The sequence below is a fragment of the Bacillus sp. HMA207 genome, from assembly GCF_003402455.1.
GTDB lineage: Bacteria > Bacillota > Bacilli > Bacillales > Bacillaceae_G > Bacillus_A > Bacillus_A cereus.
In genome coordinates, this window is sequence record NZ_BEZT01000001.1 from 1,284,981 (window position 1) to 1,400,323 (window position 115,343).

Below are 115,343 nucleotides of genomic sequence, written 5' to 3' on the forward strand. Positions count from 1 at the left end.
AAGCGTCGACAAAAAAATGGTTCCTTCACGTATAGCACCTGATGGAAGTTGGCAAGAAGGAAAACCTTCTTATGAATTAATGGAAAAAGAATTAGTAGATAAATTGTTAAATGTTGGTATGTGGGATGCTACGTATCAGTTGCCGATTGTGGAGAAAAAACCAGTCGCAACATTAAGTGATGCGCAAGGAAATGGTACGGTAATTGGTAGATATGAAACGAACTTAGGTGGTTCAACAGGTGGCCGTATTGAGAATATTCGTTTGTCAGCAGCGAGCATAAATGGAGTTGTGTTAGCAAAAGGAGACCGTTTCTCTTTTAATTCATTAATCGGTGATACAACACCAGATAAAGGATATCAATTAGGGAAAGAAATAGTTGATGGTAAATTAGTAGATGGATATGGCGGTGGTGTTTGTCAAACATCTTCAACTTTATACAATGCAGCAGATCAAGCTGGCCTGAAAATGGTGGAGAGAACTACACATTCTAAAACGGTAGGTTATGTTCCACAAGGAAGAGATGCTACAATTGCATATCCATATTTAGATTTAGTATTTGAAAATACGAATGATGCACCTGTGAAGCTTTATATGGGCATTCAGGGTGGAAAGCTAGTTGCTGAAGTACATAAAATGAGATAAGAGTTAAAATGCCGCCTTTTCTAAAAGTTAGAAAAGGTGGCATTTTTATTATGAAAATAAAAATGCATGTGAATTCTGACTTTTCTTATTTACATAGGATGATTTTAGTTGTATCCTTCATAGTAACGGTTATATGTAATGGGAAAATATAGGGATAAGGAGATGAAGTTATTCATGGTAAAAATTCATCCGAAAACACGTATTGGTCATGTTGAATTTAAAGTGAAAGATTTAGAGCGTCAAATTGCTTTTTATGAGAATGTTGTAGGATTAGAGGTAATTAAGCAAGAGGGGAATAAAGCATATTTATCTGGAAAAGGTGGAAAGAACGCGTTACTTGTTCTTGAAAGGTTAGAGGACGGGGTACTGCAAGAACCGCGTACGACTGGTATATATCATGTAGCCTTTTTAGTTCCGACTCGTGAAGCTTTTGCTTCTGCGCTATTTGGGGTTCTTCGTAATAAAAATGTAATTGACAGCCCGGATGAGCAAGAAGGGCGTTATACATATTCAAATGAAATTTTACCAATTTCAAGGTTTAATAGTGCAAGTGATCATACATATAGCGAAGCTTTTTATTTGCAAGATTTAGAGGGGAATGGTATTGAAATTTATGCAGACCGTCCGCGTGATCAATGGGGAGAAGGGCCAGGAGGAAGTACACCACTTGATTTAAAAGAATTGGCAACACTTGTTGATTATGAGTTTGATGGTTTGCCTGCTAATACTGTCGTTGGGCACGTACATTTACGAATAGCTGATGTAGAGAAATCACATGAATTTTATGTGGAAACAGTAGGTTTTGAAGTACAACAGCGTGAAGAGGATTGCTTATTTATTTCAGCAGGGGGATATCATCACCATATTGGTGCAAATACGTGGAACGGAGTAAACAATCCACACCCACCAGTACATGCAACTGGGCTAAAGGTGTATACGATTGTACTACCGTATAAAGAGGCGTTAGATGAAGTGAAAGAAAGATTAATAGAAAAACAACATGAAATAAATGAAACTACAAATGGGTTTGTGGTGGTAGATCCAAGTGGTATTACAGTGCAATTTGAAATAGAAGCAGTGTAAAATAAGCGAGAAAGTGTATAATCACTTTCTCGCTTATTTGTGATCATTCATAGCTCAATCCAATATCTTCTTACTACATTCCCATCTTCCTCAGTGAAATCATGATCACGAAGCCCGCCGTTATGTAAAATCGTTTTTTCAGAAGCGGTATTCACTGCGTCGCAAACGACAAGTACTTTCGTGATGTCTAATTCCTTCGTTTTTTCTAATGATAATGCTAGTAATTTCGTAGCATAACCTTTTCTTCTTTCAGAAGGGCGAATGCCATAACCGATATGACCGCCAGCGTTAAATAGATGTTCAGTTAAACTATGACGTATATTAACAGCTCCGACAATTCTATTATTATTTGTAACGAGCCAATATGTAGAATCTGGTACCCAAGTTTCAGGGATATTTATTCCGTTATGCGCATCGAGAAGTTCTTGAACCATAGCTGGGAAGTTAGCAGGATTTTTTGAGATAACCCACGGGATCATTGTTTCACCGCTATCTTTCCATTCGTTATAGAAATCTAAGTATTCTTCTTGTAAATCAGTAGTAGGTGTAAGTAACGAGACGTTCATTGTTAGTAAGCTCCTTTGTTTATGTAGTATTTATAAAAAATTATGATACAAAATGAAAGCGTTTTCTGAAGTTTCTCAACCTAATTTCATGTAATTCACCTTTTATTTTTTAGAAAATTAGTGAAGGTTTAAAATTAGAAGTTATTTATTTTATGTTAATATTTTAAATATTAACATAAAACGACCGGAGTATTAAGTGTATTTTAGTGGTATTCCTTCATGTTGATAAATGGATGTTTGTGATATTTTTTGTTTTATCTATCTATAATGAATGAAAGGGGGAAGTGCCCGTGAGTGTAGATTTTGATTTTATTATACGAATCGGTGTTGCTGGCTTGTTAGGAGCAATGATTGGTATTGAAAGAGAAATTCGATCGAAAGAAGCTGGATTAAAGACTCATTTCCTCGTAGCGGTAGGAAGTGCGTTAATAATGGTTGTTTCGAAATATGCCTTTTCAGATATTGTGTTTGAAGAGCATATGTCTCTAGACCCAAGTCGTATTGCAGCACAAGTCGTTAGTGGAGTTGGTTTTTTAGGTGCAGGTACAATTATTATTCAAAAGCAGGCGGTGAAAGGATTAACGACCGCGGCTGGTTTATGGGCTACTGCCGGTATAGGATTAGCAATTGGAGCGGGAATGTATGTAGTAGGCATTGGAGCGACGATTCTCGTTTTAATTGGTTTAGAAATTGTAAGTCGTATTTTTAAGGTGCAATTTTTATTTCCACAAAATATAACAGTGCAAATGTTTGTAAATAAACATGAAGCGATACAACAAATATTAGAAACACTGCAAGTGAAAGGCATCCCAATACTCTCATATGAGGTGGAAGCTTCACAGCAAGGTACAGAAACTGTTTATAAGGTAGGAATGCAACTGAAAAATATATCGTCAGAAGAAAAGAATGAGTTTATTCAGCATATGCAAACATTACCGGAAGTTACGTTTATAAAGTTAAAATCATAGTGTTGAAAACGAGGATAGATGTAGCAGAAATTTTGCTATTATCTATCTTTTTTTGATATAAAATGCACGGAAAGTCAAGCGTTAATTTTACATGGAATGGATATATGTGTGAACGTTACCTTATTTTTTCTCAATACAGGACAAAAAGTAAAAATAGTAAAATAATGGAGCGGGACACTAAAAATGTAAGGTAGGGGAGAGCATGAAAGGCTATTCAAAGAAAATGTTAGTAGGGGTAAGTTTTGCTAGTTTAATGTTAGGGAGTTTTCAAGGGGGAAGTTTGGCAGAAGATACTAAGGGAGAGCAAGTTTCTTATCGAAATGTGCTCAAAATGGAGCCAGTCGGTGTACAACTACCAGTACAAGAATTAGCTCATTCATCGAAAGTGCTCGAAAGCAAGTCTTTTGAGAAAAGGCTACAATTTGCCGATTTATCACAAAGACCACCTGAGGTGAAAAAAGAAAGTAAGCAATTAGCTGTAGCGAAAACTTATACAATTGCTGAATTAAATCAATTAAGCAATCAGCAGTTAGTAGATTTACTTGTAACAATTGATTGGGAGCAAATTACGGGGCTATTTCAGTTTAATACAGACAGTCTAGCATTCTATCAAAATGATAGTAGGATGCAGGCGATTATTGATAAATTGAAGCAGCAAGGACAAGCCTATACGAAGGATGATTCAAAAGGGATTGAGACATTAGTGGAGGTATTACGTTCAGGATTTTATTTAGGATTTTATAATTCGGAACTTAGTAAATTAAATGAACGGAGTTATCATGATAAATGCTTACCTGCATTAAAAGCGATAGCTAACAATTCAAATTTCAAGCTGGGTACATTAGAGCAAAATAGAGTAGTATCATCATACGGAAAGTTAATAGGAAACGCTTCGAGTGATGTGGAAACGATAACATCAGCTGCAAAGATTTTTAAACAATATAATGATAATTTTTCTACATTAGTAGATAATCTTTCAGCTGGAAATGCTATTTACGATATTATGCAAGGTGTTGATTACGATATTCAATCGTATTTGTACGATACGAGGAAAGCACCGAAAGATACAGTATGGTATCAGAAAATAGATAGTTATATTAATGAATTAAGTCGTTTTGCATTAATGGGAACGATTACAGCAAAAACCGGTTGGCTTATTAATAATGGCATTTATTATACAGGTAGACTCGGTACGTTCCATAGTACAGGAACGAAAGGGTTACAAGTTGTAACAGATGCGATGAAAATATATCCATATTTAGGGGAGCAATATTTCGTAGCTGCTGAGCAAATTGCAACGAATTATGGCGGAAAAGATGCAAATGGTAAAGTGGTGAATTTAGATCAAATAAGAGAAGATGGAAAGAAAAAATATTTGCCAAAAACGTATACGTTTGATGATGGGGCAATTGTTTTAAAAGCTGGAGATAAAGTGACAGAAGAAAAAGTAAAACGTTTATATTGGGCGGCAAAAGAAGTGAAGGCACAATTCCATCGTACGGTTGAAAGTGATCAACCTTTAGAAAAAGGAAATCCTGATGATGTATTAACGATGGTTATTTATAATAGCCCAGCGGAATATCAATTTAATCGTCAATTGTACGGATATGAAACGAATAACGGTGGTCTTTATATAGAAGGAACAGGTACGTTCTTTACTTATGAGCGTACACCAGAAGAAAGTATTTATAGTTTAGAAGAATTATTCCGGCACGAGTTCACGCATTATTTACAAGGTAGATATGAAGTACCAGGGTTATGGGGACAAGGAAAAATATATGAAAATGAAAGATTATCTTGGTTTGAAGAAGGAAATGCTGAATTTTTTGCAGGGGCAACGAGAACGGATAATGTTGTACCGAGAAAGAGTATTATAGGAGGGTTATCTTCAAACCCAGCAGAGCGTTATACGGCAGAGCGAACGTTAAATGCAAAGTATGGAACGTGGGATTTCTATAATTATTCCTTTGCTTTACAATCGTATATGTACAATAAGAGATATGATATGTTTGATAAAATACATGATCTTATTAGGAAAAATGATGTAACAGCATATGATGCATATCGCTCTACATTAAGTAAAGATGCGAATTTAAATAAAGAATATCAAGACTATATGCAAATGCTAGTTGATAATCGTGAGAAATATAATGTGCCATTAGTATCAGACGATTATTTAGCGAATCATGCATCGAAGCCAGTTTCAGATATTGCAGCAGAAATAACAGCGGAAGCAAAATTGAAAAATGTATCAGTGAAGAAAAATAAATCACAGTTCTTTAATACATTCACACTACAAGGAACATATACAGGAACTGCAGCAAAAGGAGAATATGAAGATTGGAAAACAATTACACAAAACGTTAATGATACGTTAAAACGTTTAAGTGCAAAGGAATGGACAGGCTATAAAACAGTAACAGCATACTTCGTAAATTATCGCGTGAATGCATCAGGACAATTTGAATATGATGTTGTGTTCCATGGTATTAATACGGAAGAAGGGGCAGAGAATAAAGCACCAGTTGCGGTTATAAACGGTCCGTATAGTGGAAATGTAAATGAAGCAATTTTATTTACAAGCAACGGATCAAAAGATGAAGATGGGAAAATTATTTCATATAAATGGGAGTTTGGTGATGGAGCAGTAAGTAATGAGCAAAATCCAACTCACGTATATACAAAAGAAGGAGCATATACGGCTAAATTAACAGTAACAGACGATAAAGGAGCAACTAATACTGCTACAGCGACTGTAACTGTTCAAAAGAAAGAAGATAACAGTGTAGAAAAAGAACCGAATAACTCATTCCAAACAGCAAACAAATTGCAGTTAAATCAAGTTTTACGTGCTAGTTTAGGAAATGGCGATACAAGTGATTTCTTTGAAATTAATGTGGAGACTGCTAAAAACCTTCAAATTAACGTAACGAATGAAAATAATATTGGAATGAACTGGGTACTTTATTCTGAAGCAGATTTAAATAATTATGTTACGTATGCTCAGCAACAAGGGAATAAATTAGTAGGTAGCTACTACACGTATCCAGGGAAGTATTATTTACATGTGTATCAGTATGGCGGGGGGACAGGGAATTATACGGTAGAAGTGAAGTAGTAGAAGGGGAGTTGTCTTTTTCGATGAATGGAAAAAGGTCTGTACTTTAATGAAAAAACAACTGCAGGAAATGTCACTAGTGATAATAACAAATTAAGTGTCGCGAGATATTATATTTACATTAAACAAATCTAATCAGTAAATGAGATAAAATCGATGAACTAGTATTTCATCACGATGTAAGAAAAGTTATAAATATTAAGTGCGTTTAATGTAGTTAAACTAAAGGATCAGAGTGTATCTGTAACAATAGATAAGCTCTGATCCTTATTATATTTAATTAACGCATATGAATTTAAGATAATTAATAAGTAAGCTAGCTAGCGGGATTCTTAAAATTCATTTATGTAATTAACTAAACAGAAAATTGTTATCACATTAGCAAGGGATACTAATAGAAAAGCGTGTCCCTTTACCTAATTCACTCTCTATTTCTATATCTCCGTTTAATTCTCTAATAATACTATAAGCAATCATAGTACCAAGCCCAGTTCCTTTTTCTGTTGTTGAATAGAATGGCAAAGCAATTCGTTTTATTTGTTGAGATGACATCCCAATTCCTGAATCAATAATATCAATTATGATATTTCCTTTTACTTTTTGTATATTTATTTGTAATAATCCACCATTTTTCATAGCCTCAATTCCGTTTTGGATGATGTTGTTTAGACAGAGTTTGAATTTTTCGGGGTCCCCATTTATATAAAAGGAATCTGTACTATTTTGTTTGATTTCAACTTTGTATGATAGAGCGAGTGGTGAAATAGTATCTTTCACCTGATTTAAAATGTGATTAATATCTATTTTTTCTTTTAGGGTATTCTGTGGTTTGGTTAAAGATAAATAGTTATTAATAGTAGATTGTATTTGCTGCATTTCAATTAACATGATTTCTAAGTATTGATCCTGAGATAGCTTAGAGGCATGTTTTTCATTTAATAATTGAGTGAATCCATGTACCGTGGTTAGTGGATTGTGGATTTCGTGTGCAATTGACGCTGCTAGTTCGCTAGCTATATAAAATTTTTCAGCCCGTTGCAGTTTTTCTTTCATTTTATATTTCTCAATCATTTCCTCTATAAAATAAACTGATAATAATACTGTGAAAATATTAATGATTATATAATTTAATAAAAATTCTATGAGAGTAGAGTCTATTTTACCTCCTGTATTTATTTGAGTTACAATACCGCAAATAGAAAGGGAAGCTGTACATACTAAAATAAGAAGTAAGCTTAATAATATCTTTTTTTCTTTAAAATACATAGGTAATAAGTAACGAAAGAGCATTGTTATAACAGAAATGATAGTAAAGATAATAAATGATGGAAGAACGCCATTTCCGCCTAAGTAAAACCGGTAAGAAAGATATAAAATTCCTATAAAAACAATGTTTTTTGTATTTCCATATAGAAAAACTAATATTATAGGAATAAAACGTAAATCATAAATAAATCCCACATGTAAATGAAAAGGAAAAGTCATACAAAAAATAATAGCAATGGAGGAAAGGATAGAAAATAACATATTATTACATGTTATTTTTTCTTTAAACTCTAGCCAAAATACGTGATAGCTAAGGATACAAATTATTATAATAAAGGTATTTAATAAAAGAGTAGAAATTCCCATAGTTTTGCATCTCCGATAGTTTGTAAGTAGAATTATGTATGAGTTGGACATAGATGTTTAGTATTAGTAGACTTTTTATCTAAAAAAGGAAGGGTACTTGAAAAGTGCTGTTATATTACTCGTATTAAAATTGATAAGGAAAATAGAAAAAATAATAGATAAAAAATCTATTTAAATTTATGTATATATGAAATTATAAACTAACTTTTGTATAGGTGAAATTTGGATTGAGTTACTGATAAAATAAGTCTTTTTAAGTATGAATATTCTGTGAAAATGATATGCGTGGTGACTCCTGTTTTGTAGCCTTCGTTATATTAACATGGAATATATCAAATTACAAAGTGAAATTTTAGAAAAATTTTATTAGTACATTTTATCTGAAATAGAAATGCTATTTATTTGAGTATTTTGGTACTTACTCGTAGAAAACTTTGTTAGAAAAAGATTTTAAAATTTACATGTTTTTTATGAAGTGTAATATTGTAGCTTTATCTATGTGGCTTTCTCAATAACTATTAAGGCGTAAAGTTAAAATATATAGGTTTATAGATATGAATTATTACATAAAAGCGCACTTAAAAAAGGATGTATGATGGTAATAGAATACAAACATCAAGGGGGAACTTAAAATGAAGTTAAATAAACTAGTGCTTAGTTGTGGAGTAGTTTCAGCATTAACACTTGGTGTGTTAGGGAATAATACTTATGCTGAAGAAGTACACAAAACGAACGATCCAATTCATGTAGTTGAACATGTTTCTGCAGACTTATTATTAACCCAAACAATGGATTATAGTGGCGAAGCTGTAACTTCTTTCGTATATGATGGGAGTGCTGACTTAAGCTTCTCTATGAAAAATAATGGTCAAAATACAATGGGATATAGTGTAAAAGGTCCAAATACAGAGCTAATTGTTGGTGGTTATATAAAACCTGGAGAACAACAAATTAATGTTACAAATGTACGGAATGCTTTATCTTCATTACCGAATGGAACATATAAAATTTACGTTTCAAATGATGATGGTTCTAAGGGGCAATTCCAAGTTTCAGTAAGATCTATGAATTAAATTTAAAACGCTATGCTTTTAAGTTAATTTAATCTTTACTTATCGGAAAGAAGCTAAATTGAATTGAGAATTACCGATAAAAATAAAAACGAGCACCTTATCTAATTGAGAGGGTGTTCGTTTTTTGCTATTAAACAGAAAATAATTATAAATATATTTTGATATTCCCATTGCTAACCTACTAGATTGTGTCAACGAGAGAATGTCTACTATAAAAGATAGTAAAATAAAGATGATGGAACATTCCGCTAAATTATATGGGGAAATAGAAAAACCACCCTTATATGAGTGGTTTTTAGTAATTATTTTTAGGTTATACATTTAAAATTAGGCTAAGTTATAGAAATAATAAACATTTAATCCGTTGTTATTATTTTGGTTCTGGATAATGATTGTAGTATGAGATTCTAATAAATTCTTGGTAGACATTTGTTAATTTGGCATCTCTAAGAGCATCGTTGAATTTTTGCATACGTACACTCCCTTGAGCGTAGCCTCCACCTGGAGTATAAGGGTTTCTAGCTTCAAAGTCATCCAAAAATACTTTTAATTTTTTATAGTCTTGAGATTGATAGAAAGCCACGGCCTCTTCAGGAGTGACATCAAAGTAAGAGGATGACGTTGAGTTATAAGAAGCTGCTTGAGCAGTAGGTGCCTCTAGCATAGTTGCAGCTCCACCGAACATAGTAAGCGCCATAGAAGATACAATAATTTTTTTAAACATAATAAAACCTCCATGTAGAATATTAGATTAATAGTAATCCTGTAATCATTATAGTTACAATGAAAATGATTATCAAATGCAATATTGCATAATATATCCCGTTATTTTTGGGCAGTAAGACTCCCGCCCAAAAATTCAATGAAAGCAAAGAAGTTAGGTGGGAATCGGGCAGATTAAAGTTTCATTTTATTCTTTGAACGAGAAGTCACCTTTATATTTAAATGGAGGAGTGTAATAGATTAAAAGAGGTGTATAAATTACTCAGGTTAACAAAAAAATGAAAAGGCTATTTTAAATAGGGGAAAGCTTAATAACTGGAGTAAAGGAATTGCTATTTATATATTTAACATACAAATTTGTCTTTTAAATTGTAGGCGTGTTTTAGAATTTGTATATAGTAAATTCGTTAAAAAACTTGATAAATAATAAAATGTGTAAATTTTTTGACTATTTTATTAAAATTATTTAATATTTGTAATTTATTGTTTTATAATGATAATTGGGTCGATCGTGAATGTTTTAGATATTGCGATATATACTCGGATTAATTTATTCTAGGGAGGTTACAAAATTGGGTAAGAGAGTCATTATAAGAGTTTTTACATTATTATCAGTACTGGCATTATTCCTTAATGTATTTTTACCTAGGGCTAGTGCAGAGGTTATGACGCATGAGAAATATTCAATGGACTGGAGTTATAGTAATAGTCTAGGTAAGTACATTCGCACTGAAATGATTAAAAATTCAAGTGGTCAAATTGCTTATTGCTTAACCCTTGGATTAAAATCACCAAATGGTGAAGATCTTCCTGAAATGGGGAAAACAGATAATGTAGTATATAGAGTCTTATTAAATGGTTTCCCGCAAAAAAGTGCTGAACAGCTGGGAGTAGCTAATAAAAATGAAGCGCATTATGCAACGCAACTTGCGGTTTGGAATGCATTAGGTCAACTCGATGTAAATGAATTAAAACATGAGAATAAAAATGTTGAAAAAGCAGCTAAGGCTATTATTAGTAATGCTAACAATAGTGAAGAGACTCAAGATGTTTTTATGAATGTGATTCCTGCTGAAAAGCAAAAAGCAGAATTAAAGGGTGAATTCTTCGAAACAAATCTATATTCAGTACAAACAAATGCTAAGAGTGGTTCTTATAAGGTAGTAGCGAAAAATGCACCTAATGGAGTTAGAATTGTTAGTGAAAATGGAGAAGTGAAAGATCAGCTTTCAGTTGGAGAAAAATTTCGTATCCAAATTCCTAAGAATACAAAAACGGGTGAATTTAATTTAAGTGTTGCTGCTAATTTAACTAAAGTTCAAGCAATTGCTTATCGTGGTACGGATACTGTTCAGAATGCTACAGTACTATTAGAGAGAAATGAAGAAAAGCTTAGTAGTGATCTTGCAGTAAATTGGGAAGCAGCTGGTTCTTTAAAAATTAAAAAGGTTGGAGAAAATGGAGAAGTTTTAGCTGGTGCAGTATTTGAGGTCTTTAATGCAAATAATGAATCAGTCGGAAAAATCACGACTGGTGCTGATGGTATGGCAGAATTAAACAACTTACCAATTGGTACTTACACATTAAAAGAAATTAAAGCACCAACAGGCTATGTTTCAGATGATAAACCACAAACTATTGAAGTTAAGACAGGGGAAACAGGAGCTGTCCAAATAGTAAATAACAAAGTAAAAGGTAACATCGAAATTAAAAAGCTTAGTGATTCAGGAAAGATTTTACCAAATGTTGAATTCACAGTCTTCACTGAAGATGGAAAAGAAGTGAAAAAAGTAGTAACAAAAGAAAATGGAATTGCAAACGTTGAAGGTCTTACGTATGGTAAATATTATTTCTTAGAGACAAAAACACCTAATGGATATATTGGAAATAAAACAAAGTATCCTTTTGAAATTAAAGAGCACAATAAAACACTTACTTTTACAGTGGAAAATACCGAAGTGAAAGGTAGTGTAAAATTACTAAAAGTAGATAATGAAGATATTAGTAAAAAATTAGAAGGTGCAGCATTCGAGCTAAAAGATGCAAGTGGAAAAGTAGTTGGGGAATATAAGACAGATAAAAATGGTGAGATTAACGTCAAAGATTTAGCGTATGGTAAATATTCATTTGTAGAAAAGGCTTCTCCAAATGGTTACGTTCTTGTTAAAGAACCGATTGCGTTCGAAATAAAGGAACATGGAAAGATTATTGAGTTATTGGCAGTTAATCATCTTATCAAAGGTGATCTAGAAATTACAAAGGTAGATGTAGCTGATGGAAATAACAAGCTTCCAAATGCAGAATTTACAATTTATAACGAAGCAGGAAAAGAAGTAGTAAAAGGTAAAACAGATGATAAAGGTATCGCTAAATTTGAAAAGTTACCATTTGGAAAATACACATATAAAGAAACTGTTGCACCAAACGGTTATATCTTAAATGAAGAGACGTTTTCTTTTGAAATTAAAGAGAATGGTCAAATCATTAAACACATTGTCAAAGATGAGAAGATTCCTTCAATTAAAACAACAGCATCTGATAAAAAAGATGGTACAAAAGAAATGCACACTTCTAAGTCTGTAACAATCCAAGATAAAGTGGAATTCAAAGACCTACAAGTAGGTAAAGAGTACACTTTAAAAGGTAAATTAATGGATAAAAAGACTAATAAACCATTCGTTGTAAATGGTAAAGAAGTAACTGCTGAAACGAAGTTTACACCAAAAGAAGCAAATGGTTCTATTACATTAGACTTCACATTTGATGCAACTGGTTTAGAAGAAAAAGAAGTAGTAGTATTTGAAGAGTTACTGAAAGACGGAAAAGTTGTTACGACACATGCTGATATCAATGATAAAGGTCAAACAGTTAAGTTCGTTAAGCCATCAGTAAAAACGACAGCAACAAACAAAGCTGATGGTGGAAAAGAGATTCATTCAAAGGATTCTATCACTATTCAAGACAAAGTGGAGTATACTAACTTAGTTGTAGGTAAAGAGTACACTGTAAAAGGTAAACTAATGAACAAAGCTATTAACAAACCATTATTAATTGATGGAAAAGAAGTAACAGCTGAAACGAAGTTTACTGCAAAAGAAAAGAATGGGTTTGTAACATTAGACTTTACTTTTGTTGGTGCTGAACAGCAAGGAAGAGAAGTAGTCGTGTTTGAAGATTTATTACATGAGGGTCAAGTAATTGCAACTCATGCTGACATTAACGATGTAGGTCAAACAGTTCGATTTGTAGAACCTTTTATTAAAACGGCAGCAACAAACAAAGCTGATGGTTCTAAAGAGTTAGATGCTTCTAAATCTGTAACAATCCAAGATAAAGTGGAATACAAAGACTTAATCGTGGGTAAAGAGTACGTTGTAAAAGGCAAACTAATGGATAAAGCAACAAACAAGCCATTATTAGTTGATGGTAAAGAAGTAACAGTAGAATCTAAGTTTACTGCTAAAGAGAAAAATGGTTCTATCACACTAGATTTCACATTTAATGCTTCTGCATTACAAGGTAAAGAAGTAGTAGTATTTGAAGAACTGTATCAAGATAATATATTAGTAGCTATTCACGCTGAAATTGAAGATAAGGGACAAACAGTGAAATTTAAAGAAGTAAAACCAGAGCAACCAAAACCAGAACAGCCGAATCAAGATAAAAATACTCCAACTACAGAACAACCAAAAGAGCAACCACAATCTAAGAAAGAAGTTCAATCTAAAATTGGATGGTTACCGCAAACAGGTACTAATCTTACAAGTTGGATTTCTATGGCTGCAGGAGCATTACTGTTAATTGCTGGTGGAGTTATTTTCTTAAAACGTAAAAATGCATAAAAACTAAAAAATAAGCACATCTGTTTTTATAACAAGATGTGCTTATTTTTATCATTTTAGCCAAGAAGACTCCTATATTTAAGCGTGAATGGCATTTAAAATAGCAACTTTATTTGTAGTAAACAATACATAATTTTGTTTTACTGTTTTAATTAAAATACGGTCTGTTGTCCCATAAGCTGTTCCAATACGTATTACATCTACTTCTTCAACACCAGCATAGGTAGCATCTTCGGTAACCTCAATCACATCACGTAATGGAATTGTAATCTCCGCCAATTGCCATGAAATAATTAACTCTTCATTTGTTTTTTTGACATTAATGCCTAGCATTATACCAAGACCTTTCAATAATAATAATAATATGCTAAACTTCTAATCTTATTATATAAATTTTTAGATTATTTATCTATATATAGGAATAGAATTTATTTCTATTTATGAGCATCTTAATGATGTCAAACAAATAGAAGGATATACAGTCTTTCTATTAAGAAATATGTTAAGAACAAAATTTTACTTCAAATTAATATGAATTTGATATGGTTGAGATATTATGAACGAGAAACAGTAAGAGTTGCAGGAAGGAAATGAATAATGAGACTTAAATTAGTAGGGATTTTCATTTGTGTAATTATGATGTTAGGTATCTTTATAATTTACACCAATCAATCTATTGCTAAAGAACCAGATAAGATGAACTATGAATCTCGTGAAAACTTCATAAATAAAGAGAAAGATAGTAGAGGAAAAAGGCAATCAAAATACAATGAAAGTTCTTTTGCTAGTATACAGGCTGTAGTTAATAAGGAATATGGATTACCCGAAGACTTAGTGGACAGGATTGTTACTGCATTAACAGATAAACCTAATGTATAAATTATTCAGTGTTTATGAATTCTATTATTACTATTTAAAGCCTAATTTCTCAATGTATTGTAGAGAAATTAGGCTTTTTTTATCAATTCATTAAAGTTTTTATAATTCAAGGACTCAAGTTAATGATTATATTTTCAAGTATTCGTTTTGAGCTACATAGATATAGTTTTCGTTGCAACTGTTTGTTGAAATATTTTATCATGCTCAACAATAACCATTGTGGGATTAAATTGTTGAATAAGTTCTTCAATCTGCATACGGGAATAGATATCTATAAAATTTAGTGGTTCGTCCCATATATATATATGAGCTTTTTCACATAAACTTTTAGCGATAAGCAGTTTTTTCTTTTGTCCACCAGAATAATGAGATATATCTTTTTCAAATTGAATTCGGTCAAAGTCCATCTTACTTAGGATGGACTTAAATAAGGTTTCATCAATCTTGTGCTCTTCAATAAAGCCTGATAGCGATCCCTTCAAATGAGAAGTATCTTGTTGGACATAGGAAATGATGAGTCCTGTACCTAAAGTAACTAAGCCTGTATGCTGTATCGGATGTCCTAGAATTAGTTTTAGGATACTACTTTTTCCGCTCCCATTCGTTCCATCAAGTACAATTCGGTCACCTTGTTCAACTATGAAGCTAATCGGCTCATTCACAATTTGATCATTGTACTTAACGGACACGTCAACTAAAGTAATCAATTCATTTGATTTAAATTGTAGTTGTTCCAATTTTAATGATTCAGTTTTCTCCACATTTTTTAGTAATTTTGATTTTTCCTCAATAGCTTTTTGTTGCCTTGATTCAAGGTTTTTTGCTCTTTTCATCATCTTGGCTGCTTTATGTCCTACAAACCCCTTATCCAACTTAGAGCCTGAATTCCTCGTTCCATTTTTGGAAGCTTCCACGTCATGAGACCAACTTGCTGAACGTTTGGAAGACTGTTTTAATCGCCCTATGTCTTTTTGTAGACGCTCATTTGTAGCCTTCTCGTGTTCTTGCTGTCTATCAAAATTTAACTTCCAAGAAGAATAGTTACCACTTTGAACTTCAATATTTGCTCTATTAATAGATAGGATATGGTCAACGCACCCATCTAAAAAGATTCTGTCATGTGAAATTAAAATAAATCCTTTTTTCTTCCTTAGATAATCGGAGACTATCTTTCGTGCATCTGTATCTAAGTGATTTGTTGGTTCATCAATTAATAGAAATTGACCCGCATTTAAAAACAGTGCAGCAAGCAACACTTTTGTTTGTTCCCCATTTGATAATGTTTTAAATGGTCTGTACATGACCTCAGCATCAACATTTAAATAGGATATCTCACGTAGAAGTTCCCAATCTGCGGCTTGGGGACAAATTTCTTCAAGGATTTCATGAGTGAATTTGTTCTTATCTGAAACAGAGTAGGGGAAGTAATTGAATTCTACTGAAGCAAGGATTTTCCCGCTATACTCATAATTCCCTAACAATAAATTAAAGAATGTCGTTTTACCTCGTCCGTTTCTACCAATAAATCCTAGCTTCCAATCCGTATCTATTTGGAAGTTTACACTTTCAAAAATATTATCAAAGCTACCTGGGTATGAAAAAGTTAAGTCTTGGACCTTTATCATTGACATAATAATTCCTCCTTTATATATCGAAACGTTTCATATAAAGTCGGAACATCCATCCATTTTTTAATTCCTCTATATAAGTTTGATGGATATTAACGACTTATATAGAGCATTACATGTGTAACAATAGTATCTGAAGTACTCATTTTTCTCGCTCCTTTATTTGTGAAGTACATTTAACAATTAGTAAGTTTCAACTAAGACAAACGGGAATAAAAAAATCCCCCAATTTGTAATCGGAAGGATTAGTCTTTCGTCTATACTTAATAAGTACTTATTAATCATTTGAATCATGACAAATAAAGTATGAACTGAATTTTAAAAATGGATAGACTAACCCTATATTTTGTAGTTTGAAGTTATAAAATTCAACTTAAAATATAAATTAGTTAATCATTATTCATCCATCATTCCTTTCATAATTCTATTTTTAGAGTAACATTCTTTTTAGGGAGATGCAATATTAGCTTCAATTTCATCTAATTCTAAATCATTTATAATTCTTTGAGTAAGGAGATAAAACTTTACCGCCCTTTTTATAAACATCACATTTTTGTTCAATAGGTCATGTCTTTTGTCCGTTAAAAAGGGAGGATATGAAATTGACATCAACTTTTTGTGTAACTATAATAGTTACGGTTGGTTTCGTAAACTAATTTGAATTTCTATTTTAATGATAGTATATTTTCATTCCTTTTTAAGTGTGACAGATAGCAACTATAATCCAATAGAGGAGTAGATTCTATCTCATATGTAAAGAGTAGATAAGTTGTACCCGCCAAATTTACGATGCTCAAATACTTAAAAAATTACATTTTTCAGCTTATCCTTTTTAGAATCCTCAGTATTGATAATTGTAAACATCTACAAAAAGTTAATAAGATTGTTGTGTGTAGAAAGAAATCTTTTAAAAAGGTCATAATATGGATAATAGGTAGCACACATTTTAATTAGTAGGACTTGTGCCACCATCAAGCCATTTTTTAATAAAAGTATAGAAAAATCAAGAAGGTGAATCCATTGCGTAAACATGTATATGTGCAATTTTATGTATTGATATTGGCTTTAATAACTTATATAAGCTTTTGCTTTATATTTTTATTTGTTTTTCCGAATCATTATTTCGTATCAGATTTTAATATCCGACTATCATCTTTAGTCGTTGAAACTACTGTATTTATCTCATTACTGTATTCTATATTATCCCAAAAAATTAAGTTAGGAGTATTCTGGGTTTGCATTACTATTGCAATAGGGTGTTTTTTGATAGGGAATTTCATATCCGCTTTTCAAGTACTTAATGTAGAATTGCCAATACAAAATTTTAATATTTCTGATGTATTTCTACTGTTTTTCTTATTCTTCTTTCTTTTTGCGTTCTTTTATAAAATTATGATGGAATGTAACAAATGGGAGAAAGCGTATTTACTTTGTGATTTATGCATTGTTGTTACTGCTATTTTTACATTAGAGTGGTACCTATTTAATAAACCATCTGCAAATATTTTATTCTTATCAATTGGAGATGTTTTTCTCTCATTTATTTTTCCGATTATAGATTTATTGCTTCTATTACTTGGAGTTACACTGATCTTTCGACCTGCTATTTTCAATGCAAAAAGTAAATTGTTTATTTTTATCCTAGTATTAACTGGATTGGCTATTACGGACTATTTGTATTTTTACTTACAAGGTGATTTGTCAGAGCGTTCAGTTATATTTTTAAGGTGTTTGTATAGAGTTTTCCTATTATTTATCGCTATTGCTGCTACAATCCCAAAGAATACTTCTTCTAAAAGAAATTATTTTATTATTCATCCGACATTTGGAGAGAAACTTCTTGGTATATTCCCTTATCTTGCAGTTGCAGTCTTAATTGGCTTTACTTTGAAAGAGCAAACTTCTTCAGCTACATTAATTACGGGAAATTGTATTGCTTTTGTATTTGTACTGATTCGTCATACAATCGTACGAATGCAAAACAAAGAGTTAACTAAAACATTAAAAGTGTTTAATAATCAATTAGAACAAACAGTATCTCAAAGAACAAGGGATTTAATAAATAAATCTAATGATTTATTAAAAAATCAAGAGAGATTTAAGTCATTATATGAGTATCATCCGGATCCTATTTTAACGATTGATTCAAACGGTATCGTATTAAATATAAATCAGGCTGGAAGTATGTTATTAGGAAAAGAAAGTGCTGCATTGATAGGGAAAGAGTGCTTCTCTATTTTTTTAGATGAAGATAAATCTGAATTGGAAGTAGCTATAAAGAAAGGGAAACGATGTAGTTCATCTTCACTACAGTTACGTGTGAAAAATAACAATGAGAAGGATATACTCTTTTGGTATGTCACTATAGTTCCTATTATGATAGAAGGACAAACCTTTGGGAGCTATGTAATGGTAAAAGACATAACAAGGATGAAACAACAACAGGAAGAGATAAATTACCTTGCATTCCATGATACGGTGACGGAGATTGGAAATCGTATATTCTTCCAACAAGAATTAGATAGATCTATTAAGCGTGCACAAAAAACACAGGATAAGTTTGGGCTCCTGTATATTGATTTAAATCGCTTTAAGACTATTAATGATACATTGGGTCATTCGATTGGTGACAAGGTTTTAAAAGAAGTTGCCAAACGTTTTAGGACATGTCTGTCACCGACTATTCCTCTAGCAAGAATAGGTGGTGATGAGTTTGCGATCATTGTCCATAACCAAACAGAGCAACAGCTATTGGATTTGTGTAAAACTCTATTTCGTATAACTGAAGAACCATTTGTAGTAAATCAGCATAGTTTTTACTTATCTCTTAGTATAGGAATAGCAGTGTATCCATTTGGAGGAATAAATACTACTACACTTTTACAACACGCTGATATCGCTATGTATAGCGCAAAGGAAAAAGGTAACAATGCTGTTTGTATGTATGACGAGACATTATCTCAAAAAGTAACTCGTCGATTACGATTAGAACAGGATTTACCAAATGCAATTGAAAATAATGAGTTGTTTTTATTGTATCAACCACAAATTGATAGTAAGGCAGGTAAGGTTATTGGTGCAGAGGCTTTAATACGTTGGCAACATCCAGAGCTTGGGCTGATTTCTCCTTTTGAGTTTATACCTATCGCAGAAGAAACGGCGCAGATTATTTCAATTGGGAAGTGGACGTTACAGAAAGCGTGTCAACAACTGAAAGAATGGCATTCTGCGGGCTTTTCAAATCTAAAGATGGGGATAAATTTATCAGCTATAGAGTTTGAACAGAAAGATTTTGTTCAAACCATTATATCTACCATAGAAGAGATAGGAGTACCTGCTAATTCGATTGATTTGGAATTAACAGAGCGAATAGCAATGGTAGATGAAAAGGAAACCTTATCGAAGTTAAAAGCATTAAAATCATATGGTGTACATTTATCAATTGACGATTTTGGTACAGGTTATTCTTCATTAGCGTATCTGCCTCTTTATCCAATTGATACTTTGAAAATTCCAAGAGAATTTGTTAATAGGATTGGAACTTCTACTGATGGAGATGAAATTATACAAACCATTATTTCACTTGCTCATACTTTAAACATGAAAGTGATAGCAGAAGGGGTAGAAACGAAGGAACAATTAACAGTGTTACAACGTAATGCATGTTATCTAATTCAGGGCTATTACTACAGTAAACCTGTAAATGAAGATGAATTTATTGGTTTTTTAAGTACAATACAAAATGAATAAGTGAAAAATCAGTATATGTATGAAATAAAGTGAAAAGACGATCTATCCATATGGATTTGAACGTCTTTTCACTTTATTTTCAGTAGTTATGCAGCAAGGTTTCAGCCTTTGAAAGTAAAATAAGTATCTATATTCCTTGTATTTAGGGCTAATGGGATATGAGGTGAAAGTTGCTTCTTGTGAAACCGCATTAGGGACAGCTCGTATATTCTTAAAGCAATTTGAAAAAGCGGAAGAACATTTCAATCGTTCCATTGACCTTTTGCAAAAACATAATGAAGAAAAATTGATTTTAATAGTAAGGCATAATCTAGGACTATTATATGCAACTCAAAATTTATCTAAATTAGCAATTCGTCATTTATCAGAAGTGACAGAGAAGAATATTGCCCATTTTAAAGCATGTTCTTACAAGCGCGTGAACACTATAAGCTAAGAAAAACAAATATTGTAAAAGAACTTATTGAAAAAGGATTAGCAGTTTGTATGGAATTAGGAAATGAAGAGTATGTATATCATTTCAATATTTTACGTTCTCTTAATAAAGATGAAGCAATTAAACTCTTAGAAGAAGTGAAAAAAGTATTTCTTACTTCGAAAAGCAAGGTTTATGGGATTTCGTAGACGAATATGCAGATCTAAAAAAGGAAGAAATTATACAATAATCACATGCTATCATTTTTAATAGCTAATTAACAAAAGGACTCCAATTATGGAGTCCCTTTGTTAATGGGATAATGCTTTAGTTTATCTAATTATAACAATATTTGTAAACAGTGTAAAAGGGTCCTAGTTTGGAGGGGGAATTATTTAATCTTTTTTATTTAATAAAAGGGATGATATTTAGTTATCTGCGCTTTTTAATTATGTTTTTTATCACAATTTGAAGTAAATTTCAGTTAATCTTATTTATTTTATAGGAATTATAAGTTATACTAAAAGTAGGTGCAAAATGTACCATTTGAAAAAGAGTGCATTGCAAAAAGGAATCCGTAAAGGATTCCTTTTTTGTTTCTTTTAAAATGAAGCAACGTTCTAATTATCTCTTTCTTTTTTTATGAATGAACTACCAATGTATAAATTTAAAAGGTATTTTTGGAAAATTGCCATATTCCTGTAACAAAACAAAGGTATGTTATGTGTGTTAAATATAAAGAGAAAGAAGGAAAAGTTGTGAAAAAAGTTTTGCCAATTGTTGCGTTATTAGGCATGATGAGTTTTGGAGTACAGGAAATGAATGTAAGAGCTGATACATACCACAAGGGCGATTCAAAAATTAGTTTTTGGGATTCGAAAAGAAAGGGTACTAATTTCATGAATAGTACGTCATTACCTGAAAACTATAAAAGTGCAAAAGAAGCTAATATTGAATATGTACGTTTAGCACCTGATAAATGGGCAAAAGATAAAGATTTTCTATTTGAGGATAAACTAGATACTTCTGGAAAGGATTTTCTAATAGGTAATACAGATAACTATCGGGGATTAGTAAAGGAAGATCTAGAAAAATTAAAGGCGGATTTAGATGCCGCACAATCACAAGGAATGAAAGTCGTTCTTACAATGTTATCCTTACCTGGTGATCGATGGCGCCAATTTAATAAGAATAAGAATGACGACAGAATATGGGAAGAAGAGAAGTATCAAGAACAAGCAAGTCAATTTTGGAAGGACCTCGCTCTGGAATTAAAAGATCACCCCGCGGTGGTTGGTTATAATATTATAAATGAACCACATCCAGAAACAGCTAAAAATAATAGATATAATGATTTTTGGACGGAAGATTACGAGAAATGGTATGCAAAAGTAAAAGGAACGACAGCTGATTTAAACAGATTTTATGAAAAGGTGATTAACTCCATTCGTGAAGTGGACAAAGAAACACCGATTATTTTAGATTCAGGTTTATATGCTACTCCATGGGCCTTTAAATATTTAAAACCAGTAGAGGATAAAAAAACACTATACGCATTTCATATGTATGAACCATATGAATTAACGAGCCAAGGTGAAAAACAAAACAAGGAATATCAATATCCAGGATTAGTAAAAGTAGGGGATTTAGAGAAACCAGTAATGTGGAATAGACAGGGATTAGAGAAGTTTTTGAAGCCAGTTCAACAATGGTCTAAGAAAAATCATGTACCATCTAATCGAATTATTGCAGAGGAGTTTGGAATTAACCGTACTGTTCCAGGTGCTACCCAATACATGCAAGATCTTATTTCTATCTTTAACCAAAAAGGATGGCATAAATCATTCTATGCATTCCGTGAAGACACATGGACAGGGATGAATTATGAATTGGGAACAGAAAAAATAAAATGGGATGAAGAGGGTAAACCGATGTGTCAAGATAATTCACTCTGGGATGTAATAAAAAAAGATTTACAAGCACATAAATAGTTTAGAATATTTGTTCTAAGGACAAAAAGTAAGCATCTAATTCAAATAGAATTAGATGCTTTTTATTATAAAAAAGGTGGAGTTTTAAACAAATGTCTTTGCAATTGTATTAACCTTTAAAGTGAAAAAAGTTTTATGAATTTTTCGTGAGATCTCAACCTTTAAATGTTGTAATTTATTTACTTATTTCCCCAATTGGATATATTTCTCTAATTGGATGGAAGTTTAGAATACAGAATCAAAACATAATAGGCTGTTATCGATGAGTTTATCGTAAATTTGTTATTTAATGTGTCATCAAATAACATTTATATACAATAATACATAAAGAAAAGGAGATATTTATGAAAAAATATAGAGTAATAGACACAACTTAAATAGTATGAATAGCTTAGATTGTAAAAAAATGGAGAAGAAAACAAAAAACTTAAGAGTACTAAGGAAAAATGAGGGAGATAATATGGGGAATAATTCAAAACATAAAACTAGAAAAATACTTGCGGCCACTGCTACAGTAACTATGCTTGCGACTGGAATGATTTCTTCATCAGATGTCTTTGCGGAGCAAAAGGAGCAGCAAAAAAATTTATCGACATCACTGCAAAGTGAAAAGTCAGTTAAATCAGAAAATAGAGTATTTACGGTCCCAGGAAAAGGGGATGTTGAGGTACTGAAACAACAGGAAAGAAAAAATATGGCATTTAGTCCATATGAACCAACTGGTTTATATGCAAAGCCAAATGAACAAATAACGATTAATGTAGAAGGTAATCAAGATATTCAGGTATATATTGGAACGTATTCGTATGATGCTTCTTGGAGAGAAGATTCTAAGATAAAATCATTCACATTAAAAGCTGGTATAAACACAATCCAATCTCCAAATGGGGGGCTGATTTATTTTTATAATAAACAACAAGGTGGTACCATTCGAACAACAATCACAACAGGTGGAACGACTACGCCTTTCTTTGAACTAGGAAAGCATACGAAACAAGATTTAATAAACATGCTGGACCAGTATCCTAATGCACATGCAGTGGAGTTAAAAGGCGAACGTGTATTAATTACGGCCAGCCCTGCACGTGTTAAGAAATATTTGTTGGGTTCTAATACGGATCCTGTACAACTCTTAAAAAAGATGGATGAAGCTACTCGAATTCAAGACAAAGTAGCTGGATTATCTGAAGAACAAGTAGATAAACATTATGTTCATTACGTAGAAGAAAATCATTCTCCTGATTATTATATGTATGCAACTTCTTATCGAACAGCATATGTAGGAGATGCAATCCAATACGTGTTAGATATTAATAAATTTGTAACAGATGGATGGGGTCCTTGGCATGAGGCAGGACATTTGAGACAACAATCACCCTGGAAGTTTTATAATATGACAGAAGTACAAAATAATATATACAGCCTTTCTGTAGAAAAAGCATTTAATCAACCATCCAACTTAGAGAAAAGTGGAGTTTATCCAAAAGCGTTTCAATATCTAGAACAAACGAATAAAAATTATGACGAAATTAGTGATGTTTTTGTAAAACTTGTTATGCTCTGGCAACTACAGTTAGCGTATGGAGAGGATTTCTATCCTAAATTGCATCAATTGTATAGAGACATGCCTTCAAGTGAACTTCCACAAACTGATGAAAATAAAAAACAATTATTTATGATTTCAGCATCAAAAGTAGCCAAACAAAATTTGATTCCTTTCTTTGAGAAGTGGGGATTACGTCCAAATAACGATACCATTCAAAAAGTAGCTGCATTAGGATATCCAATTTTAACAGCAGAGATTTGGAAGGGTACGGATTCTAATCCAATTAAACCAGATATGCCTAATGTAAATAATATTTTAGAAGGAAACCAGTTTGCATGGTCACTAAAAGGAATTAGTGATTTCGAGTTTGCTAAAATTAATTTCAATAAATCGACAGAAGAAATGCAAGTAGACTTAAAAGCAGGCGTACCGCATCATTATTTTAATGAAACATATGCGAGTATTAGAGTACAAAATGCATCAGGGAAAGTAGTATACAATAAAGACATTTATGGAAATAAACAACAAAATGCTGAATCGCAAAAAGTTTCAGTCAAAGTAGGAGATTTTATTGAGTTAACACATCTAGAAGGTGTGCATAGAGCTACTCTCACAAATGTAGATAATAGTAAACAAGAGAGCTTTGGAAAAAAAGCCATGTACGAAGTTACAAAGGAAGGTCTGAAGAAAGTAAATCAAATTGTTAATCCGAAACCGGACACAGAAGCTCCAACACAGCCACAAGGATTATATGCAAGCAACCTTACTTCTAACAGTGTAGAGCTAAAATGGAATCCTTCTACAGATAATGTAGGTGTAAAAGAATATCAGGTATTACGCGATGGACAATTGATTCAAACGGTACAAGGAACGACGTTTACTGATCAAAACTTAACAGTTAATAAGGAATATAAATATGCAGTGAAGGCTGTAGATGCAGCTGGAAATACATCAATCCAAAGTGAAATTCTTCTTGTAAAAACCAAAGATCAAAATGTATCTTATGAAAAATGGGATCCAAAGAAGGCATATACAAAGGGCGATAAAGTAGAACATCAAGGGACAGTGTATGAAGCTGTTCAAAATCATCAAGGAAATGGTGACCCGAATTGGATATTTGCACTATCGTTATGGAAAGCAATTACAATCAATTAATATGTAAGAATCAGATGTAAAGATAGAACAACATCCAGTATTTTAAAGAATTACTGGATGTTGTTTGAATTTTGATAGATTTCTCTACTACGTTAGTATTCAATAATAAAAATTAGAAAAGGATGTAGATTAGTGATTAGTCAGAAAACAAAGCAAAGATTTAATAAAGTTATTATAATTACCGCAGCATGTAGCATGTTTTCTATGTTTGGAACGTCTATTTTGCACACTAAAGCTGCAACACATTCAGCTGCTCCAGCAGTTTATGTGAGTCCCCAAAATATATCTGCCTCAGATATTATTAGTATAGACTGGTCACCAGTTCAGACACCACCTTATACGTACTGGGCTGTACACAACTGGAATGCAGGTGGTGAAGCTGGAGGATATGCTGGTTTTCAACAACAAAGTGGGTTTGATGAAAATGGAAAACGTACTTTACATTTTGCCTTATGGGATCCAATTTCCTCTAAAGAAGCAATAAAGGCCGAATACTTATCTCCGAATTCGCAAGCTGGACCCTTTGGAGGAGAAGGAACAGGAATGAAGGTTCAAACAACTTATGGTTGGAAAGACTACAATTGGTACACAATGACAATGCGTTCATGGCAAGAAAATGGTCATACTAAATTTGGACAATGGATGAAAGATGTAACAAAGAATAAATGGCATCAAATTGCAATTATGGACTTTCCGGTTGCTAATGTTGTATTTAATCATGGTTTAGGAATGTTTCAAGAAGACTGGGCTGATAGTGGACAGAATGTTCGAGAAGCGCGCTTGAAAAATGGTTATAGCCGAAAATTAGTTGATAAACAATGGAGTTCTTGGAATAATCAAAGTATTTCTGGAACGCATGATAATACTTATCAATATGATGGAGGATCTACTTCAGAATATGTATGGGTCAAAGCAGGAGGTAATACGCAGTCTACTATTGGGGCAGGAAAAATATTCACGCTAAATCAACCTACTCAACCTGAAATAGGAAAACTAGATTTTGATATCCAATCTATATATTATGAAAATGAAAAATTAAATGTATCTTGGAAACTAAAAGAAAATAGTACACCGCAATTTAAGGGAAAAATTGAAATTTATAACAATGAAAATATGACGGGCCAGCCTATTAACGTAATTAATGATATTAAATCTTATCAAAATGGAATCAGTCAATCTATATCATTACCAACAAATGCTTATGCAAAAATTGTATTAACGGATATATTTGATCAAACTGTTGAGAAAAAGGTACAAATCAAAAATGAATCTCCAAACATTTTTGAAGGTAATGAATTTGCATGGTCGCTGAAAGGGATTGGAGATTTTGAATTTGCGAAAGTAAATTTAAATAAATCAACAGAAGAAATGCAAATTGATCTAAAAGCAGGTGTACCACATGACTACTTTGATAGTACATATGCAAGTATTAAAGTGCAAAACACATCAGGTAAAGTGGTCTATAACAAAGAGATTTATGGAAACAAACAGCAAAATGCTGAATCGCAGAAAGTTCCAGTCAAAGTAGGCGATTATATAGAGTTAACACATCTAGAAGGTGTACATAGAGCTACTCTTACAAATGTAGATAATAGTAAACAAGAGAGCTTTGGAAAAAAAGCCCTATACGAAGTTACAAAGGAAGGCCTGAAGAAAATAGAAAAAATGCCAGAAGCAACAATTTTAGAAGGAAACAAGTTTGCATGGTCATTAAAAGGATATAGTGATAGAGAAATTGCAAAAGTAGATTATGATGAAACGGTAGAAGAGATGAAGGTAAAACTAGAAGCAGGTGTACCACATTCCTATTTTGCTAGTACGTATGCTAGTATTAAGGTCCAGAATTCTTCTGGTAACGTTCTGTACAAAAAGGAAATCGTGGGAAATAAACAACAAAATACTGAAAGCCAAACTGTGCCCGTCAAGGTAGGGGATTACATTGAATTTACCCATATAGAAGGAGAAGCAACAAAGGAAAAAACGCGAGCAACTTTAATTAACCTTGAAAATAACAAAAATGAAACCATTGGAAAAACAGCAAGATATCAAGTTACAAAAGAAGGCTTGAAGAAAGTAGAAAAAATGCCAGAAACAACGGTTTTAGATGGAAATCATTTTGGGTGGTCATTAAAAGGATATGGTGATAGAGAAATCGCAAAAGTAGATTATAATAGGACAACAGAGAAAATGCAGGTGAACTTAGAAGCAGGCGTACCACATTCTTACTTTAATAATACGTATGCAAGTATTACAGTAAAGAGTTTAACCGGTAGTGTTGTGTACAAAAAGGAAATCGTGGGAAATAGACAACAAACTGCTGAAAGCCAAATCGTGTCCGTAAAAGTGGGAGATTACATTGAGTTTACCCATATAGAAGGGGATGCAGTAAAGGAAAAGACACGAGCTACACTTATTAATCTTGAGAATAATAAACAAGAATATATGGGCAAAAAAAGAATCTATCAAGTTACTTCAACAGGATTAAACAAAATAGATTAATATGAAAAACATTCTAAGTATTAATTAGATGCAAATAGTCGTTCATTGTGAACGGCTATTTGGCTTTTATTTAAAGAAAAGTGAAAGGAAAATACTCTCATTTTTATATATACTCTCGTTGTCATCAACTGCTATATTTTTTATCAGGGGAAAATAATTTAAAAAATGCGCTTGAGAATTGATACATGTTTAAGTGCTATAGATTTGAGAAAAAAGAAACAGAATAGTAAGGTATTTGTTGATAAACCCTTTCTTTTATTACAATATTTTACATATTTAGTATAATGTATATGAGTTCTGTATATTAAGGGAGGAATGATAATGAAAAGGCTCATAACACGTGCAAGTGGTAATACAATCTCAAAAAGGTTAGTTTTAATGGTTTTGTCGGTGGTTTTAATGATAGTGATGATTATACCATCGAATGATGTATCGGCAGCCAATCTATCAAAAGCAGGCTTACTAAAAGGCGTAAATTTATTTAATGGAAGTTGGACAGTTGCTATACAGGCAGCAAATTTACAATATGTTTCGGCTGAGCCTTCGGGAAATATAATAGCAAATCGTAATGCAGTTAATGAATGGGAGAAATTCGAATTAATTCCGACTGGGGAATTATATACGTACGCTTTAAAAGCTAAAAGTAATGGGAAGTATGTTTCGTTTGAGCCAAATGGTAGAGTAGTAGCAGATCGTACATCAATTGGTGCATGGGAAAAGTTTATTTTATATAATGGTGGAGACAATAGGATATATGTATTACAAGCACTAAGTAATGGTAGATATATATCAGCAAATGGTGGTAGAGAATTAACAGCTACTAGTTATGTAGCTGGAAGCTGGGAAAGATTTGTTATTGTATACTTCTAAACTTTGAAGTGTTATATATCTAAATGATAATGGCATGTTTAGTTGGTATAAATACCTAATACAATAAAGTTTTAAGCATGTAATACAAGTGTATATTAACGTGTAAAAGGGCTGCAAATAATTAGCAGTCCTTTTTGCATGTTAAATAAGGACTTACTGAGGTTATAATGAGAAGAAAAAGAACCCTATAGGGTTCTTTTTCAAGGCATATTAACAGTAAGGAGAATCATGAAATGCTACTTCAAATCTTTATTAGGGGAAAGATTTTGAAAAAGCTTAACATGTATTTATTTTTACATAAATGTAAGATGTAGTAAATTGGTAATATTTATACTTACTATTACTAATATTCAATTAAGATAGTTAATACTATTTATATAGTGTTAACTGGTGTATAGTACAGTATAGATTTAGAAATTTAATATTAGATTACATTTGTTAAAAAAGTTAATAGATATATTTTTTCAAATCCTAACTAACATTTAAACGGTTTTAATTGAAATTGGTTGTGTATTAACCCTTATAAGCCAATAAAAGTAAATAAAATAAACAAAAACCCTGTAATAAATACAGGGCCGGATACAGGGTTAAGGGAACGCATAGTTTCTTAATATCATAGTAGCATATATTCTTTGTATAGCTACATGAGGATTTTGACAGAATTAAGAACAAGACAGAAAATCTGTAGGAAAGCAAATATAGTGCTGGAAATGTGATTTTAAATTAAGCTATAGGTATATTGAAATGGATGAAAACTCTTGAGTACCATGATTAAATTGCCTTTAATTATGAGGTTTAGGTTAGAGGGATAATTGGATCTTACTGAAAAGAAAAAATGTTTTTTAGATTAAAAGAAGAAAAGACACCTTTTGGGTGTCTTTTCTTTAGGTAAACAGTTCACATATTGCTGAATTAGATACGAAACCATAATTCGACTACGAAGTAAATCCTAACATAATCTGAACAGAAAAAATATGTAATATTACATTTTTAGTTTTTAATTATTTTATTCAATATAGAGAAGCAACGTAAATAAAAGGGCATGCAGTCGTATCTGCAGCCCTTTTTAGGAGGAATTCAAGATACCATTAGGACACGTATTGGTAAACAGGTTCAAAAATAGTATGTGTGAAAAGAAAAAGTCCTATACCAAAAGTAGACAGGACCTTATCTTTTTTACATTTTAAAAAATGAAATTCTGTCCTTTTGAAATCAGTACAGCACACACTTGGTTTGAAATGAAATTAGAAAAAGTATACATGAAAATGGCAGACAACTATTTTGTTGCCTGCCGGTGCCAGTGGGTTGAATGAGTTAGTCAATTCAATAAATTGTGCTATCCCATTACCAGAAGAGTGAAGCCGTTAGTCCAAATGGCTTAGACATAGTTTGTCTAATAAAGAAAAAATTATGAGTAGAAATTTTGTTTGCTCTATATGAAAAGATAAATAGATATTCATCAGACAAGGATAATTTAGCATATCTTGAATAGGGTGTAGGAACGAATTAAAGAAAGGGATATTTGTTTAGGAAGGGACTGACTCAGGAGTGGGACTTTTGGACAGGGTTTGGGGAGCGGTGATTGCCTTTGGCATTGCGACTAATATCGTTGCTTGTATAATGGCAGTATACATTCAAAAATATGAGCTAATGATAAATCATCTTACAAATATTTTATTTTTAATAATTATCTCTTTAACGTTTATAAAGATGAAAATTAACAGATGGGTGGCTTTAGGATTTACATTAGTTGTAATAGAGAAAGGTATTAAAGCGGGCTATGACTTCTACACACATAATTATTATAGTGTCAGTTGGAGTTTAGCTATCATTGTCTATTGCATATACGAGATGGAAAAGTATCATATTGAAATAAACGAATAGGCGCAACAAAAAGGTGTTAGTAGGTGGAATTCTTTTTAAAATACTATAAAAAAGACACTACAAGAGTGTCTTTTTTTTGAAAATACTATAAAAAAGACACTACAAGAGTGTCTTTTTTTTGAAAATACTCTATAATTAACTTTGGGGAAGGTAATGTTAGAGTATTCGTTTAGCATTATCTTTATATTTGATAAACCATGAAATCGAAAGATTTTGTGGTTTATTTTATGAACAATAGATATTACAGTATTGGCAGTGAGTTATTAATCATTTTAAGCATTAGGGGAGAATGGATTAAAAGTCTAACATCGAATAACGGTTCCGGAATATAGTGTTGCGAAATGATCTCCCATATCCCAAACGGTACTTGCCTGTATATAGCCCTTAAAGCCTTCTGAAGAATAATAAATCTCTTTTGGTATACTTTCTTTAGTTTGGAAATGTGCTTTAGAGTACTTTACATAATGGTTTTTAACAACTTTTGCTTCTGGAACAATAGTGTTTTTTTGTTCCAATTTTGGCCTAGCACTAGAAGGTGGTATGAATTTTACATTGTCTTGGTAATTAGGATCTAAGGTGTCAGCTTGTACACTGTGTGACGAAACAAAGGTGCTTAGACTACTTCCCGCAATTAAAGTTGCAAATACTAACTTTGAGAACTTTGTTAATCTACTCATTCTATAATCTCCTTTTTATTATTTTGTAAGGTATCTCCTTACACCTCACAGTCTATATCCACTACAAAAGGGTGTACATACATATTGATAGACAAAATTCTACAAAATACCGCATGTTTTTGGGATTTATGTATAATAATCCAATGTCTAATAATCTATTAAAAGTAAAAAGGTAGGTCTTATATAAAAGAAAATGAATAATTTATACAGGTAATGTATATGGAATTATTGTTTAAATATTCTAAAATGAGTTGATAAAGATGTTGGTAGGTTTTTTGGAAAACAAATAATTCCCTAGGTGAAATTTGGAAGGAAGATTCTCTGTTAGAGTTTTTATAAGGGAATTCATTTTCGTAGATTCAAAATGTAAAAATAACTAAAAGAGCAAGTGTTTCAATGGGTAAAAAGCTATGTTGAGTCTTTTTTCTCTGTCGGTGGTCGTCTAATCAATGAAATGACGGATGCTTATGATAGTTTGTGTCTAGCAACATTCGTGTATAAACGAATGAATTAAGAAAAGGGTGAAATATTGGATAACTCGAAATGGATGCCTTTAAGTAATGTTGATGATGATGAGGAAATTTGGGTAGGAGCAAGAGTTAGGTTGTACAATGTTGGTATGAATAGAGAAGATAAAGAAAATAATTTCTATGAATATATTATTTCTTATATCTACGACAACACTAACTACTTACAACTAACTAATTTAACAACAGGAAAAGCAGGTTATATTATTTGTGTCATTGAAAAAGAATTACCAAATAATTATGCTTTGGGCAGAACATTAAAGCAAAGAATAGGTTTAGAAAATACCTATTTTAGATTTGAATAATCAACAAATAAGGGAAGCACCAACTCTAAGGTGTCTTCCCTTATTTAATACTTTTTATCAATAATCAATATTAACAGAGCCTAAATAAAAAAGTGAGAAAAATGATAAACACTCTTCTCACTTTCATCAATTAGGGTGGCATATATATAAATATGCGTTTGGGTGGATTTTGGATGAAAAATCCACATGCATAGTATAACAAAAAAATTATGGCTTTTCGCATGTAATATTGCATATGAAAAATAGTAAAGTTTTAAATTTTAATATTAACAACTTATATATATGTGTTACAATGTAATTCTCTAATTTATTTTATTCTCCTATTTAGAATTTATAGTTTAGTGATTCAATAATACAAAAGTGGTTTTAATAAATAGATAAAACGATGAAATAATACAGTTAGAATGGTTAAAAGGCAGCTAAATATAAGTATTAAAAAAAAATTACTTATTTATGTTTAGTGAATGTATTATGGTAAGAATTTCATCCGATTGGATTAGCGCTAAACTAGATTTTTATCCAAACAAATCCAATAATTATTTTTTAAATGAAGTATATGTTGCATCAAGTTTATTTGGAATAATTCGTAGTCTAATAATTGCTGAATCTAGAAAAATAACATATTCGAAAGGAGGACAGATAAAACTCTGTCTGTGAAAATTAAATCTCTAAATTATAAAGTATGGATAATAGGATGTAATTGTGGTTTCATTTCGAATGGTACCATAAATGAATGTGGAAAAGTAAAGGAGAAAAATTTAAATAAACTATATAAGTAGTAAAAATGAAAAGGAGAAGTAGCTAGTGTTTAATATAAAAGAAAGATTGGGGCAAATAAAGCTTAAAACGAAGTTGTCTATGGCATTTATAGCAATATTAATTATACCAAGCCTTATCGTAGGAGTATCATCTTATAATAAAGCAAAAACAGATCTTAATGAAACAATTCTACAATCAGCAAAAGATAATATAAGTATTTTAGATAAGATTGTTGATGATGAATTAGAAAATAAGCATACAGATATCACTCATTTTGCAAAGGTACTCACACAAGGGGATTATAATCCTGAACAATCGCAAAATGTACAGAATAAATTTGATCAATATATACAGTTACATCCAGAGATAGAAACAATTTATACGGCATCCAGTAACAATCAATTTATTCATGCACCTGTTGGAAAAATACCAGAAGGGTTTAATCCGCTAGAAAGCAGTTGGTATAAGGATGCAGTAAAAGCAGATGGAGAGATTATTGTTTCATCTCCATATAAATCAAAGTCTACAGGAAATATGGTAATTGCAATTGCAAAGCAGAATGCAGATAAAAGTGGTGTCATTGGCGTAGATTTGAATATTAAAGATATCGTAAAAACATCCAAAATGATAAAAATTGGGAAGCAAGGATTTGTATCTATAGTTAGTCAAGATAAAACTATAGTTGTTCATCCATCACTAAAACCTGGAGAGAAATTAGATAAAACTTTAGTGGATGAATTGTACAAGACAGAAGATGGAGTAATTACTTATAGCCTCAATGGTGAAGATCGAAACATAAGCTTTAAGACAAATAAAAAAACAGGTTGGAAAATAGCTGGCGTAATGCCTACGAAAGAAATTGAAGAAGCTACCAATCCTATTTTTTATAAAACGCTCACTATAATAGGTGCTTCATTATTGTTAGGTGGAATTGTAATTCTATTCATACTTAGATCTATTATTACTCCACTAAGACAATTAGTCATTTCAGCTCAAAGAATTAGTCAAGGAGATTTAACCGAGAAAATAGATATTCGTTCAAAGGATGAACTTGGTCAATTAGGTGGTAGTTTCAATACAATGGCAGAGTCGTTACGTAATATTATTTCTCAAATTAACACATCTGCAGGACATGTAGCTGCGTCTTCTGAGGAACTAACTGCTAGTGTAGAGCAAGCAAGTGTTGCGACAGAACAAATTACAAAAGAGATGGAAGAAATCTCGAACAGTGCAGAGGTTCAAAATAATGAAGTTGAGTCTGGAGCTGAATTAATTGGTGAGGTAACACGAAATATTCAATACGTAGCTGAGAATGCTTCTGAAGTATCGGCTTCATCCATATACACTAAACAAAAAGCAAATGAAGGTGAACAATTAGTAGAACAAACTGTAACACAAATGCAGTCTATCCATCACTCTGTTTCTCAATCCGATAATGTCATAAAATTATTAGATAAGAAATCACAGCAAATTGGCAGTATATTAGAAGCGATTCAAAATATTGCGGAACAAACAAATTTATTAGCATTAAATGCAGCGATTGAAGCAGCTAGAGCTGGGGAACAGGGGAGAGGGTTTGCAATTGTTGCTGATGAAGTTAGAAAGTTGGCGGAGCAATCATCCGAATCTTCAATGGAAATTGGAAGTTTAATTAAGGAAATACAAGCAGACGTACATGAGACTGTAAAAGCTATGAATGAAGTAGGCGTAGAAGTACAGTCGGGAATTAAGGTTGCTAACGATACAAAACAAAGTTTTTATGAGATTTCAAAATCTGCAAATGATATTGTATCAAAAGTGCAGGGTATGGTAGAACTATCAAATAAAATGACAACTGATGCAATGAAAGTTGATACATCGATTGATCAAATAGCTATGGCTGTAAAAGAAAATTCTTCAAGTATGCAAACGATAGCTGGTTCATCTGAGGAACAACATGCTTCTATGGAAGAGATAAATTCTTCAGCAATACAATTAGCACAGATGGCGGAAGAACTTCAAGAGTTAATTGGTGGATTTAAGATTTAAGTTGAGATTCTAGGAGAGAATGCTAGAATCTTGTTACAGAGTGGAAATGAAAAATCTTATAACATAGTAAATAAGTATAATATGTACTCTCTATGCGTATTGAACAAGCAGATAAGCCATTTAAAAACCCTCCATTTGGAGGGTTTTTAAATACATTTACATTAAATTTGTGGTGGTGCACCACCATAATCGTCAACACTATATGAAGGAGCAGGATAATGCCCATGAGTAGCAAGCTGATCTGTTTTAGAAAACTGAAAAATTCCCACCGTTAATACCCCAATAAAAGCAATGCCTGATAATAATAAGCTAATTTTTTTCATTATTTTAACACTCCTTTTGCGATTGATTTTTGTCTTGCTTGATAACAAATATGGAAATAGTCACTTACTTTTTGGTGGTTCTCTAATTGTCTACATTTTGTGGCAAATAATTCGGCGTATTCGACAACATATTCCCATAATTCTTCTTCCTCAAAGTATAAGATTCCTTCTTGAATGATTTTTTCTAATTCTTCCAATGGAATATTTTCGTTTAATTTTTTTAAAATAGAGAAGTGGTGTGTGTATTCTTCGTTATGAATTTCTCTACAAATCTGTAGTCCCTTATCAATGAGTTGGCTGGCCGTTGATTGTTCTCCTAACTTATAATGTTCCTTAGCTTGTAGGAAGATGGCCTTGAAGTGTGTAGGGATTTTCTCTGTTACTTCTGAAAGGTGACGAATAGCTAAAGTAGACATACTTTGATCAGAATACAGCCACCCCATAGTATTTTTTACGTATAACAAGGAATCTTCTTCCCTATTTTTTTGTAGTAAATCAATTGCGCAATGTAGATATTCTTCTGCTTGTTCGTACTGTTTTAAATAGATGCAGCAACCACCTAGCAAACTATTACAAAAGGCTGTTTTTACTTCATAACCTTCGTACTTTGAAAAGATTGCTCTCGATTTATTTGCGTACTCGATAGAAGCGAGATTGTTATAGGTATGGTGATAGAAAGTAGCAATTCTATAGTAAAATTCAGCATGTTCAATTTCATCTGGTATAGCTACCAATATTTTTTCTGCTAGTTTATAATGTTCCTCTGCCTCAGTATAATTAGATATAAAAGTGGAATGAATGGATTTGAAAAAATGATAATAGAATTGTAGAAATTGATCTGTAGGCATATCATAATCGCTAATAGTATCAAAACTATTTTGTTGAATACCAAGGCTATCTGTTAAGACCTTGTAACGAAATTCGAGTAGTGAATAGTATAGTAACAAATTTTGATCCTGATGTTCTTGATCCGGCTCAATGCTTAACTTATTAATTTTTTCATCAATTTTCTTTTTTAGATTAGTAGCTTTTATAACTTGTTGAGATAGCATAGCTCGATACCAGTCGTTCAATAGAGAGGTTAATTGCTCATTTCCCTTTACTGAAACACTCATAATATACGCCCCCATTTTCTAAAAAAATCCTAATCCAATTTAATTATAAACATCATAACAAAATAGAAGAAAAAATGGAGTGATATTACAATATTTTTCAAGAAAATTCATAAAAAACAATCAATTTGTGTCGAATATACTTAGAATAAAACATCCAAAAATTATCAAAAGATGATATGAGTCTTTATACGTTCTATCAGGTGAACTTAGAAACTGTGATTGAAGATTTATGAAATTTCCTTTTCTTAAAACGGATCAATTACATATTAATTTTTAAATTATTTTATCGGATACATATAGTATGTATCCGATAAAATATATAAATCTTGCGTATGTAAATAAGAAGACAATAAAGAAAACAAAAAAGAACTTGTAAGAATTCCTACAAGTTCTTTTTTAGATAATGTAAAAAGGTGAAACAGAACATCTCATTATTTGTAATAGTGAAATTATCTTACTTATGGTTTTGTTTTATAGAAGATGTACTATATTGAAGATTTGTTCTTATTGTTGATTAAAGGTAAATTAAAGACTGGTAGGGAAGAAGTGCATAAAAGAGAAAGCCTTCTTTACTTATTCTGAAAAGATAATTCAAAAAGCAATTTGTGTATAGAATAAGCAATGCATGAATTCATCAACATTGGTGATAATAAATCAGAGAATCAATATATAAGCATGAACTTTAGTGGAATAGCTACAAGAAGGGGATAATTCTATAATAGTAGATATAATTATCAAAATTTTCATCTTAGTTACTTTTCGGGTAGGATAAGTAGAAGAAAATAGGAAGTTTTTCTTTGAAGAAAGCTCTTTTGACAGGAATAGATTTTTTCATAACTAGAACAAATAAATTAATAATCGCATATACTGTATTGTCGTTAAAGCAAGACATTATTTTCTCAGAACAAGGGAATCACTAGAAAAATATGTGATTCCTTTATTCTTAAGTATAATGTCAATAGTTGATTTGAAATAACCGAAGAAATAAAATCTTTGTTAATGGACAATCACATAATTTTAGGTATAGTAGGTTTATAATTTAGACTATAAAAATTAATGTATCTTTTATTATTTTAACCAAGAAGACTCCCTCCATAAGGAACTCACAGCAAGTATGGGGAAGTGGGAGTAGTTCAAAGCATGCAATATTGTTTGATTTGGCTAATACATAGATTTATCATCTCAGAACTGGTGTAAGAATTATAATGTTTATACCATTCTATTGTATTTTCTAAAGTCTGTTGTAGGGACCATTTTGGCTGCCAATTAAGATTGAATTTTGCTTTGCTAATGTCAAGATTTAGTAAATTTGCTTCATGAAAATTTATTGGACCTATATTTTCTGCTGTCCAATCCCCGCAGCCCCAAATATCTAGTAAACTGGTCACTAATTTTTCTACTGGAACAATATTGCTTAGGGATGGCCCGAAGTTCCATGCTCCTGAATAAAGGATACCATTATTTATAATTTTTTCTGTAAGGAGTAAATACCCGCTTAAAGGTTCTAGTACATGTTGCCAGGGTCTAATAGCAGTAGGATTTCTAATAATAATCTTTTTGTTTGATTCTAATGCTCGTATACAATCAGGAATAATTCTATCTATTGACCAATCACCACCACCAATTACATTACCAGCTCGAACACTTGCAATTATTTTCTTGTGTTGAGAAAAGTTTTCTTCTGAAAAGTAAGAATTTCGATAGGAAGAAATTAAAAGTTCACAGCATCCTTTGCTTGAGCTATATATGTCATGGCCGCCCATAGGGTCAATTTCACGATAACCCCAAGGCCATTCTTTATTTTCATAGCACTTGTCACTTGTCACCATAATTCCTATTTTAGCTGATTCATGTAATCGAATTGCCTCTAGTACATTCATAGTCCCTACAACGTTTACCTCGTATGTTTCCCTAGGATATTCATATGAATACTTAACTAAAGGTTGGGCAGCTAAATGGAATACAATTTCAGGTTTATAATCTGTAAAAACCTTATTTAATTTATTAAAATCTCTAATGTCTCCACGAATATCAATTATATTATTTTGAAGGTTAGTAATGTTAAAGTTATCATTTTTATTTTTAGGATCTAATGAATATCCGATTACAGTAGCACCTAATTCATTCAACCATAGGGATAACCAAGAACCTTTAAAACCAGTATGTCCAGTAATTAAAATTCTTTTTCCGTAAAAAGCATTATTAAAGTTTTGGTTTAACAATTAGTCCACCTCCTTTAGTACCCTATTTTTAGGGGGTTAGGTATAAATGTTTATTATTTTTATACCAATTAACAGTTTTTATAATTCCTTCTTCAATATTAATTCTAGGTTCCCAGGAAAGAGAGTTTTTTATTTTTTGCACATCCGCTTCAGGAACCCATCTTTCATTTGTTCTAGAGGAAATTGCACCGTAATTTGGTCTGGAATTGGTTTTCAAATGTTTGAATAATAATTCTACATAATGTTTCAAGGGGTGAATAGTGCCGCTCCCAATATTAAAAATTTCATTTTGTACAGTAGTATTTTCTACTGCTAGGATACAGGCATCTATTACATTTTCTATATAACAATAATCTCTTAATTGATTACATAAAGTTAAATTTACATCTTTGTTTTGTAATACTCGCAAGATTATATAGCTAAAAATTTTATGCGGCTCTTCGCCTTCTCCGAATATGCCAAAAGGTCTTAATGTTATAAGATTAATATTGTTTTCGCTAGCAATTTGATGGGCGAGTATAGTAGCAGCAGCTTTGGTACTTCCATAGATATCCACAGGAGTTAGTAACATATTTTCATGAATAGGTTCCATCTTGTTACCGTATTCAGAACTACTCCCAAAATTGATGATTTTTTTACAATTCACCAATTTTGCTGCTTGAATAATGTTACAAGTCCCTATAACATTTGTTTCTATAGCATGGATGTAATCTGTATGGGCAGAATTTACACCATAGGCTGCCAGGTGAAAGATATAATCGGGATTAATTTTCTTTATTGCATCTTGTACTTGTTTTTTATCTCGTATATCTATTTCATAGGTTTCAATATATTTTAGAATATCCTTTAGTCTCCAAGAGTTTGATGGTGTTCTTATGAAAAGAACAATTTTTGCTTGTAAATTTAAAAGTCTTCGTGCCAAGTGAGAACCAATAAAACCGTATCCACCAGTAATAAGGAAAGTTTTATTTTTAAATGAAGCAATCATAGTGATAATCTATCCTTTATTAAGATGTATTTTTAGTTGCTGAAATAAATAGATTTATTTTTAAATAAGGAAAGTATCAGTCTTAATTGTGATGAGGGGAGGGGTATTTAAAATAATTTTTTATTGTTGTTGTATCAATTTGATCAGCAAATAAAGAGGAGGAAGGTTTTTGAAAAGTATTATGAAGGGTATGACATGTCTTATTCAATTGTTCAATATAAGGAATGTATATATAATCTAAAACTGCTGGAGGTAATTCTAAAGTTTCGTGTTTCCATAAATCGAACTCATTTGGATTAATAATTTGCATACTTCCAAAATGAAAAGCTATTAATTCATCTTGATCAATAAAAACTTTATTATCTGTTTTGGATATAGAACTGCTATTTAAAATGACATTCCAAGGTGCTGCATCAATACCTCTATGAGTCATGATTTTTATATTAGAAAAGATGTTAGGAATGTGATTTAAATATTTTTGATCACCCCATCTATCCATTTCAACATCATAATGATTATTACAATATTCTAGGCATTTATCTTTCCACCATGTTAAAATTTCTTTACTATTTTGATCGTTTTTGAAGCCTACTAAACCAGCTTGGTATATACCGTGTATGCTTTCAATTTCAGTAGAGCTTCTTTGAGGGCAAAGGAATACAGAGTATTTCCACCACTCATCAAGAATGATATTAGGTGCTGTAAAGAAATACATATCAGCATCACAATATATAATGTGATCAACTTCCGGATAAAGACTAAGGACATGTAGACATAGGGACGCTTTTAATGTCCAACAATACTCTTGTAAACTTCTATCATTTTTTATACTGAGGAGTTCATGATTTTCAATTTCTTTTACCGGAATTAGTATGGCGTGCTTTAATTTTAATTTCTCTAATATTTGATAAGTTAGATCATCCATACAACAGATCCATACAGTAAATTTAGCGTTGAAATTTTCTAAGGAATAATAAGAGGTCAATCCTTGAATTAATCGTTCTTTACTTATAATCATGGAAAAGTTCATAAAATGATTGGATTGATTCATTTTTCTTCTTAATTGTGAATCTTTATATAAAGTTTGAGCTTTATTTATATCTTTTTTACTTAAAAATTGTTTAGTATCTTTATTGAATTTATCCTTTAATTGCTTTAAAACAAATTGAATTCTCTCTAAATACGGAGTGTAAATATGGTTTAATATATTATTGGGTATTGAAATTTCTCCCAAAGACCAAAGATCAAAATCATTTTCAGTAAAGATAGTAATACATGCAAAATGGTAAACAACTAGTTTGTCGTTTTCAATAAATATATCATTTTTAGTCTTGTCAATTTTATAATCGTTATTATATATACAGTTCCAAGGCGCAGCATTTATACCTAAGTTATTTGAAATTTTTACTTTTGGAAAATATATAGGGATATAATCTAAATACTTTTGGTCTCCAAATTTCCCCTCTTCAGCCTCGGCACTGCACCAATCTATACATTTATTTTTCCACCATCTTACACTTTTTAGTCCATAGAGATCATTCTTAAATCCAATTAGACCAGCCTGATATTTTCCGTACATTTTTTCTACCCAATCACGATCTCTTTGGGGGGTTAGGAAGATAGAATGGTCACCCCATTCCTCAAAAATAATATTAGGGTCAGAGAAAAAGCATAAATCACCATCACAATATAGAATAGATGGTAAATCATAATTGACCAATAAATATTCTATCAAGACAGATTTTAAAGTCCAACAATATTCATTTACTTTTCTTTTTCTCTTAATTGCTTTTAGTTCACGATCTTCTAATTCTTCAACTTGTAAAAGGTTTACATTAATTAAACTCATTTCTTTTAATAGTGAATATGCAAAAGGATCTATACAACAAATCCACAATGTGAATTTTTCTGAGTACTGCATTAATGATTGCTGTAAAGCAATAATTTTCAAGACATACTCACTACCTACAATGACGCAGAAATGATTATTTAGATCATGTTGTTGATTATAGAATTGGGGATTAATTCTTTTTTGAGTATTTTTTTTGGAGAGATTTGAAGCTTTAATTCCTGTTGAAAGTGGGTTAACTATTTTCTCATTAGAGGGGATGTACAATCGAGGTAAACTTATTTTTTTATCATTAGAGTTCAATGCTTATTCAGTCCTCTCCACTAAAATTTATTTGGATTCCAACTTTCATTTACAGTTTTTAAATCTTTAGGTGTATCGACACTAGCCCAAAAGTCATTGTGTTCATAGACGGCGAGCTCATTGTCTTTTATTAAATTTCGAAGAGGATCTTCTTCTAGAACACAATCATCATTATTACTTAAATAATTGAATATTTCTTTGTTAAATACAAAAAAACCGCCATTAATTACTTCATCAAGTAATGGTTTTTCTTTAAAATCAATAGCAATTCCATCTTCGACCGCCAATAGGCCGTATTGACTATTTTTTTTAATTCCAGTTAATGTAGCAATTTTTCCTTTTTCTTTATGGAATGCTATTAGTTGATCAATATCTATATTGGCTAATCCGTCACCATAAGTTAATAAAAAGGTTTCACCCTGTACAAAGGATTCAAGTTTTTTTAGTCTTGCCCCGGTCATTGTATCAATTCCTGTATCTATAAAGTGTATATTCCAATTTTCTAATTTCTGAAGTAGCGTATATTGACTGGTTTTAAAATTCAAACTAAAGTCATTCTCTTTCCAGCTAAAGTCCATAAAATATTCCTTAATTTTCTCACCTTTATATCCTAAGGGTAAAATGAAATCAGAATGTCCATATTTTCTATACCAATTCATTATATGCAAGAGGAGAGGCTTTCCTTGAACTCGAACTAATGGTTTGGGAATGTCCTCTAAAATTCCTTGCATCCGAAGCCCTTTTCCGCCACACAAAATTATGACTTTCATAGATTTATTTCCTTCCTCTCTATATATTTTACTAATTTAAACTATGTAGTTTGTTTGGTAAATGTATACACGGTTGTACCATAATGACAATCAACTAAAAAAAATATGTTAGATTTATAATTCAGATGCTGATTAAACGTGGAGAATACACACTGTAGTTTATCATTAATTATATGTAAATTAGGTTCTTTTAAAATCTATGCTTTAGTTTATTTAATATTAATGAAAGAAATTGCTTGTTCTTAAGATAAAAGAAGGGGAAGGAAATCAAGGGAATTGAAGAAGCTTATAATGAAATATCCAAGAAGACAAAATATAAGATAAAGTATGGAAGTAAGTAGTCGTGAATGCACTACATAAGCAGAATATGCTGATCGCATAAATGATTATACAGAAATCAATAGAAGAATAACAAAGGGAATTAGCCATTTAAAGGAAAATGGAACAACTATTTTTACATTTTATAAATTCAAAAAAGAGCACCGCATAAAGGTGCTCTAGTGATGGAACTAATTTTGTAAAGAACTATTTATTCAATAAAGAAGGACTTACGAATTATTATATGAACGTTTTGTTAATTAAGTGTGTATCAATTAGACAGGAATTTTATTTTTCTACACCTATTTGATTTTACGGGCCAAATCATGTTAAAAGTAAGAAGAAAATTATTAAGTTAATGTTATTTTGTTTAAAATAACATCCCAATCGGAATCATCACCTTCCCATCTATCCTGATAACGTGGGAGTTCAATTGAACAAACCCTCGATATTCCCCAATTTTGTTCAACAATATTAGATATACCCTCCTTGAAATTAACAATAAGAATATTAAAATCCTTATTTGTAATTTTAGATAACACGTTTTGTAATTCAACCGCTTCATCTCGATTTCCCCAAATTCTAATGAATAAAATGGATTCACTACTATTTATTTTTTCAAGGAATCGATTAATTCTAGTGTCTAATTTAGCTTTAAAAGAAGGATAGGTTGATTTCAAATCCTTTTCGGAATTAATAGGAAAATCATGCATTGAAAAACAATTATAATAAGTGTCCTTTATACAGTAGGTAATTCGTTCTGCCCATTTAATTTGATTATCAAATTCTGATTCAATAAGACCGTAACTTTCTGAACCTTCTATAACCATATTTTCCAACTTCATGAATTTTTTAAATCGATTTTGAAGTAATCTGTTTACATCTGAAAGTGATGGATAATAAAACCAATCTAAAGGTCCAGAAAATGTTCTTAAATTGTGTCTTTTGATTTGGTTGGTGACTTGACACAATCCTCCTAAACTTACAATTACGCCATAGGATTTTTGTATATCTTCTAGGTTCATCCTCATCATCCTTTATAAAAGTAATTTAAATTATCTGTTCAGTATATGATGCAATAACATATTGATGTGGACCTATATATCACAGTACATAGAGCTAAGACATTTGTATAAATTTAAAAAGTCAAATATCTAAGTTGAGGGATTTCATCTTTGACGTTATATCATGGAGTTATTATTGGAATGAAAGCTGGTAGGGATATTGCGCCAGAGTTATATATTCTCCAGTAACTTAATTTAGAAACCTGTTCTTGATTACTGTAGTAAAATTGTTGTTCTTTTAAAAGAATCCTTAGATAAAAAAGAAAAATCTATTGGTTAGCATTTAACCAGTAGATTTTTCTTTGAGTTAGCATCTGTTATATGATAAATATTGAAGATGGAAAACCACTTAGAAAGACTTTTAAGCAGAAAAATAGACTAGTCTATTTTAATTTCTAATGGTCCCAGTATCTTTCATTTTAACGTGTGTCTTTACATTTATTTTAGCCTCTGCTAATGCTTGCAACCAATCACCTTTTACTTTTTTCCACTCTTTATATTGAAAGGCTCTAGCATATAGGGATAATCCGATTGGATCAATTTTATTCTGCTGCATTTCATTTAAAATATTTTGTAACTTTTTATTAACTTCTTTTTGAATAGCACTTTCTAAATTATTTACATTTTTTTTATTATCATAGTGCCCCTTTATTAAATTCGCATTGGTTTTTTCTATTAAAGCTACATTAGCATATATATCGAGATTAAATACAAACTTTCCGTTTTGGAAAGCAACAACTACCTTCCTTGTCGCGTTCTGTACGAAGATAGAAGTGTTTGTTTTCTTGCTGGACTTTTTAGGAGGAAGCGCAAGGTGTAGTATCATTCGCCCGCTACTTTTTTGCTTATTTATAAGATTGAAAAATTTAACATCTTTTTTAGGAATATGAGTTAAATATTTCCCTTTTCGATTTAAAAATGCAATTCCTACTGTGTCGATTTCATTCTTTGTTTTTTTGATAATTGGAACAGTTTGCGTCATTCCTTCTTCATTTTGTTCTCTCATTAATTGTTGAATTGTAGAAGAGACGGATTGGTTATTTTGAATTGATGATTCAATTACACCACTTATATAAGATGAAAGTGATGGTTTACTAGGCTTGTGAATTTTAAAAATTTCTTCTGCAGGTCCATCTACAAGTACTACTTTAGCATTAATGGTAGCGTAAGGATCACGGTAAGAAGAATCAAGCTCCTGCAACCAATTTGCTTCTTGCGCTAATTTTTTCCCAATTAAAATGATTTCAGCTTTGGAAGCTGTCATAAAGCCCGTTAACTTTGTATCTATCTTACTGAATCCAGTATATACAGTTGATGCTTGTGTCCAATGCTCTATAGTACTTTTTGACTGTTTATGATGAAAGAGTGGTATGCTTGTTCCAACTTTTATGTCTCCATTAGAGGTTCTATCCAAGCCAATTAAAAGGATTAATGAAACCTTCTCAAGAGGAACTCTCTGACTACAACCAATTATATACACACAACAAATTACAATCCATATCCATTTTCGAATCAAAGTTGTTTCCTCCTAGTAACCCAAGTAAAAAGAATACTGTAAGCGAAAAATAAGATTGGTAAAAGAATAAAGAAAATGACATTTAAGATATCCATAAGAGAATATATAAACAAATATTGATCCACATCGGGATTTAGGAAAATAAATAGCCCAACTATAAATAACATAAAAGCAAGCAGCGCCCAATTTCGGGCGTTTTTTTGAAGTGATATGGTCATAGATTCAAAACTGAAAAATAAATACGGATATATTGTAGTGGAAAATACAATCAAGTAGTAAGCGATATATATAATTTCTAATCTTTCCATGAAAGAAAAACGAACCCCTTTTAACAGATGAAATACTGGCCAGATTACGTCTTTTATCCCCTCTGGACTAAAGTATATATAAGAAAGAATAGTCACATATAAATAGAAAAACATAGTTCCAGTATTCGCTATTAGTAGTCCTTTTATGGCTTTTTGTTTTTTTTGTAAGAACGGGTATATATAATATGCAATTTCTAAGCCAGCATAAGGTGTAATGGTTTCTTTTGTTGCCTTTATAATAGGGTATAATCCATCTTTAAAAATAGGTAGTAGGTGTAAAGGGGTGTAGTTAGTCTTTAGTGAAAACAGAAGAAATAGTGGCATCCAAGTAGTGAAGAAGAAAACAAGCATAGAATAACTAGTAAGGGCCCTTAACCCACTCAGGGTTAAAATAATAAAAGGTAATAGTAATAATATGGTGATTTGATAAGTAGGAGTGGAAGGGAATATCCACACTTTTACAATATCAGTTGCCTTTAATAAAGTATTAAAGCCAGCAAAAAATAGATAACAGGCATATAAAAGAAAAAGAATCGTCCCTAGCCATTTACCAAAGTATGTTTTTAAGATTTGCGAGAAATTTTTGTTGGGATTTTTTTGTAACATTAATATAATAAATACACCGATTATAGAAGTAACCATCCATCCAAGAATGATTGAAATCCAGCCATCTGTACCAGCAGTAGTAGCAAGTGGGCTTGGCATAATTAACATACCAGATGCAAGTTGCAGCGAATGGATGAAAATAATAAATTCGAATAAAGTTATATTTTTGAATTTAAGATTCCCCATGCGGACCACCTTCTTTTTTCTTTTCTTGTTTCGGCTGTCCAGTACTCGAACGGGTGGTAATCATCGAAATAGGAAACCTTACAAAAGAATCTTTTAACTCTTGAAGCCGAAATGGCGCGATTGGCAATCCGTATGGTGAACCATAGGAAGTCAGTGAAACAAAATGAGCAAATAAGAGCATTAATCCACTAACAATACCTACAACCCCATAAAAGTATGCCAATAACATCATTGGAAAACGAATAAGGCGTATAGAACTTGATAAATCATAATTAGAAACAATAAATGATGCAATGGCTGTAATAGATACGATAATAACCATAACGTTACTCACAAGTCCAGCTTGAACAGCCGCCTGTCCAATTACAATCCCTCCAACAATACCAATAGTTTGTCCAATAGGTTGTGGTAAGCGAATACCAGCTTCACGTAGCATTTCCAGTGTAATTTCCATTATAAAAGCTTCCAATAAGGGAGAGAAGGGGACCTTAACTCTTGACGTTGCAATAGAAGTGTATAAATCTATAGGAATGATCTCAAAGTGAAAGGATACTATAGCAATATAAAATGCGGGTAAAAAAATAGCTATAATAAATCCTGCAAATCGTAATAAGCGAAAAAAAGATGCAATGAGCCAATGAATATTATAGTCATCTGGGGTTTGAAAAAATCCAATCAAATTCATAGGAACAACCATAGCACCAGGGGATCTATCCATTAACACCGCTACTTTCCCATCAAGTATATGGTTTGAAATGGCGTCTGGACGTTCGCTTAAATAAGCCTGTGGAAAAGGAGTCCAATTTTGATCTTTTGTATAATTAGATAGCTCTCCAATACTTAATACCGCATCTGTTTTGATTTTGCAGATTCTAGTTTCTATTTCTTGGACTACATCTGCGTTTGCTACATCACCTAAGTAAATTAAATAGACTAAAGAAGTGGCTCGTTCTCCAATCGTCAGCTTTTTGATTTTTAACTCTGTAGAAGGAATATATCGACGAATTAGGCCTATATTTTTTGTGACATTCTCAATAAAACCATCATGTGAGCCTTTAATAGTAACTTCTGAAATTGGTTCTTGAATGGCTCTCTCTGCCCAGCCTTTTGTATTTATTAGAAGTGACCGATTTTCTCCTTCCATAAACAGTACACATTGACCCTCAAGTAATCCTTCTTTAATTTCATTCCATGTATATACGATTTTTGTATGAGTAGCAATAATATTAGAATTAAAAATTTGACTGTCTTCATTTACTTCTTGTAATAATGGTGTAACAACATTGGCTTTTAATGCAACACCATCTGTAAGGCCTTCAAAATAATAAAGTAAAATATTCGTGTTTGTTTTTAATTGCAAAGGGTGTTCAATTAAATCTGCACTAATATCAAAGATGTTATCTAATGTATTTTTAAGTTCTTTTAAGTTACTTGTTTGGATCTTTTCAATGTTTTTATCTGTTTTAGTTTCTAAGATCTCTTCATTTAAAGACAAAATTGACACCTCTTTAATATATAACGATTAGTTATATTTATTATTTTTATAAGATGGAATTTTATTCACAAATTTAAACAAATTGGGAACGGAAATTAATAATTGAGAGCAAAAAAGTAGAGGTGATTTGTGGGGGAATCTAAGTACCAAGATAGAATTGAAATTTGAATGATTATCACAAAAAAGAACCCTTGATAGGCTCTTTTTCATAGTTGATAAATATATTGTCAACAATAGATGGCGTTTAAGGTAGTAATTTAGATGTCTTTAAGTTCATCAGCTGAATTTTGTAGGAAGAATTCTTTTTTAATATCTTAATGCTCAATTAAAAAGACATTATATTTATTTGGGTGTTCTAGTGTAATTAAAGTTTGCGCGCTAACAAATTTTGTTTAGGGACAAAATGTTTTTTTCTGAATTAACAGAAAAATATATGCGCAAAATTCCTATTAGTTATTTTGGTAGGTATCAAATATTGCTTTGGCCTTATTTTCTTGAGATTACCGTACGTTTATATGTTTCTAAGGGAAAGAAATACTTTCATTTTTATGACCATCTATTGTTTGATTAAGATGGTAACATGAAATAGAAGCGTTTACAACCAGAAAATAAAGAAAAAATATTAAAATTAGACTTTTTTCGACAATTATTTTATGTTTATATTTCATTTTATTATAGGAAAAGGCGGGGGAAAGCGGACCTTTTCCTATAAAATGTTTTGTTGGAATTAGAAATAACTAAAAAAGTAATATTAGCTTAAAATTAAAATGAAATTCAATGATAAGGTTATAATTGAATTTTTAAACCTCATGTGTATTGAAAATATGGTCAAATCTTAATCCACGTTGCGTTTCTTCCTTTTGTAACTAGCTTAATATGGCCAAACACTTGCAAGGAATTTAAAGCCTTACTGATTGTACTTTCTGCAATATCTGGATAAGTGTTACGAATACTCTCCTTAGTAAAAGGTTGTTTTTGTTTAAGTATAAAATCTTGAATTCTCTCAACTTTAGTATGTTTATATATAGAATCTAGAACTGTGTTATGAAGATCTTTGTAAGCCTCTAATATAATTGTTAAAAACGTTTTTAACCAAAAGCTATTATTATGTTCCTCGCAGTACCAATTGACCGAAGATTTATAAATCGAATTGTAATAATCAGATTCATTTTTCTTAATATATTTATCCAAACATACATATTTTACAAATGTATGTCCACTCTTAATTAACAGCAATTGCATTAACATAAATGCCAGCCTGTTATTACCTTGATTGAAAGGGACTATGCAATAAAAATTTAATATAAAACGAGCTATTAATAAAAGTGAATGTAGCCCCTTACTAGTATTTAATGAGTTGTATTGATCACATAATTGCTCCATAAACTGTGGAATGAGTTCATGCGGAAGAATGCGGTAACTATTCAAGTGCATTCCATGCTCAGGAATACCTGGAATAATAAAAGGTTTTTCACGCCATTTGGCACTGTCAGAGGTAAGGTAATGTATTAGTTGAAAATGTAATTCCTGTATAGTTGCTGGATTAATTGATAAAGTACAGGAGTTTTTATGTACAAAAGAAAGTGTTTGATAATAACAAAAAATAGCATCTTCAGAAATATTTTGAGGTACTATATCATCTAAAATAAGTTCTTTTAATCTTTTATTAGGAACTTTTATATCCTCATAAATAGTTGTGAAATTTTTTATGTAATGTAGTGGTATAGTTTTTTCTAAACTATTAAATATGTCAGGGTTTTGTTCCTGATAAGCAGTTAATTTTCCTTTGAATTCGCTAATTTCACTTATTAAATTGATTAACCTCCTTTTTAATTCAATATTTTTGTACTTATCATCAAAAAAGTCTCTCATTTTTGTTCCTCCTGTAACCCCTTAACACGTTGTTGCATATATCTTTCCATTCTAAAGGTATGCTACGACATCATTGTAAAATAAAGATATTTTCGGTCTGATTTTGAATATATATCAGAATCTATATTTTTATTTAACAATTAAAATATGGAAATTATAAAGAAGAATCGTTAGGATTCAATTTTAATAGGCATAATCCTAACATCAAATGCACAAATGTACAATAAAAAAATAAAAAAAATAAAACTATCGACTCTTTTGAAATATTATCTAAAAGAATTTTAAGAAATTGTAGGTATAGATGTGCTTTGGTTTAGGAGTAAATAATAAAGCGGTAATAGAGTTTTTATAGGTAATTAAAAAGTAGATAGACTATTAATTTGTGTCAATTACGTGCCTAATCTATCATATGCTTTTATAAGAATTTTAAAATTAAATCCTAACGAGCTGAATTTTCTATATTTAGCATAAATATTAGGGAGGCGTGCTGATGAAATGTATCATTTTATATAGAAATATGTAACGTTTAACACTCGTATTGTAAAATATTTTGACATACGTTAATTTAAATATTAGGTACAGGAACATTTAATAAAAACTCAGTACTAAAGTACCCTTTAAACGTTTCACCCTAAGACGTTTCTCAAGCACACTGAAGTTTACCCGTTGTTTCTGTGCCTTATTAGATAAAAATAATATAATAAATTTTTATAATATGATAATGAAAAATGGGTTTTCTCCTTAAATATTAACAATCTCTTGATAATCTGCTTAAAGTAAGAAAATGCAGGATAGACAATGGTTATTAATAAAGAAAATACAGTTAAGCTAGATACCTTAAGTCATTTTATAAGTAATTAAGCGTTAGATTGAATTAGTAAGAATATTATATGTGATTGCTAAATGGCTTGTTTTAATTGTTCTGTTACTATTAATTTATGAATTTTAACATTTAGAAGCTAGTCAACATATAGGTTATATTGATTATGTGGGTTTTAACCTCAAGTGTATATGTTTAAGGTTAAGGGATTTGTGAGTGTTATAAAAGAAGTGAAAGTCTGGAAGAAACGGATATAATCGGCTTCTTCCAGACTTTTTTTGCTTTTTTGTAATATAAAAAAATTATTTTTCCTACATGATTTAATTATCTGTTTTAATATTTGAATTTTTTGTGAAATTAAACGAAGTTTTTATTCTTTTTTTAAAACATAATGTTACAAAATAGACTTATTGTATTTATTTTATTTTTATATGAGATTAAAAATAATAATAAACGTACCAATGTATGAGAGGTATTAGTATATTTATTAGTAATTTGTTCGTTTATCTCTATATTGCTATTATATTAGCGATAACAATAATATATTGGGGGGACAAGAATGAATTTGAAATTTACATCTAAATTGGAAAGATTAAGAAAAAGTAAAAAAGGAATTGGTGCTTGTGTTTTAGCTGCAGGGGTAACGGCTATTACTATGATTCCTCAAAGTGCTTATGCACATGGATTTGTTGAAAAGCCAAGTAGCCGTGCTGCTTTATGTAGTCAGAATTATGGAGCATTGAATTTAAATTGTGGAAATATAATGTACGAACCTCAAAGCCTAGAAGCACCTAAAGGATTCCCAGACGGGGGACCGATTGATGGAAAAATCGCTTCGGCAGGAGGACTGTTTGGAGGAATTCTTGACCAACAAACATCAAATCGCTGGTTCAAAAACACGATTAAGGGTGGAGCAAATACCTTTACATGGAAATATACAGCTGCACATCCTACAAGTAAATGGCATTATTACATTACAAAAAAGGGATGGGATCCTAATAAACCATTAACACGTGCTGAATTAGAACCAATTGGAACTGTGAAACATGATGGTTCTGCCGCATCAAATAATTTAACACATACAATTAATGTACCAACTGATCGCAATGGTTATCATGTTATTTTAGCTGTATGGGATGTAGCAGATACGTCAAATGCGTTTTATAATGTAATTGATGTAAATCTAGTAAATAATGAAACTCCCGATACAGTAGCTCCAAGTCAACCAACTGAATTAAATGCCTCTAAAGTTTCTGCCAATAGTGTTGAAATAACATGGAAGGCTTCTACTGATAATATAGGTGTAAAAGAATATCAAGTGTTACGTAATGGCGAAGTAATTGATACGGTACCAGGTACAACTTTTATTGATAAAAAACTAAAAGCAGATACGGAATATACCTATACAATAAAGGCATTAGACTCTGCTGGAAACATATCAAAAGAAAGTGAAAAACTAAAGGTTAAGACAACACATGCAATCCCAGATATAGAGGCTCCAACTCAACCAAAAGGATTACATAGTATGGGTACAACAGCGAAAACTGTTGATTTGATGTGGAGTCCGTCTGAAGATAATGTAGGTGTTGACCATTATATTGTATATAGAGAAAGCGCTGGGGTTATGAATAAAATTGGGACAGCGGCTAATACATCCTTTATGGATAAAGATTTGAAGGCTAATACATCGTATAAATATGTAGTGACGGCGGTTGATTTAGCTGGAAATGAATCTAGTAGAAGTGATGTTTTGACTGTAACAACAAAGTCAGAGGATTCCACATATGAAAAATGGGATGCAAGAAAAGCATATACTAAAGGCGATAGAGTAGTACATGAGGGAAAAGTGTATGAAGCAGTTCAAGATCATCAAGGAAATGGCGACTCAAATTGGATTTTTGCCTTATCGCTTTGGAAGCCAGTTTTGAATAAGTGACAGGTGGGAAAAGGTAGTTAACATTTTTGGGTTTTCTTTTAAAAATTAAGGGCTGTTCCAAATATGAATTATCTTATGATTTAAATGATAAATCAATAAGATTTAAACCCCATCCTAATGTTTACGAAATGAAATTAAAAAAGAATCCCAATGGAATTTCATTGGGATTCTTTATTTTCTAATTTGTAATAGCGTATATTTTCACTGTGAATTTGTTAGTGGCACCCATTGGACTTGCAATATAATATTTAGTATTTGTGTAAGCTTCAGTCCTAGATCCATGTGAAATGTTTTTCCAACGAGTAGAATCTATTCCTAGGGAAACATCAATCATTACATTGAAAGAGATAGTAGAAGAATAATCTTTTTCTGAAGGCTCAATAACCCATTTTAATTCTTTGGTACCTACAGGTAAACTATCAATTTTAAAGTTTTGACTGGATCGATTTTGTTGCCCGGATAAAGGACAAGATTCAGATGATATTTGCGAAATTAATATTTCTTTTTCATTAGAATGTATACCATTTAATTTAATGATACTATCAATTAAACCTGGACCAGGAAAATCAGCTGCGATGATACCAGAATGTTTAATTATGCCTTGTTGTAAGAGTTCGGTCCCAAGTGTATTCATTCCTCCATAGTATACTTGTCCGTTTCTATCGCGAGGGAAATCACTCCATGCATTTGTGGAATTCGTTTGAATCAATTTAGGACTACTATCAGTATTTCTGCTCTCTTTTCCGCTTGCAACAAACCAAGGATATACATTATTTGAAAATGCTGCTGCGCCTCCCGTACCACTAAAATGGTTGAGATGAATTTTTCCATTATTAAAATTAGTATTTGTATTTTGTAGATGGGTTTTTATCGCAATCCATTTTGCATATATTTCGTCTGGTCCGCTTCCAATTTCAAATTTATCTTGTATATTCAAACTTTCGTAATCAATGCCGTACAATTGAGTAGATGTAAAGTTTTGTAAGATTACAATTTTCCCGCGGGTATCTCCTAAAGTAGGGTTATTTCTATCTGAGGTTGGTACGGAATTAGGATTCCAAAAATATGAAGCATTAACGTTTTTATATTTTAAAAATATCTCCTCAAATGATAGAGAGCCGCTTTCAGGAGTAGTTTCTTCTTTTAGGCGCATTAATATTGTTTCTGTTGGATGCTCTTTTAAAAATTGAATTGTCTCTTTTAATACATCTTCAAACACAGCTTTTTGATTTACAATGCCATGATACATTGCAAAAGAATCTTTTACACGTTTAACACGCATATCTACATATCGGATTCCAGAATTTAATTGTTGGGATAGACTCATAGTTTGATTTCTTGTCAAATTTTCATCAAGAAAGCTTGCTCCATGTAAAGCCATTGTACCGTGAGTCCCTGGAATAGATATTTCACTTAATTTTGTTGAATCTTCTATTTTGGACATCCACGATGGATTTTGATATCCTATATTGGATTCATAGGAGTAACCTGGATGACTATCAGCTAAAAGAGTAGATGGTGTACTTAAACTTGCTAGTGTAATACAAGTGAGGATGCTAATTTTAATGAAATTTCTCATTTTTATTTTCTTCATTTTATCTCTCCTGATCTTTAAACAATTGCTAGATGATGTTTTTACTATATTTATTGTTTTTCATTCTTGAGGTAATAAATTTTTGGATTTGAAAATAATTAAAAACAGGGGGAGTAAGTTATTTGAGACTTTAATAATTTGTTTTTATGAATTGTACCTAATAGCCAAACGTATTCTTGAAAAATCGAAATATAGCCTCCAAAAACCAACCGTTGCTCGTATTGTATACAAACAAAATAGAAGCCTTAAAAAAGAATTCTATTTTGTGACATATAATGAATGATAAGGTGGTAAACAAATCAAAATAATGTGAATGAGTAGTAAAAGTTTATTAATAGCTGTTTTAGAATCTCTTATAACAAGGCTGATTACAAAAAGTGAATCCCTACAATGCTAATAAAAATTGAAAAATTCTACTCATTAAAACTTAGACTAACTACAGTTGCGATAGATTGGGCTGCATGTTCCCAGCTTCCATCTATAACTTTACCAATCTGCTGACCAAGTGTATTTAAATCATTTGGATTAACTGGAATTCCATTATACGCAGCAAGAATTGATAAAAGTGGAGCAGCAAATGGTGTCCAACCACCTCTATCAATACTAAATACAGGCTTATCTACTACTTTTCCATCTTGCACAGTAAACTCATAATAAAATTGATCATCTGGACGGAAACTTAAATGATGAGAAATTTGTCCCTTAACATATTTTTTTCCTGCACCTAGATTTACTACTTCTATTTCCTTTACGTTAAATTCATGCTCAAATACTTTTATTTTTTTGACTTCTGGACCATTTAAGGCAGCATTAACAGCTGTTTCTAAATTATTTTGTGCTAATGGTTGAATACTCATTTGTTCCTTGTTTTGTTGGATAGGAGCCTCTTTTTCTGCAGCAAACACTGATGTGGTAGGTAGTGCACCTGTAGCTAATGTTGCTGCAAGTGCTGTTGTCATAATGATTTTTCGTTTCATCTTCATAGTTTTCCTTCCTCTCTTAAAGTTATGATATATAATTTTTTAAGATTGACACGGTACAATTTTTTTCATAATGCACGCAAAAAACTAGTTTAAGAACTATGTGAAAAAACGTGTCGGAAAATTAAAATTAATTATATATGTGTTTTAAATGATATCTATCTACACATATTTTTTCAATTTTTAGACAAATGAAACGATAATTACTGCATAAGAGTCAATTTAGCACTTTATTTATCTATAAATTTCCTATAAACACATTTAGTTCATGGTAAAAGTAATATATTTGATATTAAATGTCTTGCATAATGCGATGAAATTTCACAATTTTTTATCAATATATACATAAAAAAAGTAACGAAACTTAAGTGATATTTAATACTTTTCATATTTGTGAAGTATGTGAATTTGCTTATTATAACATCTAAGATGTTAGATGTTATTTTTTAAACATTACTTATCCGGATTCATGAAAAGTATTTTAATATATTTTTTATTTTATATAACAATATATAGTTTTGATATTAAAACTAAAATATGGAAGTAACATAGGGGATTTACGCATATAGTAATGTTGATGGTAAAATTAACAAAATTTTCATTTGAATCAGATAAAGCTATGGTGTTTTTAACTTATAATAATGTTACTACGATGAAAAAATGGCTACTAATTAGTTAATTTAAAAATCAATTTTAGATAGGAAGAGGATAATGAAGACCAGAGATAGTTATAAAATTATTGTAATTGGTGCTGGGACAGCAGGACTATCTTCTACTGCACATTTATTACGAAATGTACCCCTATTGAAAGAAAGTATAGCAATTATTGATCCATCAAAAAAACATTACTTTCAGCCACTATGGAGTTTAGTGGGGGGAGGAATTGTTTCAAAGGAAAGTACGATGCGTAATCAGGAATCGCTTATTCCAAAAGGGGCAACGTGGATCCCTAAAAGTGTTGTTAAGTTATTTCCATCTGAAAATAAGATACTTTTAGATGACGGACTGCTACTTGAGTATGAAATTCTTATTGTAGCAGCTGGTATACAAATAAATTGGGACAGTATTAAAGGCTTAAAAGAGTCTATTGGCACTAATGGGGTATGTAGCAATTATTCTTATACATATGTTGATTCTACTTGGAGAGAAATCGAAAAAGTTAAAGGAGGAAATGCGCTTTTTACCCACCCTAATACTCCTATTAAATGCGGTGGTGCTCCACAAAAAATTATGTACTTAGCAGAGGAGTATTTTTGTAATAGTGGTTTAAGAAACAGAAGTGAAGTAATGTTTTATTCTGCAAACAATAACATATTTCAGGTTCCAAGATATGCAAATACTTTAGAACAAGTACTAGAAAGAAAGCAAATTATAACGAATTATAATAAAAATCTAGTGGAAATTATCGCCGAAAAGAGAGAGGCAATTTTTGAAGATACGCAAACACTAAAAAGAGAAACCGTACCATATAGTATGATACATGTTGTTCCGCCAATGGGGCCACCTAATTTTATTAAAGAGAGTGAGATAAGTGATCATCAGGGGTGGGTAGATATAAGCCCTTATACTTTGCAGCATGTGCAATATAAAAATATTTTTGGACTTGGAGATTGTACCAATTTACCTACCTCTAAAACTGGAGCAGCAATTCGAAAACAAATACCCGTCTTAAAACAAAATATTATGGACGTACTTAGCGGAAGAGATTTACAGGCTAAATATGATGGATATACATCATGTCCGATTGTTACAGGATATAAAAGTCTTATACTTGCTGAATTTAACTATGAACATGAGCCTCAAGAAACGTTTCCATTTAATCAAGCGAAAGAACGGTATAGTATGTTTTTACTTAAAAGATATATGTTGCCATATATGTATTGGAATTTAATGTTGAAAGGGATTCTATAGGAGAAGATAAAAAGTGGTTACAAAAATTGAAAATTAATTTGAAATAACTAATTGGAGGGAATAGCTATGCTTTTAAAATATTTTTATGATGAAAAATTAGCACATGCTTCCTATTTAGTCGGTTGTCAGAAAGAAGGCGTAGCAATCGTTATTGATCCTAGTCGCTATATAGAACAATATATAGAATTTGCTAAGAAAGAGGGGATGGAAGTAATTGCTGCGGCTGAGACCCATATTCATGCTGATTTTCTTTCTGGGTCTAGAGAACTTTCTAATCTTTACCATGCAAATTTATATGTATCTGATGAAGGAGATTGTGATTGGAAATATCAATATCTTAACGAAGGTCGATACAAATTGGTTAGAGAGGGCACAGAGTTTAAAGTAGGTCATATAAAATTTAATGTAATTCACACCCCAGGGCATACGCCTGAAAGTATTTCTTTTTTAGTAACTGATACAAGTCAAAATAATTATACGAATGATAAACCGATAGGAATATTCACAGGTGATTTTATATTTGTAGGAGATATAGGAAGGCCGGATTTATTAGAAACTGCAGTCGGTATTAAAGATACTGCAAAAATAGGAGCGAAACAATTATTTGATTCTATACAAAAAATAAAAATACTTCCTGATTATTTGCAAATATGGCCATCACATGGTGCGGGAAGCGCATGTGGAAAAGCATTAGGAGCAATTCCAACTTCTACATTAGGTTATGAAAAGATGTTCAATTGGGCATTTCGGTGTAATGAAGAAAGTGATTTTATATCGACTTTATTGACGGCACAGCCAGAGCCTCCAAAGTATTTTTCATTAATGAAGAATTTAAATAAGTATGGTCCGCCAATTCGTAAGAAGAGAAAAAGTACTGCTATTAATACAGTAGAAGAACTTCAAGAAATTTTGAAGAGCGTTTATCAAATAGTTGATATAAGGGATGTAGAGAGTTTTGCTGCAGGTCATATCGAGAAGTCAATTAACATACCTTATAACAATTCTTTCACAACTTGGTGTGGATGGTTATTAGATTATAAAAAAGAAACTTTAATAATTCTAGATGAGGAAAAGGTTAAAGTAGAGGCAGTTATTAGAGAATTTGAATCTATTGGGTTAGATAATATTATTGCTTTTGCACCCTTAAAAGTAATACAAAGACTTGATAGATTTGAAAGTTACAAAGAAAAAACATCGATTGAATTATATCCGCATATAAAAGGTGGAAGCGTTAAGGTTATCGATGTGCGTAGTAAAAAAGAGTGGGAGGAAGGACACCTTCATGATGCAATACATGTCACTTTAGGTAATCTATTTGAACAACTAGATTATATACCGAAAGATTTTCCAATAGTTTTGCAATGTCGAACCGGATTACGTTCCGCTATAGCAGCTAGTATTTTACAAAGAGCTGGTATAAAGGAAGTAGTGAATTTAAAGGGAGGATTTCTTGCATGGAAAGAAGAAGGGCTTCCTTATACAACATGCAATCTCAATGTGTAGGAAAATATTATATGCTAGGTAAGAATAATTAAAAGAAGTTATAGATGACGTGTTAGAAAAGGGAATCATAATTGTCGCAGATTCAGGAAATACATTAGGATTATTAATTGATTATCCAGTTAAATATGAAAATGTAATATTTGTTTTAGCATTAAATAATTTAACATTGGATCCATCTTTTATGGAATGGCAGTGTTGGAAGTACTTAGGTATTATCAATAAGAACCCAATTTAAAATTCTCTTGGATGCAAGAGAATTTTTTTATTGGGAATAGTAAGGGGGAGGGGAGGTGCATTACATATGGGAAAAGGTAGAAGTAATAATGCTGGTAAAAAGCAACCGAATTTTGATGATTCATCTAATTTTGCTAAACAAAGCCAACCGACAGAAAAGAAGAAGAAATAAGAACAGGAGCTCTCTTGATAAAGGGAGCTCCTGTTAAAAGTGGACTGACGTTTCAGAATAACATATCGATGGATTAACCCAATAGCCATAAATACAAGGTTTTAATTTTTCGAAGGGCACCTAATTTAATATTATTGTCCCGCTTTTTTATACTTATTGACGCGTTAAATCCATTTAAAATGCTCCTTAATGGCGTTGGGCGTGACCTTCATTAAAATTTTTTAAACCTAATGGGACTTACCATTAAGAGGGCGAGGATTAAAGTAATCCATGCATTACTATATGAAAACAATGCCATGCCAGCCAATGATAATCCTGCAGCTGGAATAGGTAATCCCTTAAAATATCCAATAGTTGGTTTAATACTAAATTTAGCTAATCTTAAAGCACCCATTGTTGGGAATAGGATAAATGCCAAAGAAGTTAAAATAGAAGGTGTTGCTATCGTATGAAATAAAAGCGCAGGAGCGACGCCGAAACTAACAATATCAGCTAAGGAATCCAATTCTACGCCAAACTCACTGTTCACTTTTAATTTTCTTGCAATTCTTCCATCAAGAAAATCTAAAACAGCTGAAAAGAAAATGAGAATGGAGGCTGCTCCTAAATATTCACTCATATTCAAGGTGATTGAGAAAACACCGCACAATAAATTTCCAATCGTAAATAAATTCGGTATAACTTTTACAAGCTGATTAAACAAGTTTGTTCCTCCTAAATTAATTAAACTTCACATTTCTGTAGCAATTTCTATATATTCTTCCGTTATTCTTAAAAATATATGACCACTGTATTACTGTAAGCTAATTAAATTTCGATAAGAGAAAAATTGATTTCTTAAATGTTCCACGGGTTTATAAAAATGTTTAATCATTTTCAGTACGCGTTATTGAATATTAGCACCTGATAGTTGATATTTCGAGTAGTCAGGGATTTTCCGGTTCTGGTGCAAAAAATTAAAGGTAATTAAAAATAATCTCTAAAAAGGAGACATAATGATACTATTATTTTAAAAAGGTTCGTGGTTGGTATCGAATATGAAAAAATAGAATTTTTATACAAAAATCACCCGAAAGGGTGCCTTTTGTACCTCTTAAAATGACTGAAGATGTGTTTACTTGAGTTCATTAGGTAGTTAGAGGTTGATAGACTATCTTTAACGAAAATGTTGAGTAGTTCATCTTCATTATATATCAATTTAATAATGATTGGGATTTAGAAAGTTCCATGGAAAGTACATATCAACCTGATTGGAAGATTGGAAATTTAATAACTGGTGATACATTTTACTTAACGCAACATTTTGGTGCGCAAATGAAAATTTTTAAAGTCCACACAAATGGTACCCTAGAACGATTCCAAACAATAGAACCAGAATTAAAATAAAATTTTTGTAGCATCAATTAAATTCATTTCTTTTTATGCAAACACACTTTCAGCGGAACTAACTTCTTCACTATTTTGCGCTGGAAAGACTGTATAAAAAATGGTTACGTTTTCTGATCTTGAAATAACCCTCTCAAATTGCAATCCTGCTTTTTCTAAAAGCTTTACTGCATCAACAATAGAAGTAATTGCTACAAAAGTTTTTCAAATAAAATTTATAAAAGCTTGATAGGTAATACCAAGGGAAAAGACCGTAGCTACTATATGTGCAGTCCATTTAGGCATATTTAAATTTAATACGGTATTGTACAACATTCCATATACGATACAAATGATTAATATGAATGCAATGAATTGAAGAACTAATAAAAATAGCGGTTGTTCCATTTATTCTCACTTCCTTTATTTGATATATTAATATAATTTATTTAAATGTGAAAGTTTTATTTCTATGAATTTCCAAAAAATGTGATATGAAAGGCATAGTAGTAATCACAAGAATTACTGCAAAACTATAAATGGAACTAAAAGTATTATGACGAGATCAGTAAAATAGTAAAGAAGGTCACCATTCACGGCGACCTTCTTTACTATGCGTTATACCCAAATAATTTTAAATCTTCTCCTGAATCTGAAATGATTTTCTCAAATCGTAATCCTACTTTTTCTAAAAGCTTTCCTGAGGCGATGTTATCTACAGAAGTAATTGCTACAATTCGTTTCATGCCAAGCTTTTGTACACCGTATTCGATTATCGCAGAAGCTGACTCGTAGCCATATCCTTTTGAACGGAATGTCTCTAAAAAGGCAAACCCGATATCAACGTTTTCTAATGAATCTCTTTTAATAAGGCCACACATACCAAGTGGAGTGAGATCTTTTTTTCGTTCTACTAAGTAAAGGCCGAATCCAAGTTTGTTATACATATCGATGGGACCGTTTACAATATAATTTTTTGCATCTTCTAAGTTACTAACTCCTTTGTCACCGATAAACTGAATCCATGCAGGATCGTTTACTAACTCAAGAATAAAAGGAGCGTCTTTTATATCAAACCAGCGAAGATTAAGACGTTCAGTTTCAAGAACTATCAATAATTACACCACCTTTAAAAAGTTATAACAATTAGTATGGATTGTGTAAAACAAAAGTGCAACATATTTTAATGGGGGTGTTTGTTCACATAAAGTTCGTTTGTTTTGTATAGAGAGATATCTTATAATTAGGATTAATTGTAAAGAGTGAGATGCTTATACAATGACTCCTAGGTGACTAGGAGTTTTTACTATATAACTATCATTATTACTAAATATGACACACTATACATTCTACTCAAGGAGGTACATAATGAAGAAATTATATAATGCATCGTTTACGTATTTGATTATCGGTTTATTATCAGGGATTTTCGCTAGGGAGTATGGTAAGTATAAAGGGATTTTAGGGTCTACTTTGTTAAATCTTTTGCATACGCATACACTTGTACTTGGCTTTTTCTTCTTTTTAATTGCTTTAGGATTAGCAAAAGTATTCGCGTTTCATGAAGTGCAAGGGTTTAATAAGTGGTTTGTTTTACATAATATTGCATTAACATTAATGTTAGGTTCGCTAGCAGCGAGAGGGCTTCTTCAGTTAAATGGAGCTGACTTTAAAGGGTTAACTTATATTGTAGGATTTTCTCATTCGTTGATGGCAGTTACTTTAATTTGGTTTATGTTGTTAATAAAGAAATCGTTTAAAATGTAGTGAAAAAGAACTTGTAGCGTGTGCTGCAGGTTCTTTTTTGTATGTTCAGGTTTAATAATCTTATTTTTCTAATTATTTTGTATAAAGATGGTATACTTGTTTTAAAATTAAAAAGGAGAGTTGATTATGGAAATAACAATTGAACATGTAGTAAATGAATTAAAAGGCATACTTCCTGAAGATCGAGTAGTAATAAATATGACAGTACGAGAGTTACATAGTAAAGATGAATCTTACCATAGTAGTAGTTTGCCTGATGTAGTTGTTTTTCCAAAAACGACCGAAGAAGTTAGCGCGATAATGAAAATAGCGATTCAGCATGGAACAGCTGTCGTTCCATTTGGAGTAGGATCCAGTTTAGAGGGACATGTAATTCCTTACGAAAAAGGAATTACAATGGACTTTTCTCTTATGAACAAAATACTTGAAATAAGAGAAAATGATTTTCTTGTGAGAGTACAGCCAGGGGTGACGCGCTCTCAGCTTAATAAAGAATTGAAAAAGTATGGATTATTTTTTAGTGTAGACCCAGGAGCTGATGCAACGTTAGGAGGAATGGCTGCTACAAATGCGAGCGGAACGACAGCGGTAAAGTATGGGGTAATGCGTGATCAAGTTCGAGATTTAGAAGTCGTTCTTGCTGATGGAGTAGTAATACATACCGGGAATTTAGCGGCGAAGTCATCATCAGGTTATCATTTAAATGGTATTTTCGTAGGCTCAGAAGGAACACTTGGATGTTTCACGGAGTTAACTTTAAAAGTATACGGTATACCAGAACATGTTATGGCTGCGAGGGCATCGTTTCCAACTATAAATGATGCAGTAGAAGCTGTAATTAACATATTACAGGCAGGTATTCCAATCGCGAGAATTGAACTCGTTGATGAATTATCTATGAAACAAGTAAATCATTACAATGAAACAAGTTACAGAGAAGAACCGACACTGTTTTTAGAGTTTCACGGCAATGAAGCAGGGTTAAAGCAAGATATTGAATTTACGAAAGAAATCGTTCTTGATCATAAATGTATAGAAATTGCGTTTGAGGTGGAAACAGCAGCGAGAAATAAACTGTGGGATGCAAGACATAACTTAGCGTACTCTTACGTGCATAGTTATCCTGGTAAAAAGCTAATGAGTACAGACGTATGTGTACCAATTTCGGAATTAGCTGGAGCGATTCAACATGCGAAAGAGGTATTACATAAAGTAGGGCTTATTGGCGGTATTCTCGGTCATGTTGGGGATGGGAATTTCCATGTACTCTTAATGATTGACACAAATGATAAGGAGGAAGTGAAGAAGGCAGACGAAATAAATGAAAGTATCGTTCAGTATGCTCTTAAACGAGGAGGAACGTGTACAGGAGAACATGGCGTTGGAATCGGGAAACGAAAGTATCAAGAAGAAGAACATGGGGAGGCATTATTTGTAATGGAGAAAATAAAGAAAGTTCTTGATCCGCAAAATATTTTGAATCCGAAAAAGGTGTTTCAATTAAAAGATAGGGGCTGAGTGGATGAAAGTAATATAGCTGAAAGTATTTTGCATTTTGGACCGGCTGCTGCACTCCCAAGTGTATTAGCGGCAGTATGGCATAACATTGCAGGGCCAATATTAGCAACCATCTGGTCAAAAAATGCAAAGAACACTGTCAGCGATGAAAATGTATCAATAAATATAGAAAAATAGGAATGATAAATAATGCAAAAACGTATTGTACATTTTGAAGGAATGGTTGTATTTTTAGCCACGATTTATATGTATTCGATATATGAGTTTAGTTGGATTATATTTTTTGTATTCCTTTTAGCGCCGGATCTATCAATGTTAGCATATGGGATTAATAATCACGTTGGTGCGAAAATATATAATGTATGTCACACATATATCATATCCATATTAATTGTTCTAATAGGTGTCTATTTTAAGATAGATACCGTTATAATGATTGGCTTAATATGGACAGCACATATTGGAATGGATCGAATGTTTGGATATGGATTGAAATATGAGACGGGTTTTAAGGATACTCATATTCAGAGGTTATAAGAAAAAGTATTCATATTTACAGCGGATTTATTAAAATATTGAACGAAATTCAGTGAATGAATTTCGTTCAATTGTTGAGAAATATATATATAGATAGATATAAAAAATCGAATTATGTTATTTTTATGATAATTAAAAGAAGGAGAGTGGATTTGATGAATATACAAATCACTGGCAATGAATTAATTACTAAGATGCTGAATGATTGGTATCGAGATATTAGAGCTCAACGTATAAGTGAAGCAAAAAAATTAAAAGGGGAGATCGATAAAAAGCTTTATATTATCGAATCAGATGTAAAGGTTTCATTTCACTATTATCTGTTAGAATTTCGATATAAAGTGTTAATAGATGGTTTAGGTAATTTGAAAAAAGCTTTTGATAAAATAGATGCATTGCCTAAACCAAATGATGAATATTCTAATTATTATTATTATTTATTCAAAGCCATTCATTATACAATTCTTACTAATTATAGTGAAGCTAGCAACTATTTTGAAAAAGCTGAAGGGTTATTAGAGCATATTTCAGATGAAATTGAATATGCAGAGTTTAATTATAGAGTTGCTATATTAAAATACCACTTGCATTACGCATATTCAGCTATTGAATACGCTTCAAAAGCAAGAGATATCTTTGTTAAACAAGCAGGGTATGAAGTGAACATAGCGCTGTGCGAAAATATATTAGGATTATCTTTTTCGGAATTAAAGCAGCATGATAAAGGTGAGGAATATATTGCGTCAGCAATAAACATTTTACAAAAAAATGATGCTGAAATGTTAGTATTAAGAATCAGACATAATTTAGGTTTATTGTATGCGAGTCAAAATCTTTCAGTTTTAGCAATTAGACACTTATCTGAGGTTTCTAAAAAAATGCCTACTCATTATAAGGCAATCTTTTTAGAGGCAAGAGAATATTATAAATTAGGTGAAATAGAAAAAGCGAAGGAATTAATTGAAAGTGGATTGAAGGTTTGTGAGGAATTAAAAAATGATGAATATAGATATCACTTTTTAATTCTAAAGGGATTTTGTCAGCATTTAGAGGTAGAAAAAATAGAAAAAATTATTCTCGAAGGTTTTTCTTACTTTGAAAGAAAAAATTTATCGGAGTATATTCACGAATATACTGAAAGTCTGGCATTAGAGTTTCATAAAGTAGGTAATATAGAAAAAGCAGAAAAGTATTTTTTTATGAGTTATGAAATAAAAAAGAGAATACTTGAAAAAGAAGCATTGAAATAAAGAAAAAACTTGGATTATCTATAATGGGAATAGCAGCTGGAGTTATGGGGTTTTATGGTAGAAGGTCTTTGTAATAAATTAGCTCAAAGTGGATATGGTGGAACGTTTATAATTATAAAACCTAATGAAAATCCATATGCTGTCTCTGAAGATACAACGATGCCTGCAAAACAAATCTTCTATTGAACGTGGGTAATTAAACAAGTCACAAATTATAATTTGTGACTTGTTTAAGGTTGGATACTAAATGTGTTGCTTTCAATATTGAAAGCAACTTTTAAGTTTGTGATTAATAGTTAACTTAATAAATTTTTGGATTAAAATAAAAACAAATTTTTAATCAAGTGCCACAAAAAGTACGATAAGGGCGATTCGTCGGTGCAGGCGGAGCGCAGTATTCTTCTTGATCTGTAGAATACGCATAAGGGTTTGATAAAGCTTCAAGAAGTTTCTCCATTACGCTATAGTCGTCATTTGTAACAGCTGCTTCTAATGCTTCTTCTACACGGTGGTTCCTCGGGATGATTGATGGGTTATTATTTTTCATCATCTCGTAGGCGTTTTCTTTCGATTGTTCTTGTCTGTCTAATCGAGATTGCCACAGTTTGTACCATTCTTTAAATTCAGGACTTTCAAATAGAGCTGTATTTTCGATAGCATCAAGAGTTAATGAACGGAATGTATTTGTGTAATCCGCTTTATATTTCTCCATCATTTTTAAAAGTTGCTCAATAAATGAGTGATCTTGTTCTTCGTTGCTAAATAGTCCTAATTTCTTTTTCATTCCAAGGAACCACTGTTTTTCATACTGTACGCTAAATTTCGAAATTTCGTCTTGAGCGATTTTTAATGCTTCTTCTTCATCTTCGTGCAGAATTGGTATTAAAGATTCAGCTAGTCGTGCTAGATCCCATGCGGCCATATATGGTTGATTTCCATATGCATAACGACCTTGTGTGTCAATAGAGCTAAATACAGTTCCTTGGTCGTAATTGTCCATAAATGCACAAGGACCGTAATCAATTGTTTCGCCACTGATCGTTATATTGTCAGTGTTCATTACGCCGTGAATAAATCCAACAAGTTGCCATTTTGCGATAAGACTGGCTTGTCTTTTAATGACTTCTTGTAGTAATGCAGTATATCGGTTTTCATGAGATTCAATTTCTGGGTAATGCCTTTTTATCGTATAGTCAGCTAGTGATTTCAGGTCCTCTATTGAACCACGAGCTGCAGCATATTGAAATGTACCGACGCGAATATGGCTACTAGCTACTCTAGTTAAAATTGCTCCAGGTAACTTTGTTTCACGATAGGTTGGTTCACCGGTTGTGACAACTGCTAAACTGCGGGTAGTTGGAATATCGAGTGCATACATTGCTTCGCTAATAATATATTCACGTAGCATCGGACCGAGTGCAGCACGGCCATCTCCTCGACGTGAATAGGGAGTAGGGCCAGAACCTTTCAGTTGAATATCGAAACGCTCACCTGAAGGAGTAATTTGTTCGCCAATTAAAAGAGCACGACCGTCGCCTAACATATTAAAATGTCCGAATTGATGACCAGCATATGCTTGAGCTAATGGATGAGCTCCTTCTGGGAGTGCATTACCAGCGAAAATAGCAATTTCAGCTTCCTTTTTCAGTTCTTCAGGGGTCAAGCCAAGAGATATCGCTAATGAATGGTTTAGTTTAACTAACTCCGGTGAACTTACGGGAGTAGGGGGGATTTCTGTATAAAATGATTGTGGTAAAGTCGTATAACTATTATCTAAATTCCAACCTGTTTCATTATTTTTAGTCATTGTATCTCCTCCTTTTTGTATTTTAAGTTATGTATTTGTACGTATGTATTCTTTGTAAAGTTAACTAAAAGTATAATATAATATTTCCCCTTGCAATCTATTGTAAGGACTTCATTGCACTATGTCTATTTAACAGCAAATTTAAAACCTCCATTTTAAGAAAATGGAGGTTTTATTATTATTTAATTTTTACAATTATTTTTCCTTTTGCTCTTCCAGACTCTGAATATTCCATTGCTTTTTGCGCATCTTCAAAAGGGAAAACTCGATCGATTACCGGTTTAATTTTTCCGGCTTCAATATAGTTTGCAATAGTACGTAATTGATCCCCGCTTGGCTTCATAAATAAAAATGAATATTGAGCATTATGCTTTTTTTCAAGTGCAGTAAGTTTTTTGCTGGCTAATGAAAATAAGAGAGTTTTAAAGAATCCTGAACCAAATTCTTTACCGAAGCGAGCATTCGGCATACCTGAAACGGAAACAATGTTTCCTCCGCTTTTTATAATATTGAATGATTTTTCAAGTGTTGCACCGCCGATTGTATCAAATACCGCATCATAATTTTTTAGTATATCTTCAAATTTTTCTGTTTTGTAATTAATAATTTCATCTGCGCCAAGAGACGTTACTAAATTTGCACCAGCTTCACTAGCAGTCGTTGTAACAGTAGCACCCATTATTTTTGCTAACTGAATAGCGAAAGTACCAACACCACCGGATCCAGCGTGAATTAAAATCTTTTGTCCTTTTTGTAATTGCATGATGTCATGTAAAGCTTGATAGGAAGTTAAGCCAACGAGTGGAATCGAAGCCGCTTCCTCAAAACTTAGATTTTTTGGTTTTAAAGCAATATCATCTTCATGAATGGCTATATACTCCGCGAAAGTACCAATCTTATTTTTTCTTGGACGAGCATATATTTCATCACCGACTTTAAAACGAGTCACTTTTGATCCAACCTTCGTGATGACACCGGAAAAGTCATTCCCAAGGATTAGAGGCATTTCATATTTCAGTAACATTTTAACTTTTCCATCACGTATTTTAAAATCAATTGGGTTAATACTAGCTGCATGAATTTCTGCGAGCACTTCATACTCATTAATTTCAGGAGTAGGTACCTCTGCCATACGCATTGGGACTTTTCCATATCTATCAATTATCATTGCTTTCATATCTTATACCTCCAAGTTTTAATAAAAGTTTTGCAATAGCTTCTCAATATCTAATACAAGATTTTTTAATAAACCTAATTTTGTACGTATATCAATATAATAAAAATTCTTTGTACCTTCTTTTCTCATTAAAATAATGCCAGCTTCTCGTAAAATCTTAAGGTGATGTGATACTGCTGGACGGGAAAGGTGTGTTTGCTTCGTGATTTCTCCTACACGTAATCCTGTTTGACATTCTGTTTCCATTAGCACTAATAAAATAGCTTGACGTGTTTCATCACCAATTGCCAATAATACTTTTTGAGAATCAATAAAATCTTTTTTTATAATATTTAATTGTTCTTGTTTATTCATTTCAATCACTTTGCCTCCAGGTAATTAGTCGAAAGGTTTAAGATGATAAACCATTACTTCGATACGGTAATGCTACATGATTGTTGCATGAGGTGCAATATTGAGAAAGAAAATCGAGACGAATGAATTTTTTATTGTTGAAAATTATAGGGAGATAGAAAAGGGATTGGAAGGATTACATAACACAATAGGTGAAGTTTTAAAAACAAAAAATGATGTAACAATAAAATAAGCGGTCGTAACCTTGTATAATCCATAAGGTTACGACCGCTTATAATGTTTATATTATTTTTGATTTTTACGATAGAACATGGTTCAACGTAAAGTAAGTTCTTTTGTTTTACACTTTCATACAGACACAATTCAGGTGGATTATAGATGTATGAAAAGGTAAAAGGAATTTTGGGGCGTAATCTATCTATATGATAATTCAAAATGAAATATAAGTCTATATTTTAATGTTTTTTTTGATTATATTTATGTCACTGAGCTCAGAACAATGATGTGGAGGGTAAATATATGAAATCGAATTATGTACCAGTTTTAATTGTTGGAGGGGGATTATCTGGGTTAGCGTCTGCGTTATTTCTTGCAAAACATAACATTGAGTACTTACTTATTGAAAGGCATCCATCTACTGCCATTCATCCGAAAGCAGGTGGTCTTACTTTACGTACAATGGAGTTATTTCGAGAATTAGGCTTGGAACAAAGAATTAAATTGGCAGGTAAAGCATTAGAGAACTGCCGAGGAAGAATAGCGGTTCATACAATAGCTGAAGCGAATAAAGAAGAATTGGAACAAATGAGAGCGACGCAATACAGAAACGATGAAGAGTTACTTCAAAAAATAGAAAAGATTAGTCCATCAAAACAAACTGCATGTTATCAAATTATTTTAGAAGAGATGATGTTACAAGAAGCAAAAACGCTAGGCGGACAACTATCTTTTTATCATGAATTAGTTTCATTTGAACAAAGTGAAAACGGGGTAAAAGCAAAGCTTCGAAATCGTGAAACAGACAAAGAAAGTGTCATACATTGTGACTATGTAATTGCAGCGGATGGAGCGAAAAGTAAAATACGTGAGCAGTTAGGGATTAAAACTGAGGGTCGTGGAACCATTGGTGGCTATTATATGAATATTTATTTTGAAGCTGATTTAAGAGAGTTTATACAAGGAGACGCATTCGGTTTTTCGATGGTACTTCATCCGGAGGTTCTTGGTGCACTTATCCCGGTTGATAACGTAAAAAAATGGATTTATCATGTAGCCTACGATCCATTAAAAGGAGAGGGGCTAGAGGACTTCACTATAGAACGTTGTAAACAAATTATTCAAATAGCAATTGGAAGTACAAATGTTGAATCAAAAATATTAAGTGTTTTACCGTGGAAAGCGGCCGAAAGTACAGCGGTGAAATTTCAAGGGAATCGAACCTTTTTAGTTGGAGATTCAGCACATATTATGCCGCCAACAGGAGGATTTGGTTCAAATACAGGAATACAAGATGCGCATAACTTAGCTTGGAAATTAGCGGCTGTTATAAAAGGGAAGGCAAAACCAAAACTGTTAGAAACATATCATGAGGAGAGACACTCTGTTGCAAAATTAACGACAGCTTATGCAAGTAGTTTACTGTTTCGTGCTGCGAATAGAGAGGAAGGCAGTTTGAATAATATGGATGGTTTAGCTGTTACAGTTGGATATCAGTATGGTTCAGAGGCAATTATAGATGATTCAGTCACTCCGCATAGAATGGATAGCATAGAGTTGAACGGAAGACCTGGAACGCGAGCGCCACATTTATGGGGAACGTATGAAGGGAAGAAAGTTTCTACATTAGACTTATTCGGTAACAGTTTTGTATTACTTACAGGAGTAGAAAATAGTTCTTGGGCTGAGGCAGCACATGCTGTTTCAGCTAAATTAGGAATACATATAAAAGGGTATCGTGTTGGCTTAAGTGGAGACTTTGTTGTTCCAGAAGATATTTTTAGCAAATTATATGGTATAGAGAATGGAGGTGCTGTATTAATTAGACCAGATGGCTTTATCGGATGGCGTTCGGAAAAAACGGTAGTAAATCCAGATATAGTATTGGAAGGGGTAATGAGAAATTTATTATGTGATTTTTAAGTAACTACAGAAATATTGTTTTATGCGCTTCACTGTACTGAAAAAAATATTCACAAATTTCAATAGGTTTGATATGATTAAATTCGACAAGTTAATAGAGGCCGGAGATATTTGAGAAAAGCCATAAATTTATTTAGGGACACAGGAGTGTATTCTAAATAATTTATGGCTTTTTTTATTGAATGAACCGTACAAAATAGGGAGTTACATGTGAAAAGGAGGGCTATAGAAATTAAATAGGATAATACTAGTTTTCTATATTAATAATATAGAAAACATTTGTAAGATTGGAATTTTAATATAGGTTTATAAAAATAATGAAAGTGTGTCTTCTGTTTCGTATAAATCTCATTAGCTTGTTGAAATTTGCAACGTAGGAAGGGTTAGAAGGATGAGAAAGATTATTAGCGTTTTAGTTATTTTCTTTATGACGGGAAGTATCTTTGCTGGGGGAGCTGTTCATGCGAAAGCAGAAGGAAAGCATGAATGGAATACGAATAAGTTTTTAAATATTGCACATCGCGGAGCAAGTGGACATGCACCTGAGCATACTTTTGCTTCTTATGATTTAGTGAAAAAAATGAAAGCGGATTATTTAGAGTTAGACATTCAATTAACAAAAGATGGCCAATTAATTGCAATGCATGATACAGCAGTTGATCGCACTACAAATGGAACAGGAGAAGTACGCGATAAAACGTTAAGTGAAATAAAGAGTTTAGATGCTGGGTCATGGTTTAATAAAGCGTATCCAGAAAAGGCTAAGCAAGAGTATGTTGGGCAAAAGGTTCCAACTCTTGAAGAAATATTCCAAAAATATGGAAGAAGTATGAAGTATTATATTGAAACAAAATCACCAGATGTGTATCCAGGAATGGAAGAGAAATTGTTGGCGTTGTTACAAAAATATAATTTAGTAGGCCAAAACATGTCTTCTAGCCGTGTTATGATTCAATCATTTAGTAAAGATAGTTTGAAAAAGATTCATAGTATGAATGAAAATATTCCGTTAGTTCAATTGCTTTGGTATTATCCAAATGAAAACAATGAAATTGTTGAATGGTCTGGTATTACACATGAACCGAAAAGTGTAACAAATGATGATTTTCAAGAAATTAAAAAGTATGCAGCTGGTATTGGACCAAACTTACGTAATGATAACGGAGAACTAATTATTGATGAGTCATATATGAAAATGGCTAGGAAAAATGGACTGTTAATTCACCCTTATACAATTAATGAGAAACCCGATATGAGACTGTTAATCAAATGGGGTGCTACAGGAATGTTTACAAATTATCCGGATCGATTACATAGTGTATTGAAAGAAAAATAAGTAAAAAAGGGTATACCAGTGTTTTAGGTATACCCTTTTTAATCTAACTCCCCGATAAACAGAATCTCTTTTTCATAGCATTCATCTGCATCATAAATAATTTCTTGAAAGTGAAGCGTTTTGAAGGAATGACAAACTGATATTTTCCATGTCTCCCAAAAATCAATTTCATTTGAAAGAAGAATCCATTTTTGAAATTCACTATCTCTATTAAAGAAATTATGAAAGTAGTCCTCATTTTTAAATATAATGATTTCCGAATCCCACAAATTATTTATAGAAATCAAAACAACAACTCGATATGTATGTGTATCGCTCGGTTTCATATTTATTAAATGATTTGCTTGATTTAATAAGGTTTGAATACATAACCGTTTTACTTTTCTAGGTGTTTTACGAGAGTCAATAAAAGCTTGCGAAACTGGCAATAGCATATTCCAATATTCATCGTTATAGAAAGTAGAAGGGAACGTTTTTGTATGTTCCTCAATTCGCTTTATCATAGTGTTTGTTTTTCGGTTCATACCACGTATTTTCTTTTCACGCATTGTGAGTCATCTCCATAAATTTTTGTAATGCAGCAGAGTGATATATATCTTTTCTAGTAATAAAAGTAGTAGGAACTTTTTTGAAGCTATTTGGTAAAGGATTGAATGATATGTCATGTTTATGACCACTTAAAATAGACTTCATCATAATTGCTATGCCCATACCTGATTTTACACATGCGAGAATCGCTTCAATTGTTCCAAACTCTAATACTCGCTTAGGTGAAATTCCTTCTTCTTGAAGCCAATCTTCTAATAAATTTCTATAATAGCACCCATGACTAAATGCAAGTAAATTCATGTCTCCTATGTCTTTAAAGGAAGATAAAGGCTTTTTGCTAATGAGAACTAATTCTTCTTCACGAAATATATTTGTATGAAGTTCAGCATGCTGAGTAGAGCCAGCTATAAACGCTCCGTCCAGTTTTCGTTCTAGTACAAGCCTAATCAATTGTTCCGTCGTATTTGATTCTAAAATCAATTCGACTTTTGAGTATTTCTCATAATAGGCCGTTAATATAGATGGAAGTCTTACAGCGGTTGTAGATTCTGTACATCCAATTTTTAAAGTGCCTCTTGGTTCGATCCCATTACTTTGAACTGCTTTAACAGATTGATCCATTAAGTAGATAATTTGTTTGGCGTATGTTAATAAAATCTCACCGTTAGAAGTTAAAGTTACACCTTTTCCGTTTCGGTAAAATAAAGGCACACCTAATTCGTTTTCTAGTTGTTTCATACGCATTGTTACGCCAGACTGTACATAGTTTAAATTTTTAGCTGCGTGAGATATGTTTTTTTCTTTCGCAACTTCGTAAAATACAGTTAAATCTTTTATATCCAAGTATCATCCCTCCAGAAAAGGTATCATTTTTTTTGATGAATTACATGATAAATCTTTATTTTATATGATATCAGAACTTTCATACAATGGAAGGGGATGGAGGGATTATTGTGTTAATGGAAGAAAGGGTGAATAGTACTTATAAGTGGGTTATGTTAATTTTTGCGACGGTTGCTCAAACAACAGCGACACTTATAACGTATGGTGTTGGAGCGTTTGCTTTATTTTGGAAAGAAGAATATGCACTTACGAATACGGAGATTGGATTGTTAGTAAGTGTTGTAAATATAGGACCGCTATTTTGTATGCTTTTTGTCGGGCGGCTACTTGATCAATACAATGAAAAGTTGTTAATTTCGATAGGTTCATTTTTACTAGGAGGTTCGTTTTTACTGACTAATATGGTCAATGGATTTAATGGGTTACTCTTTGTACTTTTATTAGTAGGAACGTTTTATAGTGTTTCGCAGCCAGGAGGAAGTAAGGTGATAATGAAGTGGTTCTCAAAAGAAAATCGCGGGTTAGCGATGGGGATTAGACAAGCCGGTATACCGATTGGTGGTACATTAGCGGGAGTATTGATCCCGTTTCTTACAATAAAATATAATATGGCCTATGCGGTAAATAGTATTGCATGTATTTGTATAATTGGAGGGTTTTTATTTTTTATATTTTATAAGGAACCATATATTCAAGAGAAAGTTAAACAAGAACGTAGTAAACTTTCTTTTTGGATGCAGTTAAAAGAAGTGATGTGTAAAAAAGAGTTGTATGCAATTTATATAACTGGCATTTGTATGATTTCATTGCAAATGGTGTTAGTTGCGCACTTTATAAAATTTTTAGTATTGGAACAATCAATCACGCCAATTTTAGCTGGAAAAGTATTTTCCGTTATGTTCTTTTCTGGAATGGTTGGTAGGGTTATATTAGCAGCTACTAGTGATTTATTTTATAAGGGGAATAGGCGTACCCTCCTATTTATAACTGTTTGTATTTCTATTTTCTTCATTCTAATATTAGTAATGAGCATACATACAATAACGAATGTATTGTATGGTGTAAGTGCGTTGTTAGGGTTCTTTTCAATTGGATGGTTTAGTCTTTTTATAACTGAAGTTGCGGAATCAGCAAGTGAAGAATCGGTAGGGATGACAGTGAGTTTTGCACTTACATTAAATCAAATTGCCATTATTGCTGCGCCTGCTTTATTTGGTTATATTGTAGATAAGAAGGGATATACGTATGCGTGGTTATGCATAGTTGTATTACTAACTATTTCAGCGGTTAGCTTATATAGGAATTATAGAAAATGAAGGAATGTTAGCAATGTAAATTTTTTATGAAGAAAGTCTAAAGAAATGTTGAATGAGCGACATTTCTTTTTTTATTTGTTGTATAATCAAAATGTAAATGAGATTCGTTTTCAATTTCGTTCATTACCTCTTTTGAAATTACCTGTAATTTTAGCCATAATTAGCTGTTTTTCTTTATCGTTATTTGCATGATTTATTTTATTTAAAAATTTTTCAGCATCATTTCCTTTTAATACTATAATCTGTTTTCCGTAATATTCAATTAATACCATGTTATTTTTTGTTATCCGATAATGAAACATCTTATCATCTAAACGATTGCGTTTATCGGTGTTTTTCATATTACATCTCCATTCTTTTTAGTATGTAACAAATGTTACAAAAGAATTTGAAATTATAGTGTAATGCATCCGATTGTATGTTGGAAATTTTGCAAGAAAGAAATACAATAGAGAGTAGTCAAAATTGAAAATGAGAAAAAGGAATCTAGTTTTAACAGAGTGAATATTAAATAATATTAAATAATATTATAATATACTTGATAATTAAAAGATATAAAATAGAATGGATGTACGTTAAGTGAAACTAGATAAAAGAGGGTTCCTAGTATGTTAAAGAAATGGTTAATCGTTTTCTTTATTTTTGCAGTTTTTTGTGGAAGTATTGTTACACTAATACATGCAAATAAAGGAAAAAAATATGATGCAAAGGCATTTTCTAATGTAAATAGTAAGCAAAAAGATGTTAAGCAGGAAATTGATGCGAATGAGAAAAAGCGTTATGAAATTGCAGCTGGAAAACTAGATCAGTACTTAAAAGATAAAGGATTTAATGGAAGTGTTCTTGTAGCAAGTAAAGGTCATGTGATTTTACGAAAAGGCTACGGTTATGCGAATGTGAAAGATCAAGTATTAACAACGCCAAGAACGAAATATCGCATTGGTTCTATTACGAAAACAGTTGTTGCAATATCTATTATGCAACTAAAAGAAAAAGGGAAGTTGAACATTGAAGACAATGTAAATAAATATATCCCATCGTTTCCAGCAGATAAAAATATTACGTTACGAAACTTGTTAACACATACGTCTGGATTACCAGAACAGGGACAAGGTAGTGTTGACGCAGCATCACGGTTAAAATTAGTAACGTGGATTGGGGCACAAACGTTACAATTTCCAGCAGGGACAGGATGGAAATATACAGATTATAATTATATGGTGCTTGCATATATTGTAGAAAAAATATCGAATAAACCACTTGCTGAATATGTGAAAGAAAATATTTTGACTCCCGTTGAAATGAATGAATCTGGAATGGGCGCAACACTTCCAGAAGATATTTTCTTAGCAGAAGGGTATACGAAAAAAGATAATAAGTTAATAGCCACGCCGCGCTTAAAAATGAACTGGCTGTATGGTTGTGGTGAAATGTATACGACTGTTGAAGATATGAAAAAGTTAGATGAAGCTATTATGGATGGTAAACTACTTTCTAAACAAAGTGTATCAGATATGTTTTCTGCATCACCTGCAAGGAAATATGGATTTAGTTTCTATATTTACCCAGATTATTATCATAACCACGGTGTATTAGCTGGCTGGAACACTTTTAATAATTTTAACTGGGATAAACGAACGTTTGTCATATTATTTTCTAACGTCCAAAATGGTATGAATGACGCATTTAATCAAGAATTCAGGAAAATGGCGAATGATTTAATAGAAGGAAAATAATTATAAAAAATCGGTATTGATATGTAATTATCAATACCGATTTTTTTATTTTGTAAAGTTTTACTTACTGAATAAAGTGAAACTTTATTCAGTGGAGGGGCTTTGTTCATCCCCCACTGAGTAGAAGCCCTCATCAATCGGGCTTTTACGGGCAGCAGGGCCCCCACCTAACTTTTTTGCTTGCGCTGAATTTTGAGGTGAGGGTCTTACTGCCCACAAATAGCGGGATAAATAGGTAAGAAAGGTGATTGGCATATGAATAAATCTAAATAGGTAGTTAAATGCTAAGTAATGCAAAGAACAATTGGTAATTTTTACATTGATAAAAAAGCTTGAGCTTCACACTATGTGAAGCTTTATATTATTGGAGACAAGAACAGGAGGTTGAAAAAATGAAAAAAGCAATAAAGTTTTGTTTAATAGCTACATTATCTACAACAATTATTAGTGGATGCTCTTTTGAGGGTAACAATGAAAATGTTAAAGGGAAAGAAGGGGAAAAAGTAGAGGTACAGAAAAATGCTGGGAAATATACGATGCCAGATGAAAAAGATAAACATGAAGGTACATGGCTGCAATGGCCACATGAATACACATATGGTGAAGAGTATAAGAAGGAAGTTGAACCTATTTGGGTTAAGATGGCAAGTGCTTTAACTGAGGGTGAGAAAGTCCACATTGTTGCATATGACCAGGAAGAAAAAGAAAGAATCAATAACCTTTTAACAGATGAAGGGTTAAATATGGAGAAGATTGATTTCTTTATCGCGCCTACTGATGATGTATGGGCAAGGGACAGTGGACCAATTTTTGTTTATGACAGCAATAAAAATCTCAAAATATTAGATCCAGCATTTAATGGTTGGGGGAAGAAAACACCTTATAAAAATGATGCTCAAATACGTAAGAATGTTAGTAAACAATCAGGAATTGAAAGAGTTGATTGGGGGAAATTTGTCCTTGAAGGCGGCGCAATTGAATTAGACAGCAATGGGACTGCTTTATTAACTCGAAGTGCAGTAACGAATAAAAATAGAAATCCTGATTTATCAGAAAAGGAAATTGAAAAATATATAAGTGACCTTGGGGTATCAAACTTTATTTGGTTAGACGGAGTACCTAATTTAGATATTACGGACTTTCATATTGATGGATTTGCTAAATTCCATAATAAATCTACCATTGTAACGATGAAAGAAGATGACCTAGCCGAATGGGGTTTATCTAATAAAGATATGGATACATTGTTAGATGCAAAAAATGCTTCAGGACAGAAATATAAGTATGAATACTTGCCGCTTAGTAAAGAAAAGGTTGCTTTAGAAAATGGAAAAACTCTCGATTATAAGGGGTCGTATATCAATTATTATATCGGAAATACAGTTGTATTAGTGCCTAATTATAATGATCCGAATGATAAAATTGCAAACGATACGATTCAGAAGTTATACCCAGATCGTAAAGTAGTCGGTATTGATGTGAGAGAGTTGTATAAAAACGGCGGTATGATTCATTGTGTGACACAACAACAACCCATTGCATTGAAGTAATTGATTGTAATTTCGTTGTTCTGCTATATAGACAAAATAGGTGGAATCTTATTACCTATTTTGTCGTTCCTTATTATTTATAATAATAAAATTTTAATATAATGATAAAAGAATTATAGTGTATATTCACTTTTCGTTTTATATGGTAAAGGAGAAAAATGTTTGTGTTAAAAAATTTTAAAATAGTGTTTTCGTATTTCCCTATCGTTTTACAGTACATTTTAAATGTAGCTTTAATTTGCTTAGGGTTTATTCTAAGTGTGTTTCTTATGAAAGAAGTCATTCAGTTTATACAAGAACTGAAATTGGATGGTAATGAATCGAGTTATCATTTAATTGATAGTATCGTCGTATTCTTTCTGTACTTTGAATTCATCGTAATGATTATAAAGTATTTTCAAATGAATTTTCATTTTCCATTACGATATTTTATATATATAGGTATAACAGCTATTGTGCGTCTCATCATTATAGATCACGATAGTCCGTTAGATTTATTGTTATATGCCTGTGCAATCTTTGTATTAATTAGTGCATTGTTCATTGCGAATTCTAAAATGATGCGTCGGGATTTAGAATAGTGACATTTGTTGTTGAATTAAATAAGATATTTTATCTTTTTGCAAAAAAGGAGTAACGGTATTGAAAGAAATAATCTTAACCAGCCTCATAATGATAGGGTTTATGATTCTATTATTTAATTGTATACTTTCATGATTTAAAAGAATAAAAGGTTAATAGAGAAAGAGGTTTTTGTAAATATGGTTCATTACAATAATCAAAATAGTTTACATTTATAAGTTTTGCATTCATAGGTATTGAAGCAATAGGGGTTGAAATTGAAGATCCCTTTGGTCAGGATCCAAATGATCTTCCGCTAGAAGGAATTTGTATAGGAGTAGAAGCGCATTTGGTGAATCTATATAATCAAAATGATCTATTAGAAGTAATGGGTTTGAATCTTGATAAAAAAATCATTTAATCATTTATTGTTGTTTTAAAATAGGTTATTTAAAAACTTGTCAAGAGTCAATTTAAGGCTTAACGTCAGCTTTATATTTTTTATATAAATATATAATATTCCTCCATGCTATAATCCATTCATGAAATGTACATGTTGCATGAGTTGGAATGAAAAAGACATGAATTGAGGATTAGTTGGCTTTGTGAAATCAATTATGTAACTACTATTAAAAAGCGAGGTAAATAATATGGAACAAAAACATAATGGAATTATTTTTACTGCAATACCAGACGAATCAAATGAATATTATCAACCATTTTATGAAGACTTGATTTACTTTAATGAATGTTTAAATGAAAAGAAATCAATTGCGGATCAACTTATATCTTTATCTGCTGAAGAACAAGACTTTCATACGAGCTGTTTTGAGTATGATGATATTTGGCTAAGAGATGTTGCACCGGTTGTCACAAATCATCTAGTTAAATTTAAATATCGACCAAATTATTTACCAGATGATCAAGGGCGATATTTAGATCAACAATTTAATAAATGGTTGAAAAAGAATGACTTTGAATATGAAAAATCCCCATTAATATTAGATGGCGGTAATCTTATTTGGAATAAAAAAGATACTGTAATATTAACAGAACGCATATTTGATGATAACGATGATTGGACAGAAGAGGAAATTATTGAGCAGTTAGAATGGGATTTAGATGTGAGCCGAGTTATTATTATTCCTGCTGAAGAAGGGGATGTACTAGCACACGCAGACGGAATGGTTAAATTTATTGATGAACATACAATGTTTATTAGTGATTTTTTAGGGGATCATGAATTTAGATATAGTGTTCAAGAGATTATTCAAGAACAAATGCCAGAAGCTGAATTTATAGTTGTTCCTTCATCATATACAGAGAAAGGACAATATGATCAAGAGATAGCATCAGCAAAAGGGTTGTATATAAATATGTTAGAATCATGTGATGCTCTTTATGTTCCTAAGTTTGGACTAGCTAAAGATGAGGAAGTTTTACGATATATTCAACAGTATACGGAGAAGCAAGTTATTCAAATTCATGTAGGAGAAATATCAACAATGGGAGGCGCAATGAATTGTTTAACGTGGTATTGTCCAAGCCATTTGTTACCTTCAAAAATGAGAAGATTAAAAAATCAGAATGAAGATTTTTCAATGAAGAAGATTTTTGATTGGTTTTAATAAATAAGTAATGAAAAGAAAATCTATTCAAGGAGTATTGATATGTATACCATCGCTGAGTTTTCTCGGATTTGTAAAATGAGTACGCGGATGTTAAGACATTATGACAAAGAGGAGATATTAAAACCGGCATATGTGAATCCGGTTAATGGGTATAGATATTATGAACAAGAGCAGCTGGAAGTAGCGTTGAAAATCAAAAAGTTAAGGGAGTATAAATTTCCTCTTCCAAAAATTAAAATTGTTTTGCAGTCATCAGATCAAGATTCGTTTGTTCAACATATACAATCACAAATTATCGAGTTGTCTCATGAAGTGAAGCAAAATTTACAGGTTATTTCAGAAATGAATGAAATGGTAAAGGTGAATAGTAGTCTAAATATTGCTCGTCATAGAAATTACGATATATTAATGGGAATGAGGAATGAAGTAACGATAATTACTCAAAGAGTAAAAATAGATATAGATGATATGGATGATTATTTTTATGACTTATATGAAGAGGTACAAAAAAATAATTTTCAAATAGTCGGTTCACCATCTGCAGTCTTTTATGATGAAGAATATATTCCAAGTAACAGTGATATTGAATTAAGAATCCCGGTTATGCAGGGGAATGATGAAGACGTAGCACAAGAGTATGAAATGAAACAACTAAGTCCACATCATATCGTTACTACTATGCATTATGGAAGTTACGACTATATAGGTTACGCTTATATAGCGTTAGAAGAATGGATTGAAAGAAATGGGTATGTGATAATTAATTCGCCATATGAGGTTTATATAAAGGGACCTGAATGTGATTGTTTAGCAGAAGAGTATGTGACACAAATTTGTTTTTTAGTTACGAAAATAGAATGAGAATAAGGATTGACATTAACATTATGTCAATCCTTATTCTATGTACGAAAGCAATTTATCATAATAAAAAGGCGAAATAAAGAGTCACCTTATAAAGTTGCTACAAGTAAATGAAGATATTCCTGTTGACCTTAACACGATGTCAAAGTATAGACTGGACATACATTCATATAAGGGGTGAACACGTATGAGAAATATAGAAAATAGTTTGTATTATATGCCTGCGGAATGGGAGAAACATGAAGGTACATGGCTCCAATGGCCACATGATAAAACACATAGGGGTGAAGGTTACAGAGCTAAGTTAGATGATATTTGGATATCGATGGCAAAGGAGCTTCACTATGGAGAAAATGTCCATATTGTTGTATGTGATGAAGAAGAAAAAATACATGTCCAATCGAAGTTAATGGAAGCTAACGTGAATATGAATAAAATTGATTTCTTAATTCAAGAAACTGATGATATTTGGATAAGAGATAACGGACCAATCTTTGTAAAAGATAAAGAAGGGAACCGCTATCTAACGCACTGGATATTTAATGGTTGGGGAAATAAATATCCGTACGAAAACGACGCTAATATTCCGAATAAAATAAGTGAAATGTATCGCATTCCAAAAGTTGAATCTAGTGTCTGTTTAGAGGGCGGGGGAATTGAGATAAACGGAAACGGGACCTTAATGGCGGCGGAAACGTCTATTATAAATGAAAATCGAAATCCTACACTAAGTCAGAAAGAAATTGAAATGGAGTTAACGAAATATTTAGGAGTAACGAATTTTATATGGATAACTGGTATACGCGGAGAGGATAATTATGATGAAGATACAGATTATCATATTGATGGCGCGGCACGGTTTGTAAATGAAAATACGATATTGTATGAATATGATCCTTTCGGTGAAGGAGAGTCATATCTTTTGGAGGCGTACGAAAAGCATTATCAAGAATTGCGACAAGCAAGAAATATAGATGGCAAGCCATTTCAGCTCATTCCAGTACCAGTAACAAGAAAATTGGTAAAAGAAGCAGATTGTAAAGGATCGTACTTAAATTTTTACATTGGTAATGAAGTTGTATTGGTACCTATATACGGTGATGAACATGATAAATTAGGGCTTCAAATCATTGAAGGTCAATTTCCAGGGAGAAGAATTGTCGGTATATATGTTAACGAATTGTATGCATACGGTGGTATGATTCATTGTGTGACACAGCAGCATATAGAATAAGAGTAATTCAAATAAAAAGCATGCAGAGCATATACTCTGCATGCTTTTTATAATGTTGAAAACTCCTCAACAAGTTGAGTGAATTGTTTCAATGCACTTTCAATCGGTTCTGGCGTAGTTAAATCAACACCAGCTTTTTTCAATAGGTTTAGTGGATAGTCAGAACTTCCACCTTTCAGGAATTCAATATAATTTTTCTGAGCATTCGGATCATCACTTAATAGTTTATCAGCGATTTGAATGGCAGATGCGAATCCAGTTGCATATTTGTATACGTAAAACGGGCGATAGAAATGAGGGATTCTAGCCCATCCGTATTTTACTTCTTCATCAAATACAAGTGAATCACCGTTATATTCTTTAAATAGCTTTTCATAAATTTCACTGAAGACTTGTGCATTTAATGGTTTACCTTGTTCAGCCATTTCATGTGTGATTTTTTCAAATTCTGCAAACATAATTTGTGTAAAGAAAGTACCTTTAAATTTCTCAATAAAATGGTTAATTAAATGGTTACGCACGTCCGTATCTTTTGCTTCTTTTAATAAATAGTGAATTAATAACACTTCATTTACTGTAGAAGCGACTTCTGCGACAAAGATAGAATAATGTGCAGAAATTCTTGGTTGGTATCCATGTGAATAGTGCGTATGCATACCGTGACCGCATTCATGAGTAAGAGTGAACAGGCTGTTTAAATCATCGTGATGATTTAAAAGAATGAAAGGATGAACGCCGTATACACCAAAGTTATAAGCACCAGAACGTTTTCCTGGTGTTTCTCTTACGTCTATATATCTTTTATCTTTAAAACTTTTTAATGTCTCAATATATTCTTCTCCTAAAGGAGCTAGTGATGCAATCATAATGTCAAATGCTTCACTATATGGGATGTCTTGTTTTGCACCTTCTACTAAATCGACGCCTAAGTCGTATTGTCTTAGTTCATCTACGTTTAATTTTTCTTTTCGAATTTCATTGTATGTATGTAATGTTTGAATGTTTTTTTTCGTTGTATCAATTAGGTTTTCGTATACTTCTTTCGGAACCATATCGCCAAATAATGATTTCTCTAGCGCTGATGGATAGTTTCTTAATTTCGAAACAGTAACATTATTTTTAATAGCAGCGGATAAAGTAGATGCGATGGAATTCTTTAACTGAACATATGGTTTGTAATATGCTTTATAAGCTTCTTTACGCTTTTCACGATTCGTATCTTCTATTAACTTTGCATACATTCCGCGTGTTAAGTTCACTTTTTCTCCATCGTCAGTCGTCACTTCACCAAATAATATATCTGCATTATTTAACATACCAAATGTGTGCTGTGGAGAAGAAAGAGCTTCACCCATTTGTGATAAAATTGCTTCTTGGTCCTTATTCAATACGTGTTTTTTATAACGATATAATTCAAATAAGTCTTCTTTATAATATTGTAAGCCTTCTGTATCTTCTATATAAGAATGTAATGTGTTTTCGTCTATGCTAAGTAAGAAGGGGGAAAAGAAAGATTTCGCTGCACTTACTTTCACGTGTAATTGTGATACTTTATCGACAAGAGATTGCGCGTCAGTATCGCGTGTATCAAGGTCAGATTGTAATCGTGCATAAGCGAACATTAAAGATATTATGCTAGAAATTTCTTCACTCTTCGTTAAATAAGCTAATAAACTATTGCCATTGTGAATATTGCCATTAAACTCGTGTAATTCCTTCGTTAATACTTCAATTTTATGAAAATCACTTTCCCAATCTTCAATTGTATGGTAAATGTCTGTTAAATCCCATTTTTCTATATCAGCTACTTGTAATCGATCTTTAAGTTCTGTCATAATCATTTCCTTTCTAAACATGTAGTTATATTTCTATATAACTATGAAATACAACAAATTGCAAAAAATCCCTGCTGAAAATTGAAAAGCCTTGCTAAAATAACAAGGCTTACATACTTATAGTGTAATTCCGAATTTTGAATGTAAAAGGTTTGTATATTGCATGTCTGTAACGGTTTCTTTCGTTTTTTTACCATTTTTCGCTACTGTAAGGCTATCTTTCGTTAAAGAGGCATGCCCATCTTCAGTTAGTTTTACAATAAGAGGTACTTTATTAAAGGGTGATCCTTCATGTTCAACGATAATTTTTTGTGCTATATTTGCTTTTTCTTCATCCACTTCTTCTATATAAAATGCATAGCCTAACGTCCAATCATCAGCAGAAGATTGATCCAAGAACTCATTGTTTTTCCGCATCTCTAAAATGTAGTTTCCCTTTTCGGTCATTTCTTTACGAATACGATAATCTCCTGTAACAGAGTGAATGACTTCACCTGAGAAAGGGACAGGGGCAAGAGGTAAGTATGATCCGAATCCTACTTCAATTAAATAAAGTTCATTATGATGTGTTAAAACGGTTGCGATATGGCCAGAATCAACAGCCCATATGGAGTTTGCAGCGTTATAAACTGTTCCTGAAACGAGATGAACATCGAATCCAGAATCTTTCAGGAAGTAATACATAGTAGGATTGAGTTCATAACAAAGACCGCCACGGTTATTTACTAAAATTTTCTCTTTCAAATTTTCTTTTGATATTTCTTTAAAATTCTTTTCGAGAATATTTAAGTTTTCAAAAGGAACAGTTTGTGCCATTGCGTACATAATGTTAGATAAATCTTCAAATGAAACTGTGTCTTTTTCTTCTATATGTAATCGTGCGAAAAATTGTTTTTGAAAGTCTGTCATCGAAATCCCTCCGTTATGCTTTTATAGGTGAATTGTAAACAATCTTGAATAGGATGTGAAATGAAAACTACGTTGAATATTTGAAATTAGATTAAAAATAATATGGGAGAGTGAGAGATTGCTACTTTACTAACGGTGGGACGAATATTATAATAATTCTGATAAACTATGCAAACGCTTTCTTGGAAGGGGATGGTGTACAGATGTTTAAAAGAATAACAATAGTCGGATTGTCAGTTGTTATGTTTTTACCTAGTATATATGAGGGGAGTAAGGCATATGCAGACACAGTTAACAATGGAACGTTAATGCAGTATTTTGAGTGGTATTCTCCGAATGATGGGAATCATTGGAATCGTTTGCGTACTGATGCTGAAAATTTAGCGGAAAAAGGAATTACATCTGTTTGGATACCACCTGCATATAAAGGAACTATGCAAAATGACGTAGGATATGGAGCATATGATTTATATGATCTGGGGGAATTCAATCAAAAGGGCACAGTGCGGACGAAATATGGGACGAAAGCACAATTGAAATCTGCAATTGACGCTTTACATAAGAAAAACATCGATGTATACGGTGATGTAGTTATGAATCATAAAGGTGGGGCTGATTATACAGAAACTGTCACAGCAGTTGAGGTAGACCCGAGCAATCGAAATAATGAAGTATCAGGTGATTATGAAATTAGTGCGTGGACGGGATTTAACTTTCCAGGGCGTGGAGATTCTTATTCTAATTTCAAATGGAAATGGTATCATTTTGACGGAACGGATTGGGATGAAGGAAGGAAATTAAACCGAATTTATAAATTTAGGGGCATAGGTAAAGCATGGGACTGGGAAGTGTCTAGCGAGAATGGGAATTATGATTATTTGATGTATGCGGATCTTGATTTTGATCATCCAGATGTTGCGAATGAAATGAAAAAATGGGGAACGTGGTATGCGAATGAATTAAATTTAGATGGTTTTCGTTTAGATGCTGTTAAACATATTGATCATGAATATTTGCGCGATTGGGTAAATCACGTTAGACAGCAAACAGGGAAAGAAATGTTTACAGTAGCTGAATATTGGCAAAATGATATCCAGACTTTAAATAATTATTTAGCGAAGGTTAATTATAATCAATCTGTGTTCGATGCACCACTTCATTATAATTTTCACTATGCTTCAACAGGAAATGGGAATTATGATATGAGAAATATTTTAAAAGGAACGGTAGTTGCGAATCATCCTACACTTGCGGTTACTCTAGTTGAAAATCATGATTCACAGCCTGGTCAGTCATTGGAATCTGTAGTGAGCCCTTGGTTCAAACCGTTGGCATATGCATTTATTTTAACGCGTGCAGAGGGGTATCCTTCTGTTTTCTATGGTGATTACTATGGTACAAAAGGAAATAGTAACTATGAAATTCCAGCGTTAAAGGACAAAATTGATCCGATTTTGACGGCACGAAAAAACTTTGCATATGGTACGCAGCGGGATTATTTTGATCATCCAGATGTGATTGGCTGGACAAGAGAAGGTGATAGTGTACATGCTAATTCTGGTTTAGCAACATTAATCTCTGATGGACCAGGAGGGGCGAAGTGGATGGATGTTGGAAAGAATAACGCAGGGGAAGTATGGTACGATATTACGGGTAATCAAACAAATACTGTAACAATTAATAAGGACGGATGGGGGCAATTCCAAGTAAGTGGAGGATCAGTTTCCATATATGTTCAGCAGTAATTTGGTGATGAAAAAGAAGAGGTAGACTGAAATATAAGTTTTCCTCTTCCTTTTTACATTCTGTATAGTTATAAAAGTATGACACCTTTACTTCTCACGTAACATATAGTATGATGATTTCAATAAATTAGATTTCAATGACTATAATATAACTTAATGAGAGGTGCTTTTTGTGAGTGCGGTAGGTATTAAATAGGAAAAATTTAATGAAATAAATCGGATAAGACCAGGGGATTTTTATGTACATCATACCCCTAATTTTGTCATGCATTTATTTCAAAACCTATGAAGATACCTACAATACTTTATAAAGCGTGTAATAAGGGACTGCCATCTATTTTTTATGGCTTATTTCCTCATATGTTATTACACATGCCTTGTAAATGTAAAAGCTGCGGTATCCCCGCAGCTTTTTTGTATATGTTTTTATTGTATAATTATGGAATTTTATATATGACTCATTGGAATCTAATGAGTAGGTATCTTCATTTATGATAAAAATCAATCATAGTGAGGAGAAACAAAATGAATACGATGACTTTTGAAAAGTTACAATATAACGAATTAAAGGATATAGTGAAATCTTATTGTGTAAGTGGATTAGGTAAGGAATTATTAAACAAATTAGAGCCGAGTACGAGTATAAAAGTAGTGAGAAATCGGTTGAATGAAACGACAGAAGCACGAGCTATATTAGATGCAGAAGGGCATGTTCCTTTCTTCGGCATTTCTAATATTGCTAGTACAATTCAAAAATTAGAAAAAGGTATGATTTTAGATCCAGAAGAATTAGTGAGTGTTTCAGACTTTTTACGTGGATGTAGAAAGATTAAAAAGTTTATGTTAGATAAAGAATTTTTTGCACCAGTATTAGCTTCTTATGCAAATTCAATGACTGAATATAAAAGTATTGAAGAGGAAATTAACTTTTCAATTAAAGGAAATAGTATTGATGCAGCTGCAAGTAAAGAGTTAAAACGAATTCGAAATAATATCGATTCTGTAGATGGGAAAATAAAAGAACGTTTAACGAAGTTTTTAAATAGTAGTGCAAATAAGAAATTCATTCAGGAATTCTTTATTAGTAAAAAGGATGACCGTTATACGATTCCAATTAAATCTTCCTATAAAAACCAAGTTGCCGGAAGTATTATTGAAGCCTCGGCAAAAGGTTCTACTGTATTTATAGAACCGCATACGGTTACGAAATTGAATGCAGAACTAGCAGGTTTGAAAGCAGAAGAAGCGGTTGAAGAATATCAAATTTTAGCGACTTTATCAGGGATGGTATTAGAAAATATTTATAGTATAAAGATTAACATGGAGCTAATTAGTCAGTATGATATGGTATTTGCGAAAGCGAAGTTTAGTAAATCGATTGATGGAATAGAACCGAAGTTAAATGATCATGGCTACATTCATTTAGTGAATTGTAAGCATCCGCTTTTAACAGGGCAAGTTGTACCCTTAAATTTTAAAATTGGTCAAGAGTATCGTAGTTTAATTATTACAGGGCCGAATGCGGGCGGAAAGACAATTGTGTTAAAAACAATTGGATTGTTAACATTAGCTACAATGTCAGGTCTTCATATTGCAGGAGATAAAGGGACAAAAATCGCTATTTTTGAAAATGTATTTGTAGATATTGGTGATAATCAAAGTATCGAAAACGCACTAAGTACATTTTCATCTCATATGAAAAATCTTTCTGAGATTATGAGGATGTCAAATAATAATACGTTACTTTTATTTGATGAAATAGGGAGCGGTACAGAACCGAATGAAGGTGCAGCACTTGCAATATCCATTTTAGAAGAGTTGTACCTTGCAGGATGTATTACCGTTGCGAGTACGCATTACGGAGAAATTAAACGATTCTCAGAAATGCACGATGACTTTATGAATGCAGCGATGCAATTTAATAGTGAAACGTTAGATCCGCTTTATAAATTAGTTATCGGAAAATCAGGAGAAAGTAATGCACTTTGGATTGCGAATAAAATGAGCGTAAAAGAACATGTGCTGAAAAGAGCGAAAGAGTATATGGGAAATAAAGAGTACGCTTTAGAAAAAGTGAATGAAAGTAAAATTAGAAAACCGAAATTTGTACAAGAAAAAAGAGAATCTCATTATGAGTACAAAATCGGAGATCGTGTTAATTTATTGGATCATGATGATTTTGGTATCATCTATAAGGAAAAAGATAATTTTTATAACGTTGTTGTATATTATAACGGTGAATTCGTTGAAGTAAATGTGAAACGTATTACTTTAGAAGTAGCAGCGAAGGAGTTATATCCAGAAGGATACGATTTAAATACACTATTTGTTGATTATAAAGAAAGAAAAATGCAACACGATATTGAGCGCGGATCGAAAAAAGCACTTCGTAAAATTCAAAAAGAAATAAGAAAGAATAGAGGATAAGTTAAAATGGTAACGATTAGACAAGAACAAAAAAATGATTATAGAAAAACAGAAGAAGTCGTAAAAGAAGCATTTTTAAAGGAAGAATTTAGTGATAAAACAGAACATGAACTTGTAAAACGTATTAGAGAATGTGACGCGTTTGTTCCGGAGTTATCAATTGTTGCGGTAGATGAAGATATAGTTGGTCACATTATGTTATCGAAAATTACAATAGAACAATGTGGAACTTCTGTAGAATCGTTAGCACTTGCACCAGTTTCAGTTGCTAGGGGCCATCAGAAGAAAGGAATTGGTGGAAAACTGATTACGGCTGCTTTAGAAAAAGCGAAAGAACTTGGATACGGATCAGTTGTAGTATTAGGACATCCAGAGTACTACCCGAAATTTGGTTTTAAGAAAGCAAGTGAGTGGAATGTAAAAGCACCGTTTGAAGTGCCTGAAGAGGTATTTATGATAAAGGAATTAACAGAAAATGCTCTTCTAGGTGTAGAAGGAATTGTACAATATTCGAGTGCTTTTGCTGAGTAGGAGTAACGGTTAAGAAATGTAATCATAAAAGATGCTATCTTTTTGTATGGATATACAGAAAGATAGCTTTTTTTATTAAGCGGATCTACTGACGTATATTTTGCTCAATGAATAATTGAGGTGGTAAAATTGATATAGAAACGTAAAGGGAGAGAATGAAATGAATAAGCGAGAAACAGATAGCAATGAGAATGCAGTTACGTTATATGTTACAAGACACGGTAAAACAATATTAAATACGAATCATCGCGCGCAAGGTTGGGCTGATTCTCCATTAGTAGAAAAAGGTGTTGAAGTTGCCACAAATTTAGGAACAGGATTAAAAGATATTCATTTTATGAATGCGTATAGTAGTGATAGCGGCCGCGCAATTGAAACTGCTAATTTAGTATTAAAATATAGTGAGCAATCAAAATTAAAACTTGAGCAAAGAAAAGATTTGCGAGAATTAAATTTCGGTATTTTTGAAGGTGAAAAACTTGAGAATATGTGGGATGTGGTTGGAAAAGCTGCAGGCGTTGCATCACCAGAAGAACTTATGAAGTTTTCTATTCAAGAAGTGATTAATCTTATTAGAGTAGCAGATCCTACAAAACAGGCGGAAGATTGGGACTTATTTTCTACTCGTATAAAAACAGAGATAGATAAAATTAGTGAAGAAGCTGCTGGAAATGGTGGCGGTAACGTTTTAGTTGTCGTTCATGGGCTTTTGATTACTACCTTAATAGAAATGTTAGACAGTAGCAAAACAAAACTTGGAGTGGAAAATGCTAGTGTGACGAAAATTGTATATCAAGATGGAACATACACAGTCGAGTCTGTTGGAGATATGAGTTACGTTGCAAAAGGGAAAGAAAGTGTTGAAATATAATTAAATCTCCAATAGATATAAGAAAAGGAAGGTAGAGAAATCTAGCTTCCTTTTCTTATTGGAACGATTATGGAATCAATAAAATCTTCCCAGTACTTTTTCTGCTCTCTAATAATTTATGTGCAAGAGCACCATCTTGTAAGGCGAATGTAGTAGGACTCGCGATGTTTACTTTTCCACTAGTGATCCAATCGAATAATTGAGTAGAGCGCTGCTTACGTTCTTCAAAAGTAGTAAGCACGTTCCAAAGGTCTCCACCAGTTAAAGTTTTTGAAGTATCCATAAGCATACGCGGATCAACTGGCGCAGGATTACCACCAGCCATTCCGTAAAATACGACAGTACCGCCAATTTTAGTAGCGTTAAAACTTTCCTCTAATGTAGAACCTACTGATTCATACACAACATTTACTCCAGTTCCATTAGTCATTTCAAGTACTTTCATATGCCATGCTTCGGTATATAAAAATACGTGATCGGCACCAGCTAATGTAGCTACCTTTGCTTTTTCTTTTAATGATGTAAGACCAATTACTGTTCCGCCCTGTAGTTTAATCATTTGAATCAGAAGTTGACCAACGCCACCAGCTGCAGCGTGTACTAAAGCTATATCACCTTGTTTTATTTGATAGCTATCTTTCGTTAAATAATGTGCTGTTAATCCTTGTAATAAGACAGAAGCGGCTGTTTCAAAAGAAATAGAATCTGGTAGTGGGATTACTTTTTCTGATGGAACGGCAACTAGTTCTGCATTTGCAAATGGAACGTCAGCAAATGCAATACGGTCTCCAGGGGTGATAGTTGTAACATTAGCTCCTACTTCTTCAACAATACCAGCCCCTTCATAACCTAATATATAAGGCGGATTACCAGCGAGATGATAATCACCGCGGCGTCTATAAATATCAGCGAAGTTTAATCCGATTGCTTTCATGCGTACTAGAATTTCATTTGGGTTTATGGTTGGATCATGTATTTCTTTATATTGTAGTACATCTGGACTTCCAAACTGTTCGAAACAAAGTGCTTTCATATGGAATACCTCCATTTTATTGTTTGTCGATGCTCTTTATCATACAATATAAATATCAATAGACAAAGAGGATTATTTCGATGAAATCAATCGGAAATATCGATTGAAAAAGAGGGATGATAAATGGAGATAAAACAATTAATTACATTTAAAGTAGCAGCAGATACTTTGAACTTTACACAAACTGCGAAGAAATTAAACTTTGCCCAATCGAGCGTTACAGCACAAATTAAAACATTAGAGGCTGAGCTCGGTACACCACTATTTGAGAGATTAGGGAAACGTCTTTTCTTAACTGAAGCAGGAAGAAAGTTTCAACTATATGCGGACAAGATAATCGCACTTAGTAACGCAGCGAAGACGGCTGTGAAAGATGATGAGGAAATAGCAGGTACGTTAATAATTGGTGCACAAGAAAGTCAATGTACATACAGACTGCCTTCTATATTAAAGAGGTTTAAAATACAATTCCCAAAAATAAAACTTATATTTAAACCAGCACATTCCAATAAAGATGCGAAGGAACAATTGATGGAGGGAAAAGTAGATCTTGCATTTATTTTGGATGAGTGTAAAACAGAAGATGTTTTACATGTGGAACCACTTATGAAAGAAGAATTAAAAGTAGTAGCTGCTCCAGGGCACCGTTTACTTGAACAACCTTCAGTTTCTATAAAAGATTTAGAGAGTGAAACACTTTTACTAACAGAATTAGGCTGCTCGTATCGGACTTTATTTGAAGAGCTATTTCGCGGGGAAGATGTATATCCAGCAAATAAAATTGAGTTTGTTAGTGTTGAAGCAATTAAACAATGTGTTATTGCAGATTTAGGTATAGCCGTTTTACCAGCGATAGTAGTAGAAAAAGATATACGGGAAGGGACGTTAAAGGAGTTAATGTTAAACGAAACAATATCTCCAATTTATACACAAATTGCTTGGCATAAAGATAAATGGATGACAGCACCACTGCAGCAATTTATTGATGTAACGAGGGGATTTTTTACAACGGATTAAGTGGAGAAATATTTATTTTATATAAAAGAAACAATGGCAATTTTGTATAAAGAACCGATGCTTGAATATAACAAGTATCGGTTCTTTTATGTTTTAAATAAAGGATGCTATAAAATTTGTATTTCTCAACTTTTTTCTTACAAGGATAAGTAAAATTCTTCGTATATTCCAATAATCATAAGGGAATTTACAACATTTATTCGTTTCTGTAAGATGCATCTAGGAAGCGTGAAAGGAGGGCTTACATAGCAGTATAGGTTGTCTTTAGTATATATAATCATTTTGAGGGGGAATTTAAAATGTTTAAAAAGTTAATGAAAGTATGCGTGTTAAGTGCGGCAAGTATAGGTGTATTATTTAGTTTCCAAGGAAGTACATTTGCAGCTACTGATTTAAGCAGTTATTATGACGGGAAAAATCCAGCAACAACGAAAGTATACGGGGGAAGTACGACGTGTGATGCAGATGGATTTAATGCAAAGTCTACAGCAGTTTATGAAGGTAGTAAAAAAGTAGGAACAGTGTATTTACGTTACAGTAATAAATGTCATGCAGCATGGTCTAAGCTTGTTTTAGATCAACCAGCTCCTTCTGTTTCTGGAGGGGTATATGCTTACGCTGTTATTAATAAATATAAAAATGGTGTATTCCAAAAATCAGTAGACTCTAATAGTGGCAATGGAGCAATAAAAACAGGACAAACGAGTACGTATACAGGAATGGTGTTTGATTTAACTGCTGATTTTGGTTATACAGCTGATGCCGAAGCGGTGACGATTAATAACGGCTACGGGAAAACTGGACGTTATTAATAAAGGAGTGGAATTCTATGAAGCTTTTTAAAAAGGTAAGCGCATGTCTTTGTCTGGCATTGCTCATCGTAACTAGTGTGTTTAGTACGACCAACAATGATAAAGCATACGCAGAAGACCATTCATATGATGGGAAAAGTCCTTATTATAATAGCTGTGATCAATCCGCAGTAACGAAAGAAAAGAAGTGGATTGATTCAAATTCTTATGTAGAATTAAAATTTAGCACGACATGTAAGACAGCATGGGCAAAAGTTACTGTAACTCGCCTGGCAATTTATAATAATGAAGCTGATGCAAGGATTGTTAGAAAAACAGATGGAAAGGCATACACTTGCGGAAGTGCTGGAGGAAATGGTGTTGTAAATAAAGGGCAAACATCATGCTATACGCCAATGGTATATGATTTAGATCCAAGAAAGGCACAAGCACAAGGGAAACATGCCATTCCGAATAGTGATGCATATAATTATGCGGAGACTATTTGGTATTGATACGATTATACATGTTTTAAGAGCTGTTATTTGATATAAAAAAAGAAAGAGCCTTACTGCATTTTATTGTGGTAAGGTTCTTTAAAATTGTTTAATAGATTAAGTACATCCATTTACAAAGGTCTGTCTATATAATCGCTTTTAAGTATGGCCATAATAATTTCATCTGAGTATGTATCGTTATAAAATAAAGATTGACGTAAGGTTCCTTCTTTTACAAAACCAACTTTTTCATAAGCTTTAATTCCGCGTAAATTATGGCTAAATACTTCTAACTGTAAACGATTTAATGATAGTTGTTCAAAAGTAAAACTTAAAACTATTTTACTAGCTTCAGTTCCATAGCCTTGTCCTGTTAATGCTATTGAAATCATTGATATTCTGAATCCTGCTCTTTTGTTCTCCTCATCGATATCTAAAATCGACAACTCTCCAATCATCTCGTCAGTACTTTGTAAACAAATAGCGAAATCATAGCGACTTGAATCATTATTTATATGATCTATATGTTTCGTAATTTGCTCCAATGAAAAAGTGGACTTAGTTCCAGTCATATATCTTATTTCATCATCCATTGTACTTTCTAATATAATAGGAGCATCTAGCTGACAAAGAGGCCTTAAATAAATTCTTTCGCTCTCTAATCTCATTATAATTTTCTCCTTTAGTTAGTAATTGAATGTATAAATACTTAAACTTTCTTCAATGAGTTACATAAAAAATATGAATCTTAATTCGATGTTACATGAATTTTATAATGGTATGGTATACCTAAAACAAATAATAAAAGTTTTATACACAACAAAATGTATCAACGAGTTTTTTGATCATACTATTATTCTTGCTGCTCATTCCGCTTTTAAATGAACACGAATGTATTAACTAAGGTCTGTATCAGGAGGAGTATATCCAAGGTGACGAGCCATAGATACAATTTGTCCTTTATGGTGAAATTCATGCGTCTCCGTATGAGTTAAAAGCCATAGCGGAGTTGTGCTCCAAGGTTCTTTTTGCCATTTCACTTCATTTGCTATATTTTCGAGCCAACGGTCATTGTATTCATCTAAAAAACGTTGTACAGTCTCATCTACTAACTTAAATCTAGCGCGAACTTTTTCCACATCTGCATGCTCAATTTCGTAATCGTTAGCAAATGAAAAATCTGCTCTTTTTTGCTTGAATGCGAATGATCCAAGCCAGTATCGATAGCAATCGGCTACATGAATATGAGTCTTTATAATGCTACCGCTTCCGAAATTAGAAACTGTGCTATGTAATTTTTCTACTGGGATTTCTTCCAAAAACGAAAATAGAGTTTCTCTTGTAGCACTAATAAGATTATATTGTTGTTTTAAAATATGTAACATGCAAGTACACTCCTCTTTTATTAACATAGTAAGTAATTCTATATTTACGAGGAGTGAACCTTTTTATTATTTTTAATAAGCATATTAGATGTATTTCTTATTTGTTTCTGATAGATTAAACAAGGTGAAACTTTAATAAGTTGAACATTCTTAGTTCATAATAAATTGTACATCAAGAAGGGGAACGATAAAATGAATAGACTAGTGGGTTTAAAACAATTTGAAATAACGCGCGGGGCGTTACTTAAATTTATGGAAACGTTAGATGATAAAACTGTGGATACGCAGCCAGAGGGTTTTAACAATACAATTCGTTGGCATATTGGACACGTGTTAACAGCAGCAGAGACTTTCATGTTCGGAAGAGAATTTAAACAATTGCCAACTGAATATCCAGGTATGTTTGGATATGGATCAAGACCATCTAAATGGACGACAGAAGGACCATCGTTAGAAGTGTTAACGGCTCAATTAAAAGAACAAGCAAAACGTATTAACGAAATTCCAGCAGAAGCATTTGAAAATAAACTGCCAGAGCCATTCCTAGGATTGGAAACAGTAGGGGAGCTTTACGGTATGATGCTTTATCATGAAGCTGATCATATTGGGCAAATGAAGGCGATGGAACGTATTATTAAAGCTCTTTAGTCTTAATTGCATATAACAAGCAATACAGTTGTAATGTTAAATAATATATACAAAAAAGGTAGATAAATTATTATCTACCTTTTTTGTATAACTTCTTGAAGGATTAGAGAATTTTATAATTTTTTATGTGGTGATTATTAATTATAGTATTCCTAAATATGGAATATACGTATAATGATAGAGAAGAACTAGAAATAGGGGTGAATACTATGATTACATTAGAGAAAAAGTTGGAGCAATATAAACATACATATGTACAGTTAAAGGGAGAACTAAAATGGAAAACGAGTGATTCTCGAACAGGAATGATGATTGCTGCTATGTATGCAGGTAGTGATAAATTGTTTGATCTCGGACGTTTTTTAGAAATTAGTAGTTATATTAAGAATCAGGTAGGGATGTTTTCATACTTAAAGTCTTATCATCGTTTTGTAGTGGCCGCAACATTAGATATTCACTTTACAGATTACAAGAAAGCTTTTCGGACGTTTTTAGATTTATATGAACAATTGGTCACTGGTGGCTTTAGCCGGAGTATATTTACTTATCTCGCAGCAGCTGTGCTTTTGACAGAAGAAGATGAACAGCATGGCGCGCACATTCAGCGTTCGATGCAAGTATATAAACGCATGAAAAAGGATCATCTCTTTCTTACAAGTACAAATGATTATCCGCTCGCAGTTTTATTAGCAGGACAATCAGAGCATGTAGAAACACTTATGGACCGAGTGGAACGTCTTTATCAGAAACTAGCGACAGCTGGTTTGCGTAAAGGGAATGATCTTCAATTCTTGAGTCATATTCTTTCATTAAAGAAGGAGGTCAGGGAAGAACTATTAGTTGCAAAATGCACAAATATATGGAATTTGTTAAAGCAAGAAAAGGTAAAAGTAAAACAGATGCATTACCCAGCTATTGGGCTACTAGCGTTACTCGAGGACGGAGAAAAAGAGATTCATTCTATTCGAGCATTTATTGAAAAATTGCAGGGGGATAAATTGTTCCGTTGGCATACAGATACAAATATTCTTATTGCTATTCAACTGTTCGTAAGTCAGAAAGGTGAGGAAAGTAAAGCTACCAACACAGGTTTACAAACAATGATAGAAGTCCTCATACAAGCACAACAGGCAGCCATGATGGCAACGATTGCTGCTTCATCTGCAGCAACATCTTCTGCTAGTAGTGGTTCATAATGTGCAACTGCTTATGCTCTTGTAAATTATAACTCCTTTGATAAGGTCGGTTTAAAAAATATTACTAAAAAAAGCCCATCACTCTCTAATGAGTGATGGGCTAATTGATTTTACATAATCAGCATTATCTTTTTGATTCCTTCAAATGTTTGAGCTGCGTGACAATCATAATGCTAATAAAAACCATGAGCTAATTTTGCTTAAGTGAACGAGGTTCCATGCTTCCCGTTGATTTGGATATTGCCATGCACCGAAAAATGTTGCGATGTTCTCTGCAATCCAAATGAAAAATCCGATAAGGAAAAAGGAGAGAACGAGTGGTATTTTATATGTAACGCCTCGTAATGAAAATTCCACAAATGTCTGAAAGAAAACGATGAATAGAAGTAAAGTTAAGAACCATCTAAAATCGTATAGAAAATGATGCGTAAAAAAATTGAAGTAAATCATTGCCCCTAATGGCACGGTAAAAATAGCTTTCGGCCAATAATGCATTTGTAAATGCAACCTTCTCCACGCTTGACATATGTAACTTGCGACACTTGCGTACATAAAGCCGCTGTAAAGCGGAACTCCAAAAATCTTTGAATACGCCTCTTCAGGATAACTCCATGAACCGAAATGAACTTTATATATTTCTAGTAAAAGGCCGATGAGGTGAAAGACAGTAATTACTTTTAATTCGTCTTTCGTCTCAAGTCCAGTCTTGTACATAATCCACTGCATAAGAAGACATGCGATGAGTATGAAATCATAGCGATATAACCCTGGAATAGAAACGATTTTTGAAAGGGCTAGTGTTAAGAAAATAACGACTGGGAATAAGCAAGATAATGCTTGCTCGTAAGTGAAGTGTAGTAGTTGTTTTATATAGAACATTGTGTCACCTTTGGGATTTTTATTAGAAAAATCAAAATAATTAATAAGTATACTACAATTTAAAAAATAATTCAGTAGTCTATTTTGCGTGTATTTGTAAGTCTTGGAAGGGAATTGTAATGAGTATTTTAATATTTAGCGAAGTGAAAAAATAGTTTGCTATTTAAAAAAAGTGGGGATATAATATCTAAATGAAAATGATAATTATTATCAATAATAATTACAAATAAAAAATAATTATAAAAAACAACTGAATATAAAGGATGAAATGAAACATGTTACATAAGTCTACTGTACATGCTGGTAGTAACCGCTGGATACATATTAAGTTCATATGTTTCATGAGCTTAACAATTTTATGTTTAATTGGATCTATATTTTTAGCCATTTCATTTGGTGCAAAGGATATTCATTTACAAACGGTGTGGGCAGCGGTTTTGAATTACGATCCGAAATTAACACAGCACCAAATTATTTATGAATTAAGGCTCCCGAGAGTAATTGGAGCAGCAGTTGTAGGGGCAGCTTTTGCGGTTGCTGGTGCTGTTATGCAAGGTGTAACACGAAACCCTTTAGCTGATGCAGGTGTACTCGGAATAAATGCAGGTGCGATGTTTGTAGTAGCACTTAGTTTTGCTTTTTTTCCGCATATGCCGTATTCCTATTTAATGATTGTTTCCTTTATTGGAGCAGTCTTAAGTACAGTACTTATTTTTGTTATTGGATCAGCAACATCAGGTGGGTTAACACCAATGAGGTTAACGATTGCTGGAGCTGTTATGGCAGCGCTTTTACATTCATTAAGTTCAGGTGTTGCGATTTATTATGATTTAAGCCAAGATTTAGCGTTTTGGTATGCTGGTGGTGTTGCAGGGGTTAAGTGGGAACACTTGAAATTTTTAGTCCCTATTATTCTTATAACGATTATTTTTGCAATAGTGTTAGGGAAATCTATTTCACTCATATCAATGGGGGATGATGTTGCTACAAATTTAGGAGTGAAAACGAACCGAACGAGAATACTAGGGATGATTATAGTAGTTATTCTGGCAGGTGTTTCTGTTTCAGCTGTTGGTTCTATTGGATTTGTGGGACTAGTTATCCCACACATTGCTAGAAAATTAGTTGGTGTTAATTATAGACTCATTATTCCTATGGCAGCATTATTAGGAGCTATGTTATTAGTTGTAGCTGATTTAGGGGCAAGAACAGTAAATCCTCCTAAGGAACTTGCGATAGGGATTATGGTAGCTCTTGTTGGAGTTCCGTTCTTCCTCTATATAGCACGTAAAGTTGGGAGGGAGTTATAAGTGAAAGATCTTTTTAACACGGATAAAAAGAGAGCTATTACTGTAACTACAATCTTCGGATGTATAAGTATCGCTGTAATTTTAATTAGTTTAAATACAGGGACACTGAGTATAGCGCCACTTAGAGTAATTGAAACACTTTTGGGTTATGGTAATTTTGAGAGTGCAACCGTGCTATATGATTATCGTATGCCAAGAATAATAATCACGATGTTAGCCGGTATTGGTCTTGGTATTTCCGGTGCGATTTTGCAAGGGTTATCACGTAATACACTTGCAGATCCTGGTATTTTAGGGTTGCATTCAGGTGCATCTTTCGGTCTTATCGTATTTGTTACTCTCTTTCATTCTATTAATGAGAGTGCATCCATTTTAATACCGTTATTTACATTTGGCGGAGGAGTATTAGCTGCATTTCTTATTATTTTACTTGCGAGTGATCGGTCAAAAGGTTTACTTCCCATTAGACTTATTCTCGTTGGTATTGCAGTTTCAGCTGGCTTTAGTGCAATTTCGTTATTTTTCTCTCTCAAGTTAAATGATGAGACGTATACATTCGCTTCTAGATGGCTAGTTGGTAACGTGTGGGGAAGGGATTGGATTCATGTCTTTGCATTATTACCTTGGATTTTCATACTAACCCCTTATGCGTGGCTAAAATCTAAAACGTTAAATGCATTGTCACTAGGTGATAGTGTAGCAGCAGGACTTGGTGTTTCTGTTCAAAAAGAACGGTTATTACTTTTAGCTACAGCGGTTGGATTATCTTGCACAAGTGTATCGATGGCAGGAGGAATTGGTTTTATCGGTTTAGTTGCTCCGCATATCGCAAGGAAGTTAGTAGGTACTACATATCAACACTTTCTTCCTTTAGCTGGCATTATCGGAATGATTATTTTAGTGCTAGCAGATACGATAGGTCGTTCTATATTTGAGCCAAACTCTATTCCAGCTGGTGTAGTAGTGGCAGCTTTAGGAGCACCGTATTTTCTTTATTTACTTACAAAAACAAAATAAATACTTCAAAGAGGAGAACATATGAAAAAGAAACTTACTATTTTATTTAGCATGATGTGTATTTTAGTATTAGCAGCATGTGGTCAAACGAAAGCTAATGAAGAGGCAACGAAAAAAACGGAAAAAAGTAATGATCCAAAAATTGCTTCAATGTCTATTCATTTAACAAATGATTTACTTGCATTAGGAATTACACCAGTAGGTTCTGTTATTGGTGGAGATTTAAAAGATTTCTTACCGCACGCTAAAGAGAAGTTGAAAGATACGAAGAAGCTTGGTGTTGTAACAGATCCGAATATGGAAGCGTTACTTCAATTAAAGCCAACTGACATTTATGTTGATGAAAAATATGCTGGTAAAGATGTAGCGAAATACGAAAAAATTGCAAAAACACATTCTTTCAATTTAGATGAAGGTACGTGGAGAGAGCATTTAAAACAAGTTGGTAAACTTGTAAACCGTGAGAAAGAAGCAGATAAATATATTCAAGATTACGAAGAGCAATCAAAACGAGTAAAAGGTTTAATAGATAAAGAGCTAGGTAATAACGAAAAAGTAATGGCAATTCGCGTTACTGCAAAAGAATTGCGTGTATTTAGTACGAAAAGACCGATGGGACCAATTTTATTCCAAGACCTAGGGTTACAACCTGCAAATGGTGTAGAGAAAATTGATGGAAACCGTCCTTTCGAAGTCATTTCACAAGAAGTATTACCTGACTTTGATGCAGATGCGATTTTCGTTGTTGTAAATAGAGATGATAAAGCAAAAGCAGCATTTAAACAACTTCAAGAAACACCAATTTGGAAAGACTTAAAAGCAGTTAAAGGCAAGCACGTATACATTATCAATGATCAACCATGGCTTGACTATTCTGCTTTAGGAAACAAAATGGCAATGGATGAAGCGGAGAAAATGTTTACGAAATAATATAGTTTTGCTATTAGGAAAGGCCCTCAAAATTTGGAGGGCCTTTCTGTTATTGTTAGAATAAATAAAAAATTATACAATGAAGTTAATTCAATATGGAGGAGATGTGCCAATGTCAGTGCTTATTGTAAGTATCCCGTTTATGAAACAGTTTATGGAACAAGGGGATAAATAGGCTAAAATAAGTATCCCTGTTATTTAAAAGGGGGAGTTTGAAATGACAATGAATCTTTTTCGAAATAAAACGATTAAATTATCAGCTATGAGAGAAACAGATGCTGAAGTAATGGCTATGTGGCAAGAAGATAGTGAGTATTTAAGAAATGTTGATACAGATGTAGCATTCCCGCAATCTTTAAATGAAATAGCAAGTGATGGGTTATTAAAAGGACGGAGATCGAATAGTGTTTCTTTCATGGTAAGGACAGTTCAAGAAGATCGCTTAATTGGTTTTGTGGCGATTCATGGTATAGAGTGGAATAACAGAACAGGTTTATTAGCCATTGGTATAGGAGATGCGAATGATAGAGGAAAAGGATATGGGAAAGAAGCAATACATCTTATTCTAAAGTATGCTTTCTATGAATTGAATTTACACCGCATCGGTCTCGATGTTATTTCGTATAATAAACCTGCCATTGCATTGTATAAAAAGATGGGTTTTGAAATGGAAGGCTGTATGAGAGAAGCGGTTCAAAGAGATGGGAAGTGTTTTGACCGTATGATTATGGGGATATTGCGGGATGAATGGATAGAGCTGCAAGGTTAGAAAGTACATTCGAAATTATATATGTAGTATGCAGGAGATATAATGGTAATTGGCGAAAATTTACAGTGTGTTGATTGAATTTATAAGGAGTCATGCAAAATGAATTTAGAAAAGGAAAAACCAGTAAATGAAGAGGTCGCCGAATTAAAAGAACTTATTAAAGAGTTACACGGAAGTGTGCACCAACTTCAAAGTGAAGTGCAGCAACTAAGGCACGAAAGACCAGTTGTTGAAGTGAGAAAAGGTGTTCAATTATCACCAACAATTATTGGACAAATTGGTGGTATGATTTTAGGTGGTTTAGCAATTATCGGTATATTTTGGTGATGAAAAAAGGTTTGCAGCACGATGCTGCAAACCTTTTGTATTTGACGATATAATGTCATGCAATACAACTTTTACATTAAATAACGTAAATATATATAAGCATGTGATAACAAGAGTGCAACAATAGTTAATGGTAAACCAATTTTTAAGAAGTCCATATAAGAGAAGCCATGTCCTTCACGTTTTGCAATACCAGCAACGACTACGTTTGCAGATGCTCCGATTAGCGTTCCATTTCCTCCTAAGCAAGCTCCAAGAGATAACGCCCACCATAGTACTTCGATTTGCGGAGAATCGACAGATAGTCCGAGTCCTGTAGCTAAGTCTTGAATAAGAGGAATCATCGTAGCGACAAATGGGATGTTGTCGATTGTCGCAGATGCGATGCCAGATACCCATAAAATAAGTATAGCTGCGAATCCGATGTCACCGTTTGTTACGCCGATTACTTCTTTTGCAAGTGAAGAGATAAGTCCGATATCAATTAACCCGCCAACGAGAACGAATAGTCCGGCGAAGAAGAAAATGGTTACCCATTCAACGTGGGCAAATACATCTTCAATATCATGTTCTTTCACGCCGATTAACATAAGAAGTGTAGCGCCTGTCATCGCTATAACGGCAGCGTCTACATGAATAATCGAATGAAGTACGAAGCCTAAAATAGTGAGTCCTAAAATCGAAATAGATTTTAAAAGGAGGCTTTGATCTTTAATGTAATCTATTTCGTTTAATGCCATTAGTTTTTCGATTTGTTCAGGTGTTGTTTTTAGTTTGTTACGATACATGAAGTAAATAATGCCAAGTGTCACGATAGAAATAATAATTACGATTGGAGCTAAGTTAATTAAAAAGGCGTTAAAGTCTAAATGCTTGTTTGCTGATCCAATCATAATATTAGGTGGATCACCGATTAATGTTGCTGTTCCGCCTATATTTGAAAACAGCACTTCTGAAATCAAATAAGGTACAGGATTTACTTTTAAAATACGTGTAATGGATAATGTAACAGGAACGATTAATAAAACAGTCGTTACATTGTCCAAAAATGCTGATCCGACGGCAGTTAATAGGGATAGTAATAATAAAATGCGAATCGGTTTTCCGCCAGCTGCTTTTGCCGCTTTAATGGCCACAAATTCAAAGACGCCTGATTGACTCGTAATATGTACGAGAATCATCATCCCAATTAAAAGGGTAATCGTTTCCCATTGAATATGTGATGTGAAAGCAGTATGTAAATCTACAACTCCAAAAATAATCATAATAGCAGCACCGAATAGTGCGATTACAGCACGATTCAATTTCTCAGAAATAATAAATCCGTACGTGATTAAAAATACGGCAATTGCAAAATAATATTGCCAATTTGCTACTTCATGTGCTGACTGTTCCAATCATGTCACCTTCTTTAAATTATGTATTCAATTGTCGAAATGTATCTCGCTGCAATAATACGGGATAAAATATATTGTAGCAAATTCAAAAAAGAAAGAAAACTATTTAACAAAGTGAAGGAAAAAATGTATTTTTTACATATCATATAAAAAATATAAAAAACACAGTGCAAATTATTAGGAAAAGTGAGCGTTGTCCTCTAATATAGAGATAGCAATTTACATTATTTTTGCGTAAAATGGTTTAAAGAGGTGAATTCCGATGGAAATAGTAAAAGATAGTTCTCTTATTCAAAATGAAATTGAACGTTTTGTAAATAAAGATGTATATATTCATTTAGAAACGACAAACGGAGCGTATGCATCACACATAAATGAAAAGATGATGACAGTTGGTGCTTTCATTCGAAATGCGATTATCCGTTTTGAACGCGGGAAGATAACTGGAACAAATCCATACCGAGTTGGTCTGAAAATGGATCACGGTTGGGTATATGCTGAAGGTATTACGCACTGGGAAGTAGACGATCAAGAGCGTTTATTATTAGCTGGACATGATAATTTAGGTCGTCTAGCAGTTGCACTTGAGTTAAGCTTAACACCATTTAAGTAAGAAGGAGGGAAACTTATGGAGAGACATGTACTTGTTGTATTTCCGCATCCAGATGATGAAGCATATGCTGCGGGAGGAACAATTCGCTTATTAACAGATCAAGGAGTACCTGTAACATATGCATGTGGTACTCTAGGACAAATGGGACGTAACATGGGTAAGAACGTATTCGCTAACCGTGAAACGATTCCACATATCCGTAAGAAAGAATTGAAAGATGCTTGTGAAGCGATGGGTATTAAAGATTTAAGAATGCTTGGCTTCCATGATAAAACGTTAGAATTTGAAGATGTTGATTTCGTTGCTGACAAAATTGAAGCAATCATTCAAGAAGTAAATCCATCTCGAATTATTACATTTTATCCAGAGCACGGTGTACATCCAGATCATAATGCATTTGGCCGCGCTGTCGTTCGCGCTGTATCACGTATGCCAAAAGAAGAGCGCCCAGTTATTCATGCTGTTGCGATTACGAAAAATCGTGAAGCAGTATTAGGAGAACCGGATGTTGTAAATAACATTAGTGAAGTATTTGATCATAAATTAACTGCATTAGGTGCGCACCGTTCACAAACAGAAGCAATGCTTGAAGACACGCATGCAAAAATAAAAAACAAAGATGCAGCAACATTAAAATGGCTGCAACTTGAACAGTTTTGGACTTATAAATGGGAGTAGGCTAGAAGGATACCTTCTAGTTGCTCTTACATAGAAAAAGCGCCGTCACTTGTGATGGCGCTTTTTCTTGTTGAAGACTATACATTTTTTAGGGTGCTTCAAAATTTTTAAATTAACGTGCAGTATAGCCTCCATCAACAAGAAGTGTTGTACCGTTAACAAAACTAGCATCATCACTTGCTAAAAATAAGACAGCTTTAGCGACTTCTTCTGGTGTTCCAAGTCTGCCTTGCGGATGAAGTGAAGCTAAATATTCTTTCTGTTGAGGATTAACACTACCCAGTAAAGGGGTGTCAATATAACCAGGGCACACCGCATTAATACGTATTCCATATTTAGCGTAGGCAGTACATAAATTTTGAGTTAATAGTTTCACACCACCTTTTGCAGAGGAGTATGCTGTTGGGGTAGGTAATGAAACAAAACTATGAATCGAACCAGCGTTAACGATGACACCACCTGTACCTTGTTTAAGAAATTGTTCAATCGAATATTTATCAGAAAGGAATACCCCAGACAAATTAATATCAATAGTTCTTTTCCATTTTTCATAGGATAATTCGTTTGCCGGTGCATCATCAGCAACGCCGGCATTGGCATACATAATATCTAATTTACCGTATGTACTTACTGTCTCATGAATTAGCTGTTTAATATCTGCCTCTTTTGTTACATCAGTTTTAATAAATAACGTATTATATCCATGTGCATTCAATTCATCTGATAGTTCTTTTCCACGTTCAGAAAAGTCAGCAATAACTACTTTTGCACCTTCTTCGATAAAAAGACGAACAGTAGATTCGCCAATTCCACTTGCACCACCAGTTATGATTGCCACTTTGTCTTTTAATTTCATATAAACCTCTCCATTCATCAATGAATTTAAGTCGAATTTTTAAATCTTGTTACTAAACTATTAACCTTAAATAGTAAGTAGATAGAAGAAAAAGCTCGCGTTTACTTAATCGTGAGAGTGCTATTTTTTCTTTATCCCGCTATTTGCCAGGCAGTAAGACCCTCACCTCAAAATTCAGCGGAAGCAAAGACATTAGGTGAGGGCTAATAATCAGTGGGGGGAACAGAACCCCCACTGATTAAAGTCTCACTTTATTGTACTTTTTGATACAGTGATGGGCGAAAATATTAATTTGGTCAATTTTATCATTAGATTGAATATTTGGTAAAGTATTCTCGAATAGAGTGAGTGCTGAAGCTAAACTACTGACCTACATAGGTATAACGAGGGGGATTTACATATAATTGCTCTTTTTTATTTTAGTAATTAACAAATTTTCAAACTTGCTGATGATGTAGTGGACTTAAATAAGTCACTTGTTTTTAAATTGAATCAAAAATAAAAACAGTAAAAATAAAACGTTTAATAATAATTATTTATTGAAAAACGATAAATAAAATGATATTATCAAATTGAAAATTAGTAAGAGAGGTGCTTTTTATAAAATGTAAAACGAATGTTATGTATTAAAAAGAAATTGATGTAAATTAGGAAAATTATATATTTTAATAGCGGAATAAGAAAAGGGAGTTAGAGCATGATTAATAAAACAGTAAAGAAAGTTATCTTGATTGCAGGTGGTTTGTATATTACATATTTAGTAGGTGTAGTTATTTTAGCGGAATCTATACCGTATCCTACATCTCAACAACTTAAAGAAGCCGAAAGAGTAGTTGAACGCTATGTAGGTGAAAATAATGGAGTGAAAATGATAAATACATCTAGTAGCTTCACGGCTGAGATGTTCGATCGGACAATTCAGATTGAAGGGAATTCAAAAGAGAATCCGGAACAAGTATATCGAATGGATTTAGATCAAGTTTCTAATGAAAGTGAAAAAATAACCGAAAAATCGATAAATACAGTTTGTAAATCAAATGATGGGGGAAAGAATTTTACTTGTGCTGATGCTGAATAGCTAAAAGTAGAATCCGTAGCAGCGGAGTAACAGTTGATAACCATTACTCTAGTTAAATAGGAAAAAGCCTCGCAGGGGGGCGAGGCTTTAAACAGGGTATTAAAAATTATCGATTCATTAAGAATAACTTCTATTGAATAAACTAATTTTAGCATGATAACTCATATATATGTGTTACGAATTTATGAACAAAAAATCAATAATAAGAATGTAGAAAAGATAATAATTTATTTAGAATTTGTATCATTACATAAAGTTTGAGTGGAGAAGAAATTATACTTTTGTATGGTGTAATAAAGATATAGTCCGCCTACAGAAATAGGCGGGCTATTTTTTATAAAGAAAAGACAACTTAAGGTAGAGATCTTGTTAAGAAATAGGATAAAAACAAGAATCTTTAAGAAGAGATAAGGTCGTTCAAAAGATAAAGGTATTGTATTTGAAACACGTTATTATTCGTGGATTAAGTTATATTTTTGATAAAAAATCTTTAAAAAGCATTATAATCCCTAGAAGAGATAAGACTTCAATTGAAAACCAAAATACACTTTTTTGAGGTTTTTTAAACTCCATTATTATGGAGAAAAATAAAAAGATAGCAATGAAAAAAATAATTAAGAGACGAAGTATATCAAACATCAATAGCACTCCTAATAGTTAATTTGTTTCACTATATAGTTATTTCCAATATTACAGAATTTAAGAAGTGACTTGTTAATATTAAAGCAAAAAGTTCTCAGAATCTATGAATTAAAAATAAAAAAATTTCGAACTACTGAGCACAGAGGGATTATATATTAATTAGTTTAGCAATTGAAAGAGTAATTTTTTAATCTTGTAAAAGTCCGATTGGTGAGGGCTGATTAAAGTTTCACTTTATTTGTTTTCTTTTTTATATAAAGCCTTAGAACTGGGATTTAGTAATGGTTTATAAGAAACATATATTTTGAATTATTTAATAGAATAATATATATTTATATTGATTTAGTGATTTTAGTTTGTTAAAAATGGGGAAATCGATATGAAGGTTAAATTTGCCGTAATAAAAGATGAGAGCTTTGATTGTAGTTTATTGGAAACAAAATTATTGAAAACTTTTAAAGAAGTAGATTGTGAAGCAGATATTGTAAAGGTTGAGGATGGAATTTTTGAAAACAATGATATACAAACGTATTTATCAGAAATAACCATTCATGTTACTGGAAAAAATATTGGATATAGATCCGTTTCAGCCAGTATATTTATTGTTCTAGAGAGTTTATCAATACAGCTATTTCGTATTCATATTAGTATACTTTAAGCAGTTCAAAAAGTGGCTTCTTCAGAAAATCATACTGATTATATGGAGTTGTAAATATGAAAACAATAGAAATTATCGTAGGTGCTCCCGAATGTTGGATTGCACCTTGTTTGTTGTTAAATAAACAAGGGATTCCTTTTTTAATTTATCTTAACGCTGATTTATATAGAAGATAGGAAATATGTGAATAATTCAATTAGATTGTACAAATAATTTGGTACGCGGATATACGCAATGTATTCACAGGTAAGAGGGTTGTCTCATAATATATATAGATTTTTCTATTAAGATGAACAGAGGGTGTGAATATATGGAAGATGTTTACGCTAAAATTGACAGTCTCAAGGCGGAGCAAAAAGAAATTATGAGAGACATTCGTGCTTTAGAAACGCGTACTACTATTAATGAGAAAGATATAGCAACAATCAATAAGCAATTAGAAAAAATAAGTACAAACACAACTTGGATTTTACGAATTATTATTAGTGCGATAATAATGTCAGTTTTAGGATTAATATTAAAAGGAATGATTTAGTCTTGTGAAATAGAACGATATAAAAGAAAGAGGGGAGCTCCCTCTTTCTTTTATATAAATGAGAAGCTATAAATTTTCCGTTTCCTCTTCACCTGCATATTTTTCCTCTAAAGAAATTAATAGAGGAATGGATACGGTTACTAGAATGATTAAAGTAGTTATAAAAGATTTAGAAAGAGAAAAAGAACCTTCAATTAAAGGTGATAAAAACTTGAATGAAAGTATACTTGTTATGAAGGAAATTACTAAAAAGCTAAAAAGAGAGATATTTTTATTCTTTATAGATGTTTCTATAGAGTCTTTAACACAGGTTATTACGACAAATATAGTTAATATGATAAGAGAAACAAAATAATGTGTTAAATTCGTCATACTAATAGTAGGATCGTCTATTATGTAAGCAAGTAACTTAGATACTAATATTCCTCCAAACAATAAAATAATAAAAGCAAGTAATCCTTCCAATATATAAGTGCTCAAATTGTCTTTCTTGTTAAAGAGTTTATAGTTTAGAGTAGATTGGGTTATTTGAATTAGGAATAGGCTAATAATCCATACATAATATACAATTGGTAATTCTCCTGAGAATAGAGAAATTAGAAAGTTTACTACTGTCCTTAAAATTTCAATCATTACGAAAGTCCTCCTGTTTGTAAGCTTGTGACATTAAAATATGCTAGTCTATCGTTTAATAATTAAACTTACGAATTCAAACTATTTCTAATTATTCCATAAAAAGGTGGCTGCATCAAGTTATCTTTTTAACAATCCTCCAAGGCCGAGCGCTAGTAAAAGAAACGCAATATGTAATATAATTGAAAAAGTATATTTAAAAATCAATGTTAATATTACCCTCCTATAAGTATTAACATACGTAATTGAGGTGTTTTCTTTGTTGTTTTATGACCGGATTTCTATAATGGCCCCTCCTGTTCCGTAGCTAAGGAAAGTCTTTTTATTTCTGAGATTTTCAAAGTTATAGGAGGGTATGAAAAATGAAAAAAGTCTCAGTACCATCACTTTTGTTAATGATTATTCTTGTCGCATTTCCGCAAATTAGTGAAACGATTTACACACCGTCTTTACCGGACATTTCAAAGGCGTTACATGTAAGTAATAATGAGGTGCAGTTAACACTTAGTGTGTATTTTGCTGGATTTGCGTTAGGTGTATTTTTTATTGGGTGGTTATCAGATATAATTGGTCGTCGCCGAGCGATGTTACTTGGAATTGTCATATATGGCGCTGGGAGTTTCTTATGCTATATTGCAAATTCCATTGAAGTTTTATTGGTAAGTCGTTTTATTCAAGCGTTTGGAGCAAGTGCAGGATCCGTGGTTACACAAACGATTCTTCGTGAAAGTGTAGAAGGGCATAAGCGGCATGTTATGTTCGCTCAAATCTCGGCAGTCATTGCTTTTACACCAGCGATAGGACCGTTAATTGGGGGCTTTCTTGATCAAATGTTTGGTTTTAAAATAGTATTTTTAAGTTTAGTAGTTATGAGTGTCGGAATTTTTCTGTATACGTTTGTTTCTCTTCCCGAAACAAAGACGGGATCAGTAACGAATAAAATAAATGTGTTTTCAGTCTTGAAGAGGCTAATTACAAATCCGAAAGTGGTAACATATGGGCTATTAATTGGAGGAGCAAATGGTGTTTTATTTAGCTATTATGCAGAAGCGCCGTTTATCTTTATTGAATACTTTCAATTATCGCCTAGTATGTATGGATTTCTAGGAATTGTTGTTGCATCTGCTTCTATTGTTGGAGCGAAAATTTCAAAACGTTTACTTGCTACTTATAAACCAGAGAAGATTATATATGTCGGTTGTCTTGTAATGACAGGGGGAGCTATTCTTTTATCTGTTATTACGTTTGTTGGATCAAATCCAAACATAATATATATGATTGGATTTTTAGTAGCGATGTTTATATTGCTATTAGGAATTGGAGTAGCGTTGCCTAACTGTTTAAGTTTAGCATTAGTAGATTTTCAAGATGTTATTGGTACAGCCGGAGCATTGTTTAGCTTAGGATACTATGTAATTGTAACGATGACAATTTTGGGGATGAGTCAGCTGCATACGGGCTCGTTACTGGTGATGCCACTTTATTTTCTGGCTATTGTAGTTATAATGGTAGTGTTTACTAGGGTATTTATCTTTGGTAAGCAAACTTCGAAATCGATTTAAATATGAAATTGTAAAAGAGTCTCATTTTTTAATGAGACTCTTTTATATTTTGGCTGGGGTAAAGAAGTTAGTAGTTTATTAATATATTAAATTTCTCATTGGTATATAAATCGAATGTGTGGGAAATTACGCTATCAACTATAAAGGTTGAAGTATTTGACATATGAAACCGAGAAAGAAATGCTCTCCTCTGTTATTTATATTGTAATAATATACATGCCGGAATCATATTGAATAGATGTATTTTATTGTTAATTTAGTTAAAAATTAATCAGACTTATGTATAATAATTTATTGAAAAAATAATTGAATTTTTCAGATTAATGAATTAATATAAGGTAAGTAATTTTAAGATTTATAGAATATTGGAAGATGAAAGGTTTTGAGAATTTTATTAGGAGCACAAAACGATTTTAGGATAGCTTTAAAGCTAGTGTAAAATGACGTTTGCTTCATCATTTTCAGGGCCGAAAGGAATTAGGGGAAAGCATCTTGTGTTAAAATGCGGCTATGAATCATCTAAGAGGGGGAAGTGGAGTGGCAAACAAAGAATTGAAAAGAGGTTTAGAAGCACGTCATATTCAAATGATTGCTTTAGGCGGAACGATTGGTGTTGGTTTGTTTATGGGGTCAGCCAGCACAATTAAATGGACAGGTCCGTCAGTAATGCTTGCTTATGCAATTGCAGGTATTTTCATCTTCTTCATCATGCGTGCCATGGGAGAAATGTTGTATATGGAGCCAAGTACAGGCTCATTTGCGACATTCGGTCATAAGTATATTCATCCACTAGCTGGTTATATGACAGCGTGGAGTAACTGGTTCCAGTGGGTTATCGTTGGGATGTCAGAAATTATCGCGGTTGGAGCGTATATGCAATATTGGTTCCCAGATTTACCAGCTTGGATACCAGGTATAATTGCAATGGTTATTCTTGGTGCAGCTAATTTAATTTCTGTTAAGTCATTTGGTGAATTTGAATTTTGGTTTGCGATGATTAAAATCGTTACGATTCTATTAATGATTATTGCAGGATTTGGCCTTATTTTCTTTGGAATTGGTAACGGCGGAGAAGCGGTTGGCATATCTAATCTTTGGTCAAATGGCGGTTTCTTTACAGGTGGTTTCTCAGGATTCTTCTTTGCTTTATCACTTGTAGTTGGTGCATACCAAGGTGTGGAATTAATCGGTATTACTGCTGGTGAAGCGAAGAATCCAAAGAAGACACTTACAAGAGCGATTCAAAGTACAATTTGGCGTATCTTAATTTTCTATATTGGTGCTATTTTCGTTATTGTAACTGTGTATCCGTGGGATCAATTAAGTACAATTGGTAGTCCGTTCGTAGCAACTTTTGCGAAAGTTGGTATTACGGCAGCTGCTGGACTTATTAACTTCGTTGTAATTACAGCAGCAATGTCTGGTTGTAATAGTGGTATTTATAGTGCTGGTCGTATGCTTTATACGTTAGGTGTAAATGGACAAGCACCGAAATATTTCACGAAACTTTCTGGAAATGGTGTACCTTTATTTGGTACAGTTGGCGTAATTATCGGTCTGGCGGTTGGTGTTGTTTTAAGTTACATCGCACCGAAAAACTTATTCGTATATGTATATAGTGCGAGTGTACTTCCTGGAATGGTACCATGGTTTGTCATTTTAATTAGTCAAATTAATTTTAGAAAAGAAAAGGGAGCAGAGATGAAAGATCATCCGTTCAAAATGCCATTTGCTCCTGTTACAAACTATTTAACAATTGCCTTTTTAATTATGGTATTAATCGGAATGTGGTTTAACGATGATACTCGTATTTCATTAGTTGTAGGTATTATTTTCTTAGCTATCGTTACAATTAGTTTCTATGCTTTCGGAATAGGAAAGCGAGCTCCGTTAGACGTTCAAAATAATAAAGAGATTTCAAGTAAATAAAGAAAAGGCTGTTCATCTGGAACAGCCTTTTCTTATTGTTGTTATTTGTCGATAAATCGATATAATTTGATTTATGATAGATATATTTGAAAAATCGTTGATATATTGTACGTTATGATAGATATATTTGAAAAATCGTTGATATATTGTACGTTATGATAGATATATTTGAAAAATCGTTGATATATTGTACGTTATGATAGATATATTCGAAAAATCGTTAATATAATTTTACATACTATCTGTCACTATCATGATTAAAATTTCTCTAATACGATTTTCCCAATGGTGTGCCCGGTTTCAAGTAGTGCATGTACTTTCATTAAGTTTTCAGCGTTAATCGGTGTTAATGTTTCATTTTTATGTAAGCTGTACTGATAGTCTAGAAGGAGTTTATTTCTAAAAAGAAGAATTTTTTACTGTATTACTTTATCCCAAACTAAATGTAAAGGTGGATACATAATGACAGTAAAGAAACTTTATTTCATCCCAGCAGGTCGTTGTATGTTGGATCATTCGTCTCTTAACAGTACGTTAACACCGGGAAAATTATTAAACTTGCCGGTATGGTGTTATCTTTTGGAGACAGAAGAAGGTCCTATTTTAGTAGATACAGGTATGCCAGAAAGTGCAGTTAATAATGAAGGGCTTTTTAACGGTACATTTGTTGAAGGACAGATTTTACCGAAAATGACTGAAGAAGATAGAATCGTGAATATATTAAAGCGTGTAGGGTATGAGCCGGACGACCTTTTATATATTATTAGTTCTCACTTACATTTCGATCATGCAGGAGGAAACGGTGCTTTTACAAATACACCGATTATTGTGCAACGAACGGAATATGAGGCAGCACTTCATAGAGAAGAATATATGAAAGAATGTATATTACCGCATTTGAACTATAAAATTATTGAAGGGGATTATGAAGTGGTACCAGGTGTTCAATTATTGTATACGCCAGGTCATTCTCCAGGCCATCAGTCGCTATTCATTGAGACGGAGAAATCCGGTCCTGTATTATTAACGATTGATGCATCGTACACGAAAGAGAATTTTGAAGATGAAGTGCCGTTCGCGGGATTTGATCCAGAATTAGCTTTATCTTCAATTAAACGTTTAAAAGGAGTTGTGGCGAAAGAGAAACCAATTGTTTTCTTTGGTCATGATATAGAGCAGGAAAAGGGTTGTAGAGTGTTCCCTGAGTATATATAGTGCAAAAAGTCATGAGTTCGCGTGCTCATGACTTTTTCGTTTAAATAATTTTTTTAAATAAATTATAAACTTTTTTTGAACTATCTTCGTTTAACTGATAGTACGTAAGGTTTACATCATCAGGAGTATCTTGCTGAGCAATCATCACTTCGCTGCTGTGATGATCAACTATCCATATGAAATATTTTTTATAAGTTCCATCCTCGAAAGTAATCCACATATCACAATCTATTAAATCTGATCCTTCTTCATCCAATGTTAATTTGCCTTTTTTTGCGGTATTCATACTGTTAATAAATGTTTTTAATTCATCTGTTTTTGTGAGAAAGATATCCTGTTTTGTTTTAATTGATTCGACATGTATATCTTTTATTTCCTGTTTACCTAAAAAAACAGGAGGCTCATTTGGATCTCGCGAGCTTGAAATAATAGTAGCTTTCTTTTTCGGTTTATTTGCAGTATAGAGATCTTGAATAGATTTTCCCGAGTTTATAAACCATACAATTCCACAAATAATCAATACACTACCTAGCAATAAAATAATTTTTTTAATAGGATTTTCTCCTCTCTATTACTTCGTGTGAAGAGCTTTTCTATTAATATATGATAGGTAAGCGTAAAGTATTATAGTTGAACTTGGTTATGCTTCACAGTTTTTATCGGGCGATCTATGAGTAAATTGTAAGTGAGCCCAATTAATACGAAAATGCCACCGATAACTTTACCAATTGAGAGTTCATTTGTTAGGAAGAAATCAATAATAGTCCCCGCAAATAATTGTCCGATAAAGATGAGTAATGTTAAATAAAAGGCTGATATTTTAGGAGTAATATAGTTGGATAATGAAATAACGATAACGCCTACTAATCCGCCTAAGTATACGGCGATAGGAATAGATTGCAATTTATGAATAGGGATATACAATGAATCTGAACTGAAAATTAAAAATAACATAGAGAAAAATAATCCAGTAATATAATTGAAAAACGTGCCTTCCCAGTTTCCAATTTCCTTTGCTAAATTCGCGTTAATAATTCTAGCAACGACGATAGAAACACCAGCTAAAATAGCGATAGTAATATATAACATATTTTTGCCCCCATTAATATATTGTCATGATAATAATCCCAGAAGAGATAAATACTAATCCAACTAGTTTTTTCTTTTCAAACTTTGCAACTTTCATTCCTAATAAGCCGAAATGATCGATAATGATGGAAGCAATGGATTGGCCGAGTAAACTTAATGCGATC

Annotated in this window: 94 protein-coding genes and 5 pseudogenes (2 of these 99 cut by a window edge); 59 read left to right on the forward strand and 40 right to left on the reverse strand. The window is 32.5% G+C overall.

What is annotated here, in order from left to right; translation table 11 throughout:
- Positions 1 to 643, forward strand: partial view of a VanW family protein gene (locus HMAS_RS06880; protein ID WP_000488973.1) — the 3' portion only. It extends 269 nt beyond the left edge of the window; only the last 643 of its 912 coding nucleotides appear in the window; its start codon lies off the left edge, out of view; its stop codon occupies positions 641 to 643.
- 138 nt (positions 644 to 781) lie between these two features.
- Entirely contained in the window at positions 782 to 1,726 is a 945-nt protein-coding gene (locus tag HMAS_RS06885) for a VOC family protein (RefSeq protein ID WP_002024552.1), read from the forward strand.
- 47 nt (positions 1,727 to 1,773) lie between these two features.
- Here HMAS_RS06885 and HMAS_RS06890 read toward each other — a convergent pair whose 3' ends face one another.
- Positions 1,774 to 2,292, reverse strand: coding sequence for a GNAT family N-acetyltransferase (locus HMAS_RS06890; RefSeq protein ID WP_001103123.1), 519 nt, complete (start codon positions 2,290 to 2,292; stop codon positions 1,774 to 1,776).
- A gap of 290 nt (positions 2,293 to 2,582) precedes the next feature.
- Between HMAS_RS06890 and HMAS_RS06895 the strand changes: the two genes are divergently transcribed.
- The gene (locus HMAS_RS06895) at positions 2,583 to 3,260 is read left to right on the forward strand and encodes an MgtC/SapB family protein (RefSeq protein WP_000109719.1); all 678 of its coding nucleotides are present in this window, start codon (positions 2,583 to 2,585) and stop codon (positions 3,258 to 3,260) included.
- Between the two features lie 202 nt (positions 3,261 to 3,462).
- Positions 3,463 to 6,378 carry a collagenase ColA gene (gene colA, locus HMAS_RS06900; RefSeq protein WP_025708938.1) on the forward strand — a complete coding sequence of 972 codons (2,916 nt, stop codon included), beginning with the start codon at positions 3,463 to 3,465 and terminating at the stop codon, positions 6,376 to 6,378.
- Between the two features lie 378 nt (positions 6,379 to 6,756).
- On the opposite strand, the gene HMAS_RS06905 is transcribed toward colA, so the two are convergent.
- Positions 6,757 to 8,010 (reverse strand): sensor histidine kinase, encoded by a 1,254-nt coding sequence (locus HMAS_RS06905; RefSeq protein ID WP_000513016.1) that lies wholly within the window; start codon positions 8,008 to 8,010, stop codon positions 6,757 to 6,759.
- Positions 8,011 to 8,642: 632 nt separating this feature from the next.
- Between HMAS_RS06905 and HMAS_RS06910 the strand changes: the two genes are divergently transcribed.
- Positions 8,643 to 9,083 carry a hypothetical protein gene (locus HMAS_RS06910; RefSeq protein ID WP_000773519.1) on the forward strand — a complete coding sequence of 147 codons (441 nt, stop codon included), beginning with the start codon at positions 8,643 to 8,645 and terminating at the stop codon, positions 9,081 to 9,083.
- Between the two features lie 370 nt (positions 9,084 to 9,453).
- Here HMAS_RS06910 and HMAS_RS06915 read toward each other — a convergent pair whose 3' ends face one another.
- Positions 9,454 to 9,807 carry a hypothetical protein gene (locus HMAS_RS06915; RefSeq protein WP_000473483.1) on the reverse strand — a complete coding sequence of 118 codons (354 nt, stop codon included), beginning with the start codon at positions 9,805 to 9,807 and terminating at the stop codon, positions 9,454 to 9,456.
- Between the two features lie 571 nt (positions 9,808 to 10,378).
- Here HMAS_RS06915 and HMAS_RS06920 point away from each other — a divergent pair.
- A complete protein-coding gene (locus HMAS_RS06920) occupies positions 10,379 to 13,648 on the forward strand; it encodes a VaFE repeat-containing surface-anchored protein (protein ID WP_048558148.1) in 3,270 nt (1,089 codons plus the stop codon).
- Between the two features lie 78 nt (positions 13,649 to 13,726).
- On the opposite strand, the gene HMAS_RS06925 is transcribed toward HMAS_RS06920, so the two are convergent.
- On the reverse strand, positions 13,727 to 13,981 hold the full coding sequence (locus tag HMAS_RS06925; RefSeq protein WP_000900695.1) for a hypothetical protein: 255 nt from the start codon (positions 13,979 to 13,981) through the stop codon (positions 13,727 to 13,729).
- 264 nt (positions 13,982 to 14,245) lie between these two features.
- On the opposite strand from HMAS_RS06925, the pseudogene HMAS_RS06930 reads away from it, so the two are divergent.
- Positions 14,246 to 14,479 (forward strand): annotated as a pseudogene (locus HMAS_RS06930) (hypothetical protein); the annotation flags it as partial.
- A 200-nt stretch (positions 14,480 to 14,679) separates the two neighbouring features.
- On the opposite strand, the gene HMAS_RS06935 reads toward HMAS_RS06930, so the two are convergent.
- Entirely contained in the window at positions 14,680 to 16,158 is a 1,479-nt protein-coding gene (locus HMAS_RS06935) for an Lsa family ABC-F type ribosomal protection protein (protein ID WP_000061794.1), read from the reverse strand.
- 1,017 nt (positions 16,159 to 17,175) lie between these two features.
- On the opposite strand from HMAS_RS06935, the gene HMAS_RS06940 reads away from it, so the two are divergent.
- From HMAS_RS06940 to HMAS_RS06970, 7 genes and pseudogenes are all read left to right on the forward strand, one after another.
- Positions 17,176 to 19,905: a sensor domain-containing protein gene (locus HMAS_RS06940; RefSeq protein ID WP_116344732.1), complete on the forward strand. Its 2,730-nt coding sequence runs from the start codon at positions 17,176 to 17,178 to the stop codon at positions 19,903 to 19,905.
- Positions 19,906 to 20,059: 154 nt separating this feature from the next.
- A pseudogene (locus HMAS_RS06945) lies at positions 20,060 to 20,546 on the forward strand (tetratricopeptide repeat protein); the annotation flags it as partial.
- Between the two features lie 496 nt (positions 20,547 to 21,042).
- Positions 21,043 to 22,311: a glycoside hydrolase family 5 protein gene (locus tag HMAS_RS06950; protein WP_025966506.1), complete on the forward strand. Its 1,269-nt coding sequence runs from the start codon at positions 21,043 to 21,045 to the stop codon at positions 22,309 to 22,311.
- A 460-nt stretch (positions 22,312 to 22,771) separates the two neighbouring features.
- Positions 22,772 to 25,012: a M60 family metallopeptidase gene (locus HMAS_RS06955; RefSeq protein ID WP_048535921.1), complete on the forward strand. Its 2,241-nt coding sequence runs from the start codon at positions 22,772 to 22,774 to the stop codon at positions 25,010 to 25,012.
- A 132-nt stretch (positions 25,013 to 25,144) separates the two neighbouring features.
- Complete coding sequence (locus HMAS_RS06960; RefSeq protein WP_025966605.1) at positions 25,145 to 27,511, forward strand: putative mucin/carbohydrate-binding domain-containing protein; 2,367 nt, start codon at positions 25,145 to 25,147, stop codon at positions 27,509 to 27,511.
- Between the two features lie 321 nt (positions 27,512 to 27,832).
- Positions 27,833 to 28,381, forward strand: coding sequence for a fascin domain-containing protein (locus tag HMAS_RS06965; RefSeq protein WP_025708930.1), 549 nt, complete (start codon positions 27,833 to 27,835; stop codon positions 28,379 to 28,381).
- 1,548 nt (positions 28,382 to 29,929) lie between these two features.
- Positions 29,930 to 30,265 (forward strand): hypothetical protein, encoded by a 336-nt coding sequence (locus HMAS_RS06970; protein WP_025708929.1) that lies wholly within the window; start codon positions 29,930 to 29,932, stop codon positions 30,263 to 30,265.
- Positions 30,266 to 30,567: 302 nt separating this feature from the next.
- Here the strand turns inward: HMAS_RS06970 and HMAS_RS06975 are convergent, their stop codons facing one another.
- Positions 30,568 to 30,942: a hypothetical protein gene (locus HMAS_RS06975; RefSeq protein WP_000088960.1), complete on the reverse strand. Its 375-nt coding sequence runs from the start codon at positions 30,940 to 30,942 to the stop codon at positions 30,568 to 30,570.
- Positions 30,943 to 31,330: 388 nt separating this feature from the next.
- On the opposite strand from HMAS_RS06975, the gene HMAS_RS28220 reads away from it, so the two are divergent.
- From HMAS_RS28220 to HMAS_RS06990, 3 genes are all read left to right on the forward strand, one after another.
- Positions 31,331 to 31,456 carry a hypothetical protein gene (locus tag HMAS_RS28220; RefSeq protein WP_002026153.1) on the forward strand — a complete coding sequence of 42 codons (126 nt, stop codon included), beginning with the start codon at positions 31,331 to 31,333 and terminating at the stop codon, positions 31,454 to 31,456.
- Positions 31,457 to 31,489: 33 nt separating this feature from the next.
- Positions 31,490 to 31,774: a hypothetical protein gene (locus HMAS_RS06980; RefSeq protein WP_002024558.1), complete on the forward strand. Its 285-nt coding sequence runs from the start codon at positions 31,490 to 31,492 to the stop codon at positions 31,772 to 31,774.
- Positions 31,775 to 32,578: 804 nt separating this feature from the next.
- Positions 32,579 to 34,561 carry a methyl-accepting chemotaxis protein gene (locus HMAS_RS06990; RefSeq protein ID WP_061113061.1) on the forward strand — a complete coding sequence of 661 codons (1,983 nt, stop codon included), beginning with the start codon at positions 32,579 to 32,581 and terminating at the stop codon, positions 34,559 to 34,561.
- A 161-nt stretch (positions 34,562 to 34,722) separates the two neighbouring features.
- Here HMAS_RS06990 and HMAS_RS27620 read toward each other — a convergent pair whose 3' ends face one another.
- The 11 genes from HMAS_RS27620 to HMAS_RS07040 form a co-directional block, all read right to left on the reverse strand.
- Positions 34,723 to 34,884 carry a hypothetical protein gene (locus tag HMAS_RS27620; protein ID WP_000724106.1) on the reverse strand — a complete coding sequence of 54 codons (162 nt, stop codon included), beginning with the start codon at positions 34,882 to 34,884 and terminating at the stop codon, positions 34,723 to 34,725.
- On the reverse strand, positions 34,884 to 35,999 hold the full coding sequence (locus tag HMAS_RS06995; protein WP_000116953.1) for a Rap family tetratricopeptide repeat protein: 1,116 nt from the start codon (positions 35,997 to 35,999) through the stop codon (positions 34,884 to 34,886). Before HMAS_RS06995 ends, HMAS_RS27620 begins: the two co-directional genes overlap by 1 nt.
- A 1,133-nt stretch (positions 36,000 to 37,132) precedes the next feature.
- Entirely contained in the window at positions 37,133 to 38,221 is a 1,089-nt protein-coding gene (rfbG, locus tag HMAS_RS07000; protein ID WP_116344733.1) for a CDP-glucose 4,6-dehydratase, read from the reverse strand.
- A gap of 28 nt (positions 38,222 to 38,249) precedes the next feature.
- Positions 38,250 to 39,209: an NAD-dependent epimerase/dehydratase family protein gene (locus HMAS_RS07005; RefSeq protein ID WP_000561952.1), complete on the reverse strand. Its 960-nt coding sequence runs from the start codon at positions 39,207 to 39,209 to the stop codon at positions 38,250 to 38,252.
- 82 nt (positions 39,210 to 39,291) lie between these two features.
- Positions 39,292 to 41,361 carry a hypothetical protein gene (locus tag HMAS_RS07010; protein ID WP_001087529.1) on the reverse strand — a complete coding sequence of 690 codons (2,070 nt, stop codon included), beginning with the start codon at positions 41,359 to 41,361 and terminating at the stop codon, positions 39,292 to 39,294.
- Positions 41,362 to 41,381: 20 nt separating this feature from the next.
- Positions 41,382 to 42,131: a sugar phosphate nucleotidyltransferase gene (locus tag HMAS_RS07015; protein WP_000864434.1), complete on the reverse strand. Its 750-nt coding sequence runs from the start codon at positions 42,129 to 42,131 to the stop codon at positions 41,382 to 41,384.
- A 668-nt stretch (positions 42,132 to 42,799) separates the two neighbouring features.
- Positions 42,800 to 43,474, reverse strand: a complete 675-nt coding sequence (locus HMAS_RS07020) for a papain-like cysteine peptidase (RefSeq protein ID WP_001047153.1) — start codon at positions 43,472 to 43,474, stop codon at positions 42,800 to 42,802.
- 427 nt (positions 43,475 to 43,901) lie between these two features.
- Positions 43,902 to 45,029, reverse strand: a complete 1,128-nt coding sequence (locus HMAS_RS07025; protein ID WP_065224155.1) for a Ger(x)C family spore germination protein — start codon at positions 45,027 to 45,029, stop codon at positions 43,902 to 43,904.
- Positions 45,026 to 46,129 carry a GerAB/ArcD/ProY family transporter gene (locus HMAS_RS07030; protein ID WP_025708917.1) on the reverse strand — a complete coding sequence of 368 codons (1,104 nt, stop codon included), beginning with the start codon at positions 46,127 to 46,129 and terminating at the stop codon, positions 45,026 to 45,028. The genes HMAS_RS07025 and HMAS_RS07030 overlap by 4 nt, the downstream gene beginning before the upstream one ends.
- Positions 46,116 to 47,624, reverse strand: coding sequence for a spore germination protein (locus HMAS_RS07035; protein WP_025708916.1), 1,509 nt, complete (start codon positions 47,622 to 47,624; stop codon positions 46,116 to 46,118). The genes HMAS_RS07030 and HMAS_RS07035 overlap by 14 nt, the downstream gene beginning before the upstream one ends.
- An 828-nt stretch (positions 47,625 to 48,452) precedes the next feature.
- A complete protein-coding gene (locus tag HMAS_RS07040) occupies positions 48,453 to 49,496 on the reverse strand; it encodes a Fic family protein (protein ID WP_116344734.1) in 1,044 nt (347 codons plus the stop codon).
- 1,379 nt (positions 49,497 to 50,875) lie between these two features.
- On the opposite strand from HMAS_RS07040, the gene HMAS_RS07045 reads away from it, so the two are divergent.
- Positions 50,876 to 52,252 carry a lytic polysaccharide monooxygenase gene (locus tag HMAS_RS07045; protein WP_048535908.1) on the forward strand — a complete coding sequence of 459 codons (1,377 nt, stop codon included), beginning with the start codon at positions 50,876 to 50,878 and terminating at the stop codon, positions 52,250 to 52,252.
- 178 nt (positions 52,253 to 52,430) lie between these two features.
- Here HMAS_RS07045 and HMAS_RS07050 read toward each other — a convergent pair whose 3' ends face one another.
- The gene (locus tag HMAS_RS07050) at positions 52,431 to 53,846 is read right to left on the reverse strand and encodes a phosphatidylinositol-specific phospholipase C (RefSeq protein WP_046392932.1); all 1,416 of its coding nucleotides are present in this window, start codon (positions 53,844 to 53,846) and stop codon (positions 52,431 to 52,433) included.
- A 413-nt stretch (positions 53,847 to 54,259) separates the two neighbouring features.
- The gene (locus tag HMAS_RS07060; RefSeq protein ID WP_025708912.1) at positions 54,260 to 54,829 is read right to left on the reverse strand and encodes a hypothetical protein; all 570 of its coding nucleotides are present in this window, start codon (positions 54,827 to 54,829) and stop codon (positions 54,260 to 54,262) included.
- Between the two features lie 708 nt (positions 54,830 to 55,537).
- Between HMAS_RS07060 and HMAS_RS07065 the strand changes: the two genes are divergently transcribed.
- Both HMAS_RS07065 and HMAS_RS07070 read left to right on the forward strand, forming a co-directional pair.
- Entirely contained in the window at positions 55,538 to 56,737 is a 1,200-nt protein-coding gene (locus HMAS_RS07065; RefSeq protein WP_116344736.1) for an FAD/NAD(P)-binding oxidoreductase, read from the forward strand.
- Between the two features lie 66 nt (positions 56,738 to 56,803).
- The gene (locus HMAS_RS07070) at positions 56,804 to 58,240 is read left to right on the forward strand and encodes an MBL fold metallo-hydrolase (protein WP_025708910.1); all 1,437 of its coding nucleotides are present in this window, start codon (positions 56,804 to 56,806) and stop codon (positions 58,238 to 58,240) included.
- Between the two features lie 617 nt (positions 58,241 to 58,857).
- Here HMAS_RS07070 and pssA read toward each other — a convergent pair.
- Positions 58,858 to 59,349: a CDP-diacylglycerol--serine O-phosphatidyltransferase gene (pssA, locus tag HMAS_RS07080; RefSeq protein WP_000483080.1), complete on the reverse strand. Its 492-nt coding sequence runs from the start codon at positions 59,347 to 59,349 to the stop codon at positions 58,858 to 58,860.
- Between the two features lie 524 nt (positions 59,350 to 59,873).
- On the opposite strand from pssA, the gene HMAS_RS07085 reads away from it, so the two are divergent.
- A complete protein-coding gene (locus HMAS_RS07085; RefSeq protein ID WP_000446433.1) occupies positions 59,874 to 60,032 on the forward strand; it encodes a DUF5065 family protein in 159 nt (52 codons plus the stop codon).
- A gap of 204 nt (positions 60,033 to 60,236) precedes the next feature.
- Here the strand turns inward: HMAS_RS07085 and HMAS_RS07090 are convergent, their stop codons facing one another.
- Positions 60,237 to 60,419, reverse strand: a complete 183-nt coding sequence (locus tag HMAS_RS07090; protein WP_000437513.1) for a hypothetical protein — start codon at positions 60,417 to 60,419, stop codon at positions 60,237 to 60,239.
- A gap of 203 nt (positions 60,420 to 60,622) precedes the next feature.
- Complete coding sequence (locus tag HMAS_RS07095; protein ID WP_000636209.1) at positions 60,623 to 61,126, reverse strand: GNAT family N-acetyltransferase; 504 nt, start codon at positions 61,124 to 61,126, stop codon at positions 60,623 to 60,625.
- Between the two features lie 253 nt (positions 61,127 to 61,379).
- On the opposite strand from HMAS_RS07095, the gene HMAS_RS07100 reads away from it, so the two are divergent.
- The 6 genes and pseudogenes from HMAS_RS07100 to HMAS_RS28225 all read left to right on the forward strand — a co-directional run bounded on the left by HMAS_RS07100 (position 61,380) and on the right by HMAS_RS28225 (position 65,269).
- The gene (locus tag HMAS_RS07100) at positions 61,380 to 61,778 is read left to right on the forward strand and encodes a DUF2871 family protein (protein ID WP_000737896.1); all 399 of its coding nucleotides are present in this window, start codon (positions 61,380 to 61,382) and stop codon (positions 61,776 to 61,778) included.
- A gap of 126 nt (positions 61,779 to 61,904) precedes the next feature.
- Entirely contained in the window at positions 61,905 to 63,296 is a 1,392-nt protein-coding gene (locus tag HMAS_RS07105) for an FAD-binding oxidoreductase (RefSeq protein WP_116344737.1), read from the forward strand.
- 27 nt (positions 63,297 to 63,323) lie between these two features.
- Positions 63,324 to 63,473, forward strand: a pseudogene (locus tag HMAS_RS07110) (bile acid:sodium symporter family protein); the annotation flags it as partial.
- 12 nt (positions 63,474 to 63,485) lie between these two features.
- On the forward strand, positions 63,486 to 63,833 hold the full coding sequence (locus HMAS_RS07115; RefSeq protein ID WP_001172064.1) for a DUF4260 domain-containing protein: 348 nt from the start codon (positions 63,486 to 63,488) through the stop codon (positions 63,831 to 63,833).
- 155 nt (positions 63,834 to 63,988) lie between these two features.
- Entirely contained in the window at positions 63,989 to 65,083 is a 1,095-nt protein-coding gene (locus tag HMAS_RS07120; RefSeq protein WP_001025508.1) for a hypothetical protein, read from the forward strand.
- Positions 65,084 to 65,137: 54 nt separating this feature from the next.
- Positions 65,138 to 65,269 (forward strand): hypothetical protein, encoded by a 132-nt coding sequence (locus tag HMAS_RS28225; protein WP_000229167.1) that lies wholly within the window; start codon positions 65,138 to 65,140, stop codon positions 65,267 to 65,269.
- A 154-nt stretch (positions 65,270 to 65,423) separates the two neighbouring features.
- Here the strand turns inward: HMAS_RS28225 and HMAS_RS07125 are convergent, their stop codons facing one another.
- From HMAS_RS07125 to HMAS_RS07135, 3 genes are all read right to left on the reverse strand, one after another.
- Positions 65,424 to 66,890 carry a protein adenylyltransferase SelO gene (locus tag HMAS_RS07125; RefSeq protein ID WP_006926295.1) on the reverse strand — a complete coding sequence of 489 codons (1,467 nt, stop codon included), beginning with the start codon at positions 66,888 to 66,890 and terminating at the stop codon, positions 65,424 to 65,426.
- A 178-nt stretch (positions 66,891 to 67,068) separates the two neighbouring features.
- Complete coding sequence (locus HMAS_RS07130; RefSeq protein WP_000646442.1) at positions 67,069 to 68,067, reverse strand: NADP-dependent oxidoreductase; 999 nt, start codon at positions 68,065 to 68,067, stop codon at positions 67,069 to 67,071.
- An 18-nt stretch (positions 68,068 to 68,085) separates the two neighbouring features.
- On the reverse strand, positions 68,086 to 68,430 hold the full coding sequence (locus HMAS_RS07135; protein ID WP_000571870.1) for an ArsR/SmtB family transcription factor: 345 nt from the start codon (positions 68,428 to 68,430) through the stop codon (positions 68,086 to 68,088).
- Between the two features lie 510 nt (positions 68,431 to 68,940).
- Here HMAS_RS07135 and HMAS_RS07140 point away from each other — a divergent pair.
- Together HMAS_RS07140 and HMAS_RS07145 are read left to right on the forward strand one after the other, a co-directional pair.
- Complete coding sequence (locus HMAS_RS07140; RefSeq protein ID WP_078384646.1) at positions 68,941 to 70,560, forward strand: FAD-dependent oxidoreductase; 1,620 nt, start codon at positions 68,941 to 68,943, stop codon at positions 70,558 to 70,560.
- 391 nt (positions 70,561 to 70,951) lie between these two features.
- Positions 70,952 to 71,896, forward strand: a complete 945-nt coding sequence (locus HMAS_RS07145) for a glycerophosphodiester phosphodiesterase (protein WP_001226340.1) — start codon at positions 70,952 to 70,954, stop codon at positions 71,894 to 71,896.
- Positions 71,897 to 71,934: 38 nt separating this feature from the next.
- Here the strand turns inward: HMAS_RS07145 and HMAS_RS07150 are convergent, their stop codons facing one another.
- Positions 71,935 to 72,444, reverse strand: a complete 510-nt coding sequence (locus HMAS_RS07150; RefSeq protein WP_074619265.1) for a DUF3916 domain-containing protein — start codon at positions 72,442 to 72,444, stop codon at positions 71,935 to 71,937.
- The gene (locus HMAS_RS07155) at positions 72,437 to 73,288 is read right to left on the reverse strand and encodes a LysR family transcriptional regulator (protein ID WP_000351691.1); all 852 of its coding nucleotides are present in this window, start codon (positions 73,286 to 73,288) and stop codon (positions 72,437 to 72,439) included. The genes HMAS_RS07150 and HMAS_RS07155 overlap by 8 nt, the downstream gene beginning before the upstream one ends.
- An 86-nt stretch (positions 73,289 to 73,374) precedes the next feature.
- Here HMAS_RS07155 and HMAS_RS07160 point away from each other — a divergent pair, with 86 nt between their 5' ends.
- Positions 73,375 to 74,604, forward strand: coding sequence for an MFS transporter (locus tag HMAS_RS07160; protein WP_048558158.1), 1,230 nt, complete (start codon positions 73,375 to 73,377; stop codon positions 74,602 to 74,604).
- A gap of 110 nt (positions 74,605 to 74,714) precedes the next feature.
- Here HMAS_RS07160 and HMAS_RS07165 read toward each other — a convergent pair whose 3' ends face one another.
- A complete protein-coding gene (locus tag HMAS_RS07165; protein WP_016123118.1) occupies positions 74,715 to 74,945 on the reverse strand; it encodes a hypothetical protein in 231 nt (76 codons plus the stop codon).
- Between the two features lie 267 nt (positions 74,946 to 75,212).
- Here HMAS_RS07165 and HMAS_RS07170 point away from each other — a divergent pair, with 267 nt between their 5' ends.
- From HMAS_RS07170 to HMAS_RS07200, 7 genes and pseudogenes are all read left to right on the forward strand, one after another.
- Complete coding sequence (locus HMAS_RS07170) at positions 75,213 to 76,340, forward strand: serine hydrolase domain-containing protein (protein ID WP_000915192.1); 1,128 nt, start codon at positions 75,213 to 75,215, stop codon at positions 76,338 to 76,340.
- Positions 76,341 to 76,732: 392 nt separating this feature from the next.
- Positions 76,733 to 77,890 carry an agmatine deiminase family protein gene (locus HMAS_RS07175; protein WP_000709181.1) on the forward strand — a complete coding sequence of 386 codons (1,158 nt, stop codon included), beginning with the start codon at positions 76,733 to 76,735 and terminating at the stop codon, positions 77,888 to 77,890.
- A 164-nt stretch (positions 77,891 to 78,054) separates the two neighbouring features.
- A complete protein-coding gene (psiE, locus tag HMAS_RS07180) occupies positions 78,055 to 78,471 on the forward strand; it encodes a phosphate-starvation-inducible protein PsiE (protein WP_000916566.1) in 417 nt (138 codons plus the stop codon).
- Positions 78,472 to 78,680: 209 nt separating this feature from the next.
- Positions 78,681 to 78,872, forward strand: a pseudogene (locus tag HMAS_RS07185) (bestrophin family ion channel); the annotation flags it as partial.
- A 229-nt stretch (positions 78,873 to 79,101) separates the two neighbouring features.
- A complete protein-coding gene (locus HMAS_RS07190) occupies positions 79,102 to 80,079 on the forward strand; it encodes an agmatine deiminase family protein (RefSeq protein ID WP_025708888.1) in 978 nt (325 codons plus the stop codon).
- 42 nt (positions 80,080 to 80,121) lie between these two features.
- Positions 80,122 to 80,943: a MerR family transcriptional regulator gene (locus HMAS_RS07195; RefSeq protein WP_000287978.1), complete on the forward strand. Its 822-nt coding sequence runs from the start codon at positions 80,122 to 80,124 to the stop codon at positions 80,941 to 80,943.
- Between the two features lie 187 nt (positions 80,944 to 81,130).
- Positions 81,131 to 82,177 carry an agmatine deiminase family protein gene (locus HMAS_RS07200; protein WP_001244205.1) on the forward strand — a complete coding sequence of 349 codons (1,047 nt, stop codon included), beginning with the start codon at positions 81,131 to 81,133 and terminating at the stop codon, positions 82,175 to 82,177.
- A 47-nt stretch (positions 82,178 to 82,224) separates the two neighbouring features.
- Here the strand turns inward: HMAS_RS07200 and pepF are convergent, their stop codons facing one another.
- Positions 82,225 to 84,012: an oligoendopeptidase F gene (gene pepF, locus HMAS_RS07205; RefSeq protein WP_006925387.1), complete on the reverse strand. Its 1,788-nt coding sequence runs from the start codon at positions 84,010 to 84,012 to the stop codon at positions 82,225 to 82,227.
- A gap of 117 nt (positions 84,013 to 84,129) precedes the next feature.
- Entirely contained in the window at positions 84,130 to 84,921 is a 792-nt protein-coding gene (locus tag HMAS_RS07210; protein ID WP_069604012.1) for an arylamine N-acetyltransferase family protein, read from the reverse strand.
- Between the two features lie 203 nt (positions 84,922 to 85,124).
- Between HMAS_RS07210 and amyS the strand changes: the two genes are divergently transcribed.
- From amyS to HMAS_RS07230, 4 genes are all read left to right on the forward strand, one after another.
- Complete coding sequence (amyS, locus tag HMAS_RS07215) at positions 85,125 to 86,666, forward strand: alpha-amylase (RefSeq protein ID WP_000476409.1); 1,542 nt, start codon at positions 85,125 to 85,127, stop codon at positions 86,664 to 86,666.
- A gap of 525 nt (positions 86,667 to 87,191) precedes the next feature.
- Complete coding sequence (locus HMAS_RS07220) at positions 87,192 to 89,093, forward strand: endonuclease MutS2 (RefSeq protein ID WP_025708875.1); 1,902 nt, start codon at positions 87,192 to 87,194, stop codon at positions 89,091 to 89,093.
- Positions 89,094 to 89,099: 6 nt separating this feature from the next.
- A complete protein-coding gene (locus HMAS_RS07225; RefSeq protein WP_006925380.1) occupies positions 89,100 to 89,624 on the forward strand; it encodes a GNAT family N-acetyltransferase in 525 nt (174 codons plus the stop codon).
- Positions 89,625 to 89,784: 160 nt separating this feature from the next.
- Positions 89,785 to 90,495: a histidine phosphatase family protein gene (locus HMAS_RS07230; RefSeq protein WP_025708871.1), complete on the forward strand. Its 711-nt coding sequence runs from the start codon at positions 89,785 to 89,787 to the stop codon at positions 90,493 to 90,495.
- A 67-nt stretch (positions 90,496 to 90,562) separates the two neighbouring features.
- On the opposite strand, the gene HMAS_RS07235 is transcribed toward HMAS_RS07230, so the two are convergent.
- Positions 90,563 to 91,528, reverse strand: coding sequence for a quinone oxidoreductase family protein (locus HMAS_RS07235; RefSeq protein WP_048535890.1), 966 nt, complete (start codon positions 91,526 to 91,528; stop codon positions 90,563 to 90,565).
- A gap of 123 nt (positions 91,529 to 91,651) precedes the next feature.
- Here HMAS_RS07235 and HMAS_RS07240 point away from each other — a divergent pair, with 123 nt between their 5' ends.
- The 3 genes from HMAS_RS07240 (at position 91,652) to HMAS_RS07250 (ending at position 93,851) form a co-directional block, all read left to right on the forward strand.
- Positions 91,652 to 92,545: a LysR family transcriptional regulator gene (locus HMAS_RS07240; protein ID WP_061113216.1), complete on the forward strand. Its 894-nt coding sequence runs from the start codon at positions 91,652 to 91,654 to the stop codon at positions 92,543 to 92,545.
- Positions 92,546 to 92,844: 299 nt separating this feature from the next.
- Entirely contained in the window at positions 92,845 to 93,357 is a 513-nt protein-coding gene (locus HMAS_RS07245) for a DUF2690 domain-containing protein (protein WP_044307094.1), read from the forward strand.
- Positions 93,358 to 93,374: 17 nt separating this feature from the next.
- Positions 93,375 to 93,851 carry a DUF2690 domain-containing protein gene (locus HMAS_RS07250; RefSeq protein WP_016123103.1) on the forward strand — a complete coding sequence of 159 codons (477 nt, stop codon included), beginning with the start codon at positions 93,375 to 93,377 and terminating at the stop codon, positions 93,849 to 93,851.
- A gap of 113 nt (positions 93,852 to 93,964) precedes the next feature.
- Here HMAS_RS07250 and HMAS_RS07255 read toward each other — a convergent pair whose 3' ends face one another.
- The gene (locus tag HMAS_RS07255; protein WP_025708860.1) at positions 93,965 to 94,501 is read right to left on the reverse strand and encodes a GNAT family N-acetyltransferase; all 537 of its coding nucleotides are present in this window, start codon (positions 94,499 to 94,501) and stop codon (positions 93,965 to 93,967) included.
- A gap of 228 nt (positions 94,502 to 94,729) precedes the next feature.
- Positions 94,730 to 95,218 (reverse strand): DinB family protein, encoded by a 489-nt coding sequence (locus HMAS_RS07260; RefSeq protein ID WP_044307095.1) that lies wholly within the window; start codon positions 95,216 to 95,218, stop codon positions 94,730 to 94,732.
- Positions 95,219 to 95,410: 192 nt separating this feature from the next.
- Here HMAS_RS07260 and HMAS_RS07265 point away from each other — a divergent pair, with 192 nt between their 5' ends.
- Together HMAS_RS07265 and HMAS_RS07270 are read left to right on the forward strand one after the other, a co-directional pair.
- A complete protein-coding gene (locus HMAS_RS07265; RefSeq protein ID WP_001081123.1) occupies positions 95,411 to 95,866 on the forward strand; it encodes a DinB family protein in 456 nt (151 codons plus the stop codon).
- 158 nt (positions 95,867 to 96,024) lie between these two features.
- Complete coding sequence (locus tag HMAS_RS07270; protein WP_069604011.1) at positions 96,025 to 97,062, forward strand: DUF4003 domain-containing protein; 1,038 nt, start codon at positions 96,025 to 96,027, stop codon at positions 97,060 to 97,062.
- Between the two features lie 124 nt (positions 97,063 to 97,186).
- Here HMAS_RS07270 and HMAS_RS07275 read toward each other — a convergent pair.
- Positions 97,187 to 97,941, reverse strand: a pseudogene (locus HMAS_RS07275) (DUF817 domain-containing protein).
- Between the two features lie 275 nt (positions 97,942 to 98,216).
- On the opposite strand from HMAS_RS07275, the gene HMAS_RS07280 reads away from it, so the two are divergent.
- The 5 genes from HMAS_RS07280 (at position 98,217) to HMAS_RS07300 (ending at position 102,294) form a co-directional block, all read left to right on the forward strand.
- The gene (locus HMAS_RS07280) at positions 98,217 to 99,251 is read left to right on the forward strand and encodes a FecCD family ABC transporter permease (RefSeq protein WP_000902738.1); all 1,035 of its coding nucleotides are present in this window, start codon (positions 98,217 to 98,219) and stop codon (positions 99,249 to 99,251) included.
- The gene (locus HMAS_RS07285; protein WP_000653823.1) at positions 99,252 to 100,268 is read left to right on the forward strand and encodes a FecCD family ABC transporter permease; all 1,017 of its coding nucleotides are present in this window, start codon (positions 99,252 to 99,254) and stop codon (positions 100,266 to 100,268) included.
- Positions 100,269 to 100,289: 21 nt separating this feature from the next.
- Complete coding sequence (locus HMAS_RS07290) at positions 100,290 to 101,198, forward strand: iron-hydroxamate ABC transporter substrate-binding protein (protein WP_000728218.1); 909 nt, start codon at positions 100,290 to 100,292, stop codon at positions 101,196 to 101,198.
- A 217-nt stretch (positions 101,199 to 101,415) separates the two neighbouring features.
- The gene (locus tag HMAS_RS07295) at positions 101,416 to 101,967 is read left to right on the forward strand and encodes a GNAT family N-acetyltransferase (RefSeq protein WP_044307097.1); all 552 of its coding nucleotides are present in this window, start codon (positions 101,416 to 101,418) and stop codon (positions 101,965 to 101,967) included.
- A 99-nt stretch (positions 101,968 to 102,066) separates the two neighbouring features.
- Positions 102,067 to 102,294 carry a hypothetical protein gene (locus HMAS_RS07300; protein ID WP_001047311.1) on the forward strand — a complete coding sequence of 76 codons (228 nt, stop codon included), beginning with the start codon at positions 102,067 to 102,069 and terminating at the stop codon, positions 102,292 to 102,294.
- Between the two features lie 71 nt (positions 102,295 to 102,365).
- Here the strand turns inward: HMAS_RS07300 and HMAS_RS07305 are convergent, their stop codons facing one another.
- On the reverse strand, positions 102,366 to 103,691 hold the full coding sequence (locus tag HMAS_RS07305; protein WP_044307098.1) for an ArsB/NhaD family transporter: 1,326 nt from the start codon (positions 103,689 to 103,691) through the stop codon (positions 102,366 to 102,368).
- Positions 103,692 to 103,953: 262 nt separating this feature from the next.
- On the opposite strand from HMAS_RS07305, the gene HMAS_RS07310 reads away from it, so the two are divergent.
- Together HMAS_RS07310 and bshB2 are read left to right on the forward strand one after the other, a co-directional pair.
- Entirely contained in the window at positions 103,954 to 104,304 is a 351-nt protein-coding gene (locus tag HMAS_RS07310) for a YojF family protein (RefSeq protein WP_000407045.1), read from the forward strand.
- Between the two features lie 15 nt (positions 104,305 to 104,319).
- Positions 104,320 to 104,982, forward strand: coding sequence for a bacillithiol biosynthesis deacetylase BshB2 (gene bshB2 / locus HMAS_RS07315; protein ID WP_000439483.1), 663 nt, complete (start codon positions 104,320 to 104,322; stop codon positions 104,980 to 104,982).
- A 112-nt stretch (positions 104,983 to 105,094) separates the two neighbouring features.
- Here bshB2 and HMAS_RS07320 read toward each other — a convergent pair whose 3' ends face one another.
- The gene (locus HMAS_RS07320; protein ID WP_000768018.1) at positions 105,095 to 105,838 is read right to left on the reverse strand and encodes an SDR family NAD(P)-dependent oxidoreductase; all 744 of its coding nucleotides are present in this window, start codon (positions 105,836 to 105,838) and stop codon (positions 105,095 to 105,097) included.
- Between the two features lie 697 nt (positions 105,839 to 106,535).
- On the opposite strand from HMAS_RS07320, the gene HMAS_RS07325 reads away from it, so the two are divergent.
- From HMAS_RS07325 to HMAS_RS07340, 3 genes are all read left to right on the forward strand, one after another.
- Positions 106,536 to 106,916 (forward strand): hypothetical protein, encoded by a 381-nt coding sequence (locus tag HMAS_RS07325; protein ID WP_006925339.1) that lies wholly within the window; start codon positions 106,536 to 106,538, stop codon positions 106,914 to 106,916.
- 1,021 nt (positions 106,917 to 107,937) lie between these two features.
- The gene (locus HMAS_RS07335; RefSeq protein ID WP_000865019.1) at positions 107,938 to 108,216 is read left to right on the forward strand and encodes a hypothetical protein; all 279 of its coding nucleotides are present in this window, start codon (positions 107,938 to 107,940) and stop codon (positions 108,214 to 108,216) included.
- Positions 108,217 to 108,526: 310 nt separating this feature from the next.
- Positions 108,527 to 108,751 (forward strand): hemolysin XhlA family protein, encoded by a 225-nt coding sequence (locus HMAS_RS07340; protein WP_000390461.1) that lies wholly within the window; start codon positions 108,527 to 108,529, stop codon positions 108,749 to 108,751.
- Positions 108,752 to 108,817: 66 nt separating this feature from the next.
- Here the strand turns inward: HMAS_RS07340 and HMAS_RS07345 are convergent, their stop codons facing one another.
- Positions 108,818 to 109,384 (reverse strand): DUF5823 family protein, encoded by a 567-nt coding sequence (locus tag HMAS_RS07345; protein WP_044307448.1) that lies wholly within the window; start codon positions 109,382 to 109,384, stop codon positions 108,818 to 108,820.
- A 362-nt stretch (positions 109,385 to 109,746) separates the two neighbouring features.
- On the opposite strand from HMAS_RS07345, the gene HMAS_RS07350 reads away from it, so the two are divergent.
- The 3 genes from HMAS_RS07350 (at position 109,747) to aiiA (ending at position 114,090) form a co-directional block, all read left to right on the forward strand.
- A complete protein-coding gene (locus HMAS_RS07350) occupies positions 109,747 to 110,946 on the forward strand; it encodes a multidrug effflux MFS transporter (protein ID WP_044307447.1) in 1,200 nt (399 codons plus the stop codon).
- Positions 110,947 to 111,483: 537 nt separating this feature from the next.
- Positions 111,484 to 112,875: an amino acid permease gene (locus HMAS_RS07355; protein WP_001284412.1), complete on the forward strand. Its 1,392-nt coding sequence runs from the start codon at positions 111,484 to 111,486 to the stop codon at positions 112,873 to 112,875.
- A gap of 462 nt (positions 112,876 to 113,337) precedes the next feature.
- On the forward strand, positions 113,338 to 114,090 hold the full coding sequence (gene aiiA, locus HMAS_RS07365; protein ID WP_000216572.1) for a quorum-quenching N-acyl homoserine lactonase AiiA: 753 nt from the start codon (positions 113,338 to 113,340) through the stop codon (positions 114,088 to 114,090).
- 40 nt (positions 114,091 to 114,130) lie between these two features.
- On the opposite strand, the gene HMAS_RS07370 is transcribed toward aiiA, so the two are convergent.
- From HMAS_RS07370 to HMAS_RS07380, 3 genes are all read right to left on the reverse strand, one after another.
- Positions 114,131 to 114,625 carry a hypothetical protein gene (locus HMAS_RS07370; protein ID WP_000901692.1) on the reverse strand — a complete coding sequence of 165 codons (495 nt, stop codon included), beginning with the start codon at positions 114,623 to 114,625 and terminating at the stop codon, positions 114,131 to 114,133.
- 89 nt (positions 114,626 to 114,714) lie between these two features.
- Positions 114,715 to 115,179 (reverse strand): DMT family transporter, encoded by a 465-nt coding sequence (locus HMAS_RS07375; protein WP_000965811.1) that lies wholly within the window; start codon positions 115,177 to 115,179, stop codon positions 114,715 to 114,717.
- A gap of 13 nt (positions 115,180 to 115,192) precedes the next feature.
- On the reverse strand, positions 115,193 to 115,343 hold the 3' portion of the coding sequence (locus HMAS_RS07380; protein WP_002024519.1) for a DMT family transporter. Its footprint extends 296 nt past the window's final position; the window shows 151 of its 447 coding nt (coding positions 297–447); its start codon lies off the right edge, out of view; it ends in the stop codon at positions 115,193 to 115,195.

Excerpts from the sequence above, each read along its gene's own strand:
- HMAS_RS07225 (WP_006925380.1), top strand. The coding sequence starts at position 89,100 with ATGGTAACGATTAGACAAGAACAAAAAAATGATTATAGAAAAACAGAA.
- HMAS_RS07120 (WP_001025508.1), top strand. The coding sequence starts at position 63,989 with ATGAATATACAAATCACTGGCAATGAATTAATTACTAAGATGCTGAAT.
- HMAS_RS07065 (WP_116344736.1), top strand. The coding sequence starts at position 55,538 with ATGAAGACCAGAGATAGTTATAAAATTATTGTAATTGGTGCTGGGACA.
- HMAS_RS07170 (WP_000915192.1), top strand. The coding sequence starts at position 75,213 with ATGTTAAAGAAATGGTTAATCGTTTTCTTTATTTTTGCAGTTTTTTGT.
- HMAS_RS27620 (WP_000724106.1), bottom strand. The coding sequence starts at position 34,884 with ATGAAAAAAATTAGCTTATTATTATCAGGCATTGCTTTTATTGGGGTA.
- HMAS_RS07220 (WP_025708875.1), top strand. The coding sequence starts at position 87,192 with ATGAATACGATGACTTTTGAAAAGTTACAATATAACGAATTAAAGGAT.
- HMAS_RS07270 (WP_069604011.1), top strand. The coding sequence starts at position 96,025 with ATGGAATATACGTATAATGATAGAGAAGAACTAGAAATAGGGGTGAAT.
- HMAS_RS07085 (WP_000446433.1), top strand. The coding sequence starts at position 59,874 with ATGGAAAGTACATATCAACCTGATTGGAAGATTGGAAATTTAATAACT.
- HMAS_RS07090 (WP_000437513.1), bottom strand. The coding sequence starts at position 60,419 with ATGGAACAACCGCTATTTTTATTAGTTCTTCAATTCATTGCATTCATA.
- HMAS_RS06935 (WP_000061794.1), bottom strand. The coding sequence starts at position 16,158 with ATGTCAATGATAAAGGTCCAAGACTTAACTTTTTCATACCCAGGTAGC.
- HMAS_RS28225 (WP_000229167.1), top strand. The coding sequence starts at position 65,138 with ATGGTAGAAGGTCTTTGTAATAAATTAGCTCAAAGTGGATATGGTGGA.
- HMAS_RS07015 (WP_000864434.1), bottom strand. The coding sequence starts at position 42,131 with ATGAAAGTCATAATTTTGTGTGGCGGAAAAGGGCTTCGGATGCAAGGA.
- HMAS_RS07290 (WP_000728218.1), top strand. The coding sequence starts at position 100,290 with ATGAAAAAGAAACTTACTATTTTATTTAGCATGATGTGTATTTTAGTA.
- HMAS_RS07265 (WP_001081123.1), top strand. The coding sequence starts at position 95,411 with ATGAATAGACTAGTGGGTTTAAAACAATTTGAAATAACGCGCGGGGCG.
- HMAS_RS07235 (WP_048535890.1), bottom strand. The coding sequence starts at position 91,528 with ATGAAAGCACTTTGTTTCGAACAGTTTGGAAGTCCAGATGTACTACAA.
- HMAS_RS07300 (WP_001047311.1), top strand. The coding sequence starts at position 102,067 with ATGAATTTAGAAAAGGAAAAACCAGTAAATGAAGAGGTCGCCGAATTA.
- HMAS_RS07160 (WP_048558158.1), top strand. The coding sequence starts at position 73,375 with ATGGAAGGGGATGGAGGGATTATTGTGTTAATGGAAGAAAGGGTGAAT.
- HMAS_RS07005 (WP_000561952.1), bottom strand. The coding sequence starts at position 39,209 with ATGATTGCTTCATTTAAAAATAAAACTTTCCTTATTACTGGTGGATAC.
- HMAS_RS06980 (WP_002024558.1), top strand. The coding sequence starts at position 31,490 with ATGCCTTTAAGTAATGTTGATGATGATGAGGAAATTTGGGTAGGAGCA.
- amyS (WP_000476409.1), top strand. The coding sequence starts at position 85,125 with ATGTTTAAAAGAATAACAATAGTCGGATTGTCAGTTGTTATGTTTTTA.
- HMAS_RS07100 (WP_000737896.1), top strand. The coding sequence starts at position 61,380 with ATGAAGAAATTATATAATGCATCGTTTACGTATTTGATTATCGGTTTA.
- HMAS_RS07020 (WP_001047153.1), bottom strand. The coding sequence starts at position 43,474 with ATGAACCTAGAAGATATACAAAAATCCTATGGCGTAATTGTAAGTTTA.
- HMAS_RS07070 (WP_025708910.1), top strand. The coding sequence starts at position 56,804 with ATGCTTTTAAAATATTTTTATGATGAAAAATTAGCACATGCTTCCTAT.
- HMAS_RS07050 (WP_046392932.1), bottom strand. The coding sequence starts at position 53,846 with ATGAAGAAAATAAAAATGAGAAATTTCATTAAAATTAGCATCCTCACT.
- HMAS_RS07375 (WP_000965811.1), bottom strand. The coding sequence starts at position 115,179 with ATGTTATATATTACTATCGCTATTTTAGCTGGTGTTTCTATCGTCGTT.
- HMAS_RS07340 (WP_000390461.1), top strand. The coding sequence starts at position 108,527 with ATGGAAGATGTTTACGCTAAAATTGACAGTCTCAAGGCGGAGCAAAAA.
- bshB2 (WP_000439483.1), top strand. The coding sequence starts at position 104,320 with ATGGAGAGACATGTACTTGTTGTATTTCCGCATCCAGATGATGAAGCA.
- HMAS_RS06955 (WP_048535921.1), top strand. The coding sequence starts at position 22,772 with ATGGGGAATAATTCAAAACATAAAACTAGAAAAATACTTGCGGCCACT.
- HMAS_RS07230 (WP_025708871.1), top strand. The coding sequence starts at position 89,785 with ATGAATAAGCGAGAAACAGATAGCAATGAGAATGCAGTTACGTTATAT.
- HMAS_RS07350 (WP_044307447.1), top strand. The coding sequence starts at position 109,747 with ATGAAAAAAGTCTCAGTACCATCACTTTTGTTAATGATTATTCTTGTC.
- HMAS_RS07345 (WP_044307448.1), bottom strand. The coding sequence starts at position 109,384 with ATGATTGAAATTTTAAGGACAGTAGTAAACTTTCTAATTTCTCTATTC.
- HMAS_RS06965 (WP_025708930.1), top strand. The coding sequence starts at position 27,833 with ATGAAAAGGCTCATAACACGTGCAAGTGGTAATACAATCTCAAAAAGG.
- HMAS_RS07150 (WP_074619265.1), bottom strand. The coding sequence starts at position 72,444 with ATGCGTGAAAAGAAAATACGTGGTATGAACCGAAAAACAAACACTATG.
- HMAS_RS07040 (WP_116344734.1), bottom strand. The coding sequence starts at position 49,496 with ATGAGAGACTTTTTTGATGATAAGTACAAAAATATTGAATTAAAAAGG.
- HMAS_RS06885 (WP_002024552.1), top strand. The coding sequence starts at position 782 with ATGGGAAAATATAGGGATAAGGAGATGAAGTTATTCATGGTAAAAATT.
- HMAS_RS07295 (WP_044307097.1), top strand. The coding sequence starts at position 101,416 with ATGACAATGAATCTTTTTCGAAATAAAACGATTAAATTATCAGCTATG.
- HMAS_RS07245 (WP_044307094.1), top strand. The coding sequence starts at position 92,845 with ATGTTTAAAAAGTTAATGAAAGTATGCGTGTTAAGTGCGGCAAGTATA.
- HMAS_RS07045 (WP_048535908.1), top strand. The coding sequence starts at position 50,876 with ATGAATTTGAAATTTACATCTAAATTGGAAAGATTAAGAAAAAGTAAA.
- HMAS_RS07165 (WP_016123118.1), bottom strand. The coding sequence starts at position 74,945 with ATGAAAAACACCGATAAACGCAATCGTTTAGATGATAAGATGTTTCAT.
- HMAS_RS07060 (WP_025708912.1), bottom strand. The coding sequence starts at position 54,829 with ATGAAGATGAAACGAAAAATCATTATGACAACAGCACTTGCAGCAACA.
- HMAS_RS07130 (WP_000646442.1), bottom strand. The coding sequence starts at position 68,067 with ATGAAAGCAATGATAATTGATAGATATGGAAAAGTCCCAATGCGTATG.
- HMAS_RS06975 (WP_000088960.1), bottom strand. The coding sequence starts at position 30,942 with ATGAGTAGATTAACAAAGTTCTCAAAGTTAGTATTTGCAACTTTAATT.
- HMAS_RS07200 (WP_001244205.1), top strand. The coding sequence starts at position 81,131 with ATGAGAAATATAGAAAATAGTTTGTATTATATGCCTGCGGAATGGGAG.
- HMAS_RS07250 (WP_016123103.1), top strand. The coding sequence starts at position 93,375 with ATGAAGCTTTTTAAAAAGGTAAGCGCATGTCTTTGTCTGGCATTGCTC.
- HMAS_RS07335 (WP_000865019.1), top strand. The coding sequence starts at position 107,938 with ATGAAGGTTAAATTTGCCGTAATAAAAGATGAGAGCTTTGATTGTAGT.
- HMAS_RS07325 (WP_006925339.1), top strand. The coding sequence starts at position 106,536 with ATGATTAATAAAACAGTAAAGAAAGTTATCTTGATTGCAGGTGGTTTG.
- HMAS_RS07320 (WP_000768018.1), bottom strand. The coding sequence starts at position 105,838 with ATGAAATTAAAAGACAAAGTGGCAATCATAACTGGTGGTGCAAGTGGA.
- pepF (WP_006925387.1), bottom strand. The coding sequence starts at position 84,012 with ATGACAGAACTTAAAGATCGATTACAAGTAGCTGATATAGAAAAATGG.
- HMAS_RS06925 (WP_000900695.1), bottom strand. The coding sequence starts at position 13,981 with ATGCTAGGCATTAATGTCAAAAAAACAAATGAAGAGTTAATTATTTCA.
- HMAS_RS07260 (WP_044307095.1), bottom strand. The coding sequence starts at position 95,218 with ATGTTACATATTTTAAAACAACAATATAATCTTATTAGTGCTACAAGA.
- HMAS_RS07125 (WP_006926295.1), bottom strand. The coding sequence starts at position 66,890 with ATGACTAAAAATAATGAAACAGGTTGGAATTTAGATAATAGTTATACG.
- HMAS_RS06890 (WP_001103123.1), bottom strand. The coding sequence starts at position 2,292 with ATGAACGTCTCGTTACTTACACCTACTACTGATTTACAAGAAGAATAC.
- HMAS_RS07115 (WP_001172064.1), top strand. The coding sequence starts at position 63,486 with ATGCAAAAACGTATTGTACATTTTGAAGGAATGGTTGTATTTTTAGCC.
- HMAS_RS07190 (WP_025708888.1), top strand. The coding sequence starts at position 79,102 with ATGGAACAAAAACATAATGGAATTATTTTTACTGCAATACCAGACGAA.
- HMAS_RS06915 (WP_000473483.1), bottom strand. The coding sequence starts at position 9,807 with ATGTTTAAAAAAATTATTGTATCTTCTATGGCGCTTACTATGTTCGGT.
- colA (WP_025708938.1), top strand. The coding sequence starts at position 3,463 with ATGAAAGGCTATTCAAAGAAAATGTTAGTAGGGGTAAGTTTTGCTAGT.
- HMAS_RS07195 (WP_000287978.1), top strand. The coding sequence starts at position 80,122 with ATGTATACCATCGCTGAGTTTTCTCGGATTTGTAAAATGAGTACGCGG.
- HMAS_RS07280 (WP_000902738.1), top strand. The coding sequence starts at position 98,217 with ATGTTACATAAGTCTACTGTACATGCTGGTAGTAACCGCTGGATACAT.
- HMAS_RS07145 (WP_001226340.1), top strand. The coding sequence starts at position 70,952 with ATGAGAAAGATTATTAGCGTTTTAGTTATTTTCTTTATGACGGGAAGT.
- HMAS_RS06950 (WP_025966506.1), top strand. The coding sequence starts at position 21,043 with ATGTGTGTTAAATATAAAGAGAAAGAAGGAAAAGTTGTGAAAAAAGTT.
- HMAS_RS07240 (WP_061113216.1), top strand. The coding sequence starts at position 91,652 with ATGGAGATAAAACAATTAATTACATTTAAAGTAGCAGCAGATACTTTG.
- HMAS_RS07255 (WP_025708860.1), bottom strand. The coding sequence starts at position 94,501 with ATGAGATTAGAGAGCGAAAGAATTTATTTAAGGCCTCTTTGTCAGCTA.
- HMAS_RS07105 (WP_116344737.1), top strand. The coding sequence starts at position 61,905 with ATGGAAATAACAATTGAACATGTAGTAAATGAATTAAAAGGCATACTT.
- HMAS_RS07140 (WP_078384646.1), top strand. The coding sequence starts at position 68,941 with ATGAAATCGAATTATGTACCAGTTTTAATTGTTGGAGGGGGATTATCT.
- HMAS_RS07030 (WP_025708917.1), bottom strand. The coding sequence starts at position 46,129 with ATGGGGAATCTTAAATTCAAAAATATAACTTTATTCGAATTTATTATT.
- HMAS_RS07175 (WP_000709181.1), top strand. The coding sequence starts at position 76,733 with ATGAAAAAAGCAATAAAGTTTTGTTTAATAGCTACATTATCTACAACA.
- HMAS_RS06995 (WP_000116953.1), bottom strand. The coding sequence starts at position 35,999 with ATGAGTGTTTCAGTAAAGGGAAATGAGCAATTAACCTCTCTATTGAAC.
- HMAS_RS07210 (WP_069604012.1), bottom strand. The coding sequence starts at position 84,921 with ATGACAGACTTTCAAAAACAATTTTTCGCACGATTACATATAGAAGAA.
- HMAS_RS07310 (WP_000407045.1), top strand. The coding sequence starts at position 103,954 with ATGGAAATAGTAAAAGATAGTTCTCTTATTCAAAATGAAATTGAACGT.
- aiiA (WP_000216572.1), top strand. The coding sequence starts at position 113,338 with ATGACAGTAAAGAAACTTTATTTCATCCCAGCAGGTCGTTGTATGTTG.
- HMAS_RS06905 (WP_000513016.1), bottom strand. The coding sequence starts at position 8,010 with ATGGGAATTTCTACTCTTTTATTAAATACCTTTATTATAATAATTTGT.
- HMAS_RS06910 (WP_000773519.1), top strand. The coding sequence starts at position 8,643 with ATGAAGTTAAATAAACTAGTGCTTAGTTGTGGAGTAGTTTCAGCATTA.